Annotated in this window: 118 protein-coding genes, 5 riboswitches and 1 other annotated feature (1 of these 124 running past the window's edge); of the genes, 33 read left to right on the forward strand and 85 right to left on the reverse strand. The window is 37.3% G+C overall.

Features of this window, described 5'->3' with window-relative positions; genetic code table 11:
- Window positions 1–560: 560 nt before the first annotated feature.
- On the reverse strand, window positions 561–869 hold the full coding sequence (locus tag QGM71_RS15310) for a rhodanese-like domain-containing protein (RefSeq protein ID WP_327608437.1): 309 nt from the start codon (window positions 867–869) through the stop codon (window positions 561–563).
- A 392-nt stretch (window positions 870–1,261) separates the two neighbouring features.
- On the opposite strand from QGM71_RS15310, the gene QGM71_RS15315 reads away from it, so the two are divergent.
- Window positions 1,262–2,014, forward strand: a complete 753-nt coding sequence (locus tag QGM71_RS15315; RefSeq protein ID WP_327608438.1) for a hypothetical protein — start codon at window positions 1,262–1,264, stop codon at window positions 2,012–2,014.
- 77 nt (window positions 2,015–2,091) lie between these two features.
- On the opposite strand, the gene leuS is transcribed toward QGM71_RS15315, so the two are convergent.
- The gene (gene leuS / locus QGM71_RS15320) at window positions 2,092–4,503 is read right to left on the reverse strand and encodes a leucine--tRNA ligase (protein ID WP_327608439.1); all 2,412 of its coding nucleotides are present in this window, start codon (window positions 4,501–4,503) and stop codon (window positions 2,092–2,094) included.
- A gap of 53 nt (window positions 4,504–4,556) precedes the next feature.
- Window positions 4,557–4,769: a binding site (T-box leader), on the reverse strand.
- A 109-nt stretch (window positions 4,770–4,878) separates the two neighbouring features.
- Between leuS and QGM71_RS15325 the strand changes: the two genes are divergently transcribed.
- Entirely contained in the window at window positions 4,879–5,442 is a 564-nt protein-coding gene (locus QGM71_RS15325; RefSeq protein ID WP_327608440.1) for a tRNA (mnm(5)s(2)U34)-methyltransferase, read from the forward strand.
- A gap of 22 nt (window positions 5,443–5,464) precedes the next feature.
- On the opposite strand, the gene QGM71_RS15330 is transcribed toward QGM71_RS15325, so the two are convergent.
- Window positions 5,465–6,532: a tetraprenyl-beta-curcumene synthase family protein gene (locus QGM71_RS15330; RefSeq protein ID WP_327608441.1), complete on the reverse strand. Its 1,068-nt coding sequence runs from the start codon at window positions 6,530–6,532 to the stop codon at window positions 5,465–5,467.
- 79 nt (window positions 6,533–6,611) lie between these two features.
- Between QGM71_RS15330 and QGM71_RS15335 the strand changes: the two genes are divergently transcribed.
- Entirely contained in the window at window positions 6,612–7,127 is a 516-nt protein-coding gene (locus tag QGM71_RS15335) for a gamma carbonic anhydrase (RefSeq protein ID WP_327608442.1), read from the forward strand.
- A 48-nt stretch (window positions 7,128–7,175) separates the two neighbouring features.
- On the opposite strand, the gene metK is transcribed toward QGM71_RS15335, so the two are convergent.
- A complete protein-coding gene (gene metK, locus QGM71_RS15340; RefSeq protein ID WP_327608443.1) occupies window positions 7,176–8,375 on the reverse strand; it encodes a methionine adenosyltransferase in 1,200 nt (399 codons plus the stop codon).
- A gap of 125 nt (window positions 8,376–8,500) precedes the next feature.
- A riboswitch (SAM riboswitch) is annotated at window positions 8,501–8,608 on the reverse strand.
- Window positions 8,609–8,820: 212 nt separating this feature from the next.
- On the opposite strand from metK, the gene pckA reads away from it, so the two are divergent.
- From pckA to QGM71_RS15360, 4 genes are all read left to right on the forward strand, one after another.
- Window positions 8,821–10,407: a phosphoenolpyruvate carboxykinase (ATP) gene (gene pckA, locus QGM71_RS15345; protein WP_327608444.1), complete on the forward strand. Its 1,587-nt coding sequence runs from the start codon at window positions 8,821–8,823 to the stop codon at window positions 10,405–10,407.
- A gap of 284 nt (window positions 10,408–10,691) precedes the next feature.
- Window positions 10,692–11,681: an ABC transporter substrate-binding protein gene (locus tag QGM71_RS15350; RefSeq protein ID WP_327608445.1), complete on the forward strand. Its 990-nt coding sequence runs from the start codon at window positions 10,692–10,694 to the stop codon at window positions 11,679–11,681.
- Window positions 11,682–11,693: 12 nt separating this feature from the next.
- Entirely contained in the window at window positions 11,694–12,509 is an 816-nt protein-coding gene (locus tag QGM71_RS15355) for an ABC transporter ATP-binding protein (RefSeq protein WP_327608446.1), read from the forward strand.
- A complete protein-coding gene (locus QGM71_RS15360) occupies window positions 12,493–13,299 on the forward strand; it encodes an ABC transporter permease (RefSeq protein WP_327608447.1) in 807 nt (268 codons plus the stop codon). Before QGM71_RS15355 ends, QGM71_RS15360 begins: the two co-directional genes overlap by 17 nt.
- Window positions 13,300–13,327: 28 nt before the next feature.
- On the opposite strand, the gene ytkD is transcribed toward QGM71_RS15360, so the two are convergent.
- The 9 genes from ytkD to QGM71_RS15405 form a co-directional block, all read right to left on the reverse strand.
- Window positions 13,328–13,795: an RNA deprotection pyrophosphohydrolase gene (ytkD, locus tag QGM71_RS15365; protein WP_327608448.1), complete on the reverse strand. Its 468-nt coding sequence runs from the start codon at window positions 13,793–13,795 to the stop codon at window positions 13,328–13,330.
- A 40-nt stretch (window positions 13,796–13,835) separates the two neighbouring features.
- The gene (locus QGM71_RS15370) at window positions 13,836–14,366 is read right to left on the reverse strand and encodes a hypothetical protein (protein WP_327608449.1); all 531 of its coding nucleotides are present in this window, start codon (window positions 14,364–14,366) and stop codon (window positions 13,836–13,838) included.
- Window positions 14,367–14,499: 133 nt separating this feature from the next.
- The gene (locus QGM71_RS15375; protein ID WP_327608450.1) at window positions 14,500–14,820 is read right to left on the reverse strand and encodes a hydrolase; all 321 of its coding nucleotides are present in this window, start codon (window positions 14,818–14,820) and stop codon (window positions 14,500–14,502) included.
- 193 nt (window positions 14,821–15,013) lie between these two features.
- Window positions 15,014–16,669 (reverse strand): mechanosensitive ion channel, encoded by a 1,656-nt coding sequence (locus QGM71_RS15380; RefSeq protein ID WP_327608451.1) that lies wholly within the window; start codon window positions 16,667–16,669, stop codon window positions 15,014–15,016.
- Between the two features lie 105 nt (window positions 16,670–16,774).
- Window positions 16,775–18,220, reverse strand: coding sequence for an o-succinylbenzoate--CoA ligase (locus QGM71_RS15385; RefSeq protein WP_327608452.1), 1,446 nt, complete (start codon window positions 18,218–18,220; stop codon window positions 16,775–16,777).
- A gap of 166 nt (window positions 18,221–18,386) precedes the next feature.
- Window positions 18,387–19,205 (reverse strand): 1,4-dihydroxy-2-naphthoyl-CoA synthase, encoded by an 819-nt coding sequence (gene menB / locus QGM71_RS15390; RefSeq protein ID WP_327608453.1) that lies wholly within the window; start codon window positions 19,203–19,205, stop codon window positions 18,387–18,389.
- A 54-nt stretch (window positions 19,206–19,259) separates the two neighbouring features.
- On the reverse strand, window positions 19,260–20,063 hold the full coding sequence (gene menH / locus QGM71_RS15395; protein WP_327608564.1) for a 2-succinyl-6-hydroxy-2,4-cyclohexadiene-1-carboxylate synthase: 804 nt from the start codon (window positions 20,061–20,063) through the stop codon (window positions 19,260–19,262).
- A 4-nt stretch (window positions 20,064–20,067) separates the two neighbouring features.
- Entirely contained in the window at window positions 20,068–21,807 is a 1,740-nt protein-coding gene (menD, locus tag QGM71_RS15400) for a 2-succinyl-5-enolpyruvyl-6-hydroxy-3-cyclohexene-1-carboxylic-acid synthase (RefSeq protein ID WP_327608454.1), read from the reverse strand.
- A gap of 2 nt (window positions 21,808–21,809) precedes the next feature.
- Entirely contained in the window at window positions 21,810–23,195 is a 1,386-nt protein-coding gene (locus QGM71_RS15405) for an isochorismate synthase (RefSeq protein WP_327608455.1), read from the reverse strand.
- A gap of 159 nt (window positions 23,196–23,354) precedes the next feature.
- On the opposite strand from QGM71_RS15405, the gene QGM71_RS15410 reads away from it, so the two are divergent.
- The 3 genes from QGM71_RS15410 to QGM71_RS15420 are packed head-to-tail and all read left to right on the forward strand — an operon-like array spanning window position 23,355 to window position 25,111.
- Window positions 23,355–24,290, forward strand: coding sequence for a 1,4-dihydroxy-2-naphthoate polyprenyltransferase (locus QGM71_RS15410; RefSeq protein WP_327608456.1), 936 nt, complete (start codon window positions 23,355–23,357; stop codon window positions 24,288–24,290).
- A gap of 53 nt (window positions 24,291–24,343) precedes the next feature.
- Complete coding sequence (locus QGM71_RS15415) at window positions 24,344–24,739, forward strand: hotdog fold thioesterase (protein WP_327608457.1); 396 nt, start codon at window positions 24,344–24,346, stop codon at window positions 24,737–24,739.
- 18 nt (window positions 24,740–24,757) lie between these two features.
- Complete coding sequence (locus tag QGM71_RS15420) at window positions 24,758–25,111, forward strand: TraR/DksA C4-type zinc finger protein (RefSeq protein ID WP_327608458.1); 354 nt, start codon at window positions 24,758–24,760, stop codon at window positions 25,109–25,111.
- Window positions 25,112–25,186: 75 nt separating this feature from the next.
- On the opposite strand, the gene QGM71_RS15425 is transcribed toward QGM71_RS15420, so the two are convergent.
- The 3 genes from QGM71_RS15425 to QGM71_RS15435 all read right to left on the reverse strand — a co-directional run bounded on the left by QGM71_RS15425 (window position 25,187) and on the right by QGM71_RS15435 (window position 32,596).
- Window positions 25,187–25,771, reverse strand: coding sequence for an ECF transporter S component (locus QGM71_RS15425; protein ID WP_407703040.1), 585 nt, complete (start codon window positions 25,769–25,771; stop codon window positions 25,187–25,189).
- A 165-nt stretch (window positions 25,772–25,936) separates the two neighbouring features.
- Window positions 25,937–26,084: riboswitch (FMN riboswitch) on the reverse strand.
- 322 nt (window positions 26,085–26,406) lie between these two features.
- Complete coding sequence (locus QGM71_RS15430) at window positions 26,407–30,828, reverse strand: S8 family serine peptidase (RefSeq protein ID WP_327608566.1); 4,422 nt, start codon at window positions 30,826–30,828, stop codon at window positions 26,407–26,409.
- A 706-nt stretch (window positions 30,829–31,534) separates the two neighbouring features.
- Window positions 31,535–32,596, reverse strand: a complete 1,062-nt coding sequence (locus QGM71_RS15435) for a M20/M25/M40 family metallo-hydrolase (protein ID WP_327608459.1) — start codon at window positions 32,594–32,596, stop codon at window positions 31,535–31,537.
- Window positions 32,597–32,740: 144 nt separating this feature from the next.
- On the opposite strand from QGM71_RS15435, the gene QGM71_RS15440 reads away from it, so the two are divergent.
- Together QGM71_RS15440 and QGM71_RS15445 are read left to right on the forward strand one after the other, a co-directional pair.
- Window positions 32,741–33,304 carry a thioredoxin family protein gene (locus tag QGM71_RS15440; RefSeq protein ID WP_327608460.1) on the forward strand — a complete coding sequence of 188 codons (564 nt, stop codon included), beginning with the start codon at window positions 32,741–32,743 and terminating at the stop codon, window positions 33,302–33,304.
- Between the two features lie 88 nt (window positions 33,305–33,392).
- Entirely contained in the window at window positions 33,393–34,397 is a 1,005-nt protein-coding gene (locus QGM71_RS15445; RefSeq protein ID WP_327608461.1) for a potassium channel family protein, read from the forward strand.
- Here the strand turns inward: QGM71_RS15445 and QGM71_RS15450 are convergent.
- Window positions 34,377–34,790 (reverse strand): YugN family protein, encoded by a 414-nt coding sequence (locus QGM71_RS15450; RefSeq protein WP_327608462.1) that lies wholly within the window; start codon window positions 34,788–34,790, stop codon window positions 34,377–34,379. The genes QGM71_RS15445 and QGM71_RS15450 overlap by 21 nt on opposite strands.
- 115 nt (window positions 34,791–34,905) lie before the next feature.
- Between QGM71_RS15450 and yugI the strand changes: the two genes are divergently transcribed.
- The gene (gene yugI, locus QGM71_RS15455; RefSeq protein WP_327608463.1) at window positions 34,906–35,292 is read left to right on the forward strand and encodes a S1 domain-containing post-transcriptional regulator GSP13; all 387 of its coding nucleotides are present in this window, start codon (window positions 34,906–34,908) and stop codon (window positions 35,290–35,292) included.
- 58 nt (window positions 35,293–35,350) lie between these two features.
- Here yugI and QGM71_RS15460 read toward each other — a convergent pair whose 3' ends face one another.
- Window positions 35,351–35,593: a DUF378 domain-containing protein gene (locus tag QGM71_RS15460; protein WP_327608464.1), complete on the reverse strand. Its 243-nt coding sequence runs from the start codon at window positions 35,591–35,593 to the stop codon at window positions 35,351–35,353.
- A 139-nt stretch (window positions 35,594–35,732) separates the two neighbouring features.
- On the opposite strand from QGM71_RS15460, the gene QGM71_RS15465 reads away from it, so the two are divergent.
- Window positions 35,733–37,079: a glucose-6-phosphate isomerase gene (locus tag QGM71_RS15465; RefSeq protein WP_327608465.1), complete on the forward strand. Its 1,347-nt coding sequence runs from the start codon at window positions 35,733–35,735 to the stop codon at window positions 37,077–37,079.
- 258 nt (window positions 37,080–37,337) lie between these two features.
- On the opposite strand, the gene QGM71_RS15470 is transcribed toward QGM71_RS15465, so the two are convergent.
- Window positions 37,338–38,909, reverse strand: coding sequence for a hypothetical protein (locus QGM71_RS15470; RefSeq protein WP_327608466.1), 1,572 nt, complete (start codon window positions 38,907–38,909; stop codon window positions 37,338–37,340).
- Complete coding sequence (locus tag QGM71_RS15475; RefSeq protein ID WP_327608467.1) at window positions 38,902–39,453, reverse strand: RNA polymerase sigma factor; 552 nt, start codon at window positions 39,451–39,453, stop codon at window positions 38,902–38,904. Before QGM71_RS15475 ends, QGM71_RS15470 begins: the two co-directional genes overlap by 8 nt.
- 304 nt (window positions 39,454–39,757) lie before the next feature.
- Here QGM71_RS15475 and QGM71_RS15480 point away from each other — a divergent pair, with 304 nt between their 5' ends.
- On the forward strand, window positions 39,758–40,927 hold the full coding sequence (locus QGM71_RS15480; protein ID WP_327608468.1) for a MalY/PatB family protein: 1,170 nt from the start codon (window positions 39,758–39,760) through the stop codon (window positions 40,925–40,927).
- Window positions 40,928–40,983: 56 nt separating this feature from the next.
- On the opposite strand, the gene QGM71_RS15485 is transcribed toward QGM71_RS15480, so the two are convergent.
- Window positions 40,984–41,556 carry a superoxide dismutase family protein gene (locus tag QGM71_RS15485; RefSeq protein ID WP_327608469.1) on the reverse strand — a complete coding sequence of 191 codons (573 nt, stop codon included), beginning with the start codon at window positions 41,554–41,556 and terminating at the stop codon, window positions 40,984–40,986.
- A 101-nt stretch (window positions 41,557–41,657) separates the two neighbouring features.
- Window positions 41,658–41,855 (reverse strand): hypothetical protein, encoded by a 198-nt coding sequence (locus tag QGM71_RS15490; RefSeq protein ID WP_327608470.1) that lies wholly within the window; start codon window positions 41,853–41,855, stop codon window positions 41,658–41,660.
- A 120-nt stretch (window positions 41,856–41,975) separates the two neighbouring features.
- On the opposite strand from QGM71_RS15490, the gene kapB reads away from it, so the two are divergent.
- Window positions 41,976–42,365: a sporulation phosphorelay system protein KapB gene (kapB, locus tag QGM71_RS15495; protein WP_327608471.1), complete on the forward strand. Its 390-nt coding sequence runs from the start codon at window positions 41,976–41,978 to the stop codon at window positions 42,363–42,365.
- A 42-nt stretch (window positions 42,366–42,407) separates the two neighbouring features.
- Here kapB and QGM71_RS15500 read toward each other — a convergent pair whose 3' ends face one another.
- Entirely contained in the window at window positions 42,408–42,671 is a 264-nt protein-coding gene (locus QGM71_RS15500; RefSeq protein ID WP_327608472.1) for a phosphocarrier protein HPr, read from the reverse strand.
- 224 nt (window positions 42,672–42,895) lie between these two features.
- On the opposite strand from QGM71_RS15500, the gene deoD reads away from it, so the two are divergent.
- Window positions 42,896–43,603, forward strand: a complete 708-nt coding sequence (deoD, locus tag QGM71_RS15505; protein ID WP_327608473.1) for a purine-nucleoside phosphorylase — start codon at window positions 42,896–42,898, stop codon at window positions 43,601–43,603.
- Between the two features lie 172 nt (window positions 43,604–43,775).
- Window positions 43,776–44,249 (forward strand): divergent PAP2 family protein, encoded by a 474-nt coding sequence (locus QGM71_RS15510; protein ID WP_327608474.1) that lies wholly within the window; start codon window positions 43,776–43,778, stop codon window positions 44,247–44,249.
- 51 nt (window positions 44,250–44,300) lie between these two features.
- On the opposite strand, the gene QGM71_RS15515 is transcribed toward QGM71_RS15510, so the two are convergent.
- From QGM71_RS15515 to QGM71_RS15525, 3 genes are all read right to left on the reverse strand, one after another.
- Complete coding sequence (locus tag QGM71_RS15515) at window positions 44,301–44,990, reverse strand: 3D domain-containing protein (protein ID WP_327608475.1); 690 nt, start codon at window positions 44,988–44,990, stop codon at window positions 44,301–44,303.
- Window positions 44,991–45,050: 60 nt separating this feature from the next.
- Window positions 45,051–45,362, reverse strand: a complete 312-nt coding sequence (locus tag QGM71_RS15520) for a YuiB family protein (protein ID WP_327608476.1) — start codon at window positions 45,360–45,362, stop codon at window positions 45,051–45,053.
- 180 nt (window positions 45,363–45,542) lie between these two features.
- Window positions 45,543–46,760, reverse strand: a complete 1,218-nt coding sequence (locus QGM71_RS15525) for an NAD(P)/FAD-dependent oxidoreductase (protein WP_327608477.1) — start codon at window positions 46,758–46,760, stop codon at window positions 45,543–45,545.
- A gap of 376 nt (window positions 46,761–47,136) precedes the next feature.
- On the opposite strand from QGM71_RS15525, the gene QGM71_RS15530 reads away from it, so the two are divergent.
- On the forward strand, window positions 47,137–48,120 hold the full coding sequence (locus QGM71_RS15530; RefSeq protein WP_327608478.1) for an NAD(P)/FAD-dependent oxidoreductase: 984 nt from the start codon (window positions 47,137–47,139) through the stop codon (window positions 48,118–48,120).
- A 512-nt stretch (window positions 48,121–48,632) separates the two neighbouring features.
- On the opposite strand, the gene QGM71_RS15535 is transcribed toward QGM71_RS15530, so the two are convergent.
- The 4 genes from QGM71_RS15535 to QGM71_RS15550 form a co-directional block, all read right to left on the reverse strand.
- On the reverse strand, window positions 48,633–49,340 hold the full coding sequence (locus QGM71_RS15535) for a Crp/Fnr family transcriptional regulator (protein ID WP_327608479.1): 708 nt from the start codon (window positions 49,338–49,340) through the stop codon (window positions 48,633–48,635).
- A 111-nt stretch (window positions 49,341–49,451) separates the two neighbouring features.
- Window positions 49,452–49,808, reverse strand: a complete 357-nt coding sequence (locus QGM71_RS15540; protein WP_327608480.1) for a HesB/IscA family protein — start codon at window positions 49,806–49,808, stop codon at window positions 49,452–49,454.
- A 78-nt stretch (window positions 49,809–49,886) separates the two neighbouring features.
- Window positions 49,887–50,729 carry a diaminopimelate epimerase gene (dapF, locus tag QGM71_RS15545; RefSeq protein WP_327608567.1) on the reverse strand — a complete coding sequence of 281 codons (843 nt, stop codon included), beginning with the start codon at window positions 50,727–50,729 and terminating at the stop codon, window positions 49,887–49,889.
- A gap of 39 nt (window positions 50,730–50,768) precedes the next feature.
- Entirely contained in the window at window positions 50,769–51,098 is a 330-nt protein-coding gene (locus QGM71_RS15550) for a YuzD family protein (RefSeq protein WP_327608481.1), read from the reverse strand.
- A 135-nt stretch (window positions 51,099–51,233) separates the two neighbouring features.
- Between QGM71_RS15550 and QGM71_RS15555 the strand changes: the two genes are divergently transcribed.
- Window positions 51,234–51,479 (forward strand): NifU family protein, encoded by a 246-nt coding sequence (locus QGM71_RS15555; RefSeq protein ID WP_240508043.1) that lies wholly within the window; start codon window positions 51,234–51,236, stop codon window positions 51,477–51,479.
- A gap of 245 nt (window positions 51,480–51,724) precedes the next feature.
- Here QGM71_RS15555 and QGM71_RS15560 read toward each other — a convergent pair whose 3' ends face one another.
- Both QGM71_RS15560 and QGM71_RS15565 read right to left on the reverse strand, forming a co-directional pair.
- Window positions 51,725–52,687: a 2-hydroxyacid dehydrogenase gene (locus QGM71_RS15560; protein ID WP_327608482.1), complete on the reverse strand. Its 963-nt coding sequence runs from the start codon at window positions 52,685–52,687 to the stop codon at window positions 51,725–51,727.
- Between the two features lie 24 nt (window positions 52,688–52,711).
- Window positions 52,712–53,686, reverse strand: coding sequence for a protein kinase family protein (locus tag QGM71_RS15565; protein WP_327608483.1), 975 nt, complete (start codon window positions 53,684–53,686; stop codon window positions 52,712–52,714).
- Window positions 53,687–53,776: 90 nt separating this feature from the next.
- Between QGM71_RS15565 and QGM71_RS15570 the strand changes: the two genes are divergently transcribed.
- Window positions 53,777–54,289, forward strand: coding sequence for a phosphatidylglycerophosphatase A family protein (locus tag QGM71_RS15570; RefSeq protein ID WP_327608484.1), 513 nt, complete (start codon window positions 53,777–53,779; stop codon window positions 54,287–54,289).
- A 53-nt stretch (window positions 54,290–54,342) separates the two neighbouring features.
- Here QGM71_RS15570 and QGM71_RS15575 read toward each other — a convergent pair whose 3' ends face one another.
- From QGM71_RS15575 to cpaB, 22 genes are all read right to left on the reverse strand, one after another.
- Window positions 54,343–55,113 carry a TIGR01457 family HAD-type hydrolase gene (locus QGM71_RS15575; protein ID WP_327608485.1) on the reverse strand — a complete coding sequence of 257 codons (771 nt, stop codon included), beginning with the start codon at window positions 55,111–55,113 and terminating at the stop codon, window positions 54,343–54,345.
- Between the two features lie 48 nt (window positions 55,114–55,161).
- The gene (locus tag QGM71_RS15580; RefSeq protein WP_327608486.1) at window positions 55,162–55,797 is read right to left on the reverse strand and encodes a helix-turn-helix transcriptional regulator; all 636 of its coding nucleotides are present in this window, start codon (window positions 55,795–55,797) and stop codon (window positions 55,162–55,164) included.
- Between the two features lie 11 nt (window positions 55,798–55,808).
- Window positions 55,809–56,249: a DUF86 domain-containing protein gene (locus tag QGM71_RS15585; protein ID WP_327608487.1), complete on the reverse strand. Its 441-nt coding sequence runs from the start codon at window positions 56,247–56,249 to the stop codon at window positions 55,809–55,811.
- A gap of 82 nt (window positions 56,250–56,331) precedes the next feature.
- Window positions 56,332–56,541, reverse strand: coding sequence for a hypothetical protein (locus QGM71_RS15590; RefSeq protein WP_327608488.1), 210 nt, complete (start codon window positions 56,539–56,541; stop codon window positions 56,332–56,334).
- A 20-nt stretch (window positions 56,542–56,561) separates the two neighbouring features.
- Window positions 56,562–57,236, reverse strand: coding sequence for a Tad domain-containing protein (locus QGM71_RS15595; protein WP_327608489.1), 675 nt, complete (start codon window positions 57,234–57,236; stop codon window positions 56,562–56,564).
- Window positions 57,233–57,628 (reverse strand): TadE/TadG family type IV pilus assembly protein, encoded by a 396-nt coding sequence (locus QGM71_RS15600; RefSeq protein ID WP_327608490.1) that lies wholly within the window; start codon window positions 57,626–57,628, stop codon window positions 57,233–57,235. Before QGM71_RS15600 ends, QGM71_RS15595 begins: the two co-directional genes overlap by 4 nt.
- Window positions 57,628–58,344 (reverse strand): hypothetical protein, encoded by a 717-nt coding sequence (locus QGM71_RS15605; RefSeq protein WP_327608491.1) that lies wholly within the window; start codon window positions 58,342–58,344, stop codon window positions 57,628–57,630. Before QGM71_RS15605 ends, QGM71_RS15600 begins: the two co-directional genes overlap by 1 nt.
- Window positions 58,345–58,797: 453 nt before the next feature.
- Complete coding sequence (locus QGM71_RS15610) at window positions 58,798–59,301, reverse strand: hypothetical protein (protein ID WP_327608492.1); 504 nt, start codon at window positions 59,299–59,301, stop codon at window positions 58,798–58,800.
- A gap of 48 nt (window positions 59,302–59,349) precedes the next feature.
- Complete coding sequence (locus tag QGM71_RS15615) at window positions 59,350–60,177, reverse strand: hypothetical protein (RefSeq protein ID WP_327608493.1); 828 nt, start codon at window positions 60,175–60,177, stop codon at window positions 59,350–59,352.
- A gap of 61 nt (window positions 60,178–60,238) precedes the next feature.
- Window positions 60,239–61,066 (reverse strand): hypothetical protein, encoded by an 828-nt coding sequence (locus tag QGM71_RS15620; protein ID WP_327608494.1) that lies wholly within the window; start codon window positions 61,064–61,066, stop codon window positions 60,239–60,241.
- Between the two features lie 95 nt (window positions 61,067–61,161).
- Window positions 61,162–61,989: a hypothetical protein gene (locus tag QGM71_RS15625; RefSeq protein ID WP_327608495.1), complete on the reverse strand. Its 828-nt coding sequence runs from the start codon at window positions 61,987–61,989 to the stop codon at window positions 61,162–61,164.
- 145 nt (window positions 61,990–62,134) lie between these two features.
- Window positions 62,135–63,640, reverse strand: coding sequence for a hypothetical protein (locus tag QGM71_RS15630; RefSeq protein ID WP_327608496.1), 1,506 nt, complete (start codon window positions 63,638–63,640; stop codon window positions 62,135–62,137).
- A 35-nt stretch (window positions 63,641–63,675) separates the two neighbouring features.
- Window positions 63,676–65,106 (reverse strand): VWA domain-containing protein, encoded by a 1,431-nt coding sequence (locus tag QGM71_RS15635; protein ID WP_327608497.1) that lies wholly within the window; start codon window positions 65,104–65,106, stop codon window positions 63,676–63,678.
- A gap of 94 nt (window positions 65,107–65,200) precedes the next feature.
- On the reverse strand, window positions 65,201–66,628 hold the full coding sequence (locus QGM71_RS15640) for a VWA domain-containing protein (RefSeq protein WP_327608498.1): 1,428 nt from the start codon (window positions 66,626–66,628) through the stop codon (window positions 65,201–65,203).
- 79 nt (window positions 66,629–66,707) lie between these two features.
- Window positions 66,708–66,992 carry a capsid protein p24 gene (locus tag QGM71_RS15645; RefSeq protein WP_327608499.1) on the reverse strand — a complete coding sequence of 95 codons (285 nt, stop codon included), beginning with the start codon at window positions 66,990–66,992 and terminating at the stop codon, window positions 66,708–66,710.
- Entirely contained in the window at window positions 66,976–68,157 is a 1,182-nt protein-coding gene (locus QGM71_RS15650) for a VWA domain-containing protein (protein WP_327608500.1), read from the reverse strand. The genes QGM71_RS15645 and QGM71_RS15650 overlap by 17 nt, the downstream gene beginning before the upstream one ends.
- Before the next feature lie 60 nt (window positions 68,158–68,217).
- Complete coding sequence (locus QGM71_RS15655; protein WP_327608501.1) at window positions 68,218–68,433, reverse strand: hypothetical protein; 216 nt, start codon at window positions 68,431–68,433, stop codon at window positions 68,218–68,220.
- A 23-nt stretch (window positions 68,434–68,456) separates the two neighbouring features.
- Window positions 68,457–69,392, reverse strand: coding sequence for a type II secretion system F family protein (locus QGM71_RS15660; RefSeq protein ID WP_327608502.1), 936 nt, complete (start codon window positions 69,390–69,392; stop codon window positions 68,457–68,459).
- Window positions 69,393–69,395: 3 nt separating this feature from the next.
- On the reverse strand, window positions 69,396–70,325 hold the full coding sequence (locus QGM71_RS15665; RefSeq protein WP_327608503.1) for a type II secretion system F family protein: 930 nt from the start codon (window positions 70,323–70,325) through the stop codon (window positions 69,396–69,398).
- Window positions 70,297–71,667, reverse strand: a complete 1,371-nt coding sequence (locus QGM71_RS15670; RefSeq protein ID WP_327608504.1) for a CpaF family protein — start codon at window positions 71,665–71,667, stop codon at window positions 70,297–70,299. Before QGM71_RS15670 ends, QGM71_RS15665 begins: the two co-directional genes overlap by 29 nt.
- Window positions 71,668–71,691: 24 nt before the next feature.
- Window positions 71,692–72,825 (reverse strand): AAA family ATPase, encoded by a 1,134-nt coding sequence (locus tag QGM71_RS15675; protein ID WP_327608505.1) that lies wholly within the window; start codon window positions 72,823–72,825, stop codon window positions 71,692–71,694.
- A 36-nt stretch (window positions 72,826–72,861) separates the two neighbouring features.
- A complete protein-coding gene (gene cpaB, locus QGM71_RS15680) occupies window positions 72,862–73,665 on the reverse strand; it encodes a Flp pilus assembly protein CpaB (protein ID WP_327608506.1) in 804 nt (267 codons plus the stop codon).
- A gap of 732 nt (window positions 73,666–74,397) precedes the next feature.
- Here cpaB and QGM71_RS15685 point away from each other — a divergent pair.
- Both QGM71_RS15685 and QGM71_RS15690 read left to right on the forward strand, forming a co-directional pair.
- On the forward strand, window positions 74,398–75,843 hold the full coding sequence (locus tag QGM71_RS15685) for an amidase (protein WP_327608507.1): 1,446 nt from the start codon (window positions 74,398–74,400) through the stop codon (window positions 75,841–75,843).
- 69 nt (window positions 75,844–75,912) lie between these two features.
- Entirely contained in the window at window positions 75,913–76,194 is a 282-nt protein-coding gene (locus QGM71_RS15690) for a hypothetical protein (protein WP_327608508.1), read from the forward strand.
- Window positions 76,195–76,211: 17 nt separating this feature from the next.
- On the opposite strand, the gene QGM71_RS15695 is transcribed toward QGM71_RS15690, so the two are convergent.
- A complete protein-coding gene (locus QGM71_RS15695) occupies window positions 76,212–76,493 on the reverse strand; it encodes a YutD family protein (protein WP_327608509.1) in 282 nt (93 codons plus the stop codon).
- 141 nt (window positions 76,494–76,634) lie between these two features.
- On the opposite strand from QGM71_RS15695, the gene QGM71_RS15700 reads away from it, so the two are divergent.
- Both QGM71_RS15700 and QGM71_RS15705 read left to right on the forward strand, forming a co-directional pair.
- Window positions 76,635–77,219, forward strand: coding sequence for a YhcN/YlaJ family sporulation lipoprotein (locus tag QGM71_RS15700; protein WP_327608510.1), 585 nt, complete (start codon window positions 76,635–76,637; stop codon window positions 77,217–77,219).
- A gap of 111 nt (window positions 77,220–77,330) precedes the next feature.
- Window positions 77,331–78,296, forward strand: coding sequence for a M23 family metallopeptidase (locus tag QGM71_RS15705; protein WP_327608511.1), 966 nt, complete (start codon window positions 77,331–77,333; stop codon window positions 78,294–78,296).
- 48 nt (window positions 78,297–78,344) lie between these two features.
- On the opposite strand, the gene QGM71_RS15710 is transcribed toward QGM71_RS15705, so the two are convergent.
- The 21 genes from QGM71_RS15710 to QGM71_RS15810 all read right to left on the reverse strand — a co-directional run bounded on the left by QGM71_RS15710 (window position 78,345) and on the right by QGM71_RS15810 (window position 98,644).
- Complete coding sequence (locus QGM71_RS15710) at window positions 78,345–78,458, reverse strand: methionine/alanine import family NSS transporter small subunit (RefSeq protein WP_327608512.1); 114 nt, start codon at window positions 78,456–78,458, stop codon at window positions 78,345–78,347.
- A gap of 1 nt (window position 78,459) precedes the next feature.
- On the reverse strand, window positions 78,460–79,995 hold the full coding sequence (locus QGM71_RS15715; protein WP_327608513.1) for a sodium-dependent transporter: 1,536 nt from the start codon (window positions 79,993–79,995) through the stop codon (window positions 78,460–78,462).
- Window positions 79,996–80,226: 231 nt separating this feature from the next.
- Window positions 80,227–81,780 carry a Na+/H+ antiporter NhaC family protein gene (locus QGM71_RS15720; RefSeq protein WP_327608514.1) on the reverse strand — a complete coding sequence of 518 codons (1,554 nt, stop codon included), beginning with the start codon at window positions 81,778–81,780 and terminating at the stop codon, window positions 80,227–80,229.
- Between the two features lie 166 nt (window positions 81,781–81,946).
- A riboswitch (Lysine riboswitch) is annotated at window positions 81,947–82,124 on the reverse strand.
- Between the two features lie 51 nt (window positions 82,125–82,175).
- Window positions 82,176–82,946 carry a sporulation protein YunB gene (yunB, locus tag QGM71_RS15725; RefSeq protein WP_327608515.1) on the reverse strand — a complete coding sequence of 257 codons (771 nt, stop codon included), beginning with the start codon at window positions 82,944–82,946 and terminating at the stop codon, window positions 82,176–82,178.
- Between the two features lie 61 nt (window positions 82,947–83,007).
- Window positions 83,008–84,093, reverse strand: coding sequence for an HD-GYP domain-containing protein (locus QGM71_RS15730; RefSeq protein WP_327608516.1), 1,086 nt, complete (start codon window positions 84,091–84,093; stop codon window positions 83,008–83,010).
- A gap of 321 nt (window positions 84,094–84,414) precedes the next feature.
- Window positions 84,415–84,717: a YunC family protein gene (locus QGM71_RS15735; RefSeq protein ID WP_327608517.1), complete on the reverse strand. Its 303-nt coding sequence runs from the start codon at window positions 84,715–84,717 to the stop codon at window positions 84,415–84,417.
- A gap of 88 nt (window positions 84,718–84,805) precedes the next feature.
- Window positions 84,806–86,206 (reverse strand): bifunctional metallophosphatase/5'-nucleotidase, encoded by a 1,401-nt coding sequence (locus QGM71_RS15740; RefSeq protein WP_327608518.1) that lies wholly within the window; start codon window positions 86,204–86,206, stop codon window positions 84,806–84,808.
- A 12-nt stretch (window positions 86,207–86,218) separates the two neighbouring features.
- Window positions 86,219–87,040 carry a sulfite exporter TauE/SafE family protein gene (locus QGM71_RS15745; protein ID WP_327608519.1) on the reverse strand — a complete coding sequence of 274 codons (822 nt, stop codon included), beginning with the start codon at window positions 87,038–87,040 and terminating at the stop codon, window positions 86,219–86,221.
- A 583-nt stretch (window positions 87,041–87,623) separates the two neighbouring features.
- Complete coding sequence (gene sufB, locus QGM71_RS15750) at window positions 87,624–89,021, reverse strand: Fe-S cluster assembly protein SufB (protein ID WP_327608520.1); 1,398 nt, start codon at window positions 89,019–89,021, stop codon at window positions 87,624–87,626.
- Between the two features lie 111 nt (window positions 89,022–89,132).
- Window positions 89,133–89,570, reverse strand: coding sequence for a Fe-S cluster assembly sulfur transfer protein SufU (gene sufU, locus QGM71_RS15755; protein ID WP_327608521.1), 438 nt, complete (start codon window positions 89,568–89,570; stop codon window positions 89,133–89,135).
- Window positions 89,560–90,780, reverse strand: coding sequence for a cysteine desulfurase (locus QGM71_RS15760; protein ID WP_327608522.1), 1,221 nt, complete (start codon window positions 90,778–90,780; stop codon window positions 89,560–89,562). Before QGM71_RS15760 ends, sufU begins: the two co-directional genes overlap by 11 nt.
- A complete protein-coding gene (gene sufD, locus QGM71_RS15765; RefSeq protein WP_327608523.1) occupies window positions 90,780–92,087 on the reverse strand; it encodes a Fe-S cluster assembly protein SufD in 1,308 nt (435 codons plus the stop codon). The genes QGM71_RS15760 and sufD overlap by 1 nt, the downstream gene beginning before the upstream one ends.
- A gap of 17 nt (window positions 92,088–92,104) precedes the next feature.
- Window positions 92,105–92,890, reverse strand: a complete 786-nt coding sequence (sufC, locus tag QGM71_RS15770; protein ID WP_327608524.1) for a Fe-S cluster assembly ATPase SufC — start codon at window positions 92,888–92,890, stop codon at window positions 92,105–92,107.
- 307 nt (window positions 92,891–93,197) lie between these two features.
- Window positions 93,198–93,368, reverse strand: a complete 171-nt coding sequence (locus QGM71_RS15775) for a hypothetical protein (RefSeq protein WP_327608525.1) — start codon at window positions 93,366–93,368, stop codon at window positions 93,198–93,200.
- A gap of 212 nt (window positions 93,369–93,580) precedes the next feature.
- Window positions 93,581–94,405 carry a MetQ/NlpA family ABC transporter substrate-binding protein gene (locus QGM71_RS15780; RefSeq protein WP_327608526.1) on the reverse strand — a complete coding sequence of 275 codons (825 nt, stop codon included), beginning with the start codon at window positions 94,403–94,405 and terminating at the stop codon, window positions 93,581–93,583.
- 47 nt (window positions 94,406–94,452) lie between these two features.
- A complete protein-coding gene (locus tag QGM71_RS15785; protein WP_327608527.1) occupies window positions 94,453–95,121 on the reverse strand; it encodes a methionine ABC transporter permease in 669 nt (222 codons plus the stop codon).
- A complete protein-coding gene (locus tag QGM71_RS15790) occupies window positions 95,111–96,142 on the reverse strand; it encodes a methionine ABC transporter ATP-binding protein (protein ID WP_327608528.1) in 1,032 nt (343 codons plus the stop codon). Before QGM71_RS15790 ends, QGM71_RS15785 begins: the two co-directional genes overlap by 11 nt.
- Before the next feature lie 127 nt (window positions 96,143–96,269).
- A riboswitch (SAM riboswitch) is annotated at window positions 96,270–96,381 on the reverse strand.
- 569 nt (window positions 96,382–96,950) lie between these two features.
- Window positions 96,951–97,265 carry a thioredoxin family protein gene (locus QGM71_RS15795; protein ID WP_327608529.1) on the reverse strand — a complete coding sequence of 105 codons (315 nt, stop codon included), beginning with the start codon at window positions 97,263–97,265 and terminating at the stop codon, window positions 96,951–96,953.
- A gap of 70 nt (window positions 97,266–97,335) precedes the next feature.
- The gene (locus QGM71_RS15800; RefSeq protein WP_407703041.1) at window positions 97,336–97,698 is read right to left on the reverse strand and encodes a toprim domain-containing protein; all 363 of its coding nucleotides are present in this window, start codon (window positions 97,696–97,698) and stop codon (window positions 97,336–97,338) included.
- 129 nt (window positions 97,699–97,827) lie between these two features.
- Window positions 97,828–98,211 (reverse strand): glycine cleavage system protein GcvH, encoded by a 384-nt coding sequence (gcvH, locus tag QGM71_RS15805; protein ID WP_327608531.1) that lies wholly within the window; start codon window positions 98,209–98,211, stop codon window positions 97,828–97,830.
- Window positions 98,212–98,287: 76 nt separating this feature from the next.
- Window positions 98,288–98,644, reverse strand: a complete 357-nt coding sequence (locus QGM71_RS15810) for an arsenate reductase family protein (protein ID WP_327608532.1) — start codon at window positions 98,642–98,644, stop codon at window positions 98,288–98,290.
- 158 nt (window positions 98,645–98,802) lie between these two features.
- On the opposite strand from QGM71_RS15810, the gene QGM71_RS15815 reads away from it, so the two are divergent.
- Entirely contained in the window at window positions 98,803–99,396 is a 594-nt protein-coding gene (locus tag QGM71_RS15815) for a Uma2 family endonuclease (RefSeq protein WP_327608533.1), read from the forward strand.
- Between the two features lie 58 nt (window positions 99,397–99,454).
- Here the strand turns inward: QGM71_RS15815 and QGM71_RS15820 are convergent, their stop codons facing one another.
- The 4 genes from QGM71_RS15820 to QGM71_RS15835 form a co-directional block, all read right to left on the reverse strand.
- Window positions 99,455–101,239 carry an acyl-CoA dehydrogenase family protein gene (locus tag QGM71_RS15820; protein WP_327608534.1) on the reverse strand — a complete coding sequence of 595 codons (1,785 nt, stop codon included), beginning with the start codon at window positions 101,237–101,239 and terminating at the stop codon, window positions 99,455–99,457.
- A gap of 70 nt (window positions 101,240–101,309) precedes the next feature.
- On the reverse strand, window positions 101,310–102,485 hold the full coding sequence (locus tag QGM71_RS15825; RefSeq protein WP_327608535.1) for an acetyl-CoA C-acetyltransferase: 1,176 nt from the start codon (window positions 102,483–102,485) through the stop codon (window positions 101,310–101,312).
- A 19-nt stretch (window positions 102,486–102,504) separates the two neighbouring features.
- Entirely contained in the window at window positions 102,505–104,904 is a 2,400-nt protein-coding gene (locus QGM71_RS15830) for a 3-hydroxyacyl-CoA dehydrogenase/enoyl-CoA hydratase family protein (protein ID WP_327608536.1), read from the reverse strand.
- A gap of 178 nt (window positions 104,905–105,082) precedes the next feature.
- Window positions 105,083–106,000 carry a proline dehydrogenase gene (locus QGM71_RS15835; RefSeq protein ID WP_327608537.1) on the reverse strand — a complete coding sequence of 306 codons (918 nt, stop codon included), beginning with the start codon at window positions 105,998–106,000 and terminating at the stop codon, window positions 105,083–105,085.
- 219 nt (window positions 106,001–106,219) lie between these two features.
- On the opposite strand from QGM71_RS15835, the gene QGM71_RS15840 reads away from it, so the two are divergent.
- From QGM71_RS15840 to QGM71_RS15870, 7 genes are all read left to right on the forward strand, one after another.
- Window positions 106,220–107,209, forward strand: coding sequence for a metal ABC transporter solute-binding protein, Zn/Mn family (locus QGM71_RS15840; RefSeq protein WP_327608538.1), 990 nt, complete (start codon window positions 106,220–106,222; stop codon window positions 107,207–107,209).
- Between the two features lie 45 nt (window positions 107,210–107,254).
- Window positions 107,255–108,010: a metal ABC transporter ATP-binding protein gene (locus QGM71_RS15845; protein ID WP_327608539.1), complete on the forward strand. Its 756-nt coding sequence runs from the start codon at window positions 107,255–107,257 to the stop codon at window positions 108,008–108,010.
- A 16-nt stretch (window positions 108,011–108,026) separates the two neighbouring features.
- Window positions 108,027–108,881, forward strand: coding sequence for a metal ABC transporter permease (locus QGM71_RS15850; protein WP_327608540.1), 855 nt, complete (start codon window positions 108,027–108,029; stop codon window positions 108,879–108,881).
- Entirely contained in the window at window positions 108,878–109,291 is a 414-nt protein-coding gene (locus QGM71_RS15855; protein WP_327608541.1) for a Fur family transcriptional regulator, read from the forward strand. Before QGM71_RS15850 ends, QGM71_RS15855 begins: the two co-directional genes overlap by 4 nt.
- Complete coding sequence (gene crcB, locus QGM71_RS15860) at window positions 109,288–109,686, forward strand: fluoride efflux transporter CrcB (protein WP_327608542.1); 399 nt, start codon at window positions 109,288–109,290, stop codon at window positions 109,684–109,686. The genes QGM71_RS15855 and crcB overlap by 4 nt, the downstream gene beginning before the upstream one ends.
- Window positions 109,683–110,027: a fluoride efflux transporter FluC gene (locus QGM71_RS15865; RefSeq protein ID WP_327608543.1), complete on the forward strand. Its 345-nt coding sequence runs from the start codon at window positions 109,683–109,685 to the stop codon at window positions 110,025–110,027. The genes crcB and QGM71_RS15865 overlap by 4 nt, the downstream gene beginning before the upstream one ends.
- An 84-nt stretch (window positions 110,028–110,111) precedes the next feature.
- Entirely contained in the window at window positions 110,112–111,347 is a 1,236-nt protein-coding gene (locus QGM71_RS15870; RefSeq protein WP_327608544.1) for an SH3 domain-containing protein, read from the forward strand.
- A gap of 42 nt (window positions 111,348–111,389) precedes the next feature.
- Here the strand turns inward: QGM71_RS15870 and QGM71_RS15875 are convergent, their stop codons facing one another.
- The 5 genes from QGM71_RS15875 to QGM71_RS15895 all read right to left on the reverse strand — a co-directional run.
- On the reverse strand, window positions 111,390–112,193 hold the full coding sequence (locus QGM71_RS15875) for a VLRF1 family aeRF1-type release factor (RefSeq protein WP_327608545.1): 804 nt from the start codon (window positions 112,191–112,193) through the stop codon (window positions 111,390–111,392).
- A gap of 87 nt (window positions 112,194–112,280) precedes the next feature.
- Window positions 112,281–112,595: a DMT family transporter gene (locus QGM71_RS15880; RefSeq protein ID WP_327608546.1), complete on the reverse strand. Its 315-nt coding sequence runs from the start codon at window positions 112,593–112,595 to the stop codon at window positions 112,281–112,283.
- Window positions 112,595–112,936 carry a DMT family transporter gene (locus tag QGM71_RS15885; protein ID WP_327608547.1) on the reverse strand — a complete coding sequence of 114 codons (342 nt, stop codon included), beginning with the start codon at window positions 112,934–112,936 and terminating at the stop codon, window positions 112,595–112,597. Before QGM71_RS15885 ends, QGM71_RS15880 begins: the two co-directional genes overlap by 1 nt.
- A 61-nt stretch (window positions 112,937–112,997) precedes the next feature.
- Window positions 112,998–113,090, reverse strand: a riboswitch (guanidine-I (ykkC/yxkD leader).
- 38 nt (window positions 113,091–113,128) lie between these two features.
- Window positions 113,129–114,331 carry a hypothetical protein gene (locus QGM71_RS15890; RefSeq protein ID WP_327608548.1) on the reverse strand — a complete coding sequence of 401 codons (1,203 nt, stop codon included), beginning with the start codon at window positions 114,329–114,331 and terminating at the stop codon, window positions 113,129–113,131.
- A protein-coding gene (locus tag QGM71_RS15895) for a DUF58 domain-containing protein (RefSeq protein WP_327608549.1) crosses the window boundary here: on the reverse strand, window positions 114,321–115,343 show its 3' portion. The gene runs 195 nt beyond the window's last position; the window shows 1,023 of its 1,218 coding nt (coding positions 196–1,218); its start codon lies off the right edge, out of view — the gene reads right to left on this strand; the stop codon is at window positions 114,321–114,323. Before QGM71_RS15895 ends, QGM71_RS15890 begins: the two co-directional genes overlap by 11 nt.

Below are 115,343 nucleotides of genomic sequence, written 5' to 3' on the forward strand. Positions count from 1 at the left end.
TAGTCCAGCTCCAGCATCCAGCGCCTAATTGGCTTCCTTCTCCTCCTTACGATAAGTCAACATCGATTCACTTGCGTTCATCGTGTTTCCTTTATCTCATGCGGATCAGTCCAGCCTATACGTCGCTAAGCAGATGCTTTCGCCTTCTTAACATACTGGTTGTTTTGTTCAGTTTTCAAGGAGCAAATTAATTGCCAATCCGTAAAATGGCGACTTCATTATCATACCATGCACCACAAGTAGTGTCAATATATTTTTTAGGAAAATATTTTTCATTACATGTCGGCAACAATTTTAGTATAGCATTTTTCTACAATATATGTCAATGGCACATACTGCATCATTCATTCCAGAAAAAGGAATTGTTATGAGCTATTCACGTGAATCTATTAGTTTATAAGCTGTTAACAATATAACTTTAAGCTGCATGTCTTAACAGCGGACTTAATATACTACAGTGCTAAATGAAAAATGTCAAGATATTTATATATTGAACCTCCCCCATTAATTGCTAAGTAATTTGGAGGAGGTTTCTACCGTCAAATGGTAAAAGGAAAGTGTCAGGCGATGACTTCGCCTTCCCATTCAAGCATGCCACCGGCTAAATTTGATACCTTGTAACCATGTTCATCAAGAAAAGAAGCTGCTTTCATACTTCTGGCTCCAGATCTGCATACTAAGACATAGTGTTTACTCTTATCCAATTCTTCTATTACATCAGGGATAGATTGTAACGGAATATGTTTCGCGCCTTCTATTACTCCATTAGCCACTTCTTCACTTTCTCTTACATCGATAACCACTGGCTTATTGTCATTTTCCATAATCCTTATTAATTCTTTTGATGATACTTTATTAATGTGCTCCATCTTTTATCTCCCTTATTTTATATATTTTTCACTTCATGCTCTTGTTGTAAGTTTGTTACTATTAATGTCGCTATTGATATAAAAGACGACATAGTGAAAATTTGATTTTTGTTAAAATTTTTCTGGTTCTGCTCCGGGTACAAGTGCACCATCTGCAGCTTCACTTCGTTTGCATTGCAGTGTTTTCTTTTTCGCTAGGCTCGCGCTGAGACTCCTCAGAAAGCAACAGAGCTTTTTGGTGGGATTAGTAATCACAAATTGTTTTCGATTGGACGAGTAACCGCAGTCCCTATATTCTAGAAAACAGCCTTACTTAAGGATACTTTTTTTAGGAATAGCTTGCAAACATATAGCACAATATAACTGTAATAATCAATAATGGAGGGATTAGAATGAGATGGTTACCGATTGCTATTTTTTTATTTATCTTAATGAGCCTGTTTATATATAGTCCTGTATTTGCCGAGGTTCAACCCGAGGAACTCCTGATCAATACATATGAAGCTGATATCACTGGCGATGGTCAAAATGAAACGATTGAACTGATCGGTGTATTATTCTCACAAGAGACTAAATATTATCGTGAGGTCTGGGCAGATATCTCAAGTGTTCACGGTGGACAATGGAAAATTCCCTATGAGGGTGGTTATGAACCCTCGCTTCAGTTTATTGATTTAAACCAAGACCAGATTACAGATATTTTTTATCAAAGTTCTACAGGTGGTAGTGGCGGATTATACAACTATCACCTCCATTATCTGGAAAATGAAAAACTTAAAGAACTTCAACTACCTGAGCAACGTTTTATTAAAGGATCATTTAAAGATAATTTTAAAGTTAGCATTCATGTTTCACCTGATAAAGATCCTGTAGAATTAAATGTTAAAGACAGAGCAGGAGAATATCTTCGCCTGGAGCTATATGACAAACAGGGCAACCTACTTAAACCAACATCTGTCATGATTGATCCTATAGCATTTTTTGAACCACTATTAATAAGTAAGAGTAAAGGCTATGGTTTAAAAAGCTATCAGCAAATTAGTGGTGCTTACCATGCAGACCGTTTAGGAACAGTAGAAACACTTTGGTATTACGAAAATGAAGAGTGGATAATACTACAAACAGAGTGGGTTTCATCAAGTTAACAAATTGAAGGAGATGATTTCAGTTAAAAAAGAATCTCCTCCTATTTAGAAACCAATAGGAGGAGATTCTCTTATTATTAATTTGCCACTATATTTACCAGTTTTCCAGGTACTACAATCACCTTTCGAACTGTCTTCCCTTCAATAATCTCCTGTATTTTTTCATTTGCAAATGCTTGTTTTTCCAGTTCCTCTTTTGTTATATCTTTTGGTACGTTTATCTTTGAACGGACTTTACCCATTACCTGAAGAACTATCTCTATTTCATCTTCTACCAACTTCGTCTCATCATATACAGGCCATGATTCATAGCTGATTGTTTCTGAATGACCAAGAATTGACCAAAGCTCTTCTGCAAGATGAGGAGCAATAGGTGAAAGCATTTTAGCAAAACCTTCTATATATTCTTTAGGCAGCTGTTCTGCTTTATACCCTTCATTTATAAATACCATCATTTGTGAGATACCTGTATTAAAGTGAAGATTATTAAAATCCTCCGTAACCTTCTTCACCGTTTCATGGTAAACCTTCTCTAATGAGGCATTCGGTTCACTTGTCACTTTTTCAGAAAGCTTATCATCTTCTGCTATTAGTCGCCATACTCGATCAAGAAAACGCCTTGCTCCGTCTAACCCATTGGTTGACCATGTAACCGCAGCATCTAAAGGACCCATGAACATTTCATATAAACGTAATGTATCAGCACCATGTGATTCAACAATGTCATCAGGATTTACTACATTGCCTTTGGACTTACTCATCTTCTCATTACCTTCCCCAAGGATCATTCCCTGGTTAAATAATTTCATAAAAGGCTCTTTCGTTGGAACCACACCAATATCATATAGGAATTTATGCCAGAAACGAGCATATAATAAATGAAGAACTGCATGTTCCGCCCCACCAATATATATATCGATCGGCAACCATTTTTTTAATGCTTCCGGATCAGCCAATTGCTCCTGATTGTCCGGGTCGATAAATCGGAGGAAATACCAGCAGCTTCCAGCCCATTGCGGCATGGTGCTTGTTTCCCGACGCCCTTTCATCCCTGTCTTTGGATCTACCACATTTACCCATTCAGGACTGTTAGCTAGAGGGGACTCTCCAGTTCCAGATGGTTCTATCTTAGTCATAACTGGCAATTCTAAAGGCAGTTCTTCTGCAGGAACGGTTGTCATTGTACCGTCTTCCCAGTGTATTACTGGTATTGGCTCTCCCCAATAACGTTGTCTGGCAAATAACCAATCCCGCAAACGATATGTTACTTTCTTCTCCCCTTTATTATTTTCAACAAGCCAGTCAATCATTTTTGAAATTGCTTCATCTGAACTTAACCCATTAAGGAAACCAGAATTAACAAGCTCACCATTCCCGGTATACGCCTCTTTTGAGATATCTCCCCCTGCTACAACCTCGACGATTGGCAAGTCAAATTTCGAAGCAAATTCATAATCTCGTTCGTCATGTCCAGGAACGGCCATGATTGCTCCTGTACCGTATGACATCAGCACATAGTCTGCAACCCAGATTGGCATTTTTTCATTATTTGCTGGGTTTATTGCATACGCTCCAGTAAATACACCGGTTTTGTCTTTTGCTAAATCAGTACGCTCGAGATCTGATTTAGTTTGCACTTTGTTTAAATAGGTTTCAACAGCTTCCTTTTGCTTCTCAGTAACAATTTTCTTAATGTACGGGTGCTCGGGTGCAAGTACTGCATACGTCGCACCGAACAGCGTATCAGGACGTGTTGTAAATACGGTGAATTCTTCATCAAACCCATCAATACTGAATGTGACTTCCGCACCTTCTGATCGACCTATCCAGTTTCGTTGCATATCTTTAATGCTTTCAGGCCAGTCAACTTCTTCAAGATCCTCAAGCAAGCGATCCGCATAAGCCGTAATTTTCAACATCCATTGTTTCATTGGTTTACGAACTACTGGATGATCTCCCCGTTCACTTTTACCATCAATAACTTCTTCATTTGCCAGGACTGTTCCAAGAGCAGGGCACCAGTTAACTGCTACTTCATCCATATAAGCAAGCCCTTTTTCATATAGTTTGGTAAAGATCCATTGTGTCCATTTATAGTAACTTGGCTCCATTGTGCTAATTTCCCGGTCCCAGTCATAAGAAAAGCCCAGTTCCTGTATTTGACGTTTGAAAGTAGCGATATTTTTCTCTGTAAATGCTGCTGGACTGTTACCTGTATCAATCGCATACTGCTCAGCGGGTAAACCAAAAGCATCCCAGCCCATTGGATGAAGAACTTCATACCCCTGCATACGCTTCATTCTGGAAATGATATCCGTCGCAGTATAACCTTCTGGATGTCCTACATGTAATCCTGATCCGGATGGATATGGAAACATATCCAGCGCATAGAACTTCTCTTTATCTGAATACGTATCCGTTTTAAAAGTTTTATTATCCTGCCAATGGTCCTGCCATTTCTTTTCTATTTCCTTATGATTAAAGCTCATTGTAATTTCCTCCTAATTTAATCTGCTAATAAAAAAAGCCACTCATCCCTATGAAAAGGGACGAGAAGCTTTGATCTCCCGCGGTACCACCCAAATTAACGTCATGACGTTCACTTGAATCCTTAACGCGGATATACGGCAGGAATTACTTCATTCACTCCTGCAACATTAAAGGTGAGTTCATAAATTTTCAGGAACAGTTTTCACCAGCCACTGCCTCTCTCAGCCTGAAGGGATTTACTACTTATCCTTTGCAAAGTCGATTTATTATGTATATCGAATTCTAATGAAAGAAAACAACTTTGTCAAGGCAATTAATTGTTACTTCTGCTACACTATACGTATTCTAGGTTAATAAGGAGATTTTTGATACTTATGCTTAAAGGAATTCTTAATTTTGCACATTATTTATTAGAAGAGTCTATCCAAAAGGATGAAACTGTAATTGATGCTACATGCGGAAATGGAAATGACACAGTGTTCTTAAGTAAAATCGTCGGAGATAACGGGCATGTGCTTGCATTCGATGTTCAAGATCAAGCAATCAGTACTACAAAGGAACTATTAATAAAACACAGTTGTACGAATGTATCTCTAATCAAGGATAGCCACGGTAACATTACTCAATATCTCTCACCAACAAGGAGCGTAATTGGTGGTGCTATTTTCAATCTTGGATATCTACCGAAAAGTGATAAATCCATTATTACGAAGAGTGAGTCTACAATAGCTGCAGTTAATTCAATTCTTAAACAATTAAAAAAAGATGGTCTCATCGTGGTTGTTGTCTATTACGGCCATTCAGGAGGACAAGAGGAAAAAGAGTCTCTCCTTAAACATGTTATAAATCTTAACCAAAAAGAATACAATGTCATGCAATATGGATTCATCAATCAAAAAAATGATCCTCCATTTGTATTGGCCATCCAGAAGAAATAGATCCCCGGATAATTCTCCTTCCTTATCCGGATTTTATTTTATAATACATTTTGGTATTCAAATGGAAGAACTTCGCCTTTATTCCACTTTTTCTTAGTAGTGCTTGTTTCATCTGTTTGCCACCATCAAGCCGCTTCACTTTAGGGTCACCTAAATATAACCCTACTAATCCTTGGTAGACCATCTCATGGAATAGATGATTAGGCAATCCCTGAACACCTTGATGAGCTTGTTCTATAAAAAATTTAATTCGCTCCTCCATTGTTTTCTTGGTTGGAAAATAATTACAAAAGTTTAATTCTGCCTCCAGTTCGTCTTCCTTTTGGTCAATATAATAATCTAACAAGATATGTAAACCTTGCATATAAGGAAAATAACCATTGTAAATTTTAGATGCAAGCTCCTTTGATGTGTTTCCACCTAATGTATAACCGACTAAACAATAGATACCTAAAGTGGAACCTGCAGCAGCAGAATACTCATACCATGGCAAACTCAAGCCCGATTCTATTGTAGTTTTATGCCAGTTGGTTAATCGTAATACTCTCTCCTCTTTTATAACATGCTTATGTACTTGCAATTCACCATACATGCACTCTAATTTCAATAAATAATCTTGAACAACAGGATAGTTATTGAGCTTGCGCAATGTGTTCTGACAAGTTCTAACAAGGTCCACCAGATAGTCTCCATCTGATTGATCTTCACGTAATTCATAGTAGTTTCCAGTCTTGTTTTCTGGCGACAGTGCGTCTATCATCGATTGATGCAACAAACGAAAATCATCAGGGTCATGAGAAGTACTTCGGTCACATAAGTTATCCAGATAATCACTAATCGTCTGGTAAGCAACAATAAACTGAATCGCTTCTCTCCACTTTTCTCCTGCCAGCAAGGCATACACTGCCCCGCCCTGGCAATGAAAGCGCTTGGATTCGATACTTGCAATAGCTTGGGATCGTAATTCTTCATTAGGAATTTCCTCTGCACGATTTCTCCAATACGCCAGCTCTTTTTTTACTGCGGGAAAAAGTTTACGGTAAACAGTAAACATAAATGATAATGCGGATGTTGGTATACGACTTGCCAACTTATATCCTCCATTCTAGAAAACGTACTCTTATCTTTGCTATACTAACTATATCACCATATTTTTTAGGAGGATACAAATGATACAATCATATAAAGGCGCAAAACCATCTATTCATGAAACAGCTTTTATTGCAAAAGATGCCACGGTTATCGGAGATGTCACAATTGATGAACAGTCTGGTGTTTGGTTTAAAACCGTTATACGTGGCGATATTTCCCCAATCATGATTGGGAAACGTGTCAGTATTCAAGACTTGTCCATGCTTCATCAAAGCCCGAACCTTCCATTAATTATTGAAGATGATGTGACAATTGGCCACCAGGTTACACTGCATTCTTCAGTCATACGAAAGAATGCTTTAATAGGAATGGGTTCTATTATATTGGATGGCGCCGAAATTGGGGAAAGTGCATTTATAGGTGCTGGAAGCCTAGTACCACCTGGCAAAAAGATTCCACCACATACATTGGCACTTGGAAGACCAGCAAAGGTGGTTCGAAAGTTAACGGATGAGGATTACGCTGAGATGGAACGAGTTAGAACTTCCTATGTGGAAAAAGCAGCGTATTATAGAATAAACACAGAAATGTAAAGCCATGTAAACAGGCAATCCTACCATACGATAGGATTGCCTGTTTGATTATTTAGCAGTTAATGCTTTGAGTTCCTCTACCTTATCAGTTTTCTCCCAGGGGAATAAAATATCCGTTCTGCCAAAATGCCCATAAGCAGCTGTATTTTTAAAGATAGGCTTTTGTAAATCAAGCATACGAATAATTCCCGCAGGACGTAAGTCAAATATTTTTCGAACCGTATCAACTAAGATGTCTTCGCTTACGGTCCCTGTCTCAAAAGTGTTGATCGCAATGGAGACTGGTTCGGCTACCCCGATTGCATATGCCAACTGTACTTCGCAGGTTTTAGCTAGGCCTGCTGCTACGATATTCTTAGCAACGTATCGTGCTGCATAGGCTGCAGAACGGTCTACCTTTGTTGAATCTTTACCACTAAAAGCTCCTCCACCGTGACGAGCATATCCACCATAAGTGTCAACAATTATCTTACGACCTGTCAAACCTGCATCACCTTGAGGTCCACCGATAACAAATCGGCCTGTCGGATTAATAAAATACTTGGTCGACTTATCTAACAATTCCTTGGGAACTACTGGGCCGATAACATGTTCTATTATATCTTTTTCAATTTGTTCGTTCGTAACACCCTGATGGTGCTGGGTTGATATAACAATGGTATCAACTCGTACAGGTGTGTTATTTTCATCATATTCAACAGTTACTTGAGTCTTTCCGTCCGGACGTATATAATCTAGTATTTTTTCTTTACGTACATCTGCTAGGCGCTTTGCCAGTTTATGAGCCAGTGAAATAGGCAGAGGCATTAATTCTTCTGTTTCATCACAAGCGAAACCAAACATTAACCCTTGATCTCCTGCACCAATTGAAGCAATTTCCTCATCGCTTTTTTTTCCTTGACGAGTTTCTAATGCAGTATCCACACCACTTGCAATATCAACAGACTGTTCATCAATTGCTGTCAGCACTGCACAGGTTTCTGCATCAAAACCGTATTTCGCACGTGTATAACCTATTTCTTTTATTGTTTTACGGACAATTGCTGGGATATCTACATACGTATTCGTAGATATTTCCCCGGCAACTAATACTAATCCTGTGGTTACTATAGTTTCGCAGGCCACACGGGCGTATGGGTCTTCCTTTAATATTTCATCCAGGATTGCATCTGATATCTGATCAGAAATTTTATCTGGATGTCCTTCCGTTACTGATTCGGATGTAAATAAACGACGATTCGCAGCCATTTGGCTAAATCCTCCCTTTATATGGTAATACGGTACTCTATATCTTATGATTTGTATTCATTCAAAGTCATTAATCAACAAAAAAAGCCTTTCCTGCAATTGAGGAAAGGGTCTGTGGCCTTTCGCTCTTATTGTTCAAGGAAAATTCCTTGCTCCAGGTGAGCACCTTTTCACATGACGTGATGGTTGCTGGGCTTCATCGGGGCTGTCCCTCCACCAACTCTGAATAAGAGAGTATCCGTTCGAATTTAGCTTAAACGAAATAGGGCTGGTATGTCAACTATTTATAGAGGTCTAACAATAATGACACGAAATTATTTAAAATTAATACTATTATTAGTATGGACTATACTTTCAAATGTGTTATACTATTAATCAGATTTAAGAAATATACATTATTATCTAGTTGTCTCCATACAAAATCATCAAAAAGGCAGGTATCTACATGAAAACTGTTGAAAAAGTATTATTAAAGAAATTGAGTTCGCATAGGAACATACTAACTAATCTTACTGTACCACGTTTAGTAGAGAAAATATTATCCAGGAATGAAGGAATACTAACAGCTACTGGAGCTGTTCGTGCAACTACTGGAACATATACAGGGCGATCACCTAAAGACAAATTCATCGTCAAGGATGAAGTTTGTGAAGATGTTGTTAATTGGGGTTCTGTAAACCAAGCAATTGATGAAGATTCCTTTAATAAACTTTATAAAAAAGTTGTAACTTATTTAAGTGAGAAAGAAGAATTGTATCAATTTAAAGGCTTTGCGGGTGCAGATGCTAATTATCGCTTACCTATTAAGGTGATTAATGAATACGCATGGCATAATCTTTTTGCTCGTCAGTTATTTATTACCCCTGAAGAATCCGAACTAGAAACGCACGAATCCGAATTTACTGTAATATCAGCTCCAACATACAAAGCGGATCCTGCTGTAGATGGCACTAACTCTGAAACTTTTATTCTTGTGTCTTTCAAACAGCGTGTGATTTTAATTGGTGGGACAGAATATGCCGGTGAAATTAAGAAATCAATTTTCTCTGTTATGAATTATTTATTACCTCGTCAGAATATTTTATCCATGCACTGTTCAGCAAACGTTGGTCTGGAAGGAGATGTTTCATTGTTCTTTGGATTATCGGGAACTGGTAAAACAACTTTGTCTGCTGACCCATACCGACGCTTGATTGGTGATGACGAACATGGATGGGGACCTAATGGTGTTTTCAATATTGAAGGCGGCTGTTACGCTAAGTGCATCAATTTGTCAAAGGAAAAGGAGCCTCAGATCTATGATGCTATTCGCTTCGGGTCTGTCCTGGAAAATGTAATACTGGACGACGATACTCGACTTCCTAACTATGATGATACTTCTCTAACCGAGAATACTCGTGCAGCATACCCATTGGAAAATATTGATAACATTGTAACTCCGAGTGTTGCAGGACATCCGAATACAATTATTTTCCTTACTGCTGATGCATCTGGTACATTACCACCAATCAGCAAGTTAACGAAAGAGCAGGCGATGTATCACTTCTTAAGTGGATACACTAGTAAATTAGCTGGTACAGAACGCGGGGTTACAGAACCTCAGGCAACTTTTTCAGCTTGTTTTGGCTCTCCATTTTTACCATTAGCACCATCAACTTATGCCGAGATGCTTGGTGAAAAAATCGATCTCTATGATTCCAATGTGTTTTTGGTTAATACTGGTTGGACCGGTGGCTCATATGGTGTTGGTGAACGTATGAAGCTTTCCTATACCCGTGCCATGGTTCATTCAGCTTTAGAAGGTGAGCTGAACACTGTTGAAACCACTATTGATGAAGTATTTGGCTTAGAAATCCCAATTCATGTTCCAGGTGTACCTGATGAAGTGCTTGTACCAAAGAATACGTGGGAAGATAAGAATGCTTATGAGTCTACAGCAAAATCACTCGCTTCAAAATTTCATGAAAACTTCAATAAATTTACACAGGCAAGTGATTCTATTAAGCAAGCAGGTCCACTTTATAAAGGATAGTATGAATTTGTTTCCTCATCCCAAAAGGATTTTATTTATATGAGTGAAAGGTTAAACAGGTTAAGCCGTTTATCCGTATTAAAGCAAAATAATGTTGGATTTATGCTGACAACCGACCTCTGTATAGAGGTCGGCTTTTTTATTTCTTAAATTAGATTGCAACCCTATTTTATCGTGATTTCTTGTAGTTCTTTTAATCTCCTCCCCATAGGCATTCACACATTTTTTCATAAAAGCATAAAATAGTTTGACATATCATTACTGAACTGAAAGGGTCGAATTATATGAAAAGAGTCAGATATCTCGTTTTATTTCCGTCTGTATTACTCCTTTTTCTTTCCGCTTGCAATACAAATGAAACCACCAAGATCCAGCTTGCAGAAGTTACACGTTCTCTATTTTATGCCCCTCAATATGTAGCGATAGAAAAAGGTTTTTTTGAAGAAGAAGGGTTGGATGTGGATTTGCAAACAACCTGGGGTGGCGACACGACAATGACAGCCTTATTATCAGGAGGAGCAGATATAGCTCTAGTTGGATCAGAAACCTCGATTTACGTCTATGCACAAGATTCAAGGGATTATGCGATTAATTTTGCGCAATTGACTCAAACAGATGGGACATTTCTTGTTGCGAAAGAGCCGAAACCTGATTTTACATGGGAAGACCTTACTAATAGTACTTTCTTGGGCCAGCGCAAAGGTGGTATGCCACAGATGGTAGGTGAGTATGTATTAAAGCAAAATGGTATTGATCCTCATAACGACTTGAACCTTTTACAAAACATTGATTTTGCCAATATTCCTGGTGCATTTGTTTCGGGTGATGCAGATTATGTTCAGCTATTCGAACCAACTGCAAGTATTTTTGAAAAAGAAGGTCAAGGTCATATTGTTGCTTCTTTTGGTGAGGAATCTGGAAAAGTTCCCTACACCGTTTTCATGACAAAACAAAGCTATATTGACGAAAATGAAGACAGTGTAATAAGTTTCACGAAAGCAATATATAAAGCACAGCAATGGGTTCAGAAAAATAGCTCAGAAGAAATTGCAAAAGTAATTGAACCTTATTTTGAAGATACAGACTTAGATATACTAACTGCATCCATTGAGCGCTATAAGGAACAGGATTCTTTTGCGACTGACCCTATTTTAGATGAAGAAGAATGGAATAATTTAAAGAATATTATGGAGGAAGCTGGTGAATTACCGGCCGATGTTCCACATGAGGAGCTTGTAAATACACAAATAGCAGAAGAAGTTATTAATAACTAAGGAGGAGATCTGTTGTCATTTCTAACCTTAGATCATGTTTCCCATCACTATTTTTCCAAAAACAGCTATACCAAAGCTTTAGATGATATCAACCTATCTATAAAAGAAGGTGAATTTGTTGCACTGCTTGGACCTAGCGGTTGCGGCAAATCAACTATCCTATCAATCATCGCAGGTATTATGAAACAAACTGCTGGTAATGTGTTATTACAGCAAAAAACGATAAAGGATTCAGAGCTAGCCATTGGCTATATGCTTCAACAAGATTATCTATTTCCCTGGAAAACAATTATTAGTAATGTTTTACTAGGCCCCAAAATTTCCAATAATAAGTCAGAAAAAATGGAAAGAAAAGCTTTGAAATTGCTTGCCGAAGTTGGCTTATCGGAAGTAGCCGATGCCTTCCCCAGTTCTCTATCTGGGGGGATGCGACAACGTGCAGCTTTAGTTCGGACATTGATAAATGATCCGAAGATATTATTGCTGGATGAACCATTTTCAGCACTGGATTATCAGACAAAACTAAAACTTGAAGATCTCGTATCAAGTCTTTTAAAAAGCTTCAACAAAACAACCATTCTGGTTACACATGATATTGGCGAAGCTATTGCAATGAGTGACCGTATTTTCATTATGAACGCCAACCCAGGGGCTATTGCAAAAGTATTTGAAGTACCAATTGAACTACGTAATGAAACTCCTTTTTTGGTTAGAAGACATCCAAAATTTCAACTTATTTTTGATAAGATATGGGATGAATTAGATAAAAAAGAAGCAGAATCTGTGGACCAAAAGGCGGTGTCACCAATTAATGGAACCAAAAGCTGATCATCTACTTTTTGAGAACTATAAAAATGAGTTGAAACAAGAGAAGAAAGTCGTTTTTATTTGGCAAATAAGTATTTTGCTAGCTTTCTTTACTCTTTGGGAAATCGCCAGTCGTTTTTATTGGATCGACCCATTGTTGTTCAGCTCCCCGTACAGGGTTTTTAAGTTACTGGCAACCAGGTTTAACGATGGCTCTATGATCACCCATGTACAAGTAACTCTTTTTGAAACTGTTCTTGGCTTTATAATTGGAACAATAGCAGGGATTCTTATTGCGACACTTTTATGGTCCTCCAAAAGATTTTCCAGGATAATTGACCCCTACCTTGTAATTCTAAATGCAATGCCAAAAGTTGCTCTCGGGCCTATCATCATTGTTGCACTAGGTCCAGGATATATATCCATTATTGCAATGGGTGCGATCATATCTGTAATTATTACCACACTTGTTGTATACTCTGCGTTCAACGAAGTAGATCCAAATTATGAAAAAGTCTTAAAAAGTCTGGGAGCGACCAGGTGGCAATGTTTCAAGGAAGCTATTTTTCCGGCAACCATACCAGCTATGATTTCTACATTAAAAGTAAATGTAGGTCTCTCCTGGGTAGGTGTCATTGTTGGGGAATTTCTAGTCTCGAAGCAAGGACTTGGTTATTTAATTATCTACGGATTCCAGGTGTTTGATTTTACATTAGTTATGGCAAGTTTAGTGTTAATTGCAATTTTTGCAGCAATTATGTACAAAATCGTAGAAAAGCTAGAGTATTGGTTAATTAAGCATTCAATCTGAATAAAAAAATCGCCATTCAGGCGATTTTTTAATATACATTTTTTATATGATCCATGCAATGCTTTAATACTTCATCCTTCATAATAAAGCTGAACTGTTGATTATATTTTATATTCTCAGGTATGGATTCTAACAGAACTGGACCTTCTGTTTCAAAATATGACTTTTGTTGAACAAGCTTATCTATCTTAGCATAGTACACATTCTTAATCACATTTTCACTTTTCCCTGATACAAAGTATTGACCAACGTAATGAAGGTTATCTACTGACCCACCAGTTTCTTCCTTCACTTCCCGTAAAGCAGCTTGTTTGGCTGTTTCACCCTCTTCTACCTTACCACCTGGAAATTCCAACCCTCTTTCCTTATGTTTCGTTAATAGCCATCTATCCTTATATCTGCAAATTACCCATACATGCTTCGGTTGATCTGAAAAGGGATGGTTATCAAATGATAATTTTACTTGGTTGTTATAGTAGTCTCTAAAAATATACATTGTTTCAGCTGCCTTTATTAATTCAATTATGTGCTTACAATTACGCGTGTTTAATATTCGTTATTTTCCATTCCTCATCGAATGTCAATTCAATCTCTACTCTATAATCACCATATAAATCCAAATGGTTTTCCTGCGTGATCTTAATAACATTCTCTTCTACTTGTATCATATCATATGCATTATCTTTCATGAACCATGGTGGTGTTTCCGTTGGGAGTATATAGAGTCCGTCTGGCTCTTCAGTAAAGTAAAAATCAACGTATATTTCTGCAACATCTCTTGTTGTTACACGCTCAAAAGCATGAAGTAATGACTCTTTCGTGTCGAAATCTTTCACCTTATAATTATCATCTATTTCTTGTACAATTAACTTCATAAATTGATCTGTTAAAAACACTAACTTTTCATGAGTCAATTCCGGGGTTTCTTCCTCTGATACTTCTTCTCCTTGCACCTGATCTTCAGCTGACACTGTTATTGAATTACTTGCATTACTTATAGTTAATAATGATATAAGAGTCATAAAAATAATTACCCACTTTATATTAAGTCGTTGTTGGTCTTTCATAGTCGATTCCTCCCTCTTAGTGTGTATTAATGGTTTCTACTTTCACTATTCCTTTTATACTATAAACGTAAACATAATTTCTTAGAAAAACAGGAATAAAACACTAGTTAAAGTATTTTATTCCTCTATCTTCTTACATATGATTATCTTCTAAAATGCCCATACTTTTGATATGATCCTTTGCTTGCTCATCGCCCAATTCATATAGCATTTGATACGCTTCTGTAATGCCTGCATCGTATTTATCATTTGCCTTATCATTATGATAGGGCATTATTGGAATATGAGCCCGCCAAAACGCTCCCATACTTGCCTCATGCATCTCATTCATTTTTTCCCGTAATAAGACAACCTCGTCCTCCGTTGCGTGGATAATAAATTCATCGTTGTTGCTATATTCAATTTGTGAGATTTCTCCTGATGCAATGCTTACGTAAAATTTTTTTCTTTCCATATAGCACCTCCTACTACTAATTTGGCTTAAAATTGCATAAGCATGTATTATTTCTTAATGAAAAAAACCATCATTTAGGATGGTTTAATAAAATTTCAAGTATTAATTTTAACAAGGAATGAATTAAAGCAAGGCATCTCCTTTATCAGACATAGAAGGGTATCCCAAAAAATTGGAATACCCCCATCTTAAATTATCTATCATTATCTGGATCTGTATCATTTTCAAATAAATCATTACTTTTAAGTACATCATCTGTGTTAAAATCATTTGAATCATATTCAACTGGGTCAGTAGTTAAATCAATGTTTTCAGTGACATCTGCTTTTGATTTTTTTTCTTTCATCTTCGTTTCCTCAATTGTTTGATCAAACTTTTTCAAATATTTCCTTGCAAAATCTTTTCCTCCTAAACCAAAAGCTAAACCAAATGCAAGTGAAAGTCCACCTAAAATCAGAATAAAAGCGGAGCTGACAATAGTAGTAGCAATGCCTAATTGTGTTAGTGCCATGAATACGGCCAGAACAATGACTGTATACTTGGCAAAACCAGCTAAAACAATTGTCGCAGGACCAGTAAGTACATTTCTTAATACCTTTTCAACAATATTCGCTATGATTAATGCTATTGCCAGAATTAATACTGCGGCCAAAACCTGTGGCAAATATGCTGTGACAGCTGTTGCTATAACTACCAGGAAATCAAGTTGCACCAGATATAGCGCTTGGACAGTTAAGAAGAAGGTGATTAGCACTTGGACAATATAACCAACTAATGCTGAAGGCGCCATTTTCTGCTGTGATGCTTCGCTATTTGATACATTCATTTTCTTTGTTAATCGATCAAAACCCACGTTTTGCAAATAACTGCGAACAAATTCTCCAATAAGTTTACCTAACCATACACCGGCGAGGATAAGCGCTATCCCGATCAGTATATTCGGTATCATATTCATAATATTGTGCAGCATACCTATTGCTGGTCCGGTAATACCTGTTAAGTCCAACTTTTCCAATGCTGCGATCGTGATAGGAATCATAATTAGAATAAAGACTACATTCCCAACAAACCCAGCAAAACTTGTACCTTCAACTGCTTTATTCAATTTCAAACGTCCAATTAACCGTTCTACTCCAACGACCTGCAGTAAATTAACTACAATGTTTTTAACTACCTTTGCAACAAACCAACCAACGGCAAAAATAATTGCTGCCGCGAGAAGTTTAGGTATGAATGCCAGCATTGTTGCAAGTAATCCGCTAAACGGTTGTGCTACCCCTGCTATATTTAAGGCATCAAGTACGCCAGGTATAAAGAGTAATAGAATTAAGTAGAAAGCAACTTTACCCAGTCTTTCTATATAACTCTTAATTTCTTCCTCTGTTTTAGCTAATTTCATTTTATAAAATAAATGTAATAAATTTAACTTTTGGGTTCCATGTACAATTAACCACTGAACAATCGAAGCGATTATCCAAGCTAAAGCAAGAATCAATACTGCTTTTAGAACAGCTGGAATAACACCAAAAATTGTAGCTACTAAATTGGAGAGTGGGTTAGCAATCATATTCATATTAAGCACGTTAAAGAATAGGACGAATACGATTAACAATAGTATGTAATAAACCACTTTCCCAAATATTTTTTCTGAGTTAACCGGTTTATCATTCGTTCGAAATTTGTTAAAAAATCTATCATCTATTTGAGTTTTTCTAAGTGCCTTTTCTACTGCATTACCAATTGCTTTTGCAAGTAACCATCCTACCAAGAGAACTATTAAGGCAATAACAAAATTTTGTAGCCCTTGCATAAATCCAGTTGTAAAGTAATCATCCATAAAATTTCCCATAAAAAAAACTCCCTCCTATGTAATATAGCTATCTATACCTTAAAATGTATTGCTTTAAACCTATTACATTTATGGAAGGGAGAGTTTGTTTCATTTTATTTACTGCTAAAGCAATTTTAAAAGTTGATGCTTTACTATTTTATTAGATGCATTTCGGGGGAGCTGGTCAACAAAGTATATAGTTTGTGGCACTTTGTACTTCGCTAGATGCTTTTGTGCATACGAGATTATTTCTGATTCTGTCATTTTCTGGTCATTTAGCACAACAAATGCGACTGGCACCTGGTCCCAGCGATCATCTGCTTTACCCACTACAGCAACTTCTTTAATAGAAGTCAGATTAGTAAGCAGATTCTCAATTTCTGAAGGGTAAATATTTTCTCCCCCTGAGATAATCAAGTCATTTCTTCGGCCAACTACATATAAAAAGCCCTCCGTATCCAAATAGCCCAAATCTCCAGTTGCAAGCCATTCCGAGTGAAGTGCTTTTTCTGTAGCAACTTTATTATTTAAGTAACCCTTCGTTACCATTGGACCTTTAACATGAATTTCACCAATTCCATTATTTTCTAATGTAATAACTTTTAATTGCGCCGGAAATAAAGCTTTTCCGGCAGACCCTATTTTTTCCAGCGCGTCTTTAGGACTTAATGTTACAATTTGCGAAGATGTTTCCGTCATACCGTATGTTTGAAATACTGGAATATGGTTTGATTTCGCTTTTTCCAATAGTGATTTTGGAGCAGGTCCTCCTCCAAGCAGCATACAACGAAATGTTTCAGGATACTTTGTGCTTCCGGCTACTGTTATTAGTCTTTGAAGCATCACGGTTACTACAGAAACAATTGTAACGCCACTTTTCATTATCGCCTTATGTATGACATCTTCATTAAATTTATCTAGTAAATACACAGGCATGCCATAAATGACACTTTTAATTAAGATCGATAGCCCTCCAACGTGGAATAGTGGTAAGGTTGCGAGCCACTTATCATTCGTATTTATCCCTAAATTCAGTGCCGAACCTATAGCACTCCACCAATGATTTCCATAAGTATGAATAACGCCTTTAGGAAAACCAGTCGTTCCAGAAGTGTAAATGATTGTAAATGTATCATCTAAATTGAGTTCAGTATTAAGATTTACAGCTTTTTCTTCATATGTATTTATTTCAGAAAATGCATGAATTTTTTCTACATCTAAGTGCATAACTTGTTCAATTAGACTATCTGCTGCTAACAGGTAAGATACACCCGCATCTATTATTTGATAATTCAATTCAGTTTCTGTTAAGCGGATATTCAGCAATACTCCAACTGCTCCTAAATAACTTAGTGCATGTATTGCAATTACCATCCTGTGGTAATTGGTGGATAGGATGCCTACATGTGTCCCCTTTGCTACACCCATGCCAGCTAGTTTCTTTGCATAGGTTTGACTTTCATCTCTTAGTTCTGAAAAAGTCATGGTAAATCCATCTGGCAGTTCAATAGCTGTTTGGGATGGCGCTAAATCTGCTTGTTTAGTTAACCAGTGAGGTATGGTTTCCATATACCTACCTTCCTCTCTTATTAATAAAATATAGCCGTAGTAGAAATCAACTATGATTTATTAATTCTCTCAGTCCATGTTTAAACTAGTCGTGTGATCACCGAACTGTCGGCTGTAAATTAAAAACCTTTGCTCTGAAATAGAAGCAAAGGTTTTTAATTTCTACTTATGGAAAGCGTGGGAATTGTTTAAAGTTTGGCTTTCTCTTTTCTTTAAACGCATCTCTTCCTTCTTTTGCTTCATCTGTCGTATAGTAAAGAAGTGTTGCGTCGCCACCCATTTGCTGTAATCCTGCAAGACCGTCTGTATCAGCGTTAAAGGAAGCTTTTAGGAAACGCAGTGCAGTAGGTGATTTCTCAAGAATTTCTTCACACCATTGTACTGTCTCTTCTTCCAATTTATCTAATGGGACTACAGTATTCACCATACCCATCTCATATGCTTCATCCGCACCGTACTGTCGGCATAAGTACCAAATTTCCCGTGCTCGTTTATGACCAACCATTCTAGCTAGATAACCCGCTCCATAACCAGCGTCAAAGCTGCCTACTTTCGGTCCAGTTTGTCCGAATACAGCATTATCTGCAGCAATCGTTAAGTCACAAACAATATGCAATACATGCCCTCCACCTATTGCATATCCTGATACCATTGCAATAACTGGTTTAGGTATCGTACGAATTAATCGTTGAAGATCAAGTACATTTAAACGCGGAACCTGGTCTTCTCCCACGTAGCCACCGTGACCGCGAACTGATTGATCTCCACCGGAACAAAACGCTTTGTCTCCTGCTCCTGCAAGAATTATAACTCCAATTGAAGAATCGTCACGCGCATCTGCAAACGCACTTATCATTTCATTTACAGTCAGTGGGGTGAAAGCATTGCGTTTTTCAGGGCGATTTATTGTCACCTTAGCAATTCCATCATATTTTTCATAAATAATTTCTTCGTATTCTCTTACTTGCTCCCATTTCACAGTCATGTTCTTCCTCCTTATGTATGGTTACTATTACTATTTTTCATAAAACAACACTACTTATTGTTTTGAGAAAATGAACTCAGTTACTATTCTACCAAATTTTTCGGCTTGTTCCACATGAATTGCATGTCCAGCACCTTTAATAATTACTAACTCACCTGAATATAAACGTTTTTCCATCAATTTATTGATATCAATAAATTTTTCATCATGCTCTCCTGCAAGCAATAACACCGGCCCGCTAAGCTGATCGAGCTGCTCCCACCATGATGGTTGTATCCCTGTCCCCATAAAGCGCAGTGACTGAGCAAGTCCTTCTGCAGATTGTAAACTTCTTTCTTCCCGGATTTTATAAAGTACTTCTGTTGGCAAGCTTCTTTGGGTATGAAAAAGTGGAATCTTTTCCCAAAAATCAACGAAACTCTCGATTCCTTCCCTTTCCAATTTTTGGGCAAGCTCTTCATCCTTCTCAATACGGTGGCTGCGTATTGACTTCTCACCCAATCCTGGTGACGCACTTTCTAAAATTAAGGATGAAATTTTTTCTGGATACAACATTGCAAAGGACAAAGCCGTTCGCCCTCCCATAGAATAGCCGAGCAATGAAAAGGAATCCAAATTCAAATGATTAGCTAGTTCTAATAAGTCTTTACAGCATTCTTCCATCGTTTTGCTGGTGCGTGTCTTTGTTCTACCATGACCCGGCAAATCAATTGTAATGATTTGCAGATCATTAGACCAATTGGCTACAAATTCAGACCAAGTGGTTGTGCTTCCCGTAAACCCATGTAACAGAACAAGAGGCTTGCCTTTTCCATGAGTCTCATACCAATATTCGGCTCCATTAATTGAAAAATACACCTGCTTATCCCTCATTTCCAAGTAGTTCATTTTCAATTACTTGCCACTTAGTACGATGCCATTCTGTGTTTGTAGATCGATCTGTTCTTACTTCAACAACTGATAAACCTTTATGCTGGTAGCTTGCATACAGCACTTCTTTTAATTCAGCTTCTGTCTCTGGTCGATTATAATTTCCACCATACATCGAAACGGCTTTTTGAAAGTTTATATCCATCGGCGTGCCAAATAATGCTTCGAAATGCTTCTTATCGTTTACTTGGGGCAGAAATGAAAATATACCTCCGCCATCATTATTAATAAGCAGGATTGTGATATTTAGATTATACTGTTTCGCTGCCATTAAGCCGTTCATATCATGGAAAAATGATAAATCCCCTAGCAACAAGGTGATGTCCTTTCCACCGGTAGCAGCCCCCAGTCCACTTGAGACCATTCCATCAATCCCGTTCGCGCCACGGTTTGAAAAGATGGACAGTTTTTTAGGTGTAGTCATAAAGAAAGTATCCAGATCTCTTATCGCCATACTATTTCCTACATATATATAGCTTTGTTCTGGTGTTGCTTCAAGCAACGCCCTTACAGCTTCTCCTTCCGTTATTTGTTCTTCCATTCCATACAGTAAATGTTTTTTTGCGATTTGATTCATTTCCTGCCATTGACTTAACCAACTCTGCTCAAATTTCAGTGCGGCTGAAGCTTTAACTAGGTCTTTACAAAGCATTGTCGGATCGGCGAATACAAATGTAGTAGAATTCCCGGCAGGTTCTCGAAAACCATTAAAGTCCTCCACAATAAACTGGAGTGCTTCCTTATGCTGTTGTAAATAAAAAAGATAAGCTTTTGAAACAGGCATTGCACCAAAGCGTATTATAAAATCTGGTTTTAACCGCTCACGTACAGTTTCATTTCGCAATATGGCATCATACCCTTCTATTACGTGCGATTTAGAGTGAGGACCCGAACGCACTTGGGATAAGGGGTCTGCCAATACAGGTAATCCCCATTTTTCTGCAAGCCGGATTACCCCATCTGCAAAATCATCGCCTACTTGCGGACCACATACAATTACCCCTTTTTTCTTATGCTGAATCTTATGGAGTAATGCGTGAAGTTGGTGTTCATCTACTTTCTTCTTCCCTGGCAGCGTTGGAATATAGGATTGTTCGTGTTTTTCTCCCCATATATCCTTTATTGACAAGTCAGGAAGTAAAGGCTCACGAAATGGAAAATTTAAATGAACAGGTCCCGGATTATCCTCCTTCGCTGCATAATATGCCCTTGCTGCTTTGCTGCGAACATACTCCAGCATAGTTGGAGTAGCTTCTGGTAAAGCCATCTCATGGAACCACTTGACATAGTCACCGTATAATTTCAGCTGTTCAATAGCTTGCGGGGCACCTACATCACGTAATTCAGGTGGACGATCTGCTGTTAAAATAATCAAGGGAACCCTGCTGTAATGCGCTTCTACAATTGCAGGAAAATAATTAGCTGCTGCTGTTCCAGATGTACAAACCAATACAACCGGACGTTTCGTTTCTTTAGCTATACCTAGTGCAAAAAAAGCTGCAGAACGTTCATCAATAATAACCCATTCCTTTACTTGATCATGCTCAGCTAATGTGATTGCCAATGGGGTAGAGCGAGAACCTGGTGATATCACAGCGTCCGTTAAGCCGTTTTTGGTCAGTTCATCGATGAAATTCCCAGTATACCTAGTTAAAATCTCTCTATGGTTCATCCTTAGCCTCCTAAAACAGATAGCATTGGCAGAAGCTTAATATTCGTTTCTTCATACTCTGCTTCTGGATCTGAATCCTTTACTACACCACATCCAGCAAATAAGGACGCTTCATCTCCCTGGATAAGCCCGGAGCGAATGGCTACAGCAAATTCTCCATTTTGATTACTATCCAACCAACCAACTGGAGCCCCGTACCAGCCCCGGTCCAGTAATTCGTTATCACGAATAAATTGCAGTGACTCCTCACGGGGTGTACCGCCCAGCGCTGGTGTAGGGTGCAGTTGCTTAATAATATCAAAAATGCTATATCCTTTCTTCAATGTTGCTGTAACAGGTGTGTATAAATGCTGCAAATTTTTAAGAGGATAGATTACAGGTTCATCTGGAATTTCCAAATCTGTACAATAATTTTTTATAGCATGTTTAATCATCCTTACAACAAAGTCATGTTCTTGCCTGTTCTTTTCATCATGAAAAAGGGAATGACTAATTGCCATATCCTCCTCTTCTGTGTGCCCTCTTGGGGCTGTCCCAGCAAGACAAGTGGATAACAAATGATCTTTCTCAATTTTCACCAAACGCTCTGGAGTAGCGCCAACAAAACAATCATCATTCTTTTCTAGGGCAAAAATAAAACTATTTCCCTGGGTCTGTATCAAATTCTCTAAAACAGTTGTTATATCGGCTTTCTTATTAAACTTTAAGCGTACTTCTCTTGCCAAAACTATTTTTTCTGCTTTGTTTTTTCTGATTTCTTCTCTCGCTTGACGTACAGAATCTTTCCATTCACTTGGTTGAATTTCTATTTTCTCATTAGTAATTAATCCGTTTGTGTTTCTTGGTCTCTCTGAAAAGAACGTCGCTTCCACTTGCTCCAATTCGTTTGCCAGCTGTATTGCATGGTCATCTCTTTTCAGTCTGATATTTATTGTGAAATAATAACTTCCGTCCTCTTTGGTAAGCATATATTCTGGAATCGTAAACTGACTCGCACTAAACTTCTTCCATAAATCAGTTCGTGGTTTTTTTGGATCAAAGGCCATGCCTCCCAATGTGACAATTCCTGTACCTGGCACTTTGTATGGATTGTAAACAATTGCCTCGTCCAATAATTTACTCCACTGATTTTCAGTTACTTCAAAACGCTCTTCCTCTGCAACGATTTCCACTGCATTACCTACACCAACTATATAAAAATCATCTATTGTACTTGTCCAAAATGTGCGATTCTTTTTCATACCCTTAGCCACTTCAAAAAAATGAAGTGGATCTAATGGTGCTATTTTCTTCGTAATACTCAGCAGCTGCATGCCATGCTGAGTTTCTATTTTTTTTATTGCCTTGTCCAATATATCTTCTAATTGCTCTTCCTTTATTTCAATCATCTATATAAAACCTCCGTTAAACATACAATGACAAACTTCCATATCTATTTTATTCCCTTTTGAGATGTTTCTCAAGGAAATCCTTCTCGATAATTGACACGCTTTGACAAATTCCCTAAGATTAATATGATATTTAGTACTTTCAGGGGGAGAAATAGCATGCAATCTAAAGCAAAAATAAATATTAAACAAGCCTTAAATGAAAGAGAAGGCTTTCAAATCTGGTGGCGTCTGTTACGTCCGCATACACTAACTGCCTCATTCGTACCTGTTTTCGTAGGAACAATGCTTGCATATATTGATGGATCGATACATGTATTCGTATTCTTAGCAATGCTTTTTGCATCCATACTAATTCAATCTGCAACGAATATGTTCAATGAATACTATGATTTTGCTCGAGGGCTGGATACGGAAGATTCTGTAGGGATTGGTGGTACCATTGTACGAGATGGCATCAAACCCAAAACAGTTTTAAACCTTGCTATTGCGTTCTTTGGGATTGCACTGTTACTCGGTATTTATATTTGCCTTATGTCCAGCTGGTGGATTGCAGTAATTGGTTTAATAGGTATGCTCTTCGGTTATTTATATACAGGTGGACCTATACCAATAGCTTATACTCCATTCGGAGAAGTTTTTTCCGGTTTTTTTATGGGAACAGTAATTATAGGGGTTAGCTATTTCATACAAACAGATACACTCACTGCAGAGGTAATTTGGATATCTATACCAATCGCTATCTTTATTGGCACAATATTATTATCAAATAATATACGCGATTTGGATGGAGATAAAGAAAACGGGCGTAAAACAATTGCTATTTTAATTGGAAGAAGAAATGCAATTCGTTTTCTAGGTCTACTCTTTATTATAGCATTTAGTCTAACCTTTTTCTTTATTATAGTTGGGATTCTTCCACTATGGTCAATTATTACTATACTTGCCAGTATTAAGACTGTTGATGTAATTAATAAATTTAAAGGGAAAACACAACCGATTGAGATGATGCCAGCAATGGCTGCAACAGGAAAGGCAAATACGATTTATGGATTTTTGCTAGGTATTTCATTGCTAATCAGTAAATTTATTTAATCATCCACCTTGGTTCACACACTGCAAGCACTCAGTAAAAAAGGAGCTTATTAATGAAGCAATTTGACAAGACACTGATGAACTCACTAGGGATTGAATTAGTTTCTTTCGACAAAAACTTAATCGTATTATCGATGCCTGTTGATCATCGAACCCACCAGCCCGCAGGTTTTTTACATGGTGGTGCTAGCGCAGCGCTTGCTGAAACTGCTGCCAGTATCGGATCCTACGCCCATGTAGACCCTGAAGCTGTAACTATTTTTGGAGTTGAAATAAACGCCAACCATATAAAAAGTAAACGTAACGGAATAGTAACAGCTAAGGCTACACCACTTCACATAGGAAAAACTACTATGGTATGGGATATAAAGATTTTAGATGAAGAAGAAGAACTGATCTGCGCCTCCCGATGTACCATCGGTATTGTACCAAAAAAGAAATCGCCATGATTACGGAAGGAGATCTTTATGAGTAACCATCTTAGTCAGGAAGAGATAAAAGATTTCAAAGAACAATTACTAAAATTAAAAAAGGAAAATTTAGAAGCAATGGAGTCAAGTCAAGGTACTGGGCCAAATGAATCCATTGCCGAACTTGCAGATTATGACAATCATCCAGCCGATATGGGTACTGAGCAGTTTGAACAACAACGAGATCAAGGATTAAACTTAATCCGCAAAGACCGGCTGCAGGAAATAAATGATGCGCTGCAACGAATTGAAGACGGAACATATGGCTTAAGTGAAAAATCAGGTGAGCCAATCCCGGTGGAACGACTTAAAGCACAACCAATGGCCAGAAACTTAGTGGAAGAAGAATAAATTTTTACTCTCAAAAAAACCTTCTCTATCGTTTAGAGAAGGTTTTTTTAAATTAGAATTTCATTAAATTAACTATCAGGCAACTTTTGCTTGCTTCTGCTCTATCCATGTACGCATTTTTACAAATAGCGGAATAAACAACAGCCCTACAACTATACCTTTTATAATATTAAAAGGTAGAACACCAGCTATAACGGATATCCATTTTACTTGTTCACTCATTTCCCATCCCATAAACCATGCATAAGCCGGTAAGATAAAGAAATAATTTAAAACACTCATACCTAAAGCCATAATAATAGTCCCGGTAACTAAACCAGACACTATACTTTTTACTCCTTTAAACTTGTGATAAAGAATAGCTACAGGTACAACAAACATGATGCCTGCCAGGAAATTGGCAGTAACCCCAATTGGGTCTCCTGCTCCTGATACCATCAAGTAAAGGATATTTTTAACTGCTACTACGATAATTCCTGCCACTGGAGAAAAAATTAGTGCAGCCATTAACGCAGGTACTTCACTAAAATCAATTTTTAAATAGGGTGGTAAAAATGGTAACGGAAAATTAAAGAAAAATAATACGAGTGATATTGTTCCTAGCAATGCTAGAATAATAAGCTTTAATAATTTTGATGATTGCTTGGTTGTTTGCATCATCATTCTCCCCCTTCATCTTAAATCGATTCCTATCTCGTGATGAAGGATAGCCAACTTCCTTTTGTACCTTATTAAAAAAGCACATAAAAACCCTAAAGCTTAATGGGGCTTTAGGGTATAAAAATTCACAGGAAAAACTAAGTGCATACGCACCAGATTTTGGCTCGACATCTTCTCCCATCCAGACTGTAACTGTCGGTTCTGGAATTACACCAGATCAGCCACTCAGCAGTATGCTTTGTGGGTCACGGACTTGAAGCAACATTTGCTCCTTACCGTCGGTCGGGAATTTCACCCTGCCCCGAAGATTGGAATCGATATTTTATTGTCAATTTTTATTATACATAGTTTCATTGTATTTGAAAAGGGTTCTGCTTACATTTTAGAACATTAGCGCAGGTCATTCGTTTTTAGTTGGCCTACCACTAGAAAATTGCTGTTGGCTTATCATAAGAATAGTCCGAAAAGGGCACCTGGCATTGGCGCTGGAGCCGGACGTGGCTGTTTAATTGTAAGAATTAAGTGCAGCCAAAATTTTATACATTCCTATTTCTTAAGAAAGGTGTAGAAGTTTTAACTTCTACACCTCAAAGACCTTACATCGTTATTTATCTGTAAATGCTACTCTAATGGAATTAATTATTACCTTTTCCATTATTCCCGTTACCATTGTCTTTTCCCTTTCCTTTTCCTTTTCCGTTGCCATTTCCATCTTCTTCAGTAATGAAAACTTTTCCTTCTGCTTGCGCACGTGTTTCATTATCAAAATCATCTACCACTTTAACTTCGATAACAGCGCCTTCAGCAAGAACATTACTAGGCACTGTCCAGTACCCGACATAATGACCTTCAGTTGTTTCTCTCATTGGTAACTCTGTTGCATTGGATGGTTGACCTGTTATATTTGTTAGTGGCATATGGACAGTAAATGTTGCATCTAATCCTGACTCACTATCAAATTCAATCATTACCGTTTCACCAGCTTGAACTTCCTGGTCTTCAGTTGGTGTAAGGTTTTCAATTTCTGGTGCGTTATATTTAACCTCAATAGTTACCGTCTCACTTGATGAATTACCGGCTAAATCCTGTGCAATAACTTCGATTTCATTTGAACCATTGTCGAGCAGGATGCGTTTCGAGTAGCTGCCGTCAGTGACTGTTGCCTTTTGCCCATTAACTTCTACAAAGTCAAGATTGGCATCAACTACGGCTCCTTCTACAGTTACTGTTTCACGATTTGTTTTATCGCCGTCTTGCGGGCTATCAATCGTTAACTCTGGTGACTCTGTATCCAAAGTTACTGTTACTGAGTCAGATTCATCTACTGGTGCACCGTTAAGCAATGTCACGGCTGTAATTTCATTATCGCCTTCTGCTAACTCAGTTGTTATAGCGAAGTTGCCATCATCGCCCACTTCAGTAGTACCTGCTTCTTCCCCGTTATTCAATAATTGTAAAGTAGTCGTAGGAGAAGCACTTCCTTCTACTGTAATTTCAGCCTCATTTGTAATTAAATCTTCTGCAGGTGACGTGATTACAGGCGCATCCACTTCATAGCTTACACGAGCACGAATCATATAGTTCCCTTCAGATGCAGGGGATTGTGACCATGCACCGCCAACTACTTGATAGCTGCGTTCAGCATAAGGCCCATTTTCATCTGTTGCTAACCCTGGGACATTAGGGTAGGCACCTGTTTGAATATATACCATATAGAAATCACCATCAACTTGAATAGCATTTTCTCTTAGGTCAACAATTGTCCATTCATCCAAACTTCTTACTGCTTCTGCTTCTATCGGGCCTGCTATTTTTTGACCTGGTGTACCATTAGCACCAGTAGCATCCCATACCTCTACAGCAAATTCCGTTCCACCTGGGTTTGGCCAGTCAGCATCATGGAATTGGAATACACCGTCTGTTACGATAGCAGAATCCTTCCCTTCAGGCAGGGACATTCTTACCGCCCAACCATTTCCTGCATCATAGAAAGCACGAGCATTTTCAGCTGTTCCGTCGTCGTAACCAATTTCACCACCAGGCACCGTGTAGAATGGCTCTAGAGAAATATTAACTTCTGTATCTCCATCCTCCAGATTCACTGCAACTTCTGTTCCGTGGTATCCTCTGGCTAATACCTTTAAGGTGTACATACCCTCATAAGCTGTTAGAGAGTAACTACCATCTCCGTCAGTTTCTACAGGAGTAATGTTAGCATCTTCTACCAAAAGTACTGTTGCCCCTTCAATAACTTCACCTGTAGCTTCATCAGTAACTATTCCACTTACAGTATTTTGTTCAACCTCTTCTAATGTAAAATCTACTGAAGAAACTTCATCTCTTTCAATTACAACTGACTGCTGTTGAGATGCATATCCATAAGCCTCTGCGAGAACTGTGAATTCTCCAGCAGCATGCAGGATGGAATATGATCCATCTGCCGGGCTTGTATTTACCGAACGACCACTTTCAAGTACACTTACCTGTGCACCCAAAGGCAATAACGTCGGATTAATTGCTTCCTTAACAGTAGGAGTTTCTTGCTCCTTAGATTGCATTGGTTGAATTTCTGATACAATTACCTTTTCTTTTAGAGTGTCTTTATCGATTTTATCTGTAACACCCGAATTTAAAGGTAATACTTCGTTTAATGCATGTACACTCGTATTTTCAATGCCGTTTTCTTGAGATGCACTACTATCTACTGACGTGTCTACCAATGCGACATCATCAATATATAAACCATCTCTTACAACACTTACATCTGTAGTTAAATTAAAGCTGATATAAACACGTTGACCACTATACTCTGACAGGTCAATTTCTGTACTTTCCCAACCATCAGAGACATTAGTCATGCGCATCAATTGGACCCAATCTTCTTGATCTGTTGAAATAAACACATGTCCAAAATCCCAGTTATTTTCAATGTTATACCATTGGTTAAACTGTAGGGATGTATTTTCTTCCGGCAAATCAATTGGTGGCATCATCAGTGATGTGTTAGCGTAGTTATCATATGGACCATCCAGATTTGTAGCATAAACATTTTCACCAGAAGTTGCACTTCCTGGACCTGATGTCGGTACGCCACGCTCCCAGCTGTTATTTTCGCCAAATACAGTCCAACCTGCAGGAGCTGATTCAAAGTCTTCCAAATACCCTACAGTAATTCCTTGTGCGACAGCAACAGTGTATTCTTCACTTGTTACTTCATTATTTCCAAAATCATTAATTACCCAGTAATAAGTTAGAGAATCACCATCAATATGCTCTCCAGGAATCAATGCAACATACTCACCTGATTTAAAGTCACCAGATATACGTGATGCTTCAACAGTTTGTTCTGCACCATCTGCATCTTGGTAATTTAATTCTACAGATGCAACACTAACATTATCACTAACTTGAATAGATAAATCTAAATTCATACCTGCATATGTTTCCGAAGGTGCTTCATGTTCAAACGTAGGTGCTTCATTATCTTCACCCTCTTTTGTCACTTGACCTTCTAATGTTCCTAGACCACTTATCATTGATGATACTGCATCATATGCATTAACTAATCCATATCCAAATCCATTATTAGGAGAATCAGGGAATTGGCTATTTGTTAATGGGGTAGCAGTCGATAATAAGATATCTTCTATATCATCAACAGATAAACTTGCATCCGCTTGACGCAGAAGTGCTACTACCGCCGACACAGCCGGGCCTGACATGGATGTTCCATTCCATCCACCTTCATAGCCACCACCTGGAACACTTGAACGAATATTTACTCCAGGAGCCGATATATCAGGTTTAATTTCGTCATAAGGTGAAGGCCCTTGTAAAGAGAAGCTTGCTAGTCCATCATTAATATCCGTTGCTCCTGTAGCAAATGATTCTGGGTAATTTGCTGGAACAGCAACTGATCCAGGCCCACCCGGGTTAGTAAACGTAGTATTCCCTGCTGAAAACTCAGGGAAAATTTCCGCTGCTCTCCAGTTAATTACTACATCTCTGTACCATTCATCAAGACCTGGTCCACCGCCCCATGAATTATTTACTACATCAGGAGCCATATCTACACGTGCATTTCCATCAGAGTCAGTAGGAGCTAAGATCCATTCGGCTGCTGCTAAAAGATCAACATCTGTACCTCCAGCCGCCGTAAACGCCTTAACAGCGATCCACTGTGCTCCAGGAGCTACCCCAACTTGATTGGAATTATCTGGTTCACTACCAACCATAGTACCGGTTACATGTGTACCGTGCCCTTGGTCGTCATATGCTTCATCTTGTCCAACTGTTGCATCAAACCAGTTAAAGTCATGATCAACTTCATCCGTTGCAGCATCGTATCCACGATACTTTTCTTTTAGCGCCGGATGATCCCATTGAACACCAGTATCAATACTTGCCACCACTGTACCAGATCCATCAATTCCCATATCCCAAACAGCAGGAGCACCAACACGTTCAACGTTCCACTCCACGTTAGCAATTTCGGATTCAGGGGTCTTTGCATCTTCTGTTACAGTTGTATATAATTCACGCGTTTCGTTAGGTAATATCTTTTCGACTTCTGCAAATGTAGCGATTTTTTCAGCTACCTCTTTTGTAGCTGTTACGGACATACCATTAACAATATGATAGGAATTAAAATCTTTTACATTACCTGTTGCTAGTTCTGTCTCCAAATATTTCTTCACATTATATTGTGACGTTAAGGAAGTTTCTCTTAATTCTGAAACAACAGCTGATCGCTGAATGAACTCAGATTGCTGGGCCGAAAGCTTAGCATTAGCTGATGACTCTTTAGCTTCTTTCGCTACCTTCACCGTATCTGCCTTTTCACTGAATTTGACTAAGAATGTTACTTTGTCATCTTTCATAAACTCATCAAAAAGACGTTCACTTACTTTCACTTGCGAAACATTATTGGAATCATTTAACGAATGGTGTAACTTTCCATTCGATTCCGCACTAGTGATGCCAGGTGCAATTAAAGAAAATGTCATTAGAAAAGTTGCTGCAATACTAAAAGCCCTTGTTTGACGTTTTTTCTTCATACTCAAAACCTTTTCCTCCCCTCGATTATATAACAATGTGTAACAAACACCAGGATGAGAACCACTTCAAACTAAAATACACCTCTGCCTCCTTCCCCAAATTAGGTTCTCAGTTGTCAGTGGTGCTTTGGTATAATCTTAGTTGTTGAGTGTAAGTATAATGGATATCTGAAAGGAATTATGTCGAAATACGTCAGTTTAAATCTGAATTTTCAAAATTGATAGAATGGTATTATCTTTTCTTCTTTTAATACATAGGTTATAGACCCGTTTATTTAAAAAAACGTACCAAATTATAAGTAAAACCTTTGCAAGTAGTGCAATCAACGTTTCTTCCATCAAATCACTTGTAGGTTAACTAGTCTAAAAAATGATTAATTATTCCTATTTTAAATAGAAGTTAAGTCCCACATTTTCTAGCTTGAGGAAAACATAGGTCTCCAGAACCTTGTTTTATCACAAATTATAGTTCTTTTATCCCTGTTTTTGTTATAAGATATAATACTAACAGTGTCTAAATACCTGATTTTTGAAAAAATGCAATCTTTTTGAAACACTACAGTTATTCCAATCCTGATCGACAGAACTGGACGTAGTTCAACTTTAAGTGACAAATAAAATGGTAACTAAAAAAAATCAACAATCCAATTATATTAGGATTGTTGATTTTTTTGCAGCCCTGTTAGTGGTTAACCTACAATAATTTCTAGTCTTCCAGAGGGTTCAAGTTTTCTTCTCCTGTCATCTCTGCAATCATCGTTACCAATAGCTCAATCTCTTCATCTATATCTTTTAGACTTGCTGTTTCTACAGGTGAATGCATATAACGCAATGGCAACGATACTAAGGATACAGGAACACCTTTACCTGTTAAGCGCATTATATCAGCATCTGTTCCAGTCATTCTAGGAGTTAATTCATATTGAACATTCATATTTAATTTCTTAGCAGTGTTTTCCAGTAGTTTGTTTATTTTACTATTAATTGGTGCCCCTTTTGCCAGAACGGGACCCTGTTCAAGACGTACGTCTCCGTGCTTATTTCGATTAACACCTGGATAATCTGTAGCAAATGTAACATCACACGCAATTGCCATTGTCGGCTCTATCCCAGCAGCAGCAAAGTATGCTCCCCCCATGTTTGTTTCTTCGTTTACAGTACTCGCCGCATATACACCAACGGAACAATCCTTTTTCGCTAGACGCTTCAGCACTTCTGCAACAATAAACGAACCAGTACGATTATCCAGACCGCGACCTGCAATATAACGCTCTGCTAATATTTCCGGTTCAGTTTTGTAGACTGCTAAATCTCCTATTTGCACCTCACCCTCCGCTTCTCCCTTTGTTTTATATCCACAGTCGATAAATAGATCTTCCAAACCGAAGTCGTTTTTCAATCCCCCATGATGCTGAGCGTTGACCCCGATAACACCAGTTACCGTCTTATTCTTATTGCCTAAAACTGTTACTTTCATGCCAACTGCGGCCTTTGGATTAATTCCACCCATTTTTTCAAAATGTAAAAAACCATCCTCATCAATACGATTAATGATAAGCGCGATTTCATCACAGTGACCAGCTAATAATATCTTAAAGGAAGCTTGTGGGTTAAGGACTCCAATTGCATTTCCGGCATGATCTGTTCTAATTTCATCAGCAAATTCTTTTACATAATTAATCCATTTCTTTTGGATTTCCACTTCATTACTTGACGGGGAAGCTGTATGTAATAGTTCTAATAGAAATTCCTGATTCGCTTTTTCCATGATTATTTCCTCCTCGAGATAAAAAATAATACTTTTATTCCTCTACAATCATAGCAAATATTCAAACTAAGAGCACTTTTGTTTACGTATCAGATTATTATAGATAAACTGATACGTAACTTTTAGTAAAGGAGCGTTTATGTTATGGAACTTAATAAATGGTACGAGAAAGCAATGTCACCTGATGAATATATTGAGGCAATGGAAAAGCATAAAGCAAATTTGCTTCACATTTATGACCATTTCAATTTACCTGATGACCAATCCTTCTTTGAGGATGTAAAAGTAAAAGACTTGCGGGTTTTAGTTTTAACAGAAGACTGGTGTGGCGATGCAATGTTAAACATACCAATTCTGCTTCGTATGTCAGAAGCGGCTAATATGAATGTACGTGTCCTTCTTAGAGATCAAAATTTAGATCTTATGGATCAATACCTGACAAACGGCAAATCTCGTTCTATCCCCATCTTCATATTTATAGATAAGGAAGGTAACGAAGTAACTAAATGGGGACCACGTGCTGAGAAGATCCAGCAATTCGTAGACGATTCACGTAAGGAACTGCCATCTCAGGATGCTGAGGATTATAAAGAAAAATTTAATGAAATGCTACTATTCATGACAAAATCATTCCGTGACAATACTGATTTTTGGGATGAGGTTTATGCAAACATTAAACAAACGGTAATTAACGGAGTTAAAGGCTGACAATTGTGTCAGCCTTTTTTTGTATATTAATCGAAGTCCTTTGTCTATACTAGTGACAAAAACGTTCTTAAGGATTAAAGGTGAATATATGAGTATTAGAATTTTTAAGCAGATTTATTTTCGTCTACCAGTGATACTAAAGTTACTAATAACCATTCTCATGTTAATGTTGTTATTTGGAATGGTAATTCACTTTGTTGAACCACAACAATTCCCCACTATTTTCGATGGCATATGGTGGGCGTTTGTTACAGCTGCTACAGTTGGCTATGGCGACTATGTCCCCTTATCTGTTGCTGGTAAACTCATAGCTATCCTCTTAATTTTAACAGGCGGCGGCTTAATAGCTTTTTATATTACCTCCTTATCAGCTGCTACAATACAGCATGAAAGAGATTTAGAAGGTGGCAGGCTTGCCTTTAAAGGGAGTAACCACCTCATATTAGTTGGCTGGAACGAGCGTACAAGGCAGCTGATAAAAATTATAACTAAAACAACACCGGACCTCAGAATTGTTCTCATTGACCGAACCTTGCAGCATGTTGCTTTTCAAAACTACCCTGTGCACTTTATACAGGGAGATGCAACAGAAGACGAGACTTTAGTCAAAGCTAATGTAGAATTAGCAGAACGTGTGCTTATTACTGCTGACATTTCAAAAAGGGAGCGCCAGGCTGATAACTATACAATTCTAACAACTGTTGCCATTAGAGGTAACAACAAGGAAATACCCATTGTTGCAGAAGTTTTATCTAAAGTACAAATTGAAAATGCTCTACGGGCTGGTGCTACTACCATTATTCGTTCGAATGATTTTATGAGTGCCTTATTTTATCATGAGCTTTCACATATAAAAGCTGCTACACCATTTGAGGATATTTTGCAGATCTTGAACAGTCAGCAATTTCACCACTCCAAGTTACCAGAGGACCTGGACAATAAACCGTTTATATATATTTCAAAGCTACATTCTAAAAAGCAACATCTTTTACTGGGGCTCATTCGAAATAAAACCTATCATTTAAATCCTCCAGCTGAATTTTTAGTAAAAGAAGGCGATATTCTGCTGTCTTTAGTCAATTGGCAAAATTAAGGATTCTATTTTCTGGACTAACTCTTTTCCGATGGCAATATACTCATCAGGAACATCGGCATCCGGATCAATTGGTGTTTGGAACTGATTAATTAAACTTCCAGCTGTTCCAGGCATCGGCCCTTCCACGTCATTTTCTCCTTGATACTGATGAGCTAATAAGAATGGCTTTTCAAGACGAACAGTAACGCCAGGATAGTCCAGAGAACCGGCTACGGCATAGAATGGAATCCGCAGATAGTAGTAAATGCCTTTATCGTCTATTTTTAAATCAAAGTGCCCGTTATCGTAATCCCAATTTGAACCTATAACGAATCCTTCCGGTTTTAATAATTCTTCTAATACGTATAACGAGTATATTTTCTGTTCTATTTTTGAATCCAATGGAACCATCAAAATCTTCCTTTCGACATCTTTTATGATTTATACTTTGCTTGTAACTAAAATTTATGCTAAAATTATATATTGTGTAAAAAGAATCGAATAATGGATATAGGAGTTGTTCAGCATGACAAGCAATTTTGAGACTGGTCAAATTTTAGAAGGTAAAGTTACAGGAATACAACCATACGGAGCATTCGTAGCTCTAAATGAAGAATTACAGGGATTAGTTCATATCTCAGAAGTAACACATGGTTATGTAAAAGATATTAATGATCATTTAACAGTTGGAGACGAGGTTAAAGTAAAAGTCTTAAACGTAGATGAAAACAAGAATAAAGTGTCCCTATCTATTCGTGCTACAGAAGAAGCTCCTAAGAAACCTGCTAAAGCACAAAGAAGCAAACCAGTACAACAGCAGGATGCAGATACTTCTGGTTTTAACACCTTAAAGGATAAACTGGAAGAGTGGATTCACCAATCAGAAGAGCGTGAAGGAACATTTAAAAAATAATAAAATGGAAAAAGGCAAAACCCAAATATAATTTGAGTTTGCCTTATTTTTTTATCTATTATCCATCTACTCTCCCTGGCTCTCTTTTGTCTGCAAATGCTTCATCTGTTCTAAACAATAAAGGAAGCAATACTAATCCACTAATCCCTACTAATGTATAGATAATTCGAGCAAATGCAGCACTTTGTTCACCTGCGCCGAAAATGGCCGCTACTAAATCAAACTGAAATAAACCAATTAGTCCCCAATTTATTGCACCAATAATCGTTATCGCTAAAGCAGTTCGTTGTAATCCATTCATTGAAAATCCTCCCTTATCTATATTTCTTATATAGTTTTAACTATTTTTTAAAAAGTATTCAGCTCATTCTTGATTTAAAAACTTTTCTTGGTTAAAGTGAATTGTGTATATCGTTGTAGATTATCAAAGGAGGATACTAATGACACATATTTCTTTTAGGTACGATAGGGCATTACCATTTATCAACAAACGGGAATTACATAACCTCGACGAATTTATACAATCAGCCCACCATGCACTACATAATCGAATGGGTGCTGGTAATGAATTTTTGGGATGGCTTAATTTACCAGATACCTTTGATAAAGAAGAATTTTCTCGCATTAAGTCAAGCGCTGAACAAATTAAACAGGATTCCGATGTGTTACTTGTTATTGGCATTGGCGGATCTTATCTTGGTGCACGCGCTGCCCTTGAAATGCTAAACCACTCATTTCAAAACCTTCTGTCTAAAGAAGAAAGGAAAGTTCCCCAAATAATTTTTGTAGGTCATCATATGAGCTCTACTTACATAAGTGAACTGTTTGATGTCCTCCAAAATAAAGATGTTTCAATCAATATTATTTCAAAAAGTGGGACAACTACTGAACCAGCGATTGCCTTTCGTATCTTCAAAGCATATTTAGAAGATAAATATGGTACAGAAGAAGCAAAAAAGCGAATCTATGCTACAACTGACAAGGAAAAAGGTGCTTTAAAATCAGTCGCAGAGCAAGATGGTTATGAAACATTTGTGATTCCTGACGATGTTGGTGGTAGGTTTTCTGTGCTAACCGCAGTTGGTCTATTACCAATCGCCGTAAGTGGAATTTCTATTGACGAAATGATGCAAGGTGCGAAAGATGCAATGAATGACTTGGCTAAGCCATCTATAGAAAATAATCCAGCATACCAATATGCTGCTGCCCGAAATGTTTTATATAATAAAGGAAAAACAACCGAGATGCTGGTGAATTATGAACCACATCTGCAATATTTCTCTGAATGGTGGAAGCAATTATTTGGTGAGAGTGAAGGAAAGGATCAGAAAGGTATTTTCCCAGCATCAGCTAACTTCTCTACTGACCTTCATTCATTAGGACAATACATCCAAGATGGGCGTCGCGATCTATTTGAAACTGTATTACATGTAAAGAAAGCTAAAAAAGAAATGATCGTAGAAGCTGAAGCAGATAATTCAGATGGATTAAATTACTTAGCTGGTAAAAGTCTGCACGAAATAAATGATAAAGCCTACCAGGGTACGATGCTCGCACATACTGACGGTGGAGTACCTAATTTAGTTATTGAAATCCCACAGCTGGATGCATATACTTTTGGTTATATGGTATATTTTTTTGAAAAAGCATGTGCCATAAGCGGTTATCTTCTTGGAGTAAATCCATTTGATCAGCCAGGTGTAGAAGCCTATAAAGTAAATATGTTCGCATTACTGGGCAAGGCTGGATTTGAAAAGGAAAAGGAAGAATTAGAGAAGCGATTATAATAGGAAACGAGGTTGGGATAAAAGAGGAATTATTCAGGAAAATCCGAATATTAACGCCTGAGCAAATGTACCGCTTCGGCAATATACTTCGCTTTTTCGTGGGCACGGCTTCAGCTAACTGTGTGAAGAAGAGCACTTCACACAGTTAGCTGAAGCTCGTGCTGTTCCCACAGGAGTCTGCGTATTTTGCCTACGCTAAGTTCCGGTTGTTCGGATTCTCATTCTTCCCATTTAGTTATGTCCCAGCCTCGCTTTAGTTTACTCTTCTATTTTTTTGTTCAGCACTTTCCACTTACCATTCTCTTTCATCAGTTGAATATGACCTGCAACTTCCAATCCTCTCTTAGAGACAAAGATAAAATTAATCAGATCGTCACCTTGTTGCTCGCTCACAATAAATTTTGTCTCATCAATTATATCAAGCCATTCTTCTTCCTGCTTTGGGGTTAATAACTCCTTGTTTTCTGCATGCATTGCTGCATATGTCTCCACATGGCTCAGCTCAAATGCTCGCAGATAAATTAACAGCGCCTCTTTAGGAAGGAGAGACTCTATTTGCTTTTCTTCCATATTAACTACATACTCTGAGTACAAATCATGGTGTTCATTTTTATGTTTAACCAAGTCCAGATTAATGAGATCTTCATAATCCGCGTCTGCAAAACGCTCATCAAATAAAATAGTAAGCGTGTCATGGTACTCAAAACGGTCCACATCTATTGCTCCACCATTCTCATCAAAAGATTCTAAAACATGGTACACAATACCACTAAAGCGAGAACCCTCAAGCTCTTCCAATAAGTTTTTCAATTGTAGTTGTGCATTCTCATCGTTCTGATGTCTATCCGATGATAAATTGATTGCACCTTGCAGATAATCCCTTAAATACCCACTTAAAATATAAATCATATTTGCTTCTATAAGCAATTCCCGCTCTTCTGGATAATCATCATAAATACGCTCTATTTCTAATAGCACCTTGCCAAAGTCTTTCCAGTGCGTTTCAAATTTGTTTAAAACCCCAGGATGGTGTACATCAACAGATGTTTTTAACAAATCGAGATATTGTTTTAATCCTTTATAATTATTCAAATTCTCTAGATTAGCTGATAACCATTCATAATCAATTTGAATCTCCAGTTTATTGCTCCTATCCGTACTACGCTCTAGACGATACCCCTGTTCATGGAGCATATCCAGAAATGCCGCCAACTGAGATGGACCTTCGTAGTCTTGTTCACTATGCTGCGAGGTTATCATCTCTTCCTGCATAGATTCATTTATTTTATTCTCATGCTGCAGATCTGAAAAGTAGTTTTGAAAAGACCTTCTGATATTTACTCTCTTTTTCAAAAGCTTAGTTAATTCATCTGTATCAGGTAGCTTATGACTATTAATTTCATCCAGTAGTTGTTTTGGAGTGGAAAACAGAAAATCAATTTCTTCCTTTATTTGGGCTAAATCTTCATTATTCCTGACAGAAGCCGAATCCTCAAGAATGATCTCCGCTTGATTGATTTCATGAAACGATTCCAAACTCTCGATAGCAAGCGATTCACGAAACTCCTCCTTAGCCTTTAAATAATACATTTTTAAATAGGTTGTATTATCGTCTCCTGATTCAGAATCATTCAGATACGGAAGTGAAATCATAACAAACAATAGCAATCCAGTAACTACTGCAAAACCTGGTATCATTCTACCCCAATTAAATTTACGCTTAGTACGATAAACCTTCTCCATAATCCGTTGCTTATCAACATATTCCGGAACCTTCTCATAATCGTCCTTCATTTCATGCAATAATTTATCCAATTTATTATCATCCATTAACATAAACCTCCTTTCTTTCATATTGATCATATAATTCTCTTAATTGTTTTTTTCCTTGGTGGATTCTTGTTTTTACAAGCGATAATTTAATTTTTAATATTACTGCAATCTCTTCATAAGATTTATCATGAAAGTAGAAAAGAATCAGTGGCGTTTTATGCTTCATTTTTAACTTCTGTAAACATTCATGAAGTATTACGTGTTCTTCTTTCACAAATAGCAATGTTTCTTTATGAATTTCCAATTGTGATTTTTTTGCCTTATTCAATAAGTTAATATCTCTTTTTCTTTTTCGATAATAATCTCTCGTAACATTTAATGTTATTTGATAAATCCAAGTTGAAAGTTTCCCCGTATGAAACTGATTAAGATTACGATGGATTTTAATAAATGTTTCTTGTACGACATCTGAAATATTTTCCTGATTCATCCCGAATTGAAAGGAGAATTTTTCAATAATTGGCTTGTATTTCTCAACCAACAGTTCAAATGCTTCTTCATTATTTAATTTTGCCAGCCTTATCATTTCCTCTTCTTCCAATGTGCTCTTCCCCCCTCGCCATATACCTTATATATTAAACGCAACTTTCCATACAAAAAGTTTTATGGAGATAAAAAAATTTAAATAAGTATGTTTATATTTATTTGTACGGGGTATAACTATAACTGTAAGACTTTCTCGTATTCCCCCTGTAAGCAAAGCGTTTAACGCTTTGCTTTTTTTTATGTAAGTTCTTGTCGCATAGTTTCTTGCAATTTATATAAACCTCGTTTGGTTTGCATGAATTTATCCAGATGTTTGTTATAATAGCATAATAGTAATCAAGATAATCAGGAGGAATAGTATGAGTTCATTTAACGTTTTACATGATAGAAAAAATACAAGGTCCGTGAAATGGGACATGCTTCAGCCTGTTTTCCAAACGGATGATGTTTTGCCAATGTGGGTAGCTGATATGGATTTCAAAGCACCTGAAGCAGTTAATGATGCATTAATTAAGCGCGCGGAACATGGAATCTTTGGGTATACTGTCATAGATAAAGATGTGAAGAATTCAATTATTAACTGGATTGAACGACGACATAAATGGACAATTAACGAAGAATGGTTGTCTTTTAGCCCTGGTGTTGTCACTAGCTTACATATGGCAATACAGGCGTTTACGAATCCTAATGATAAAGTATTAATACAAACGCCCGTTTACACCCCATTTTACAACGTTATCAAAGATCATAACAGAGAAGTTGTCCGAAATCCGCTCTTGTACAAAGATAATTACTATCATATTGATTTTGAAGACTTTGAAGATAAATTAAAACTAGGAGTAAAAGCATTCATCCTTTGCTCCCCCCATAATCCAGTTGGCAGGGTGTGGACAAAAGAAGAACTAGAAAAAATAGGCCGTCTTTGTCTGAAATATAATGTATTAATTATTTCTGATGAAATTCATTGTGATCTTGTTTTCTCTGATCATCATCATATTCCTATAGCATCCTTGTCTGAGGATATATCCGATCAAACGCTCACACTGATGTCGCCTTCTAAGACCTTTAACCTGGCAGGGTTACAAGCTTCTTATGTGATTACACAAAACAAGGAAAAAAGAGCAGAATTGAATAAGCATTTTAATAAACAAGGTATGAACATGCTCAATACAATGGGGAACACAGCACTTGAGGCTGCCTACTTGCATGGCGATGAATGGTTGGATGAACTATTGCAGGTGCTTGAAGAAAACCAGAAATTTGTAATTGAAAGGCTTGAAAGCCAAACAAATGAGCTTAAAGTTATTCGTGCAGAAGGTACTTATTTACTGTGGATTGATTGTAGTAAATTAAATATGGATAAAAAAACACTGAAAAAATTTATGATTGAAGAGGCTAAGGTAGGACTTAATACAGGTGTTGATTATGGTGAAGAAGGCGGAACCTTCATGCGTATGAACATAGCATGTCCTTTAGCTACTGTAGAAGAAGGGGTAAAGCGGATTGTTGAAGCAGTAAAAAATAGATAGAACAGCATAATAAAATCACCATCTGCTTAATAAAGATGGTGATTTTATAATGGGCTCTAGTCTTCTTGATCTTCATTAAATTGGGTGGGGTCTGTTGGAGATTCAGTTGCTTCGGTGGCGTCGTCTGCTATGATTTCTCCACAAATAATTCGGATGCCAGAATCTCCAGCTGGCTGGCTGACACCATCATCCTGGTTTTCATGAATTATTAACGATGTTCCTCCACCTTCTAATATAGAGTTTTTCCCATCTAACAGGGTTGCTTCTGCGAGCATTAATTCAGCGTCTACTAGTCCATCTCCATCAGCTTCCACATTTGGCAAATCTCCCAAGTGGGCACCTTCTGGATGCATAAGTCCATGTTCATCACCTTGAGGATTAAAGTGATTACCTGCACTTATAAAATCCGGGACTTTACATTCTGGATATTCATGGATGTGAATCCCATGAAATCCTGGTGTTAGGCCCTCAACCTTTAATTTAATTTGAATTCCATCCTCTTGTTCTGTCAAGGTTGCTGTACCGACCATGTCTCCTGAAGCGTTATACATCTCTATTGTTTTGGAGCTATTTCCACCAGTTTGACAGGATACTAAGAAAAGAATAAACAGTAAGAAAATAAAGCGCATGTAACTTTCTCCTTTGAAGTACATTTCTAACTAGTATCTACATTTTCACAAAGGATAAACATGCACAAAAAAATCTCCTGGTTGGTTAGGAGATTTTTTTCTTATAACTTTTTTCCTTTTGGTGATTCAGAACTACCATTTAAGCTTTGTTTATATTTTTCATTAAAAGCTTGTTCATCTCTTTTTGATTTCTTGTAAATAAGGTACATTGCAATACCTGCAAGAATCATGAAGATCGCTAAAGCTATAAAAGCCGGTATATATTCTGATTTATCTTCTGGGAAATAAAGAAATTCCATCACTTTAACTCACGTCCTTCTTGCTCCATTATAGCAAACTTTGAATGTGTACTAAACTATCCCAACTAAATGTTCGCTAAACTGTTACATTTTTGGCACAATGGTATGGGAGGGATAGAAATGGCTGAAGTAAAAATCGGTGAAATTGTTCGTGCACACTATAATTCTGGAACATATATTGGAGAAGTAAAAGAGGATAAAGGTGACCGTTATTTGATTGAGGTATTAGCAGTTCATAAACACCCACTACAAGGGGATTTGCATAATCCCGGCCAAATTTCCGGTGTTTTTTTTCATGAAAGAAAAGCATTAGCCCATCATGAAAAAATGAACGTAAAAAAACCTGCTGTGCATTCTTATGATGGAGATATTGCATCCTATGGCGAAAGCTTAAAAATAGCTGTAAATCTTTATAAAGAAAAGTTGGCTTCAGAAGAGACAGAATTCAATAAAATGGCATTACAAAGCTTAATAAATTTAGAAAAATCGACTTATGAAAAGGTTTACTAATAGAGAAAATAAAAGCTGGAGAGAATACTCCAGCTTTTATTATTATTCACCAAGATGTTCTTTAATTAATTCTTCTACACCTTTTAGTGCATCCTCTTCATCGTTTCCGGAAGTAGATATTTTAATCTCGGCTCCCTTTGGAATACCAAGGGACATTACCCCCATAATAGACTTGAGATTAACTGATTTTCCATTATAAGAAACTTCAATCTCAGATTCATATTGCCCTGCTTTATTTACTAATAACGTAGCTGGACGTGCGTGAACTCCTGTATCCGCTGTAATTGTAAATGTTTGTTCTTTCATACTGCTTCACCCTTCCAACAATTTTCTTCCTATGTACTAGTATTTAGTACATCATCTGTTACTATTCAAATCAATTGAACCAATCTATATTATATACAATAATAGCTTTTTTTGAAACAAAAAAGGCTGAATCATTTATTATTCACCTAGTGATATTTGTTTTTCGTTAACCGTTGTGATACCGTTATTTTGTAACTACACCTTTTAAATTAGGAGGAACAATTATGAGTGTACATATTGGCGCTGAAAAAGGGGAAATTTCTGATAAAATCTTACTTCCCGGTGATCCGTTACGGGCAAAATATATTGCAGATACATTCTTTGAAGATGTAAAACAGTACAATGACGTACGTGGCATGTACGGTTATACAGGAACATACAAAGGGGAAAGAATTTCTGTGCAAGGGACTGGGATGGGAGTACCTTCCATTTCTATTTATGTTAACGAATTAATAAAAAGCTATGATGTAAAGAAATTAATTCGTGTAGGAACTTGTGGAGCTATTCAAAAGGACGTAAAAGTGCGTGATGTGATCCTTGCACAAGGCGCAACTACAGACTCCCAAATGAACCGCCTCATATTTAAAGGCATAGACTATGCCCCCATAGCTGATTTCGATTTACTGAAAAATGCGTATGATGTCGGGATAGAAAAAGGAATGAATCTTCGCGTGGGTAATGTGTTTACAAGTGATACTTTCTACCGGGATAATGCCAATGAGGTTAATGAATTACTGGCAAAGTATAAAGTATTGGCAATTGAAATGGAAACTACAGCCTTATACACGCTGGCTGCAAAATACGGTTGCCAGGCTTTATCCGTACTAACTGTTTCTGACCACATATTAACAGGTGAAGAAACCTCTTCTGAAGAACGTCAAACGACGTTTAATGAAATGATGGAAATTGCTTTAGAAGCAGCAATTAAATAGACAGAGGAACAGAAAAAGCAGCTTTTAAGTAAAGGGCTGCTTTTCTAGTAGACTTTTCCATAAACATTTATTCAGTTATACTCCTTACAACATGCGTTTATATCGTCAATATGCTAAAATAACACCAACAACGTTAGTTTTAATTTTTCAGCAGGAAGGATGTTTACCGTTTATGGAAGTGTTATCAATTTTTCCATTATGGGCTGCATTAACAGCAATAGTTTTTGCTCAGGTAGTTAAAATACCAATAAAGCTTTTTGTTACCAGAGAATTTAATCCCGGATTAGCATTCAGTACTGGTGGTATGCCGAGCAGTCACTCTGCAGCAGTAGCAGCTCTAACAACTGGTGTGGGGATCGTAGATGGGGTAACATCAACCATGTTTGCAATATCATGTGTATTTAGTATTATCATTATGTTTGACGCTACTGGAGTTCGAAGACAAGCGGGTGAACAAGCGGTAGTGCTAAATCAATTGATTAAAGACTTTCAGCTATTCGTAGATGGTGCAAAGGACTGGAATAAAAAAGAAGAGTATGAAAAGCGCCAGGAGTTAAAAGAACTTTTAGGGCACCAGCCAATTGAAGTGTTTTTTGGTGGATTATCTGGTGTAGGTATTGCTTTCTTGTTGTTTCAACTTTATTAATAGATCCAACTATAATAAGACTTCCTTATTGGAAGTCTTATTATAGTATTCTCAGTTTTCTGTTAGTTGTTGTCTAAATACTTGTAACGCATCATTTTCATTCAAATTTAAGAGATGTTCTTCTGTTAAATTTCCATCTCCAAGTTCTACAATAAAGATATCCAGTTCCTTTTTACCCCATTGTGAATATACATCTTCCACCGAATGGTAGTATAGATCTATTTTATTACCATTAATTGCACTGCCTTTATCAGCAACTACACCATAGCCGTAGTCTGGAATGTACATTATTGTTCCGATTGGATAGACGGTCAAGTCCGCAGCTATAGTAGAATATAAGTCTCTTTTAACTTTAACGCCAGAATAAGTAATTCCATATTGAGGATGACTGGGCGTTTTCCCTGTAGACTCGACACCTGCCGTATACCCTGTTGCTACAACAGTAGTGCTCGGATACTGATCAAAATTAACTGCCTCCTCCAACGTTTTTGGAGCCTTAATTTCATCACTTGAGATGTACCTTTTGTCCGCTTTAACTGTGTTTAATGATTTCTCTTTTAAACCTATTTGTCTATTCTCAGAAGTACTCTGGATTTCATCTGAATGACCTTGTATCTCCTGCTCCATCCATACATTCATGTCTGCTAAAGTTACATTCGAAACTGCTGTTACTGTTGTATAAAATGCTCCTAAAAACAACAGAGTCATACCTGTTCGTCTGATAATTTTTTTGATTCTCATGAATAACACCTCTCTGGATGTCATCATTTCCAATCTGGTAAAAATTTATTCATTTTATTTTTAAAACATACGATATCCACTATTACGCAGTATTTTAATTACGATCCCTGAAACAATTGTCCCCGCAAATCCTGCTGACAGAATTATAATATCAACCGGGGTCATGCTTACTAACCGCTCACCTGCTATAGATATAGCCTCGCCTGGATTGGTGAAGTATTCTATTGTTGATATATTATCTACTATCATCACTACAATCAGTGGGTAAATAAATGCCATTAGCCACGTTCTTCTTAACAGCATATTCAATATAAATGCTAGACCAAAAAATATAACAAAATATAATATAATAGAAACAACTAATTGTATCACGTTGTATCTCCCTTCACTTTCTCTATCTCTTATACAGAGTCCATTTTATATGAAAACAGCAAAAAAGTACAAGTGCATGTTTAGAAACCAATCCGTAAATACTATTTAAGCATCTCTTTTTCTTCACAGAGGAAAAAAGCAAAAGCAATTTGTTTGCCTTCGCTTTTCCAAGTCGTTTTTCTAATAAAATATATTAAACTTACCTTTTTTAAGGAGTAATCCTACTCCACCCAATTTAAGCAAGTAACGATTATCTATAATTTTCTTCATTACAGTTGCTTTCCAACCGAATATTTTTTGGTTATTCAATACAACACCAATTGCATCATCATGACCTAAAGAAGCTACAGTACCAAGAATTTTCGGTTCAAATTCTTCAGCTTCTCCACCACTTACTAATGCTTTAACATTATGCGCTACTACATCTGATTGTTGGATTGCAATCTGCGCTGTAGGAGGATAAGGTCGTCCATTTTCAGGATTCATAATTAGTGCACAATCACCAATTACAAATACATTATCAAAGTCTGGTGTACGCATGTCCTTGCGCACTTCCACTTTCCCGCGATTTGTTTCAAATCCTGATTTTTCAACAATAGAGTTAGCACGTACTCCAGCAGCCCAAACGGTTGTAAGTGTTGGCACCTGTGTTAATTCGCCGTCTTTTTCATACGTAATACTCTCTGGCGTGCATTCTTTTAACATAGCATTAGTTACAAATTCAACTCCCCGTGATTCTAAGGAATTTAATGCATACTCAACTAATTCTGGATCAAAACCTGGTAAGACAGTCGGAGAACCTTCAACATTAATGATGCGTACCAAGTTTTTATCAATATCAAATTCCTCACATAATTCTGGTATGCGATTTGCAAGCTCGCCAAGGAATTCTATTCCAGTAAAGCCACCGCCACCAACCACAATATTCAAGCGCGCTTGTTTTTTTTCTTTTTCATTATTATACAAAGCAAAATTATACTCAATATGCTCCCTAATTAAACGGGCACTATTTATGCTTCCAATTGTAAATGCATGCTCTTCTAATCCTGGGATACCAAATGTTGCTGCTTCGAATCCTAACCCAATTACCAGTACGTCATATTCAAGATCCCTGTTCTCTAACTTAACCTTCTTAATTTCAGGTTTAATAGACACTACTTTATCTTGAATGAAGTTTACCTTACTCATATTGATAACATCTTTTATTGGAATACGGGTCCGATCATGATGCAATGTGCCAGCTGCGTTTTCGTGCAACCAGGTTGTTTGATAGTGGTAATCATTCATGTTAACAAGGGTTATATTGGCTTCATTCACACCTAATGACTTCTGTAACTTCACAGTTGTCATCATCCCACCATATCCTGCCCCCAGAATTACTATATTAGGATTTTTCATTGTTATCACTTCCATCTGTAAATTTCTAAATCTAGTTATCTTGTAATATACGTTTGTGACGCTTTTCACCTAAATTTCATGAGAAAAACTCGGCATATCAAACGCCAAGCACTGTTGCAAAAATTAAGTGTAATCAAATTCTCTATAAATATAATAGAATTATAATATTTTTGAAATATAAACGTAATATCTCACCAAGAATAATAGTAGCCCTTTTACCTGTATTTTTCAACCCTAAATTAAATTTTTATAACAATTTATAATTACATAGTCTTATTATTACTATATGTCCTATGTGCGATAATACACAATACATATTATTTTATGATATTATAGGAATGGCGTACAATTACGTAGAGAAATGGGGGGATTTTCCATGTCAGAAGAAATATTTGACGTAACCATAATCGGAGCAGGTCCGGCTGGTCTATTCACTGCATTCTATGGGGGGATGCGTCAGGCAAGCGTTAAAATAATTGAAAGTTTACCACACACTGGTGGGCAATTAACTGCCCTATATCCAGAGAAGTATATATATGATATAGCAGGTTTTCCAAAGGTAAGTGCTCAGGAACTAATCAATAACCTAGAAGAACAGGCTAGTATATTCGACCCTACTATTGTTTTGGAGCAATCAATTGAGGAAATAGAACGGTTAGAAGACGGATCTTTTAAACTTATTTCTAATAAAGAAACTCATTATACAAAAACAATCATTATTACAGCAGGTAATGGTGCGTTCCAACCCCGGCGTTTGGGTGTTGGCTCCTGTGACCAGTTTGAGGGTATTAATCTTCATTACCACGTAAAAGATATGAATAAGTACAAGGATCAGAACGTGGTGCTGTTAGGCGGAGGTGACTCCGCAGTTGATTGGGCTTTAATGTTAGAGCCTATTGCTAAAAAAGTAACATTAGTACATCGACGTGATAAGTTTAGAGCACATGAACACAGTGTCGAAAAGTTAATGGCTTCAAATGTTGATGTTTTAACTCCTTACGCACCGATAGACATTATTACAAGTGATAAGATTGATAAGGTGATCTTAGAGGAAATAAAGGGGGATAAAACTGTTGAATTGGAGGTTGACTCAGTTCTCTGTAACTATGGGTTTGTTTCCACTCTAGGACCGATTAAAAACTGGGGATTAGAAATAGAAAAAAATAGTATTGTCGTTAACTCTAAGATGGAAACAAATATACCTGGTATATATGCAGCAGGTGATATCTGTACGTATGATGGAAAAGTTAAATTAATTGCAACAGGATTTGGAGAAGGACCAACTGCAATAAATAACGCCAAACAATATATAGATCCCAAAGCCCGCATCCAACCCAAACACTCAACAAGCATGTTTTAAGGAAGAAAGTGGAGCGGGCTTGTTTAGAGACGAAAAGCATAGTCAAGAGACTGTAGAGCATTGCTCTTTATGCTCGAAGTGTCTATTGACTATGTCTCGAGTCTCTAGCCCGTGGAACTAGACAAGAAAAGCACAGGCGACTGTTCAGGGGCAGACGAATAAGCAAGGAACCGTGGAACGCATGGGTTAGCGTTCAAGTGTTCATTGCTTATGCCGGTAGCCACTAGGAGCCGGAGCTAGACAGGGAAGAAAAGCACAGGCGACTGTTCAGGGGCGGACGAATAAGCAAGGAACCGTAGAACGCAGGGGTTAGCGTTCAAGTGTTCCTTGCTTATGCCGGAAGCCACTAGGAGCCGGAGCTAGACAAGGAAGAAAGTGGAGCGGGCTTGTTTAGAGACGAAAAGCATAGTCAAGAGAAGGTAGAGCATTGCTTTTTATGCTCGAAATGTCTCTTGACTTTGTCTCGAATAGAAAAGAACCTAGGACAACAGAGCTTTCGTTGTCCCAGGTTTTTATATACCTGCTGAGATAGTTGTTAGAGATTCTTTATCAAGGATCTTTATGGATCGATGGCCTTTTTGCTCTATCCACCCATTTGTTTGGAAGTTTGACAACCTTCTGCTTATCGTTTCCTGAGTTGTACCTAAATAAGAAGCAAGATCTTTCTTACTCATAGGAAGTACTATCTCCATAGAATCTTTTTTTGCGGCTAAATCAATCAAGTAAGCTGCAGTTCTCGTTTCTACATCTTTTGCACTCAACTGTCCAACTAATTTTTCTGTTTGATCTAATCTGTTACTGATCTGCTCTAAAACCTTTACTGCAATCGTTGGATAGTCCTTCATGAGCAGCTGCATATCACTACGATGAATGGCGCAGATTTCCGTGTTTTCAATTGCTTCTGCATAGCTATCCACTACTTTTTCAGTAAAAAGCGCCAATTCCCCCATGAACTCCCCGGTTTCTAATATCCGCAACAATTGCTCCTTTCCGTTTTCGAATAGCTGGTAGATTTTCACTCGACCTTGATGCACAATATATAAGTAATCAAGGGTATCTCCTTCATGGTGAATAACCTCACCTTTTTTAAAGTTAATATGCCTGCTCATTTTTACTATCTGTACCATCTCATTAGTTTCAAGGTGGTTAAAAAAAGGAACCTTCGAAACACATAGTTGTTTACTGTCCACTGATTGATTGTGACTACATGATTGGCTCATCATCTTCCCCCTATAGCTACTTTTAATTCGTGAGGCTATGCAAAGTAAAATAAAGGATGTCATTTTAACCAAAAAACTGGAACGCCTTTATAGCGTCCCAGCTCATTTAAATTAACAATCCCCTGGTACACCTTCCCGATCTTTTGCCTTGAAAGATGAACCACACCCACATGACACAATTGCATTCGGATTCTCAATACTAAACCCGCCACCCATCATGTTTTGTTTAAAATCAATTGTAGTACCTTCTATGATAGGTATATCCTGGTCAAAAAAGACAACAGGTATTCCATTAATCTCATCAACTGTATCTAACTCTTTATTTATATCGTACTCAAATCCAAGGGAATAAGAAAGACCGCTGCAACCGCCACCCTTTATTCCAAATCGTAGACGTGCGTCTGATGATTCATCTGCCATCATTTCCTTAATTTGTTCTCTGGCATTATCTGTAATCGTAATAACCATCTCATGGACCCTCCTCTTTTTCATGAATCGGTCTATACCTGCACTATAGTAATAGTATACAAACTGTGATCTCACTATTCAACTATTTGAATTAAACTTATACATACCCGAAGCAATAACCTCTGCCCCGCCAGTCATCCATACATGACCATTTTCATCCCATTTTATTATGAGATCGCCACCCTGCAAGTGAACGACAACTTCTTCATTTCTTTTTACATAGTTGTTCAAAACGGAAGCAACTACTGCTGCACACGCACCCGTACCACATGCCTGCGTGATTCCCGAGCCTCGTTCCCAGACACGAAAGTTCAACTCATTTTCTGTTACCTTTTCAATAAATTCTACGTTAACCCCATGTGGAAAACGGCGATCTTTTTCAATGGCTGGACCTAGCTCATATAAGGGTGCTTTAGTAATATCATCTACAAAAAAAACAGCATGTGGATTACCCATGGATACAGCTGTTACCTGGAGAAGTTCGTCACCAACTTGAAACGGCTCATCTACAACCTGGGCATCGTCCCCACCCATCATCGGCACATCCGCCCTTCGTAACGCTGGTTTGCCCATATCTACCTTTATTTCATTTACTACACCCTGTTCTTGTACAACACTTGCTTCCACAATATTAGCTTTGGTCTCAATTCGAAAGATTTCTTTATCTATGATCCCATTTTCATAAGCGTATTTTGCAGTACAGCGCAAACCATTTCCACAACTCTGTCCTTCAGAACCGTCCTTGTTAAAAATCCGCATGCCAAGATCAGCCTTATTACTTGGATGAATTAATATTAATCCATCTGATCCAATACCCGTATTCACATTAGAAACTTCTATTGCAATATCTGGGAGCATCTCCTCTTCCAGATTAAATTTAAACAAATCAATGTAAATATAATTATTACCTAACCCATGCATTTTAGTAAATGGTATTTCCACATGAATTCCCCCTATAACTTATGATTGTAATACAACTCCATGCTTATCTAATTCATTATAAATTGTTTTTAAACGAGGAATTCCTTCTGCTACCATCTCGTCATTAACAAATACGATTGGATAAAACAAATCTTCTTCCACCATGCGTTCAATAAAAAGTCTATGTTTCTCCTCCTTTGCTGGCTGATTTATATCAACATATTCATAGTTGATCGGTTCGTCATCATATTTCCTTCCAATTGCTGCCTGTAACCACTCATACGTATCTTTTGACCCTGGTGCCCCAACACAACTCGCACAAATTTGCTCTGCCCCATATATTGTAATCTGAACTTTTTTTGCTTCCAAAGTAAATCCTCCCTCTCTATAGTTACTTTTAGTTTACAAAATCTTTGATTAAAGATAAAATATAAATGATCGGTAATAGTAAAAATAAGTTTTTCAGATAGATTTTTTTTCATTTTCGTTTTATAATAGGGGTATATGGAAAGGAGAAGATGGATTATGCAAGAGCAAGTACAAGAAGTGTTAAACAAATTGCGTCCATTCTTACTGCGTGATGGTGGAGATGTGGAGTTAATAGATGTTGATGATGAAGGCATTGTGCTTCTTCGTCTCATGGGAGCATGTGGAAACTGCCCAAGTTCTACTATTACATTAAAAGCCGGTATTGAACGTGCCTTAATGGCAGAAGTTCCTGGAGTAAGAGAGATTGAACAAGTATTTTAAACAAATGAAATACAAATAGAGTGAGGCAGACAGCTACTAAAGCGTGTCTGCTTTTTTTGGTTCTCCCTCCAGGTCTTCGCACGTTACTGTTCCTATAGGAAGCTGAAGCGTTGTTGCCGCAAAGAAAACACTGTAAAGCGAACGAAGTTAAGCTGAACAGATGCTGCACTTGAGCCGGAGTGGTGAAAGCGACTGCCTAAGCGATAAGCAACATTGATACTGTATAGCGAAAAGAGTCTTAGTTTTTAAACAGGCGTTTTAGGTCCATCCCCATAGAAATAACCAGCGAGGTTTTCTAAACACAACTGTAGCATCGCTGTCCTGGTTTCTATACTTGCTGATCCGATATGCGGGAAACAGACTGCATTGGTTAGGTTCATAAGTGGGTGATCCCCCCGAATTGGTTCTTCTGTATATACATCCAACCCTGCAGCTTTTATTTCTTTTGTCTGTAATGCTTCCAATAAATCGTCTTCATCTACTGTTCCCCCACGAGAGGCATTGATGAAAATTGCTGAAGACTTCATTTTCCCAAATGCTTCTCGATTAAATATTTTTCTGGTGCTGTCAGTTAATGGTACCATAGACACAACAAAGTCTGCTTCTTTTAACAACTGGTCGAAAGAAGTATATTTAGCCTGCAATTCCTTTTCCGCTTCAATTTTCCTTGATCGGTTATGATATAAGACGGACATCCCAAACCCTTTTGCTCGTCTTGCTACGGCTTCTCCAATTCTACCCATTCCTACAATTCCAATTGTTTTATGATGAATATCAGAGCCTGCCAGTAAATAAGGTGACCAATGTTCCCAACGATCACTTCGTATGTAATCAGCTGCCTCCACAATTCGTCTAGCAGTTGCCAGCATTAAAGTAAAGGTTAAATCAGCAGTTGTTTCTGTCAGTACGTCCGGTGTGTTTGTAACAACTACTCCTCGATCATTCGCTGAATCAATAGTGATATTATCATAGCCAACAGCCATATTTGCAATAATTTTTAATTGCGGTGCTGCTTCCAGTAGATCCTTGTCGACTTTTTCGGTCAACAAACAGAGAAGTCCATCTACTTCCTTAAGTTCCTGTATTAAAACCCTTCTCGGTACTGGCTCATTCTCCTTTTCCCACATACGAAATTCAAATTTGGTTTCGTACGGAACAATAATTTCTTTAGGTATTTTCCTGGAAATATAAATAAGTGGTTTTGTCATATTCCGGCACCCCTTAACTATCTATTATAACCAGTGTAACACAGGTATACGGTGTGATTCACGGTCGACACCTGCATGCTCAAAGAAATTACGTAATTTTCCCTCATAGTGTGTTTGTTTCTCTAGTAACTCCTGTAATCTGATATAGGATACTTCCAAATCTGGGTTTGCAAACCCATTGTCAATCTGATCAAACAGGTGAATAGGGAAAACTAATCTTGCATATAATAGACGCCAGCTGAAAACTGACAGAGGCCTTACGGATTGATAAGAGTTCATAAATGATACCACTGCATCGTGATTTTCACGCGTTAACATCATAAAACGGATATACTCAGCTATATCTCTGGCTGGGTGGTCATATACTAAATCATGCGTCCATATAACAGGCTTTTCTAGATTTGTAGTATATCTCTTAAAGGCAATAGTTCCTTGATCCGTTCCGTCATATCTAGTATCCCTTTCACTTTCCTGTATATATTGAATCGCATTTTCACTAATACCAATAAGATAAGGCAGGGTATCCATCACTAGCCGATAATAGTCGGAGGGATTCTCCCTTGCCTCCTCTACTATTTTATTTTCAAAAGCAGTCAGCTTATCAATCCACAATTGCTTCCATTGTCCATAACTTGATATTGCCTGAGGTTCAAAATTATATAACGTTCCTATTTGGTGAAAGTCAGCCAGTAACTTTCCATTAGTATCCTCATTAACTTGCTTTACTTGTTGCACTTGTATAACCATGTAATTATTTCCTTCATAAATAGTAAACCATTCATTATTTATATTACGAATTGGAATAGCCATTTGGGGGTAGCCTTTTTCTACCAAGTAATAAGCAAGTGCTGCCTGTTCCATGTAAATAATTTCCTTGTTCTCCATAAGAATGATAAAATACAAATATCCGTCATATTTATAACCATCTCTACCATTTACGACCAGCTCTTTCCCATCATGTATAGCATAATATGTAGCGAGCATCGTCTTCAATGCCATTATTATCTCTCCCCATTTTTCTTTTAGTAGTAGTATATGAATAAACTGGGATTTCTTAACCAGAAATTTAATTAGGAAAAGGTGATTCAAGTGGATGAAAATACAAATCAAAGTGAATTAGAGATCAAAGCAAGACAATGGTTAACAGAGAGAGGTGTCACGTTAGATGACATTGCTGAGCTTGTATATTATTTACAGTCAAAATATCATGATGACTTAAGCATGGAAGACTGTCTTCATAATGTCGATCGTGTGCTAACAAAAAGAGAGGTTCAGAATGCTGTTCTAACGGGGATACAGCTAGATGTACTAGCAGAAAAGAAGATGCTGGAACAACCATTGCAAAAAACAATTGATTTAGATGAAAGCCTGTATGGCGTGGATGAAATTATCGCTCTTTCTATCGTTAATGTATATGGATCAATCGGATTCACTAATTACGGCTACATTGATAAGCAAAAACCAGGAATCCTTAAGCGTTTAAACGATAAATCAACAGGTGAGTGCCATACATTTTTAGATGATATCGTCGGGGCAATAGCAGCTGCAGCTTCAAGCAGACTTGCGCATGCAAGCGCAGATGACAAAATGATCGACGATTAATCCAGGTTATTTCATAAAAAAAGGAAGAGCAATAGCCCTTCCTTTTTTTATGGTTAAATCAGTTTGATCCAATCACTTAAGTTTTGAACATGATAGGTAGGCTTTATTTCAAGATTCGCTAATTCCTCATACGGGGTCACACCAGTAAAGACCATTAATGTGTCTAAATCCGCTCTTATTCCTGCAAGTATATCGGTATAATAATTGTCACCAACCATCAGTGTTTCTTGTTCAGGTGTTCCCAGTACCTCTAAGGCTTCTCTCATGATGATTGATTCGGGCTTTCCAATAAAAACAGGTGCCACTCCTGTACTTACAGTAATTACAGAGGTTAATGCGCCATTACCAGGTAAAAAGCCTCGTTCAGTTGGTATAGCTACATCACTATTCGTAGAGATAAACGCTGCTCCATTCCGAATTTCCAAACACGCTTTAGCCAGCTTCTCATAGGTTATCTCCCGGTCAATACCTATTACAACATAATCACAATTATCTTCAACAGTACGCAGCCCCTGCTGTTCCATGGCTGTATGTAAGCCCTCTTCTCCGATAACATAGCAACGTGCATCCCTTTTTTTACTTTTAATATAACTTGCGGTTGCCATACTCGTGGTAAAGACATGCTTTGGAGTAGATTGTATTCCCATGTCATTCAACTTTCTAGATACATCTTCTTGTGTTTTAGCAGAATTATTCGTTAAAAATAGATATGGGATCCGTTCATCAACTAAAGCATTTATAAAGTCGGCAGCCTCTTCTATTGGCTCAGTACCTCGGTACATTGTTCCATCTAAATCAATTAAATAGCCCTTATAATGTTTCACTGGCTTACAACACCTCGCTTTTTTGCTTGTAGAACAAAGGAAGATGATTTAATCATCTTCCTTTGGTTTTTTTATGGTCCATCTACAGTAGTTATGTCCTTTTGTAATACATGTATGAGAGATTACTTCACTTGAAGAAAACACTTCTTCAAATACCATCTTTTCATTACTGCATACTTGATTATAAGTAGAAGCGATATTAGAAATCGGACAATTAAAATGCTTCATTTCATAATGTCCATCCTCTGTTTTTTCAACTTCTACCATATAGCCTTTCTCATCCTGAATTCTAGCTACCTCTTCCACTTTCTCATCAAACGCTGTGGTATGAATTTCGTTATCGAAATAAGATTTCTCCCTTTGCATGCGTTTAGACAATAAGTCATTAACAGCTTGTGTCCCTTGCAACTCTTCAAGATCCTGAAGCAGTTCCAATGGTAGACTCTCATATTGGTTAGGGAATGTATCATGCCCTTTCTTTGTAAGCTCATATGTATGATACGGACGCCCGACCTTTTGTTTAATGGTATTCTTTTTTAAAAATCCTTGTTGCTCAAGTTCGTGAATGTGTTTCCTTACAGCTATTTCAGAAATTGAAAAATAAGCCATAATTTCAACAATGGTAACTTCACTTTCTTTCTTCAATATATTCAAGACTTTTTGTTTAGTAGTTTTTCTTTTCACCTGTATCACCTTCACGATTCGCCGGAAAATGCATTGGCAACTCCAAGTTCGTTATCCAGATACGCTCTAATTTGTGTACTGAATTTATCCAACATTGGCTTATTATTAAAAATAACTTCTTTTAATTTATCGTGGTCAACCGTTGTATATTCATTAACTACTTTTTTACGAAGTGTAATAATTGCTTTGTAACCAGCCTCTGCATCAGAAGGAATCACTTTCTCATCAATTAATATATCAATAATATCCTCGTAACTGCCAGGATCTCTCATAATAAAGCCATCAATCATCATATTTCCTACATCTAAAGTCGATTCGATCAACAGATGCACCATTCTTTCCAAACTTAACTTCTCTAAAAAAGAAGTGAATTTATGCTTATCTAACTCACTCAAAATTTCTTCCATATATAAAAGCGTTTGCTCAATTTTGCTTCGATCAACAAAATACATAAAGGATACCCCCAGTTACTTTTATGCTTCTATTATATCATATATAATGGGAGTAACTTGGCTTTTTAAACGATGTTAATATTCAGGCAACAGAATTCCCCTCTTTTTCACGAATCGTTTGAAGATGAGTCTTCCGGCCAACAGGTAGAGCCACGCCGACGACTATCGCTGTGAATGGAAAGCCTCCATCACCAAACAGCCATTCTAATCCAGTAATGGGAGTATAAATAGCGTAAATGAAAATCATTAATACTAAGTAAATTCTTCTCCATTTTTTCTCCGTCTTTGACATTAAATTATCTCCTTTCTCACCTAATTTAATTGGATGGTGCCCGGGTTCCAAATATCTTGCAGGAAATCCACTTTTGGCCCTGCTGACTCCTGATAAAGTTTTTCTTTTATCCCTCTCAGTAACCCATCATACGATGTAGATTCTACTTCGTTGGCAGCCCTCACATAAATTCTATTTTGCTTGACCGTTAATGTTGCGCCTTCTAATTTTCCACCATTTTCAACAATAGTATTTCGCGCCATATTAATCACGGTTGCATCAAAATCAATATTTTGTAAAATCTCACGTAATTTGATGCGTAATTCACTATTGCTGAGTGCCTTATCTAATACTCGATCAAGTGCCTCCAGTTCCAGTTCATTATCCGTCCAGTCATTATAGTTGCTGTTGTTTCTCAGACTATCCTTCTCGTCAGATATTTTTTCATCAAAGTCCTCAAAAAAAGCATGGATAGATCCCTCTAGCGTTTCATGTTCATACTCATAAATTTCTTGCCTGACTTCCTTATATAACATACTTGTTGCGGCCATACTTGCCTGTTTGGCAGTGGTCGCTGACTTTTCCTTCACCACTAAGGCTGCACCCATATTTAGTACAAATACGAAAAGTACCATCATGAGACCGAGCATTCCTATTACAAATAAAGCTATATTGCCACGTTCATTTTTAAAGAGCTGCTGTATATCTTTGTTCATTCAATCACCCTGCCGGAAGCGGTCGCTTGAAGAGAAATTTGCGGTATGCTGTAACCACGTATTTTTTCAGGTAAAAAAATCAGTTTTATTTTAGAATTTACTTGAGCGGTAAAGTTTTTAGAACCATTAACACTTATGCTTTGGGATGATAGATAGTTTCCTGTAGAATTGAGTATTTTGTTTGCGGCTGCACTGGCTTCTGATTGATTTTTAGTAATGGAGTAAACACTGGCATATTCATTTGCTGCAGATTGGGTAACTAAAACACCATTAATTCCTACAATGAACTGAAGTATAACCATTAGTAATATTAGTGCTACTGGAACTATACCCAGAAACTCAATGGTCGCACTGCCAGATTCTTCTTTTCTAAATCTTTTAAACCATTTCATTAGAAATTAGCCTCCTCAACTCCAACCTCTAAAACTTCTTGTGCTTCACGCCATTTTATAATATAAGAGGTTAGAAGAATAACAACAAATGGGAAAAACAGCATATTTAATACCATCTGTGTGATAATTTGAGCTGAAAAAGAAGAAGTAATATTAAATATCTGCATAGTGACATATATTCCAAAGAAAAGCTCTACAAAACCTGTTACAAGGATGACTAACAGGATTTTAAAGAAATTTTTCTTACCTATCCTTATCCCTTCCTTAAATGATTTCCAAACCGACTTATTATCAAATACACTCAAATAAGGGATGGGAAAGACGAGAGCTAACACAATTAATCCAGGGAGAAAGAACAACATAAATCCAATCGTTGATAGAAACGAAACAATACAGGCAAATACAAAAACAGTAAATCCATTTGATAGAAAATGAATAAAAGAGTCACGTAAGCTATGTTCATGCCCAATGTACTCATTGTACACATAGCGGATAAATGGTACTTGTGCATATATAAATAATAAAACTGTCAGGAACCCGTAATATATATCTGCTATTGAGGAAGTTTGAGAGATACTGGGTGTTATGGCAAACATATAATTCGTAACAAAGGAATGTACGATTAACAGCGGCAAAGTAGTTCCTAACATCAACAAAAGAAGCTTTTCAAATTTCCCTGTGTAAATTTCCCACGTATTCCGAAATGGTTTTTCCATGATAAACCCCTTACTCTTTAACTTATGATATTTTTCGTGATTTCAACTTTTCTTAAATCTGTTTTTAAAAATATTTTTGTTATTGACACAAAACATATTAAGCTCGACGTAACTTCAATGTTGATTTCCACTTCGGACAGTCGCTTTCCGCGGGCACGGCTTCAGCCTCCTCGCGGAAAACCACCGCTGTGGGGTCTTCAGACACGTGCTGTTCCCGCTGGAGTCGACTGCCCTCCGCTCCAATCAACTAGCATAAAAGTGAATAGCAGCTGTTATATTTAATGAAGTTACAAACCACTACACCACGAAGTGTATTTTCCGAAACGGGATCAGAAAGCCACTCTCAATAAGTAGCAGAAATCAAATTTTCACTGTGTCGCATTTTATATCAACTACGGGAATTAAAAGCAATAGAACTTGCGAAAGGGACCTTTTTTAATAACTAATTATCGACTACTCTTCGTCTATTAACTCAACATTGTATTCATCAGCCAATTCTGCCATCTTTTCATTAGCTGCTTGAGCTTTAGTTTGTGTTTCAACTACCTTTTCTTCTGCTTGCTGAACAATTTCAGCTACTTCCTCCTCGGAAGCTCCTTCAATTGTTTTTTCCAACGCTTCAAATCTTAAATTAAAAACTTCTACCCAGGAACGCATCTGTTCTAATCTCATGCTATGCATCTCTTTTACAACATCAGACTCAGGTTTCTGAGATTCAATATATTCCTCGATCTCGCTTATCAAGGGCAATACATTTTCCTCTTGAAGTTTCAATTCCTCTTCAAGTGTTCCAGCTTCAAAGGAAGCATTCAATTCCACTTCTACTTGTGTTGCTTTTTCATTTACTGTTTCTACATAGTTATTATGGTATTCTGCTAACTCTTTGCCTTCTGCTGAACTGCAGGCAGAAAGACCAAGAATCATTGAAACTAGTATGAATAGCATCAACTTTTTCACCTTAAAAACCCCTATTCTAGTATTTTCTGTAGATTACTACTATTTCTTTCACGGATACCTCAAAGTCTTTTTAAAATCTTCCACTCGTTCTTCCATGCCTTCCAGAAAAAAATCCAGCCACATTTGACACATTTCAGATTCGCTTTTATTTGAAAAATCATACCCTCTTGTTAGTAAATCTAGTGTATCTTTAATCTGTTGTTCTGCAGCCTTGCTCGTCATCGCTCTTAATACCCTGTGCTCCAAGGAGGTTACATATGGTTTGATTCTCGTGTCATTCCGATTTTCATAAATAATATCGAAGTCTTTGCGGTTATCATACCTATCTTTGAACTGCTTATATTGAATCAAATTACCTACAGGGATATAGTTTAGTGATTGATCTAAATCTTCATCCGTAAAATATCCTCTATCGTTCACTTTGTCATAAAAGTCTTTTGTTTCTTTCCATAAATCTATCATTTGTTCTTGTAATGCAAGCATGTTTTGGATAATGGTCAATGACCGGCGATAAATTATTTCCTTATTGTGCCCCAACACATCGGCATCTACAATGCTCTTCAAATAATCCCGCACCTCCTCAAGTACAGAGAAGTTTAGTTCTGCTCTCTCCCTGACACCCTCTTCTACATTTGCGTTACTGGCTCCAAAATAAACGAGCGGTGAAAGAGCTTGGAGAGCTTCTTCTCTATTATTTGAATCGGGTGATAGGATTGCGTGGCCTTTTAAGCTGTGACTAAACCTTCCTTTATAAATTGCTAAATAATAAGCATGATTGTTAATTAGGTAAGCATCCAGATTAACCGATGTACCTTCAAACCATTTTTGATATTTTTTTCCTAGTCGTAAAAGCTCTTGTCCTTCTAGTTTTTCCATGTATCTCTCCTTACTTTGTCACAGTCTTCCTGTGACGCTTGGATAGCCTCTACCTTTCATTTCACGGATACCGTAATGTCTTTTTAAAATCTTCCAGGCGTGCTTCTATACCATTCTTACAATAGTTTAAGAGTATTTGATATCTTTCTGCATTACTTTTGTTTCGAAAATCATAACTTCTTGTAAACAGGTCAAGCGTCTCTTTAATCTGTTTTTCAGAAGCCTTGCTCGTCATCGCTTTTAATACATGGTGCTCCAAGGTAGTTGCATATGGTTTAATCTTAGGGTCATTCCGATTTTCATATATTATGTCAAAGTCATAGCAATTATCATATCTATCCTCAAACTGTTTATATTGAATCAATTCAAATGTAGGTATATAACGTATTGATTTTTCTATATCCTCATCCGTAAAATACCCTATCTCGCCTACCTTGTTATAAAAGTCAATGGTTTCTTTCCACAACTCTACTAATTCAGCTTGTAATTCAAGCATGTTTTGGATAATGTCCAATGACCGGCCATAAATTATTTCCATGTTCTTTTCCAACACACCGGAGTCTACAATACTCTTCAAATAATCACGAACCTCTTCAAGGACAGAAAAGTCAAGTTCTCCTCTTTCCTTGGCTCCCTCCTCAACACTTCCGAAACTTAAAGCAAAATAAACAAGAGGGGCAAGAGCTTGAAGTGCCTCTTCTCTATCATTTAAATCTGGTGATAGGATTGCATGCCCTTTTAGTTTGTGACTAAACCTTCCTTTATAAATAGCTAAATAATAAGCATGGTTGTTAATTAGGTAGGCATCCAGATTTACGGATGTACTTTCAAACCATTTTTGATGTTTTTTACCTAGTCGTAAAAGCTCTTGTCCTTCTAGTTTTTCCATGTACCTCTCCTTACTTTGTCAATCCCTCGTAATTGTCCTCTCCATTTATAATAAATCTCCTGTGACTATTGGATAGCCTCTACCTTTCATTTAACTCACGGATACCGTAATGTCTTTTTGAAATCTTCTACACGGGCTTCTATACTCTCTTTAAAAAATTCCAACCATATTTCATACATTTCTGATTCACTTTCATTTGTAAAATCGAAATCCTTTGTCAAAAGATCGAGTGTTTCTTTAATCTGCTGTTCTGCAGCATTGCTCGTCATCGCTTTTAATACCCTGTGCTCCAAGGAGGTTACATATGGTTTAATTCTCGGATCATTCCGATTTTCATAGATAATATCGAAGTCTTTGCGATTATCATATCTATTTTTAAACTGTTTATATTGAATCAATTGAATAACCGGGGGATAACAAATTGTTTTTTCTATATCTTCGTCCGCAATATAACCTCTTTTTTGCACATTCTCATATAATTCCTGGGCTTCCCTCCATAAGTCAACCATCTCATCCTGTAATGTCAGCATGTTTTGAATTATATTCAATGATCTGAGATAGATAATTTCCTTATTATGTTCCAACACACCTGAGTCTACGATCCCCTTCAAATAATCACGCACTTCCACAAGTACAGAGAAATCTAATTCAGCTCTTTCTTTGCCACTTTTCTCAACATTTCCATAACTAATGTAAAAATGAGCCAGAGAGAAAAGAGCTTGAAGTGCTTCTTCTCTATCATTTGAGTCTGGTGATAGAATTGCGTGGCCTTTTAAGCTGTTACTAAACCTTCCTTTATAAATAGCTAAATAATAAGCATGGTTGTTAATTAGGTAGGCATCCAGATAAACCGATGTACTTTCAAACCACTTTTGATGTTTTTTTCCCATTTTCAATAGTTTTTGTCCTTCTAGTTTTTCCATGACTGACTCCTCTCGTGGTGAATATTTATATTATGTATTAGCATCCATTAAAAGATTTAGTGTAAAAGAGAAAACAGAATAGAACGAGCCCTAGCCTCACTCTATTCTGTTTTAAAAATCTACTGGATATTTATTTAATATATATTTAAGAAAACCAGCCTTTGACAGTTTTCCAACCTTTTTTAATCGTTTGACCTGCCTTTTTACCAATTTCCTTGGCAGTCGATTTTACATCTCCCTGCCAATTTCTCGCAATTAAGCTTACACCTTTGGATACCACAAATATACCAGCACCGGCTGCGACGAGTCCTGCTCCCAATGCCTGGCCTCCAGGAATTGCTGCTGCAACACCGCCAGCACTCATTATTGTCTCTCCTAAGTTTGAGCCAATATTCGCAACTGCTGCTGTTTTATCAGCACCGGAAGCGTTACTATTAAACGTTTGAATAGCGTCCCCTACACTGGCACCTGTTTTATACGCCGAGACACCTGCGTTGATGCCAGATGTCACAAAATTAAATTTGGACAAAGCTCCCATATTACTCCAAGTACCTGCTACCTTGGAAATATCTGTACTTTTGTAGACCTGTGATGCAGAGTCTTTAATCATTGATACGTATTGTTTAGTCTTTGCTGCGAATTCTGTAGTCTTTGATATGTTAGATACGTTAGAAGCTTTCCTAATTCCATCACCACTGGTTTGTAAAGCACTACTTAATGCATACGATCCTTGTCTTAATGTTTCCAGCTGTTTGACTTTATCGAATCCTGTTTTGCCAGTTTTGCCCATATCGTATACATCAAAAAACTGAGAATCACCAAGATGTAGTTTAGCCCCACTAACAAATAAATTTGTTAGGTGCAAGCTGGTCTTATCATGAGAAAAGCCACCATCTAAACCGTCGTTTACAAAATTAGCAGTTCCATTTATTACCGTATCAATAACGAATTTAGTACCCTTGTATCCATCTGAACTATAAAATCGATCCGGTGGTGTATAGGTACCTGATCCTGGATCCGCTGAATATGGATTCCCTGAAAAGCCAGGGTATTGCCATGCATAACCTAAACCACCTTCACCCTGAAAGCCGGGCTGATTCCATGCATTTCCTGAACCACCTTCACCCTGAAAACCGGGCTGATTCCATGCATTTCCTGAACCACCTTCACCCTGAAAACCGGGTTGAGTCCATGGATTACCTGAACCGCTCTCACCTTGAAAGCCGGGTTGGGTCCATGGATTACCTGAACCGCTCTCACCCTGAAAGCCAGGTTGGGTCCATGGATTACCTGAACCGCTCTCACCCTGAAAGCCAGGTTGGGTCCATGGATTACCTGAACCGCTCTCACCTTGAAATCCTTCTTTTGACCATCCTTCTAAATACCATGGTTGACTTTCCCAATCATAGCCTTCCCAACCTATATCAGCGTCTGATCCTTCCTTTGACCAAGGATCACCTGACCAGGGGCTGCCTTCCCACTGCAGATCACTACCATCCCAAGGGTCACCTGACCAGGAATCTCCTGACCAAGGGTTGCCACTCCATGATTCAACTGCGTATACAGTAGGAACTAATACAGGCTGTAGTGTTAAAAAGGCAACAGATAGCACAACTAATAATCTTCTTATCCATCTACCGATCTTCTTCACCCCACTATACTTTTATATATGTGATGCCTCACCTGTCAATTCTGGGGCTGTTTATTGTATTTATCATTAATAGATTTCTTAATTTCCTCTAGTTTTTCTACATTAATGTTTTCTAACTCTTCTAAAGCCTCTTGTCTGGCTTCCTTTATCAGTTCATTGACTTTATTCCTTCTGGCATCAAATTCTTTTAGTTGGTTGTAAGCAATAATCTCTTTTTCGCGGAGCATTCTGGTAATTCTATATATATTTGTATTCTGCCTCAGGTTTTTTTTATACCATTCATTAGATTCAGCCATTATGTCAAAACCATTATCAATTTCTATCTTTTTTACGTCTTGCAAGGCATCCTTTTTCCATGATTCCCACGCTTCCAACACTTTTTCTGCACGGTTAAATTCTTCCTTTAATTGCTCCTGATTATTTGCTGTTGTAAAAATCCCACCTGATTCATCTGCCATTTTTTTCAACTGTGCCTGGGCTTCTGAGTCTACATTAAATCCAATAATATTGATAATTGGTTCTGCGTTAGAATCAGCTAGGGATTTAGCAACCTTCACAGGGTCGCCACCACATGTTTCGACACCATCACTAACTACATAAATCAAATTGGTACTGTTTTCTGCATCAAATTCCTTGAGTGCTTCCTCCGCTTGTTCGAGAACATCGGCCAACGGTGTCCATCCTGCTGGTTCAATTTTATCTAACTCTTCTTTAAATTTTTCTTCATTATAAGATGCATAGCCATATACCTGCTCAATTGCAGCACACGATTTTGCTTTATCTTCTTGTGATCCCGTGCCTTTATGACCATAGACCCGGAAAGACACATTGGCATCCTCAGGTACTTGTTTCATAAAATCATGAATTGATTCTTTCGCAATTTGCATCATCGTCTCATTGCCGATATATGCACCCATACTTCCGCTGGCATCCAGTAATACTTCGATGTTATAATTTTCTTTGAAATGAAATCGAGAATCGGGTAAATCAGGATTACCAAACTCACCAAATTCCCATTTTTTGATAAGATCTTCCGGATCAGGGAAATCTTCAGCTATCAGGGAGTAGATATACGTAAAGTATTGATCATATTCTTTTTCGCTAGCATCTTCTGGCAGTGGGTTTAATCTATTGAGTCTTTCTACAACTTCAGCTATATTGCTATCATTCCAATCAGATGACCAAAGTGGGAAATCACCTTGTACTTGATTAATAAAACCTGCTGTATCTTCAGGAACCTCAGGAGTTTCCTCTAAAAACTCCATCCCATTCTTGTCTTCCTTTTTGTCTTCAACATCTGTTTTCTCTTCTATTTCATTGTTCTCATCATTCTCGTTGCTTTTAACTTTTTCTTTCTCATTTTCACTTTGCTGGTTTGCGTTAATTTCAGCAGGTTCTTCATTTTTTGAACAACTAAATAGCAGAAAAACAGTAATAAGCAAAATTAATATACTTTTATAGTTCATTTAAAACTCTCCTAAAGGTTGTAACTTTTTTGTATGGCCTTTTATGATATTTAATTATCGTGATTATCCACTATTCTCTATAAATTCAACAAACTTATCTTGTACTTTGGTTACTATACTTTTCTTCAATATTTCTTTTCATTTCTTCTAGTTTTTCAACACTAATATCTTCAAGTTCCTCTTTTACATCCTTTCTAGCTTCTTTTAGAAGTTTATTAACTTTATTTCGTTTGGATTCGAAATAACTTACTTGTTGAAAGTCAATAATACCTTCCTCTTCAAATATATAAGTTAAAGTTGATAAATTTACGATGAGAAAATCATCTTTTTTTGACCATTCATTAGTAACTCCCAAAATATCGAAGCTGTTCTCAACCCTAGTATATTCTGCATCTTGTAAAGCCTCTTCTTTCCATTCCTCCCATGCCTTCAATACTTCTTCTGCACGGTTAAATTCATTTTCGAGTTGTTCTTGGTCATTTGCTGTAGAAAATATGCCTCCTGATAATTCGGCCATCTTTTGTAACTGTGCTTTGGCCTCGTTATCTACGTTAAATCCTATAATATTTATAATAGGCTGAGCATTCGAATCAGAAAGTGAATTCGCAACTTCTACGGGATCTCCATCACATGTTTCAACACCATCACTTACCACATAGATTAGATTTGTATTATGCTCAGTATCGTATTTTTCCAATGATTTTTCAGCTTGTTTCAAAGCATCAGCCAGTGGTGTCCAGCCTGCTGGCTCGATTTTTTCCAATTCTGCCTGAAATTCTGCCTCGTCGTATGAACCATAGCCATAAACCTGTTCAATTGCTGCACAGGACTTCTCCTTATCACTTTGCGAACCTGTTCCTACATGACCGTAGACTCGAAATGAAATATTAGCCTCATCTGGAACTTGTTTCATGAAGTTATGAATAGCTTCTTTAGCGATCTGCATCATTGTCTTATCCCCAATGTATGCCCCCATACTTCCACTAGCATCTAGCAAAACCTCTATATTATAATTTTCTTTAAAGTGATAGCGGGAATCTGGAAGATCGGGATTACCAGAGGCGCCAAACTCCCATTTTTTGATAGTGTCCTGTGGATCTGGAAAGTCCTCAGCCACTAATGAATACATATAGTTGAAGTATTCATCTAATTTCGCTTCACTGGCATCCTTTGAAAGAGCCTCCAGCCTTCTAACATCTTCTTTCACGTCTTCTGCTATACTGTCATCTCTAACATCTATCGAAGCATACGGACCCGGTTTTTGATTAATAAAACCTGCTGTATCTACAGGAACCGCAGGAGTTTCCTCTAAGAACTCCATCCCTTTCTTGTCGTCCTTATCGTCTTCAACATCTGTTTTTTCTTCTATTTCATTGTTCTCCTCATTCTCGTTGCTTTTAACTTTTTCTTTCTCATTTTCACCTTGCTGGTTTGCGTTAATTTCAACAGGTCCCCCATTTTTTGAACAACTAAATAACAGAAAAACAGCAATAAGCAAAATTAGTATGCTTTTATAGTTCATTTAAGAGTCTCCTAAAAGATGTAGCTTTTTTGAATCTTAAATTTTATAAACCCTCTATTTCCGGAGATTTTTAGATTTGTTACTCTTCTTTTGATTGTGTATTATATTTCGTATTTATGCTTTTTTTCATTTCGTCTATTTTCTCTGCACTAATACCTTTAAGTTCTTCCTTTATTTCTTCTTGAGAATCATTTAAGAGATCGCGTATATTATTGCGTTTTAAATAGAATTGATCTCTTTGTTGTTTATTTATAATTTCTTCATTTTTAAACATTCTTATTAAGCTAGATAAATTAATGAATTGTTTTGTATTTTTAAAACCCCATTCATTTGAAATCGCTATTATATCAAAGTTGTTTTCCACCCACCCGAGAAGCATCCACGTCATCTATGGCATCTTTTCTCCATTTTTCCCAAGCTTCCAAAACCTCTTCTGCTCGGTTAAACTCTTCCTTCAGTTGGTCTTGATTATTTGCTGTAGAAAAGACCCCACCTGAGACTTCAGCCATTTCCTTCAACTGTTTTTGTGCGTTCGAATTCACATTAAATCCAATTATATTAATAATCGGTTCTGCGTTTGAATCAGCTAAAGATTTAGCTACCTTAACGGGGTCTCCATCACATGTTTCGACGCCATCACTTACGACATAAATCAAATTAGTGCTATTTTCTGAATCAAATTCCTGCAGCGCTTCTTCTGCTTGTTCCAGAACGCTTGCTAGTGGTGTCCAGCCTGCTGGCTCAATTTTATCCAGCTCTTTTTGAAATTCATCTTCTTTGTATGGAGCATAGCCATATACCTGCTCAATTGCGGCGCAGGACTTACCTTTATCTTCTTGTGAACCTGTACCCTCATGACCATAGACCCGGAAGGAAACATTGGCATCTTCAGGTACTTGTTTCATAAAATCATGAATGGAATCTTTGGCGATTTCCATCATTGTTTTATCACCGATATATGCCCCCATACTACCACTCGCGTCAAGCAGAACTTCTATATTATAATTTTCTTTAAATTGATAGCGTGAATCTGGAAGGTCTGGGTCCCCCGAGGCACTGAATTCCCATTTCTTTATTGTATCCTGTGGATTTGGAAAGTCCTCTGCAACTAAAGAGTACAAGTAATCAAAATACTCATCAACCTGCTCTTCATTTGCATCTTCAGAAAGTGGCTCTAATTTTTGTACATCCTCCAGGACATCTTCTACAATATTTTCATCAAGAATTTCAACCCCTGCATAGGACCCTGCTATTTGATTAATGAAACCAGCTGTATCTTGAGGTACTCGAGGAATGTTTTCTAATAGCTCTTCACCTATGCCTGATTGAATATCTTCTTCACCCAGGTTCGCGTCGCCCTCAATGCTTTCATCAGATTCCCCATCTACTAGACTATCGCTTTCAGTTTCCTCTGAAATATTTTCTTCTGGTTCAGGTTGAATGTGATCATCGGTTGATTCATCTTTTTTACTACATCCAAACAGTAGTACAGTTATTATTAAAATAAAACTAAATAACCTGAAGTTCATTTAAGACTCTCCTAAAATTTATAACTTTTTTGCATTTTAAATTATAAACTTTATTTATTCTCAGCCACCGCCAATATTAGATAAAAATTCATCAAACTTAGATACAATGGTACCTCCGAAACCTGAGTTGGCGAAGGCGGTTGAAATTAGCCCTACAACAATAACAACAACTGCTGCAATTCCAATCCATTCCAGTGTCTGTGACCCATTTTCGTTACTTTTAAATGATTCTACCTTTTCCATCATATTTACATAAATTCTATTTACAAATTTCATTATAACCCTCCTAATTTAATTATTTAAAACATATTAAATATACTATCTTCTCCCATCAACATATTTAAAATCATTAAGCCTGCAATCATTAGTATGGAAACAGGTGCAATTAAAAATGTTGTGACGAGTGTTACTTTCGGTGACGCTTTTGCAGCCAGCTCTTTAACTTGCTCTTGACGAATTTGCCTTAAATCATCTGCTTGAATTTTAAATGTTTTGGCTATTGGTATTCCCAAATCCATTCCTTGGATGAGACCCTTTATTAACGATTGGAATTCTTGATTATCATTTCTCTGCAGTAACTCACGATATGCCTTTTCTCTAGTAACTCCTAAGTCGATTTCCTGGTTAAACCGTGAGAATTCTTCTCGTATCGGCCCATCGAAATGTTGAATCACCTCCCGTAATGCATGATCTAAACTTACCCCTGCCTGGAGACTGGTGCTAACCGTATCCAGAAAATCAGGTAAATCCTCTCTAATTAAATTCTGCCTCTTTTTGACCTCCCGCCTGATTAAAATTATAGGTATAAAATAACCAATAAGAGGATTAAATATAATCATATATTGAGAGAATGGCAGACCTACTATGATAGAAAGTATTCCTAAAAAAAGGCCTACTATAAATAGAAATATTTTTAACCCCTGGAATCGTTGTACCGTTAATTTCAGGGGGTTCCCTGACTTTCGGAGCCATTCTTCAACCATGTGATTTTCACTGAAGAAGTTTATCCTTTGGCCTAAATCTGCAAAATCATCAGCATACTTTGTTATCTTTTGGAATAAATTTGCCCGCTGATCCTTCTTCTTTTTCTTTCTTTCAAACGGATCTATGTCAGTCACAGTTGATACATGAGATAGCACACTGCGTTTTTCACCTAGATAGGTTCCAAAATGTTTTATGCATAATAGAACACAGAACCAAAAAGCAATGATCGTTAAAATAATTAATGCATCCATAAGCTACACCTTTATGTTTGTTATTTTTCGTATCAGTAAAAACGATAGAATGACCGCACCAAGGAATAGAATTAATATAACTAGACCAAAGCCCGACCATAATGGGTCAATAAAGCCATCAATAACGTTGTTCATTACCAGTAAAAGAAAGATTGGCAGGGCTGGAACGATAAATGAAATATACTTTTGCTCTGATGTCATCGTCTTAATGATCTGGCTTAACACTTTTCGTTCTTCAAAGGTTGTTGCCATCGTATCAAGAGTCAATGCTAAGTTGCCTCCTGTTTTTTTCTGAACCAGAAGTGTAGCAATAAACAAATTGAATTCCCTTGATTTGTTTCTTTTTTGTACGGACCTTAGTGCAGGTTCCAGTGGTACACCTAACTTCAGCTCATTAGCAATCCGCTTAAACTCATTCCCGGCAGGCTCCGGGACTTCCCTTGCCACGATGTCAATTCCCTGATTAATCGTTAACCCTGAGCGCGCAGCATTTCCCAGTAACCGGCAAACCTCTCCTAATTGCCCATTAAAACGTATTTCATAATTATTCTTTCTAAAGTAAAACAATAAATAATGAGCTGCTAGTATAATTAGTATTGATACCAACAGGCTGGTAGCTAGTGGTACATTAAGAATGGTAAATAGGAAAAACACCATTACCATAGCTCCTAATATCAATGCACCAATGTATTCAGAAGGTAATAACTTTACATTAGCACTTTGCAATTTGTTACTCAGTGCCTGGGAAGATTCGCGTTCATCAAACCGGTCTCCCCACTTGCTTACCATACTTTTTCGCTTTTCTTCAGGAAACCACTGTTTTACCTTTTGGTTCCATTCTTTCTTTTTCGATCGGTATCCTAAGTAAAAATAGCCAAACAGTAAAAGTGATAGAACTGCTAAACTATAAAGTATAGACACTGCTATGTTCATAGTTCATATCCTCCTTAGGGGTAAAAACATCCATATCCACTTCTAATCCAAAAACCTGCAGATGAGGGATGCATTTTGGTATGATTCCTGTAGGGGTGTAATAACCTTTTATTATCCCACTAGCATCTACTCCTGTACGCTGAAACAGGAATATGTCCCGAACTTGAATTTTATTCCCTTCAATCTTTTCTACTTCAGAGATGTTTGTTATTCTTCTGCTTCCATCTGTCAATCGCTGCACTTGAATAATATAATCCAAAGCACCGACAATATAATCACGTATGATGTGTGTCGGTAAGTCCATACCTGCCATAACTACCATACCTTCGACACGGTTGATTGCGTCTATCGGTGTATTAGAGTGAACCGTAGTTAATGATCCCTCGTGTCCGGTATTCATCGCCTGGAGCATGTCAAATGCTTCTGCGCCACGTACCTCCCCAACAATAATTCGATCTGGCCGCATACGTAAGGAGTTTCTAACTAATTGTCTAATTGCTATTTCACCGGTACCTTCAACGTTGGCTGGACGGGCTTCCATTCCTACCACATTTTCCCGTTCCATTTTTATTTCTGCCGAGTCCTCAATCGTTATCACACGTTCACCAAATGGTATTTCCATTGCCAGCGCATTTAGTAAAGTAGTTTTACCACTTCCTGTTCCACCCGATATCAAGACATTTAATTTTGTTTTTACGAGTGCTTGCATGAATGTAGACATATCGTGTGTAAAGGTATCATTTTTTTCAAGATCATCCATTTTAAACGGTGTCTTTCTAAACTTTCGTATAGACAATAACGTCCCATCCAGACTTATTGGCGAAATAACAGCGTTCACACGGCTCCCATCTGGTAATCTAGCATCGACCATAGGCGAGCTTTCATCAATCCTTCGTCCGAGCGGGGCTACTACACGATCCACAATATGGCGTACATGGGACTCATCCTTAAAGGTAGTATCTGCTTGTTCCAGCTTCCCCTTTCTTTCAACGTAAATTTCTTTCGGACCATTAACTAAAATCTCAGTAATTGAATCATCTTTCAACAACGGTTCTAATGGACCGAAGCCGACACTTTCATCAATCAATTTAGAAAGGAGCATTCCTTTGTCCTGCCTTGGAATGACTACCTTCTCTTCAGACATAAATTGGTTGATATATCTTTCAATCCGAATTCGTTTATCTGTTTCACTTAAACTAGTTATCAGTTCCAGATTTACTTCTGTAAGAAGCCGACTTTTATAATGTTCTACTAGTTCGTCTATGTAACTTGAAGTTGATATATAACGCTCATCATTAGTTCTATGTGTATTCTTTGGGGTGTTACGCTGAAAAAGGGCCATGTTCCCACCTCCTTAAATCATGTTTTATTTCAACATAGAGTGAACCCATTTGTTAACATCCTTTGCCAGGGGTGACAGCTTTTTCTCTTTGGCTACTTTCCGTAATGGTTCACCCTGGTTAATAAAATTCTGAACTCCTTTATCCCTTCTAATCTCGGCAGCGATTGTATATTCGACAAATCTCTCCATATCTTTTTTTGTTAACTCTTTATCTTTCCCCTTAAAATTCATAACAAGTTCCAGTCGGTCTTTTGTGATAATTCCAAGTCGTTGAAATAAACGCTCCACATTTTTTAACACTCGGATTGCAACTGTATCGATATTCATTACATAATAGATACGATGGGCTTCTTCCAGTGCTGCGAATACCCTCTCATCCATCCACACAGGTAGATCTACAATGATAAAGTCATAACTCCGTTTACTTGCACGCAGAAGGCGTAAGATAACATCTTCCGTAATTTTCTCTGCCATTTCAGCATCTCTTGGACTTACTAATACATGCAGATTAGAATTTTTCTCTATTTCCGCAACATTTCTTATGTGATGCTCATTTAATTCATCAATTACTGGAATTAAATCAATAATCGAGCGGCTGCTGTCCAGTCCAAGAAACGTTTCAGCTCCACCATATTGGAAATTCAAATCAATATAGAGCACATTAGCCGTTGATTCCAGTTTTATTGTCTGGGAAAATGCTGTACTGATTAAGGATTTACCAGTACCACCACTCCCGCTGTAAAAGGCAAACACCTTTCCACCGCCACGTTTAAAAGTGTCAGTCTCCGATGTTCGATCCATCAGACTAGAAGCTTTTTTCGCTAGGGCATAAAGCCTCTCTTTAAAAAGAATTTCCTCACCCGGGAAAACATAATAGTCTGAAATACCCAACCGGATCAACCCGCGTAATACGGTGAAATCCTCTCCCGTATTTACACAAATAATATATGCATTGGGAAATTCGGATAATACAAGCTGTGCATCATCAACAGCTGAATTGTCTTCTGAATTCAAAATTAGAATCAGTTGCGCATCATGTTTTTTCAATTCATATGCTTCTACAAAATGCAGTTGAAATTCCCCGGTTATTTGCTCCTTAATGGTTGTTATTAGTTCATCATTATTTCCTATAATGTATAAATCATTGATTTTGTTCATTTGTTGCCTCCAGCTAAATGACATAATGCACGCTGTTTACGTTTCATCGTTTTCATCCTCTTCTTCACTCTTTTTGTCATCCTTTTTTTCGCCGGCTTTGTCTTCCTTTTCGTTTTCTTCTTCCTTTTGTTTCTCTTGATTATTTTCTGTACTGTCATTCTTACTTTCCTCGACTGATTCAGAAACCTCGGTTTCAACCTCTGTTGACTCTTCATTCTCTTCGGTTTGCATCTGCCCTACATTTGCTTTTACAATTCGTACACTATCTGCATAGTTTTGCATATGAATTAATTTAGGAACTGCCTCTAAAGGAAGTTCTAGTAAAACCCCCACAAATTCTCCATCGTCTCTAGCCACTCTGGAAACTTTTACATCTTTCATGAAAATTTCAGTAACGGGCTCAGACTCAAAACTGTTAGAAACAATAATATCCACACGATCTAGCGCGTCTAAAGACTCGTCAAAATACACTTTTTCCGATTTCGTCAATGTGATCAAACGGTTATCAGCCTCTGTTACTGAGGAAGCTTCTTTTAACATTCCCTTCGTAATAACATCCCCGGAAGACAACGGAACAAGCGAAACTTTGTTGATTAAATCTTCAACGTTTTCGATGTGATCATCCCGCTTATATTTTTTAGGTATTTCATCTGTAGTAATATCATTAGGTGTGATAATAGTCCTTGAATGAATGGCCTTATCAGCGACATAAATATTCACCATAGTTCCTAAGTTCGTATTTAATGCTTGAACTTTATTAAGCACAAGAAATCCCGATGTTGCTGCTAATACAATTGCGATTAAGAAGAAAATAATTGCTTTACGTTTTGATTCAAGCATCTTTCCACCCTCATCCCTTTATATATAGTAGGTGTTTAAAACGTTCCGGGAAAACGGAATATGATCATTTCCCTGTTTTATACATTGTTGGTAATTTAAACATTCTTTTCCATCGTATTAACCAACTACTTTAAATAATCACACAAATAAAAAAGATGTCAACTATGTTACAAATCAGAGCACTTTTATCACAGTCCTTATTACCTAGTAACTTTAAATAAACCAAATAATCTCAAACTGGTTTTTCTGTTTTTTTTAGTCATTAAGTAATGATTATTTACCATAATTTACTATTATTTGGTTTTAATTGGTTATAATTTGGTTCTTTACTATTATTTTTTAAGAAAAAAGTGAACTAAGGCTATATTCACTGTGTAACTTGTATACCTATATAAAATCTCTTCATTTCTTTAAAACAAATCAGTAGGAATTGCTCATCGCTACTTACATTTATTTTCGGCAGATGTTTCAGACCGCACATGAATAAAAATGGAAATCATGATATAGTTAAAATTATGTCAGAATTATGAAGAGGCTTACCATAGCCAATAAAAATGAGGTTTTAAAGGATGAAGCTACATTAAAAGATGTTCGTTATATTAGTTTTATGGGCTACTATCAACACTTTAATTTAGCAATTTGCATAATGAATATGACATATCTAAAACTATTGTCATTAACATTTGGTCTCGTCTGTATTACTTACTTAATTTAAAACAAGGAGAATGATGAATGAGTAATTATATAACACCGCTTGATCAAAAAGTCCTTTCAATGGATGCTTTTGGAATCGCTGAGTCGATTCGAAATGAGGAATTTACAAGTGAGGAAGCAGTAACAGCATATATTAACCATATTAAAAAGCTGAATCCTGTTATTAATGCTGTTGTTGAGGAGCGCTTTAAGCAAGCTTTAACTGAGGCAAAAGAAATGGATCAACTTCTGCTTTCCAGCTCAACCATCGGACCTTTACATGGTGTCCCTATTAGTGTAAAGGAATCTCTCCATGTCGCTAATATGAAAACAACTGGTGGCTTAGAACATCGCCAGGATTTAATAGCAAGATACGATGCAGACGTTATTACTGAACTTAAAAAAGCCGGTGCAATTATAATTGCGAAAACAAATACTCCTGCACTATGCTTTTGCCAGGAGACAGAAAATAAATTATATGGTCGAACAAATAACCCTTGGGATGTGACCCGAACTGCAGGCGGTTCCAGTGGTGGTGAAGGTGCCTTGCTAGCTGTTGGTGGCGCTTCAGTTGGTATAGGATCTGATATAGGTGGATCCATTCGATTCCCAAGTCACTTTAATGGAGTCGTTGGATTTAAGCCTGGTATGTTTCAAGTTTCGGCTGAGGGACATTTCCCCCGCATTGATGAAAAATTACAAGAAAGAATGTTATCAGTGGGACCTATGGGTAAATCTGTAAGAGATATGGAGCTTGTATATAATATAATTTCTTATAATTCAACTTCCACACAATCTTTAAATGATTATAAAATTGAAATCTTACCAAATAATATAAACTACCCGTTAACAGATAACACAAAAGGTATATTAGATGCAGTGGAAAACTTTCTGACGACATCCTATTCCATAAAGCGAAGCACCCCTCCCTTTTTTGAAGACAGTGCCTTGCTTTGGCAGGAAATTATGTCTATTAATGGCAGCGAACTGATTGAGAAAGAAGCCTATAACCATGATCGGTCTAATCCAATAACTTCTTTTTTCAAAGAGAAGTTAACTGAACGAACGAGTATTCACCCATATTTATCATGGGCAATTATTGGTGCCAAACTCTTCAAGCCATCTAAAAATAGAATCCGTGAAATAGAAGCAATTATTAAGCGGGAAGAAGATAATTTAGCTGAGTACTTGGTTGATCGATTATTAATTTTTCCTGTATATCATTCAGGGGCTCTTCTTCACGGTAATGTATTCAAGGAGATTTTTTCTATCCGACGTACCTTCTTGGAATACATGCCATATGTTGCTTATGCAAATGTTTGGGGTTTGCCCTCTTTAACTATCCCCGTTGGTACAGATGAGCATAAAATGCCAATAAGTATTCAAATTATGAGCTGTAACGGTAATGAGGATGCAATCTTTCGTCTAGGTAAAATAATAGAGAAGAAATTCAGAGGTTATATAAGATGTAGCCGTTTAGATTAATAACAAAATTTGGCATAATATAACGACTCTCATTTGTATAAGCTACAGAGTAAGAGAGGATGTCAAGCTATGTCAAACAAAGATGTTAAGAAGTATTCTGATTTTTCAAATGTAACTAACCAACGAAACCTTCTCATTCCTGAAGAGTTTCCAGAAGGAGCTTTTGGTTCTTCAATAAATAAAGAAGAGCCAGTGTATAGCAAGTCAACACCCTGGGGAAAAGGGCAATTCCGTGAAAGCGCATTTGTTTATCCATACAAGGAGTTGCATGAAGATTTGCCAAGACAAACGCCTGGTGCTCATCCTATCCATGATGAACCAGGGGATGTTCACCCGCAACAAGAGGATTAGCAGACTGCTCTAGGCTGCTAATCCTTTTTATTTACTTTTTTTAATACAAAGTAGGAACAACCAAAATTACAGTACTCATATAAATAATCATCCAAAGAACTAATTTTCGTATCTACTGCAGCCTTTGGATTTTGATCATTATAAAATCCTTTAAGCCTCAGTTGTTCGTATCCCCAGTCGCCCAGTATATAATCATATTTGGATAATATGTCAGAATAGCGTTCTTTTATTGATTCTTCCTGGAATCCTTCTTTTATGTTTTCTGTAATTTCATACGTATTCCCTTGTAATTCAATCACCACTATCACCCCTCTTGAACTGTATCTAGTTTATCATATTTCCACCTCTTGTAACCAACCACAAATTAATTGTGTGCATGATTTCTTGACTATATAGCAAACTAAAAAGGAAAATAACTTATGCTAAAAAGGAGAGAAACAATGAAAACATTCATAGGAGGAAAATTAATTACTTTGCTTGCTCTAGCTGCATTAGTAGGATGCGGAAATACAAATGAGGCCGTGGATGACAGAAACCGAATGATGAATGAACTAGATCCTACCGGAGGCACTGAGCAACAGCAAATGGATAACGAACTTAATGATCGACTGGGTTATGTACGTTATACCAAGGAAGAAAATGATTTAGATGCAGATAGAAATCGCGAAGTTACGATAGACCGGACTGAGATGGCTAATATGATAACTAGAATTATACTGGATAGTGATGGATTCGATGAAGTAGCAACACTTGTCACAGATGAGGAAGTATTAATCGCTTACCTGAAGAATGATGAATTTGAGCAGGTGGAAGCTGCTGACATAGCTAAGAAAACTGCAATGTCTGTATTACCAAGATATTTTGATATATATGTATCAGATAACGAAGTCTTGATCGATGATATCCACAGCCTGCATAATTCAACGACTACCAACCAAAATTATGATAATACTATCAACAGGATTATTGATGAGATGAAACAATCCCCTCAAGGCTATAATAATAAACAAAATGACATGGAGTAAATTTACAGGCTGACTTTCGATAGTAGTTCTGTCCACTAACCATTCGGCAAGAATAGTAGTGAAAATAGTTATCTAATTTAGAAAAAAATTAGGTATTAGGGGGTGATACACATGAGTTACAAAAGGGTATATATTTTTATATTTTCGTTCATTTCGTTTATGTTCTTTTCTAGTGCAGTACAAGCAGAAGAAGAAATTTACGAAAAACGATTGGCGCTTTTTAAAAAGACAGAAGCTTTAACACAAATTCCATGGTATTACTTTGCAGCAATTGACAACTATGAGAGGAATATTAAAAAGAACGACGATAACGAACAAGTAATATCTATTACTATACCTCCAGAATTATGGTTCGGTTTAGGTAACAGTTCCATGATGATGGAAGAACAAACTATTTCTTTTTTTAATGGAAAAGGAAAAGATGGCAATGGCGATCAAAAGGCAGACCCCTCTGACCCGGAGGATATCTTATATACAATAGGTAATATAATTTTGGAACATGGGCAAACAAAGGATGACATTAAAATTGCACTTTGGAATTTCTATAAACGTGACCTCACCGTCCAGACCATCATAAACACGTCAAAGGTATTTAAAGAGTTTCAGGAAATTAACCTAACAGATAGGGACTTTCCCGTCTCTATTCAACATAATTACAGCTATCGAAATACGTGGGGGGATAGAAGAGGATTCGGTGGACTACGTATCCACGAAGGAACTGATATCTTTGCAGGATACGGTGCTCCCATAAAATCCACCACGTATGGTGTAATTGAAATGATGGGATGGAACCTTTATGGTGGTTGGCGAATAGGCATTAGAGATATTTACAATATTTACCATTATTACGGCCATATGAATGGCTATAATGATGACATTGAAGTTGGCCAAGTTGTAAAGCCTGGCGATGTGCTTGGTAGTGTTGGTTCAAGCGGTTATGGCCCACCAGGAACTTCAGGAAAGTTTCCACCACATTTACATTATGGTATGTACAAAGATAATGGGTATAGCGAATGGTCATTCGACCCTTACCCTTATTTAAGAAAATGGGAGAAAATAGCCAGAAACAAGGATTAGCAAAAGAGCCTTTACCGTTGGTAAAGGCTCTTAATTATTTGATTAAAATTACTGTTGTTTTACTGATTTTGCCTTTTTAACAGCGAAGGTAATACTTGCTGTTAAACCACCCCATATGATTACAATACCAAGGATCATAACAAAGATAGCACTACCACTCATATTATTTTGCCTCCCTTGATTCGGAATCTTCTTTTTGTTCACTTGATGTATTCCATTTGCCGAGTGATAACAGGACACCAATAATTAGTGCTGCTGCTGCAACAGCCCATCCGCCGAACATAATGAATGTATTGGAATATCCTTCATAATTTCCTGTATCAGTAGCAAATTCCCTTAATAAGTTTTGCTTGAATAAGCCGAACATCATGTAACCTAAGACAACCGGTGTAATAATTCCTAAACTAATTGTCCACCATGATCCTAGTCTTATATCTGATACTTCATTTGCATGTGTCTGGAATTCCTTCAACTTGCGCAAGAACCATGCAATCAGAATTACCTCCACTAAACCAAGGAATGCAACACCGAATTGATTAATAAAGTAGTCTGCGGCATCCAGGAAGAATAAACCACCCTGTGTAGCAAACAGTAATGAAATTACTGCAGCAGTTCCGCCACCAAATAATACAGCTTTTGCTCTGGAAATCTTAAATTTATCAACCAAACCTGCAACATACGTTTCAGTAATTGACATTAATGATGTCAAACCTGCTAGAACTAATGATGCGAAGAATAAGAATCCGAATAGCCCATTAAGAGCTGGAAACTCATTAATTATCGCTGGGAATACTACGAATGCTAGCCCTACACCACCTGCTACTACTTCATCTACAGCAACACCAGATTGCGCAGCCATAAACCCAAGGATAGAGAATACACCAATACCAGCTAATAGTTCAAAGCTTGAGTTACCAAAACCAACAATGAAAGCATTATTCGTTATATCTGTTTTCTTCGGTAAATAACTTGAATACGTAATCATGATTGCAAATGCAATCGATAAACTGAAGAATATTTGCCCATAAGCAGCTATCCAAACATCTGGAGATAAGATCTTACTGAAATCTGGGGCAAAAAATGCTTCGAGACCTTGTAATGCTCCAGGTAATGTAAGTGCCCGAATAACAATAATAAGAAATATAACTAATAATGTCGGAATGAATATTCGGTTTGCAATTTCAATTCCTCTCTTAACACCTTTGACCAAAATCCCTAAAACAACTACCCATACGATAATTAATGGAATAAGTACGCCAGGAACCAAACTCCCTGTTTGACCAGGATCAACCGTTAAATTAAGATAATCATTAAACAAGAAGCCTTCGGTATCCGATCCCCAATTCAAATTGAATGAAAATAATGAATAGGACATTGCCCAGGCAATAATTACAGAGTAATAGGTCGAAATAACGAAGGCAACCAATACTGCCCACCAACCAATCCATTCTGTCTTCTTATGCATTCTCTTAAATGTTAATGGAGCAGAACCTCGGTACTTATGACCCATTGTGAACTCCATAATTAAGATTGGTATACCAGCTGTTAATAATGCGAATAAATATGGAACAAAGAAAGCTCCCCCACCATTTTCAAACGCAACTGCCGGAAACCGCCAAATGTTACCTAACCCGACTGCAGAGCCAACTGCCGCCATGATAAAACCTGCTCTTGTCCCCCATTGCGAACGAGTTTCCATAAATAGACCTCCTCTTTTTCTTATTTCCTATTACAATTAAAGGATGTCCAATTGTAATAGGGAATCTTTTTAATGTTTACTTTTTTCTGATATTTATGTTTGTATTATAACCATACTTTTTTACTATGTCAAAGGTTTTCTAATTTTCAACATTATTATTCTATTCAGTTATTATATCTCTAAAAAATACTCTGTCTCCAAAAGGTTGGAGGCAGAGTATTTCATTTTTCGCTATCTGTTACGCTTAGCCACTGCATAATTCAATATCAAACCAATTATAACGACAAGTAGTAAAGTTACTAATAATGGTAACACTACCTGGTTGGTTATCCCTACCAGTAAATAACCAGCACTTGCGGCTATTGCTGCCAATACAGCATATGGCAGCTGGGTGATAACATGGTCAATATGATTAGCGCCGGCACCGGTCGAGGACAGTATCGTTGTATCCGATATAGGTGTACAATGATCTCCAAATACCGCACCAGCCAAAACAGCTGCTAATGACGGAAGTAACATGCTTATATCAGTAACAACAGCAACTTCAGCTGCAATTGGCAGCATAATACCAAACGTTCCCCAGGACGTCCCGGTTGCTACTGCCATTATCCCTGCGATCAAGAAGAACAGAAGGGGTAAGAATGCAGTACTGATGGACGCATCCTCTACAAGCTGAGCTAAGTATTCACCAGTTTCCAATGTACCGATAACTGATCCGATCATCCATGCCAGCAGTAAGATATAAATAGCAGGGAGCATGGTTTTAAGACCTTCATAAAAAATTTTCCCTGCATTTGCTTTAGGTTTACTTTGCTGCAAGTGGAATACAAATGCAGTTAATACAGCAATTAATCCACCTAGAAAAAGAGAAAGATTTACATCTGTATTAGCAAAGGTTGTTAGGATTGATACTTGCCCTTCAGCAGCAGTTGCTCCTGTTACAATCATAGACAAAACTGTACCTGCAATCAATACACCAATAGGCACCAGTAAATGATATATCTTTCCACTTTTATGCGCAAGGAAAGCATCACTTAGATCGCCGGGAACTTTATCTTTATCCGGGCTGAGTAGTTGTCCAGTTTCTATTGCTCTATTTTCATGCTTGCGCATGGCTCCTATATCCAGTTTTAAATAGGCAACAAGGAAAACGAGTAAAAGAGCAGCAAATGCATACAAATTGAGCGGAATCATTTTTATAAATGCTTCCAGTGGTTGTATAGTAGTTACTTCATTAGCTGCAAATAAGCCACCTAATATACCAATTATATATGCACCCCAGCTTGATATAGGCGAAATAACCGTCACGGGAGCTGAAGTTGAATCGATAAAATAAGCAAGTTTAGCACGCGATATTTTGTGACGATCTGTCAATGGACGAGCAATTTGTCCCACTGCTAAGCTGTTAAAATAATCATCAATAAATATGATTAATCCAAGTACCGCAGTCATAACTTGTGCACCTGTACGAGTTTTAACACGTTTGATCATCCATTCGCCAAACGCTCTGCTTCCTCCTGATGCCTGTAGAAATGCTGTCATTATTCCTAATAACAAAAGAAAAGACAATAATAGAATGTTACCAGTGTTAAGTGATCCATCAGAAATAAATATTTCATAAAAAATTAGCCAGATTTCTTTCAAGGAATTAATAATTGCGAAATCGTGAATGAATAGTACCCCAATAACAATACCTGCACCTAGTGATAATAAAACCTTTCTAGTTAAGAGTACAAGTATTAGCATAAGTAGTGCGGGGAATAGTGAAAATAATGTGCCTTCCATGATGTACCTCCTGATTTAAATAGATTATGCAAAGAGAAAGGCCATTGACATTGAAATGCTGGTGTACGGGTATACGTAATTAGCTTCATAGTTCTAAAAAAAAGCATAAAAAAACAACGATAGAAAATAACCTACCATTGTTTTACAATATACGTTATCCTCCATTTCGATCAGTAGTTCTCCATGCACATCGTGTTTGCATGACAGTATGCCTCTTATCCATAAGCATACCAGCGCTAATACGTTTGACCCGCATTATGCTTCGGCAAACAACCCTTTCACCAACAATCACAGGTGTCATTCTCCTGTTGACTACTACTGTTGTTTGCTCCTCTACCTCACCGATCTGATAAGGTTTGTCATTATTTAATTATACCTCGTATTATATCAAGTAGTTAGTCATTATTCAAGTCTTCTCTCGGAATGGAAATTGATGGTCCGTCTCCACCAGGACTATAGAAATCAGGCACTTCTCCCATAATAATTCCGGAGTCGATAAACACTTTTGTACTTATTTCTGCAGTAGAGGTCGTAAATGGGACAACAATTTGGACATTTACTGTAACTGGTATAAAAATTTCAAATAATACAGCGTTAACACCAAACTCCTGTATCTCATGCCTAATATCTGACTGAATGCTTCCAACGATTTCAAAATGAACTGGTATTTTGGGTCCTAAATTTGCCAAAATAGTACTGCCGGTAGCTTGCCCTATTGGTATTTCGACAACAGTAGGATCTTTATCTGCTAATTCATCAGCTGTATCGCCATACTCAATAGGATCCAGATCAGGGTCATCCATATCCAGCGTCTCTCCTTTATTCATTCCATAGAGGAAATACTCAGCACGTTCTGTTGCTATGCGCAATGCACTATTTACAGCCGATGAATTCCAGCTCAATCGCGCAACATTGCCATTGTTATCAACGCTGACATCTACAAGCTCATCAAAACTCATGCTTTCTGTAGATTTTACGGCAGCATTAATCGTTCTCGTTGCAAACTCGATCGTCTTCTCTTCTGCTATCGCCATGAGAGGTGGCTTAATTCCCCGGTCTACAATCCATATGCTCATAATTACCATTACTATAAATAACACACTCGTTATCATTAGAATTAATGAAGTTGGAGGATTCGACTTTGGTTTAAATCTTTTTCTAAACATTATTAAAAACCTCCTTAAAACAACGTATGCTTGTTTTAAGGAGGTTAGAATTCTAAATTCACTACGCTGTGAAGCACGCGGTGACAGTAACATTTAAGACGGTGCTTAAGTCTGCTTCATAAGGAGCTTCGATACGACATCCTTTTTCTTTCAGTATACGTATTACTGGCCGATCACAAAGAGCCTGATTCTGTCTCAATACTACACCTTCCCGGCCATCACTGAGCTCAACAGTTAAACCAACGGGATATACAGCTATACTTCTTTTAAAAGCTTCAATCATATCTTTATCAAATAAACGGACTGCACCTGCATATAGGACTTCCATTCCTTCATGGGGAAGCATAGCATCCCTGTATACCCGATTACTTGTAACGGCGTCGAACACATCGGCAATACCTATTAATTTAGCATAAATATGAATATCTTCACCTTTAAGCCCCCGTGGGTAACCTGACCCATCCAACCTCTCATGATGCTGGTATGCGCAATGAGAAATAACGGTTGGGATGTCCAAGTGCTTACGTAAGAAATCGTATCCTATTTGGGTGTGGCCCTTAATAATTTCGTATTCCTCATCTGTTAAATTATCAGGTTTTTGCAGAATTTCAGGGTCAATAAAAATCTTGCCGATATCGTGAAGCATGGCACCTAATCCAACTTCCGTTAATTCCTTTGTTGATAAATTCAATTCAACACCTATTGCCAGGGCGTATATAGTTACGTTTAATGAATGCTGAAATACGTAATTATCGTTTATAAATATATCCGTTAGCAATGATATTGACTTTTCGCTGTCTTGTATTTCTTCCATGATCCTTCGTACTACATCTGTAAGCCTCTTTTCCTTTTTATTTAAAATGTAAGACCTGCTATCTAACCCACCATTTTTAATTTCTATAAAAGTTTCTTTAATTGTCTCTGTGGCTTCCATTCTTAATTTATCCGGGATAACTGATTCAGCATGAATATCTGTTGTAGATTTATCTTCTATGTAAATATAAGTAATACCTTGATTTAATAGCCTGCCTAAAGTTCTCTCTGTCAGACTCATTCCCTTTTTGATTAACACAACACCATTTTCATTATATATTGTTTGTGCAAGAATCGTTCCAGCTTCTATTGAATTCGTACTCACTAGTCTCATGGTTTTCTCCTAACTACAACAAAATGCGACTTTGTTCGACATATACCTCAATTAAAATACTACCAAATCTTCCTATAAAAAGCTATTTAATAAGCAGAAAAAATCAGACACTCATTTTTTAATAAACGCTCATGCCTTATAAAAAGTCCAGTTCGTATGTTTAAAGATTCCCATTTTTTGTATGTGATGTATCTTCTAATATAGTTCCAAGTCCTTTACCATGGTATTCGAGTGCCTATTCTGCAACTCACATTTTAGGTTACAATGTATATATTTTATTTACCATTTAAAAAATGCCTTCCTTATGGGAAGACATTTTGTTTACGCTATTTTAAGTAATGCATCTTTTCCTATCATGCCTTCTTGCCAGCCATATGCTCTGGACGCCTCCGTGATTTTTTCGAGTGGCGCATTTAATAAGTCATCTATTGTACGGACTCCAACAGCTCTTCCAGCAATTACTTTACGATCTGCTAGTTTTTCATTTAAAACATCTACATCTAATGCAGCACACATAATATAACCTACTTCGTTTGAGATCATTAATAAATTCGTTTTGGGAAGTTCTACACGAATAGCTGTAAAATACAAACCATCTACTTCTAAAGGATTTACCGTTATCATTTCTCGTATTTGCCTCCTTCATGCTGTACATTATATATGTATGCTAGAAGAAGGCTTAGTGTCACAACCTCATATGTTGAAGGATTGCTTAATCACCAGCGAAATTAGTGCGTAATGTTTCTGCTAAAAGATCCCGAAGAAATTCAGGTAAGAAATAACGTTTTACTTCAGACTTGGCTATCTCCGGCAGTAATCTGCCAAACGTGAATGTATCAGCTGTGGCAAGTGTGTACGTGCGCTCAACTTGTATTGGTGATCCATGCAATGTTACCTCCTGCACAAATTCTTCTCCACTATCGTGAAAGCTGGTTTTCACTTCCATACCTGAAAATATCATTCTCCCAAGTACTTCACCCCGAAAGCCAAACCCTTTTAACTTAAGTTCCATGAATTCTTTCGTAAAAGATGCTCTGACCACTTCAAGCAATTCATCTCCCTTTAGTTCTACCACACAGGGATTTATCGGATGAGGACATATCCGGTGTATATCTTTTAAGGTGACTTCCCCAGCTGGTAAATGGTCGAGTAAAAGACCTGAATTCAACATCGCAATATCGGATTTCGTCCACTTTTTCAAGGTATTGGTGAGTTGTTGCATAACCTCCGTCTGTTTGAACCACCTCACCTCAATTGGATTATTAATAACAACAACTCTTTTAGCAAGCAGCTGATCAGCTTTTTCCTGCATTTCATTTAATGTCTGTTCAGTATGCAAATCTTTTGCTAAGTGCGTAATCTCTTTAGTATAAGCTTCTTTTTTCACAAGTTTATTTAATATATGATCCCAAGTCAAAATAACTTCGCCAACAAAAGCGCAATGTTTGCCAGCAGCAGTGATAAGTGTATTATTTATATATTCTCCAGTACGTAATAAGTGATGTGTATGCCCACCAATGATCACATCGATTGCTCCAAACCTTCTTGCTATTTCCTGATCTTCATTAATTCCAAGGTGAGATAGTAATATAATGATGTCCGTGGACTGCTGTAACTGCTCTACATATTTATCGAGCGCTTCATATTGTGGTGATATATGCCAGTCTAGCAGCTCATAAAACGCATTGAATGGCGCAGTCAGCCCAATTATACCTATCTTAACTCCTTTAACTGATTGAATGGTCACAGTGGGTTTTAGCCAGTCAGGTTCCTTATTATCCAAGCTATGCAAATTTGCACAAACAACTTGAAAATCAGCTTCATCGTATAAATGAAATAAGTCATCATGAGCTAGTGTAATCCCCTCATTATTTCCAATTGTAGCCAAATCATAACCAGCATGATTCATTAACTGGACATTTGCTTTGCCCATAAATGCTTCTGCAATTGGATGAACCCGGTCTATATGATCTCCAATATCAACGATCCAACAGGACTCATGTGCAGCTGATTTTTGTGCTTTTACATCCTTTAAAAACCCCACAACTTTCGACCATTGTTCAAAATTACTATGTAAATCATTTGTATAAAATAAATTAATTTTTTCCTCCATCAACATTACTCCTTAAGATAACCCTTGTATAATCATTCGCATTCCAATAAAAACAAGCATAATGCGTAAAATCCATTCCAATGTTTTCCCTGTCAGCCGTTGATTAACCATGGCACCCAATTTCCCACCAAACCATGCTCCTGGTATAAAAAAGAAAACATACTCCCAGGCGATATGCCCTAATGCAATATGTGTACTGGCACCAATTATACTAACAAATAGTATCATGAACATTGAAGTTGCTGTAGCAATATGTGCCGGGAAACCGAATAATAATATCATCGCTGGAACCATAATAGAACCACCACCGATACCAAAAAGACCTGACAAAGTGCCAACAAATAAAGATAGTAAGAATGCCAGCCAAATAGAAACGGTGTAATGATAGGTTTTACCATCAACGTGAAAAGACCGCATTCTTTTGTTTATCCCACCCATTATTTCTATAGAAGGTGGCTTACGTTTTATAAAGAATAGCATGGAGATTACTATCGTCACCATCCCAAAGTAAAGTAAAAAGTCATCCGCATTTATAAATTGGTTTAACCATGAGCCAAACATGCTGCCAGGGATGCTTCCTGATAAAAACAATAAGCCAGTTTTATAATCCACTCGACCCGTTTTATAATATGCAATTGTAGATGACAATGCAGTAAAAATCATTACAACTAAAGATATTCCTACAATTGTTTGTGGGGTTGCCCAGGCAAATGCTTCTGAAAACTGATATAAAAATAATAGGATAGGTACTAGAATTATCCCACCACCTAAACCCATTAGAGCTCCAATAAAAGCTGTAAACAGCCCAATTAATATACAAATTATAAAAACCAATTTTACCCCACCATCTTTTTCTGATCTATACTTATATTATCATTGATTAAAGCCAATTCCCATTCTTGAACTTTAAAGGCCAAAGTGTGGGGGGCTATGGCCAACTATTGAATCTTAACTCGTTGTTTCTATAAAGTGCGACGTAGTGGAAAGTTCCCATTCGTGACTCTTTTTCTCTTTCTTAAGATGGTTGAGTGCTTGGATTCGCTTCGGCAGAATACTTCGCTTTCCATGGGCACGGTCTCAGCCTCCTCAGAAGCAAAGAGCGCGTATCCGGGGTCTTCAGACACGTGCTGTTCCCATAGGATAAGGAATGCTTCAGCGAAAATCAAAAATATTTATAGAGCAATAGGTAATTTTTCATAACATTGCACAATGACCAGCGAAGACGATAAGACCCCACAGGAGCGAGGGTACTACCTGAGTAATCTTCTTTGTTCCCTTGCGCCGAGGAAGCATGTTTCCGGAGCGGTTAGCTATTCCAGTAACAAGTTACTTCGCGGTTTATATCAATAGCAACAACAAGCTATGTGCCAAGTTACATAATAAAAAGCCCGCCGAAGCGGGCTTTTTCAAATTGTATTTAACCTATTGAACCTTCCATCTCAAACTTGATCAGCCGGTTCATTTCTACAGCATATTCCATTGGAAGCTCTTTTGTAAATGGCTCAATAAAGCCCATTACAATCATTTCAGTAGCTTCTTCTTCACTCAATCCTCTACTCATCAAGTAAAATAATTGTTCTTCAGAAACTTTTGAAACTTTCGCTTCATGTTCTAATGAAATATTGTCATTGTAAATTTCATTATAAGGAATTGTATCAGATGTTGATTCGTTATCCATAATCAACGTGTCACACTCAATGTTTGAACGGGCGCCAGAAGCTTTACGTCCAAAATGAACGATACCGCGATAGGATACTTTACCACCATGCTTGGAGATTGACTTCGAAACAATGGAGGATGACGTATTTGGTGCTAAGTGATGCATTTTAGCTCCAGCGTCTTGATGCTGGCCTTTACCTGCAATAGCAATTGATAAGGTCATACCACGTGCCCCTTCACCTTTAAGAAGTACTGCAGGGTATTTCATTGTCAATTTAGAACCAATATTACCGTCAATCCATTCCATTGTTGCATTGGCGTCACATGTTGCACGTTTCGTAACCAGGTTATAAACATTATTTGCCCAGTTTTGAATGGTTGTGTAACGGCAATATGCGTCTTTTTTAACAAAGATTTCAACAACTGCACTGTGTAGGGAATTTGTAGTATAAACTGGTGCTGTACAACCTTCTACATAGTGAACAGATGCGCCTTCATCAACAATGATTAACGTTCTTTCAAATTGCCCCATATTCTCTGAGTTAATACGGAAATATGCTTGTAATGGTGCTGTCGTTTGAACACCTTTAGGAACATAAATGAATGATCCCCCAGACCATACAGCTGAATTTAATGCAGAGAACTTATTATCCGTATATGGAATCACTTTTCCGAAATACTCTTTAAAAAGATCTTCATTTTCTCTAAGTGCTGTATCTGTATCTTTAAATATGATACCTAAGTCTGCGAGATCTTTTTCCAAGCTGTGATACACAACTTCAGACTCGTACTGTGCAGATACACCAGCTAAATATTTTTGTTCTGCTTCCGGGATACCTAATCTATCAAAAGTATGTTTAATTTCCTCAGGTACTTCATCCCAAGTTGTGCCTTGTCTTTCAGATGGTTTAACATAATAAACAATCTCATCGAAATTTAATTCTGAAAGGTCTCCACCCCATTGTGGCATAGGCGTTTTATAGAAATACTCCAACGCTTTCAAGCGATAATCAAGCATCCACTGAGGCTCTTCTTTCATACTGGAAATTTCTTCAACGATTTCTCGTGTTAACCCTTTTCCGGATCTAAAAACCGAAACATCTTTATCATGAAAGCCATATTTATATTCTTCCATTTCAGGCATTTGTTTTGCCATTAATAAAACCTCCTTCAGGTGTTGGTCCAAATGTTCCTTGGCACGGCCAGCTACAGCGCTTAAACGCAGTCCATCCACCGCTAAACAGGCGCTTATATTTTTGAATACAACCTACTGTTCCTCGTTAACACCTTTTTCCATCGCTTTCCATGCAAGTGTCGCACATTTAATTCGTGCGGGGAATTTTGATACTCCTTGCAAGGCTTCGATATCCTCTAAATCTAAGTCAGCTGTATCTATATCTTCACCAAGCATCATTTGGGAAAATAACTTTGACATTTTTAAAGCATCGTCAATATTCTTCCCTTTGATTGCCTGTGTCATCATGGATGCAGAAGACATGCTGATCGAACAACCTTCCCCATCGAATTTGGCATCTTTTACAACGCCTTCTTCTACTTGTAATTGAAGCTGAATTCGATCACCACACGTCGGGTTATTCATATCAACGGTTAATACATCGCCTTCCATTACGCCCTTGTTGCGTGGGTTTTTATAATGATCCATTATTACCTGTCTGTATAGCGTATCGAGGTTATTAAAAGACATCACCAAAATACTCCTTCGTTTTCAAAAGTCCATTGACCAAACGATCAACATCTTCTTCTGTGTTGTATAAATAAAAGCTTGCCCTTGCTGTTGCTGTAACTTCCAGCCACCTCATCAACGGCTGTGCACAGTGATGACCTGCTCTAACAGCAATACCTTCAGCATCTAATGCTGTTGCTGTATCATGCGGATGGACATCGTCCAAATTAAACGTAACTAGTGCTGCACGTTCTTCTGGTCCAAATATAGTTATACCATCTATTGTACGCATCTGTTTCATTGCATAGTCAGCTAATTTCTTTTCATGTTCTGTTATGGCATCCATTCCAATATCATTCAGGAAGTCAATTGCAGCCCCTAAACCAATGGCACCGGCTATTATAGGCGTCCCACCTTCAAATTTCCATGGGAGTTCTTTCCAGGTTGAATCGTGTAAGTGTACGAAATCAATCATTTCTCCCCCGAATTCAAAGGGCTCCATCTCTTCTAATATTGCTCTTTTGCCATACAATACCCCAATACCGGTTGGAGCACACATCTTATGACCTGAAAAAGCATAGAAATCACAATCTAATTCATTCACATCGATCTTTAAATGCGGTGCTCCCTGTGCTCCATCTACCAGCAATACTGCTCCATTTTCATGGGCGATTTTCGCAATTTCCTTAATAGGATTAACAGTTCCCAAAACATTTGATACATGTGTAATACCAACGATTTTTGTATTCGTTGTAATTGTTTCCCGCGCATCACTCAGTGAGATCGTTCCATCACTCTGTAAAGGAATATATTTTAAAGTAGCACCTGTAGCTTTTGCTGCTTGCTGCCATGGAATAATATTACTATGATGCTCCATGGGAGTAATCACAATTTCATCTCCAGGCTGCAAATTGGCACGTGCATAACTATTAGCAACAGTATTAATTGCTGTAGTGGTACCACGAGTGAAAATAACCTCAGCAGTGCTAGCTGCATTAATGAATCGGCGTACTTTTTCCCTGGCACCCTCATACTTCTCTGTTGCCCTTGTACCAAGAGTATGCACACCCCGGTGTACATTTGAATTATCATAACGGTAGTACGTATCAACAGCTTCAATCACAGATTGAGGCTTTTGTGAAGTAGCAGATGAATCTAAATACACCAATGGATGTCCGTTCACTTCCTGATGTAAGATAGGAAACTGTTCCCGTATAGCTTTTACATCCATTAGTAAACTTTCCTTTCAATTACCTGAGTTAGCTGCTCTCTGACAGAAGCAATCGGTAATTGATTTACTACTGGTGCTAGGAATCCATGAATGACTAGACGTTCTGCTTCTTGCTGTGTAATACCACGGCTCATTAAATAATATAATTGAAGTGGATCAACACGGCCAACTGAAGCAGCATGTCCTGCAGTTACGTCATCCTCATCTATTAAAAGAATTGGATTAGCATCTCCGCGCGCTTTCTCACTAAGCATTAATACGCGGGACTCCTGCACAGCATTTGATTTAGAAGCACCATGCTCTATTTTGCCTATTCCGTTAAAGATAGCTGACGCCTGATCCTTCATAACTCCATGCTGTAAAATGTACCCTTCTGAGTTTTTTCCAAAGTGTACAATTTTTGCGGTGAAGTTCTGAGTTTGTTTTCCGCGTCCAACTGAAACAGTTTTAGCGTGAGACAACGAATTATCGCCAACTAAATGTGTAATATTTTCCGATACTGTATTCCCATCATTCATTTGACCTAAAGCCCAATCTATGGTCGCATCGCGGTATGCAACACCACGACGATTATTATATGAAGTTGTGCCTGCAGCAAAGTTATCTACTGCACCGAAAGAAATCTTAGCATTATCGTGTGCAATTACTTCTGTAACTACATTTGCCACTGTTTCCTGGGATTCATTATGTGAAATGTAGTTTTCCACATACGTTAATGAACTGTTTTCCTCAGCGACAACCAGAACGTGGTTAAACAAGGCCACCTCTGGATCTTCCTGCCAAAAGATTGCTTGCAACGGTACTTCCACTTGAACATTTTTAGGAACATATACAAAGATACCGCCATTCATTAAAGCTGTATGAAGCGCTGTTAAGCGGTGTTCATCAACAGAAACCGCATCTGTCATATAGTATTTTTTTACTAAATCTCCATGTTCATTAAGTGCAGTAAAGATGTCAGTAAAAATAATACCTTTTTCTTTTAATTCACTACTCAATGCTGCATAGGCAATCGTATGGTTACGTTGAATCAATACATTTTCAGGTGCGTTCTCCTGGTCAAGAAAACCCTGGATTTCAGTAGGCAATTCATTTAGTGATGAAATCGTATCACCTTGTGCTGTATGTTTAAAACGGCTGAAGTTCCATTTACCTATTTTTGTTTTATCAGGTTTAGGTAAATCAAGTGTCTCAGCTTGTTCTAAAGCTTGAAGGCGTAAGACCTGCATCCATTCTGGTTCATTTCTATCTTTCGAGAACTTATTTATATAATCTTTATCGTATGGTAGCTTTGTTTCAACAGTCATGTTACCCCTCCTAACTACTAAGCTTTTTGCCCCACAGTTACGTCTTCAATACCTAATTCTTCTTTAATCCACTCATATCCTTGAGCTTCGAGTTTCTGAGCAAGTTCTGGTCCGCCAGATTTCACAATACGCCCTTGCATAATAACGTGAACATGATCTGGTGTAATGTAATTTAATAATCGCTGATAGTGAGTAATGATTAAGCAACCAAAGTTCTCATCACGCAGCTTATTTATTCCTTTAGATACTACTTTTAATGCGTCAATGTCCAATCCTGAATCAATTTCGTCTAAAATAGCTATTTCAGGTTTAAGAAGCATTAACTGCAGAATTTCATTACGTTTCTTCTCTCCACCTGAGAATCCTTCATTTAAGTAACGCTGTGCCATATTTTTATCGATTTCCAAGTAATCCAAAACACTATCCATTTCCTTAATGAATTTCATTAAAGAAATTTCGTCGCCTTCTTCACGACGGGCATTGATTGATGAACGCAAGAAGTCAGAAGTTGTCACACCACTAATCTCACTAGGATATTGCATACCAAGAAACAGACCTGCACGCGCACGCTCATCAACTTCCATATCAAGCACGTCGTTACCGTCAAGGGCTACACTGCCCTCAGTAATCTCATACTTAGGATGCCCCATGATTGCGGATGCCAAAGTAGATTTACCTGTCCCGTTTGGCCCCATTACTGCATGGAATTCGCCACCTTTTATTGTAAGGTTTATACCTTTTAATATCTCCTTGCCCTCAATTGATACATGAAGATTCTTAATTTCTAAAGTTGATCCTGCCATATCGATACCTCCAGATACTATTATTATTCTTATTCTTCAAATGGAAATCTTACATCCATTCTCAATTTATTCTCATTACAATCTTAAATCATTTCGAATGTATTATCAACTCTTTTAGACTAAGAACCAATTGCCAGTGAAACTATTGACAAATATATAACCGGAACCGAGTTTCTTCTATAAATATATAGTTTGATCTCACTCGTGGATAAAAGTTTTTTTATAGTTCTTATTTATCGAAAGAGGCAGTCATTTCCAACTAAAAAATACTGATGCTCTTAAAGCCTAAGCATCAGTACCATATCTATTAATTATGAATATAACTGTTTAATTCAGCGGTTAAATGTTTACACTTTTCATAGTCCTTTTGGCGTCTTTGTTCGACCGCAATGCGATTTTCCAACTTTCTCTCATACTCGGCAAAACCCATCTTATGCGATTGCTGCATTGCTCTTTCCATCTCTGGTGTGTAATTCATTTTTATACCACTATTAATAGTGAATCATCCTTTCGATTTGTTTACAATAACAAGGTTATCACAAAGACAATTCCCGTTACAAAGCGGGTATAAACTTCTAATTAAGGATTTTGCAGGGTATGAAATGATTACAATACAATTGCTGCACCAACTCATAAACATTTAACAAATAGCTCGCATATACTATAAAATGCTCTTCATTTGTAAATAATTTAGTTAGTTCCTCCAACTGGAATTACTGCACCTTCGTATGTTTCTAAAATATAGTTTTGAATCTGCTCTGACTGAAGTACCTCGACAAGTTTATTCAATGCTTCATTTTCCTTATCTTCTGAGCGGACTGCAATTACGTTTACATATGGTGATTCTTCTCCCTCTATTATAAGAGCATCTTCAAGAGGATTTAAATCTGCACCGATTGCATAGTTTGTATTAATTACTACTAGTACGTCATCTTCTGTTCCATATATCTCTGGAAGAAGAGCTGGGTCATAATCTGGTGAGAATGTTAAGTTCTTTGGATTTTCTACAATATCATCTAAAGTAGCAGCAGAATTCTCTACATTCTCATCCAGACTAATTAATCCTTCCTTCTCAAACAATGCCAGCACTCTACCATGGTCTGATACTGAATTACTTAGAATTACTTCCGTCCCCTCCTCAATATCATCAATACTGGATAACGATTGTGAATAAACACCAATAGGCTCAATATGAATTCCATCTATATAATCAAGCTCATATCCTGTATCATCTATTGTCTGCTCTAAATAAGGAATATGTTGAAAATAATTAGCATCCAGTTCACCACTTGCAAGGTCATCATTAGGAAGTACATAGTCTTCGTAAGGCTCAATCTCAAGTGTAATTCCTTCATCTTCTAAAAGCGGTTTTGCCTCTTCTAAAACTTCTGCATGCGGAACACTTGATGCGCCCACGGTAATTACATTCTCGTTTGTAGAAGAAGAACTACCCCCACCACAAGCTGCTAATAGTAAAACCAATATTGCCGATACTAAAACTAAGATCTTTTTCATGTTGTAATCTCCTTTAAATTTTTATTGATGATACTGGGTTTTCGAATTTATCTTTTGTCCAATTTACTGGAAATATAATCTCCCAGAAATTGAAAAATAAATACAATGATAACTATTATAATTGAACAAATTAAAACAATTTCAAAATCACGCCGCTGAAAGCCAGAATAGTAAGCGTAGCTCCCTAAACCTCCTGCGCCGATCGCGCCGGCCATAGCAGTATAGCCTATTAAGGCAATTGCTGTAACAGTCAGGCCTGAGATAAGAGCTGGCATAGACTCTGGCAGCAGTACACGGAAAATAATAGTTCGTGTTTTTGCTCCCATAGATTTAGCTGCTTCAACAACTCCTTTATCAACTTCCCTCAATGCAATTTCGACAAGTCTTCCATAGAATGGAGCTGCACCGATAATTAAAGCCGGTAAGGCAGCATTAGGGCCACGGATCGTACCAATCAGGAAATTGGTAAAAGGGAATAGTAATAAAATAAGAATAATGAAAGGAATAGCGCGAAATACATTAACAATGGAAGCTACGATAATATTGATGAATTTATTCTGCCAGATTCCTCCTTTCATTGTCAGAAATAGTAATAACCCCAGTAAGATTCCGAAAATAAATGTACCTGCTAAAGCAATTACAGTCATATATAATGTTTCATAGGTCGCTTCCCAAAGTTTATCGATATTCACTTCTTTTAATAAGTCAGTCAGCATCCCGGATAACCTCCAATTCTACTGAGGTTTCGTCTCTTATAAAGTAAGTTGCTGCATTAACTTCATCAGCTTCTCCCAAAAGTTGAACAAATAAATTCCCATAAGCCCCCCGTTGTGTTTGGGTTATTTTTCCTTGAAGGATATTAATATCTATAGTAAATTTTTTTGCTACCATACTAATCAAAGCTTGATTTGTAGTTTCACCAACAAAATGAAGTCGAACAATTTTCCCTTGATTGTACGTATTAATTAGATGAGTAACACTATCATCTTCTTCATTTGACCCCATTACTTGTTCAACAAATTTCTTTGTTACAGTTTGCTTTGGATGCAAGAATACATCCAAAACATCCCCCTGTTCCACAATTTTCCCTTCTTCCATTACAGCAACCTGATTACAAATTTTACGAATAACATGCATCTCATGTGTAATGAGTATAATTGTTAGTCCGAGCTTTTCATTAATACTGACCAATAAATCTAAAATGGAATTTGTTGTTTCAGGATCCAGTGCAGACGTCGCCTCATCACAAAGCAGTACTTTCGGGTTGTTAGCCAGCGCCCGGGCAATACCAACCCGTTGCTTTTGACCGCCACTAAGTTGTGATGGATAAGCATTCTCTCGTTCAGTAAGGCCTACTAAGTCTATCAGTTCTTTAACCCGTTTTTCACGTTCAGCCTTAGGTACTCCAGCTATTTCTAATGGAAATATAATATTATCTTTTACTGTTCGGGACCATAGTAAGTTAAAATGTTGAAAGATCATTCCAATTTCCTGTCTTGCCAATCGTAGCTGGTTTGCCTTTAACTTAGTAATTTCCTGATTATCAATGGTTATCCGGCCACCTGATGGCTCTTCAAGTCTATTTAACAAACGAATAAAAGTACTTTTTCCTGCACCACTATATCCGATTACTCCGAATATCTCACCTTCTTTTATGTCAAGGGTCAGTTGATCAACAGCTGTAATTGTTTTATTGTCAGTTCTAAATTGTTTACTCAAACCCTCAATTGAAATCAATCCTATACCTCCTAGTGAAAACCTAATTGCACTATATACTACATTATTGTGCCCCAATTAAAAACCAAAAAACGTCTTTCTGTAAGAGAACAGAAAGACGTTAATAATTTAACTGGGTCTTCACGTTCCCTCATCTATCAAAGCATACGCTTTGCAGGAATTAGCACCTTTCAAACTATAGAAGTTTGAAGGTTGCCGCGGGTTCGTAGGGCCAGTCCCTCCACCGCTCAAGATAAGAGATATTATTTAATTTATGTTCGATAGATACGATCATAGCATGCTATATTTCAACTGTCAACGAAAAAATTTATAGTTTAATCCAGGCTCTTTTCGTAATGACTGCTGCTTTTAATTGTCATAGTTGATATAAAAGACGAAGTAATGAAAATTTGAATTCATGACACATTTTCTCTTTCTAATGATGTTGAGCGCTTCATTTCGCTCCGGCAGAATACTTCGCTTTCCATGGGCACGGCCTCAGCCTCCTCAGAAGCAAAGAACGCGTATCCGGGGTCTTCAGACACGTGCTGTTCCCATAGGATAAGGAATGCTTCAGTGAAATTTCCTCGCACGAAGAAAATCACTTTATATTTTCGAGGAGTCTGCGTATTCTGCCTACGCTGATAAAGATTTCTTGATTAACAATTAGTTATAGTCCATAAAATCAACGTTTCATGTGTGTCTTTTCACCCTAAAAAGAAAGTTATACTAGCTACGGAAAAATGCAAAACTCCTCGAAAAATACATCCACTTTTTTCAGCAACACTTTTCACTTAATAACAACAATCTTTTTAGAAGGAGCCTTATTCTAAACCTTTACGAATAATTCCGGCTTATATTTCATCAAATAGCTATATATATTTGCAATAGATTGAAACGCATATACTTTTTCCTTTATTTCATTATCCTTTTTAATCAGTAGGCATGGAACACTCTCCACTTGATTGGCCTGCATAAACTCGGGGTATAGTGAAGCATTCATTTCATAAAAAACACCCTGTTTATGAACGGATTCAATTTTTTCGAGCATTGTCCTAGCCAAACCGCATGTACCGCAAAAAGGAGTATAAATATATAATAAATAATTCTCTTGGTTTAATTGTTCATCTTTAATTTGTTGCAATAATACCACCCTAAACTAGTAGAAAAACTCGGCTTCTTACCATTGAGGCAAAAAGCAAGGCTTTAAATTATTAAATCTCTTTGAGTAAAAATATCGGGTTAACTTCAATGCGTCTGCTTATCAAGGCTGCAGCCAAAATATGTTCAGGGGTCGTTGCAACCTCACGATACTCACTGCTAACATAAATATGATCAGCATGTGGAAGCTCTCGGGCAAGTTGCTTACGAAGTTTAATCCCTGATTGATCTTCATCTACAAAGATAAAAACTTCCTTATCGTCTAAATCATATGTTTCCAAAAGCTCATCAAAACGTTCTACTCCAAGAGTGCCATTTGTACACACTATTGTTACATCATCCGTAATAACCCTTTTGATTTGCCTCTTATCGGTTAAACCCTCTACAATAATAACTTTTTCTGGTTCATGTGTCATCATCATATAACACCCCTAAGGAAAGAAGAAGTTTAATTAATGCTTTAGTATATGATCTAAACAAGGCTGACTATACAACCTTTTCTAAAGTTGTACGCCAGCCCTCATAGTAATTACTCTTATTATTAATTAATCTTCGTTAATAACTTCTTCGTATTGTGCTGCTGACAATAGCTCATCAATTTCTGACTCATCTGAAGGTTCTACAACAACCATCCACGCATTTTCATAAGGTGATTCGTTTACAAACTCTGGATTGTCCTCCAGCTCTTCGTTTACTTCAACAATCTTCCCACTGATCGGAGCATATAATTCAGAAACAGTTTTAACCGATTCTACACTTCCAAATGGTTCATCTGCTTCCATTTCATCTCCTACCTCTGGTAGTTCAACGAATACGATGTCGCCTAGTTCAGATTGTGCAAAATCTGTAATACCGATACGTACTTTATCGCCTTCTTTTTTAACCCATTCATGTTCCTCTGAATATAAAAGATCTTTTGGTAAGCTCATTGTTATCCCTCCATTAACTAATTCCAATATAACTATACAATTAATACACTTTTTTTTCTAGTGTTACACCTTAGTTTTACAACCAATTTTCTTGAAATGTATCTTCTTTGAAACCAACTGTCACTTTTTGCCCATCTGTTGCGATTGGACGCTTTATAAGCATTCCATCAGTAGCTAAAATCTCTGCCATTTCGTTTGTATCTGCATCTTTAATTTTGTCTTTTATATTTAATTCACGGTATTTCTTTCCACTCGTATTGAAGAACTTTTTAGCAGGCAAACCGCTTTTCGCGATTAAATCTTGAAGTTCTTCCTTAGATGGTGGATTTTCCACAATATGTATGCTCGTAAAATCTACATCATTTTCTTCTAACCATTTCTTTGCTTGTTTGCATGTACCACAATTTGGGTACCAATAAAAAGTTAGCGCCATTTTTTAACCTCCATTCCCAATTTTTCAGGTCACTACAATTATAACAAATTATAAGAAGCTTGTACGTGTAACTGTGAAATCCACCTAATAATTAGTGCCGAGTATTCCTGTATGATGGTATACTAAACTAAATAATGATTACCTATGGAGGGGTAAATATGAGCAGTAAAAAAGATCATTGCTTTAAGCATGGCATCAGTAAAGAAAGCAATCTCACCTACGATGATTATGCATCAATAGATGATGGTAATCACTACGAATTAGCTGGTGGCCAATTAGAGTTAATGAGTCCATCTCCGTCACTTAAACATCAGTTGGTCAGTTTTGAGATACACAAGAATATTACACGAAGTTGTGAATCAGACTATATTATTTTATATGCACCAGTTGACGTTATCCTATCGTCTACAGAAGTCCGACAACCTGACATCGTACTTGTTCACCGAGACCGTATCAATATTTTAAGTAAACGAGGTGTTGAAGGTACACCAGATCTTGTTATAGAAATACTTTCACCTTCAACCTTAAAAAGGGATAAAATCGATAAACTGAAATCATATGGACATTATCAGATTCCTGAATATTGGATTGTAGAACCTCAAAGCGGAATTCTTGAACAGTATATTTTACATGAAAATCGCTATGAACTTTTCGACATTTTTCAAGAAAATGGACCCGTTACCTCCCCAAACATTCCTTGCGTTTCTTTTACAATGAAAAAAATTATGGATAAGATTCCAGATATCAAATAATAAGTATTACAGAAAAAACCCCTGTCATCTTCTGTGAAAAACAGGGGTTTTATTTCTATTATACCAAATACTTTTCTTCTTCAATAATTCCAACTGCAATCTCGCGTTTCTTTGCAATCACGTTTGTTGGTGTATGTCGAGTCAACTTGCGTAAAGAGGAGAGCATCATACGTAATGTGTCGCCTTCTTCTACAGCAATTAATGTTTCTTTTGCATCTGCTTCAATACGATTGAAAGCTTCTTGTACATATACTTGCGTGTAAAGAACTTTTTGTTTATTTTTATCTTCGCCAGTTTTGTTCATAGCTTTTTCCGTACGAAGAATTGCAGATTCCATGTTATAGACTTCTGCTGTCATATCAGCAAGGTTCACTAGAATCTCTTGTTCTTTTTCAAGTTTTTGCATATATTTTTGGGCAGCTAATCCCGCACCAAGTAAAACCATCTTCTTTGCATTTTTCAATAGATATTTCTCTTGTGCCAATGTTTCATCGCCAACTTCTTCTGGCATCATCATCATTAACTCTTCTTGTAATCCCTGTGCTTTTTGAAGTAGAGGTAATTCACCTTTCATTGCTTTTTTCAATAGTGTTCCTGGCACCAGTAAGCGGTTTATTTCGTTCGTCCCTTCAAAAATACGGTTAATACGTGAATCACGGTAAATACGTTCTACTTCATACTCTTGCATGAAACCATATCCACCATGGAGTTGTACTGCCTCATCAGCTGTATAATCCAGTAGTTCTGTACACATGTACTTATTCATCGAGCACTCAATTTGATATTCTGCAATTGCACGTGCTACTTCACGTCCATCTTTTAGCTGTTCATCCGTTAATGCACCCATTCGTTGCTCAAATAATCCTACCGTACGATATACAGCACTTTCGTTAGCGTACGTATGTGCTGCCATTGTAGCTAGCTTTTCCTGCGTTAATGTAAAGCTGGATATAGGTGTATCAAACTGTTTACGCTGGTTCACATATTTAGTTGCCAGTTCCAGTGCACGTTTAGCTCCACCAACACCACCAATTGCAAGCTTATAACGACCTACGTTCAAGATATTAAATGCAATTACGTGACCGCGACCTTTCTCACCTAATAAGTTTTCTACAGGCACTTCAGCATCTTCTAATACCAGTGTACGAGTGGATGAACTCTTAATACCCATTTTCTTTTCCTCGGGACCTGTAGACACACCTGGGAATTCACGTTCAACAATAAATGCTGAGAAATGCTCGCCATCAATTTTAGCGTATACAACGAAAACATCTGCAAATGCTGAGTTTGTAATCCATTGTTTTTCACCATTTAAAATATAATGTGTACCTGCTTCATTTAATTTTGCAGTCGCCTTAGCTCCTAAGGCATCGGAACCTGAACTGGGCTCTGTTAATGCATATGCAGCTAATAGCTCCCCAGTTGCAAGTTTCGGTAAATATTTTTCTTTTTGTTTATCATTACCAAAGAATACAATTGGAAGTGAACCGATTCCAACATGTGCCCCGTGTGTTACAGAGAAACCACCTGCGCGTGCAAATTTTTCTGTAATTAAGGATGAACTGATTTTATCTAATGCAAGACCGCCATATTCTTCAGGAACATCAGCACCTAACAGTCCTAACTCTCCAGCTTTTTTCAATAGATCAACGGAATGTTCGAATTCATGATTCTCTAAGTTATCCACCTTTGGCAGAACTTCTCCTATAACAAATTCTTCTGTCGTTTTTGCAATCATTTTATGCTCATCAGTAAAATCTTCTGGTGTAATAACATCGTCACCAGTTAAATCTTCTATTAAAAATGCCCCGCCTTTAAAAATCTTATCCTTTGTTTCGCTCATGTTCATCTTTCCCTTCCAAAATGGATTAGTTAATCTACTAATGTAATGAGCTTATTAGTAGATTTATAGATTATAGTAGTTCAAAAACGCCTGCAGCTCCCATGCCGCCTCCAATACACATTGTCACAACACCGTATTGTACGTTTCTGCGTTTCATTTCATGCATAAGACTTAGTGTTAATTTGGTACCAGTCATTCCAAGTGGATGACCAAGTGCGATTGCACCACCATTTACATTAACTATAGTTGGATCTAAATCCAGTGCCTGAATTACGCGTACGGATTGGGATGCAAATGCTTCATTTAACTCAAATAATCCAATATCGGATAATTCAAGCCCTGCGATTTTAAGAGCTTTAGGTATCGCTTCCACAGGACCTACACCCATAATTTCAGGTTCTACACCTGCAACAGCAAATGAGCGGAATTTTACAAGAGGTGTTAAACCTGCTGCCTCAGCCCTCTCACGATCCATGAGAAGGACAGATGCAGCTCCATCACTCATCTGGGAAGAGTTACCTGCTGTTACTGATCCTTGTACATGAAATGCTGGGCGAAGTTTCCCTAGAACGTCTGTTGTTGTACCAGGTCTCACACCTTCATCCATTTCAAACATAAATTTCTTTTCTTCAACTTTATTGTTTTTGCCAATTATTCGTTGTGTAACTTCAACAGGAACAATTTCGTCCTTAAACTTGCCTTCGTGTATTGCTTTAGCAGCACGTTCGTGACTTCGTACTGCAAATGCGTCCTGATCAGCACGTGAGATATTAAAGCGATTGGCTACTTCCTCTGCTGTATGACCCATTCCCATGTAGTAACCTGGTGCATCTTGAACAAGTCTAGTATTTGGCTTGATAACATGGCCACCCATTGGGATTAAACTCATAGACTCCGCACCACCTGCTATAATCGAATCACTAGCCCCAACCATGATTCTTTCTGCTGCATAGGCGATACTTTGCAAGCCTGAAGAGCAGTAGCGATTAATTGTAATACCTGGCACATCATTTTTAAGGCCTGCAAGTCCAGCAATATTACGCGCCATATTCATGCCTTGCTCCGCTTCTGGCATTGCACACCCGATAATAACATCGTCAATATTACCATCATAATTCCCTGCACGCTTTAATGTCTCTTGTATTGTTATTGCTGCTAAATCATCTGGTCTACTGCCAGCTAGCGATCCTTTATTTGCTCTTCCTACAGGGGTTCTTGCACCTGCAACAATTACTGCTTCCTTCACATTTCTTCCCCCTCTTTGATTAATTACGTAACGGTTTTCCTTTTACTAGCATGTGTTGCATTCTTGCCTGAGTTAGTGGTTCGCCGATTAAACTCAAGAATGCTTCACGTTCTAAATCAAGCATTACTTGCTCATCAATTAACGTTCCTTCTTTAATACGTCCACCTGATAAAACATAAGCCAGCTTTTCAGCAATTTTCACATCATGATCAGATGCAAATCCACCAAATTTCAATGTTTTAGCACCTAGAAGCATAGCAGCATAACCGGCGTCTCCTACAACTGGAATTAATTCACGCTTAGGTGCTTGATACCCAGCTTTAGCTAGTGCTAATACTTTTTCCTTTGCATCATGTAGAAGATGATCTGGATTTGCACTTATTGTGTCGTTCTTATCTAAAAAGCCATTTTCTCTTGCTTCTGCAGCTGACGTTGATACTTTTGCCATTGCTACTTTTTCAAATACATCATTCGCTACTTTTGTTAAATCGAAATTAACACCGTTTGGCAGATTACGAAGCTCTTTCAAGTAAAGTTCTTTCGTTCCACCACCGCCCGGGATTAGGCCGACACCAAATTCAACAAGTCCCATGTAAGTTTCTGGGGACGCTTGGATTGCAGCTGCAGGTAATGAAACTTCAGCTCCCCCACCTAACGTCATATTAAATGGTGCTACAACAACCGGCTTATTAGAATACTTAATATTCATTGCCATGTTTTGGAACTGGCGAATGACCATATCGAGTTCAAAGAAGTTGTCGTCCTGAGCTTCCATTAGCATCATTGCAAGATTGGCACCAACACAGAAGTTCTTACCTTGGTTTCCAATTACAAGCCCTTTATAATTCTTATCAACTTCTTCAATCGCAAAATTAACCATCTGCATGATGTCAAGTCCGATTGCATTACTTTGTGAATGGAACTCAAGCCCCGCTACACCATCTCCCAAGTCTATTAAACTTGCGCCGGTGTTTTTCTTAATGACCCCATTAACCTCTTTTAAGTGCTTTAGGTTTATTTCTTTCTTATTGAAATTCTGTTGTTTATATTGACCCTGGTCATAGTAATAAACATTGCCATTTTCTTTTTTATAGAACGAGTCATTCCCATCTTCAATTAACTTAAGCACCCATTCTGGTACAACTTCACCTTCTGCTTGCATGCGTTCAACTGATTTCTTCACACCTATTGCATCCCAAGTTTCAAATGGCCCTGTTTCCCAACCAAATCCCCATTTCATCGCCTGGTCAATGGATACAACATCATCAGCAATTTCGCCAAGTAAATCAGCAGAGTAGATTAGTACTGGCTTCAAGATCGACCAAACGAGATCGCCTGCTTTATCTCCTTTAGCTGATACAAGCGCTTTCAATTTACGGCGAGAGCCTTTTTCCTGTTTCGCCATTTCAGTTGCAGCAGTTTTCAGTTTTTTACGATCCTCGTATTCTAGTGTTTCAGGATTTAATTCATAGATTGTACTACCATTTTCCCCTTTTTTCTTCAGGAAAAATCCTTGGCCACTCTTTGAACCTAACCAACCATTTGCCTGCATTTTTTTCATGAAATCTGGCACATCAAATACTTCTTTTTCTTTCCCATCAACGTGATCATATACATTCTTTGCCACATGGATAAATGTATCTAAACCAACTACATCAAGCGTGCGGAAGGTAGCGCTCTTTGGCCTACCTATCATGGGACCGGTAACAGAATCTACTTCACCAATACTGTACCCGCCTTTTAACATTTCTCTAACGGTAACAAGTAATCCGTAAGTTCCAATACGATTAGCAATAAAGTTTGGTGTATCTTTTGCCTCAACTACACCTTTCCCTAAAATATCTTCACCGAAGGTTTTCATAAATTCTAGTACTTCTGGGTCGGTAGTCTTCGTTGGAATTACTTCAAGCAATTTTAAATAGCGTGGCGGGTTGAAAAAGTGAGTTCCAAGAAAATGCCTTTGGAAATCCTCCGAACAATCGGCTGCCATATCCTCTACCGAAATACCTGATGTGTTGGAACTTACAATTGCTCCTTCTTTACGGTATTTATCAACGTTGGCAAATACTTTCTTCTTAACATCCAAGTTTTCTACGACTACTTCAATGATCCAGTCAACGTCTTTTAGTTTTTCCATGTCATCTTCCATATTACCTACCTCGATTAAATCGAGACTTTTCGTGGTTGTAATTGGTGTTGGCTTCTGTTTTAATAAAGCCTTTTTACTTTGTTCCGCCATACGATTTCGTACAGCTGGGTCCTCCAGGGTTAAACCCTTCTTGTGCTCATCTTTCGTTAGTTCACGTGGTACAATATCGAGCATGATCGTTGGTATACCTAGATTACCCAAGTGGGCAGCGATCCCAGACCCCATTACACCTGAGCCTAAAACAGCTGCGCGCTTGATTGAATGCATCATGTTTTGTCCCCCAATCTTCATTTGAATGAATACTCATTCATTTTTAAGGTAAAAATAAAAGATAGTTACCTATCCGTCTACATACTACTATAAATTAATTTCTGACATTTCGCAATATATATGAGAAACTTTTATAAAATAAGCGATCAAACCAGCAAGATCGATCGCTTATTATCCCTTATTTTTTAAAGATACCCTTCAGCACAAATAATACATTTGCTGGACGTTCAGCTAACCGGCGCATATTATAGCCGTACCAATCTTTTCCGTAGGGAACATAAACACGCATTTTATAGCCTTCTTCAACAAGCCTCTTTTGTAATTCCAGTCTGATTCCAAATAGCATTTGAAACTCAAATTGCTCACGAGGTATATCATGCTCTTTCTCCAATTGTTTCGTATATTCGATAACTGCATCGTCATGTGTAGCGATCGCTGTATAATTACCATTCAATAAATTCATCTTGATAATCTTCTTATAATTTTCATCAACGTCTTTCTTTTCAGGGAAAGCTACTTCTGGTGATTCTTTATACGCACCTTTTACAAGTCTTAAGTACGGATTGTATTCATTAAGATCCTGCAAGTCCTCTTCTACTCGATATAAATATGCTTGCAGAACTGTTCCCAGATTATCGTATTCTTTTTTTAACTCTTTAAATATATTCAACGTCTTTTGGTAACGTTCAAAATCTTCCATATCTATCGTTACTGTAACATTGTGCTTCCTGCCGGCATCAAGGATTCTGCGCATATTTTTCATAACGAGATCATACGAAATATCCAAGCCCATTGAAGTCATCTTTAAAGATAACTCAGAATCGAGTCCCTTTTCTGCAATAACTTCTATTGCATGTATACACTCATCTGCAGATTCTATTGCCTCTTTTTCATTGTCGTTAAATTCACCTAAGTGATCTACCGTAACAACAAATCCATCCCTATTAATCTCTTTAATCTTCTCTGCTGCATGATCAATATCGATGCCAGCAACAAAACGAGCAGCACCAAAACGAAGCCCGTATTTTTTCGCTAATTTTGTAAGCGTTTTATTTTTCGATAAAAACAAAAAGAAGTTACGCATAAGCTGTTCCACGCTAATTACCCCCAAATAAAAAAATGTTTTCTATAAATATATGTTTTGCAACATCTCTATTTTATCATCTTTTCTGTAAAAGGAATATCATTTTTTGTAGAAATATATTTTGTACACCTACTAATGAAAGGATTGATCAACAGGCGTAATCATTCCTATTTACAAAACGTAACGATTACGGTATTATAAATAGAGATATTTGTCGGGAGGAATCAGAAGGTGAATTTTTTAAAAGTACTTATACTTGGTTCGGTAATTGCAGTTATTTCAACAGGGTGTTCATCAGCAGACCAGACTTCAACGAATAACTCCGAAGCGTTAACAATATATACATCAATCTACCCCATACAATATGCGGTAGAGCAAATCGGTGGAGACAGTGTTTCAGTAAATACGGTATACCCGCCTGGGGTAGATGCACATACGTATGAACCTACTTCTAAGGACATTACGTCAATTGCTAAAAGCGATGCATTTATTTATTTAGGTGCTGGAATGGAAGGTTTTGCAGAGAGTGCTGCCAATGCCCTTTCCTCTCAAGATGTACAGTTGCTTGAAATAGGAGAAAACGATGAGTTATTTCATGCTGAGGAAGTCTCTGATCACAAAAACGGGCACGATGACGACTCCGATAACCATGAAGATGAGCATGAAGATGAGCAAACTGACGATGAACACAACCACGGCGATCATGATCCGCATATTTGGCTGGACCCATTGCGTATGATAGAACTAGCAGAGATGATTAAAGAAGAACTTATTTCATTAAACCCAGAAGAAGAAGCTCAATACAATGAAAACTTTACTTCATTAAAGTCAGATTTAGTTATATTAGATGAAAGTTTTGCTGAAATAATAAACATGAAGAACAATAAACATATCCTTGTATCACATGCAGCATACGGTTATTGGGAAGAACGTTACGGGATTGAGCAACTTGCGATTAATGGTTTATCATCTAGCAGTGAACCATCACAAAAACAGTTAACTGAAATTATTGATCAAGCAAGAGAACATAACTTAGACTATATTATTTTTGAACAAAACAGTTCAAATCGTGTGTCCGAGATTATTCAAGATCAAATTGGTGCTGAAACATTAACAATTCATAACCTATCCGTTCTAACAAAAGAGGATTTAGAAGAAGAAAAGGATTATATGTCTTTAATGAACGATAATCTGGAAGTGCTTGACAAGGCAATGAAATAATTGCTTATGCAGTTCCATTGATTGATCTTTAAAAGGAGCGTAATTATGACAGAACCGGTTGTTACCATGAAAAATATTAGTTTTTCCTATGAACAAAAATGCGTATTGGATCATATAAACTTTGAAATACCGCGTGGATCCTTTATGGGATTGGTTGGTCCTAATGGCGGTGGAAAAACAACCTTGATAAAACTCATACTTGGTTTATTAAAACCAGATGAAGGTTCCATTGAACTATTTGATAAGCCATTCGAGAAATATGATGAATGGGATAATGTTGGATTCGTCTCACAGAAAGCAAATTCATTTAATAAAGGCTTTCCAGCAACTGTATTTGAAGTAGTCTCCATGGGCTTAACTGCCAAGATAGGTTATTTAAAATTTCTTAACAAAAAACATAAAGCGAAAATACTGCATGCACTTAAACAAGTTGACATGCTCGATTATACCTATCAGAATATCGGAAACTTATCTGGTGGCCAGCAACAGCGGGTATTTATAGCACGCTCCTTAGTGAGTGATCCAGAGTTACTAATTTTGGACGAGCCCACTGTTGGAGTGGATTATGAAAATGTAAAACGGTTTTATGAATTACTGCATCAGTTAAACAATGAACGTAATATTACACTATTATTAGTGTCACATGATACTGGTACGATGACTGAGCATGCAACGGATATAGTCTGTTTAAACAAAACCCTCCATTTTCACGGTAAACCCGAAGAATACACATCACTTACAGAAAAAGACTTATCGGAATTTTATGGTCATCCTGTAAACATAGTTACACACGATCATTAATGTTGGAGGCAATCATATGCTAGCAGATTTTTTTGAATACGATTTTTTGCGTAATACCTTTTTAACTGGACTATTAATTGGAATTATCGCCCCATTACTTGGGACATTTATTGTAGTAAGAAGACTTTCCTTAATAGCTGATGCGCTGTCCCATGTAACGTTAGCTGGAATTGCCTTCGGATTAATGCTTGAAAAAAAGTACGCTGTAACATTTATTTCGCCCATCTATAGTGGGATGGCCTTTTCCGTTCTCGGATCAGTTTTCATAGAGAAACTTCGTGGTGTATACAAAGCTTATCAAGAGCTCGCTATACCGATTATCCTTTCAGGTGGTGTAGGATTAAGTGTTATCTTCATATCATTTGCGGATGGTTTTAATACAGAGCTGTTTAACTACTTATTCGGTTCCGTTTCTGCAGTTAGCCAAAACGATCTTTATACAATAGCAGGAATATCCATTTTTATCATCCTGGTTATTGGCTTATTTTATAAGGAATTATTTACTCTTTCATTTGATGAAGAACATGCTGCGATATCTGGCATTCATTCAAAACGAATTCATTTACTCTTTATAGTATTAACTGCTTTAGTTATTGCTGCGTCTATACGAATCGTTGGTGTCCTGCTAGTATCAGCATTAATGACTCTGCCTGTCGCTGCTAGTATGCGGTTGGCTAAGGGGTTTAAACAAATGATGTTTTTATCTATTGTGTTTGGTGAGGCAGCTGTTATTATAGGTTTAATATCCGGTTATTATCTAAGTATTCCACCTGGGGGTACGATAGTTATGGTCTCTATTATCATTTTACTATTGTCTATTAGTGTAAAACGGTTTAATTTATCTTCGAGAAAAGTGGGTGAAGCTGAATGAATATAGAGGATGCAATAAAGCTTTTAAAAGAAAAAGGTTATAAAGCTACTGGAAAACGAAAGGAAATACTGGTGTATTTTGAAGATGCAGATGGTTATCGCAGTGCAAAGGACTTAATTCAGCACTTAGAATTAAGCTATGAAGGAATAAGCTTTGATACAGTGTACCGGAATTTATATCTCTACAATGAAGTTGGTATTCTGGAAACTACTGAATTAAATGGCGAGAGACTTTTTCGTATGAATTGCTCACGGCACCACCACCATCATTTCATATGTAATGATTGTGGTAAAACAAAAGAAATTTCTGTCTGTCCTATGGATGAGGTTCATCATGCTCTGGCAAACTACGCAATTGAGGGTCATAAATTCGAAATTTATGGTCGTTGCCCTGGATGTCAATTAGCATGAAATTGAATAAAGAGTTAAAAATATATATAGCAATTGGTATCGGTGGGATGCTAGGCGCAGTAGGACGATATAGCATTTCCACTTTATGGGCTGGTGGTTATGGTTTTCCATATGCTACTTTAACGGCTAATTTAATCGGCTGTTTTCTACTCAGCTTTTTATTAAACCATAATGCAATTAAGAAAAAGCTTTCACCTATAATCTTTGCATCGCTTAGCATTGGTATAATTGGTGCTTTTACTACCTTCTCCACTTTTGCGGTTGAAACTGTGGAGCTATGGAGTACAAGCGCCTTTATAGCAATTAGTTACATACTTATTAGTATAGCCGGTGGTTTAACCTGTTGCTACGGTGGTTACAAATTTGCTTTAAATAAAAAGAAGGTCATCCAATGAATATTCTGCTTGTAGCAATTGGTGGCTTTCTAGGAAGTTTCGTTAGATATTACGTGGCTGTTAATACGGATAGGCGCCTTATTGGAACATGGATAGCCAATGTTACTGGATCTGGATTATTTGCCTTTACTTTTCATTTTCACCAAACAGGAATCACTCCAGAATGGCTGTGGATCTTAATGGGTATTGGATTTTGTGGTGCCTATACTACTTTTTCTACCTTTGGAAATGAAACGCTCCAATTGATTTTAGAAAAGAGATATGTTACAGCATTACACTATGTTATAAGCTCTACCTTCGTGTCATTATTAATTGTCGTTAGTATTTTGTATATTCTATAATAACTAATCCATTATTCTCCAAAAATTTCTTCTTTTCATGTATACTACCTTTATACATAGGGACAAAGTAGGAGGAGGATAAGTTTGCTTTTTAAAAAAAGAGGAATCATTTATGGAATTCTTGCGCTTACGCTGACTGCATTTATTTTATTTATAATTATTATGCAGGATAGATTCACCAATCACACAGAAACTGTACAAAAGGATTCTTATATCGAACAGGATAAACTAGATGATAAAGAAGAAAAAACTGATGTAGAAGAGGACAAAATAGATCGACCTGATGAATTACATGTTGATAAGAAAGAAGCCGATAAGGAGCCTGAGAATAAATCAGAAGAATTAAGAAAGAACAAAGAAAATATAAAAGAACAAGAAAATGAGGTAACTTTTACAAATAAATACGTGAACGTTTCTTCATTAAACGTTAGGACGGATCCTAATGCGCAAAGTAGTGTTATTGACGTATTAACAATTAATCAGACCATAGAAGCCGAAAACACAAATACCGATAATGGTTGGGTTAAAATTCGGGTCAATGACATTGCAGGTTATGTTAATAGTAAATACCTTTCGGATGATAAAACAATTATAGAAACGAGTAATACTAGTTCTTCAGAGACGAAAAAGAAAACCATGGAAACAGAAAATAAAGAGAAGGAATCAACCAATAAGACTTCTACTACTGAGGATAAAGACAATAACCCCCAACCAATAGTGAAAAATGATGCTGATAAACTTCATTCCGTCGACGGGAATAACCAACTTATACTAGTTACGAGCAATGGGTATGGGACAAGCAGAGCAACTATCCAAACATTTGAAAGAGATGGCTCAGGTAAATGGCAGCAAGTTTTAAATGTACCTGGATTTATCGGTAAAAACGGCTTTGCTGATTCTAAAGTAGAAGGTGACGGGAAGAGCCCAACTGGAAAATACAGTATTGGTACAGCCTTTGGACGAGCTGGAAATCCTGGTACGAAATTACCTTATAAAGCAATTACTGCTGACGACGTCTGGGTAGATGATTCAAACTCTGTTTTGTATAATTCATGGCAATCGAAGGAGAAAACAAATGATCAATGGAATAGTGCAGAGAACATGGATATTGAACTTTATACGCACGGGTTTGTAATTAATTATAATACTGAGCGAGTTGCAGGAAAGGGAAGTGCTATATTTTTCCATATAGCCAATGGCCATACACTTGGCTGTACTGGGGTCTCCCAGTCAAATATGATCTCTATACTTAATTGGATAGACCCAGCCAAAAACCCTGTTATTATTCAAACACCTGATAGCGGATTAGGTCACTATTAATTTTAAAAGAGCTTGAGAACCTCTCTCAAGCTCTTTTCATTATTATCCAAACACTTCCTGGAGCACTTTTGTTTCTTCATGATCCAGCATATTCTTCTGAATTACCTCATCAACTGGTTTGTTCATTTGTTTTTTTAACTCATTGGAAGAATCGGCTTCGCCTACAATATAGATTTTTTCCCAGTTATTCTCTTTCGCGCGCCTATCTAGCTTAGGTGCTATTTTTTTATACCAACGCTGTTGATTAGCTTCATAACGCGCTTCAAAATTATCTTTCTGTAAGTTGGTGGAACCTGGGCCCATTGCTGTATTCCCTTTACGTGGTCCTAATTTTTGTCGCCAATCATCGGTATTTAAATCCAATTCATAGGAATCAGTTCCCTGAATTTCATTTAAATAAGATTCAATAATCTTAACTTCACTTTGTTGGACTAGGATGATTCCTGATTTAGGAAAAAGCTCTTGGAGTTTTTTTAATTGACCTAATTCAGGGGTTTCCTGCCAGAAAAATTCAGTCTTTAAACGCATCTGTATTCTATCAGCAAACCAAACCTCCTCATCTGCAGTAGCAAATACGACTACACCCTTTAGAAACTCAAGTTCATTTGCGTGCACAAATTTTTCAACTTTTTTCTTTACCAACTGGAAATTTTTTAATTCTTCCTTGTTATCATCTTCCTCTAAATATTGCTCGAAATTCCTCATGCCATTTTTAAAGTTAATCTTCCACTTTCCACCTTGCTGGTCAGGATCAGATGGATCTGTATTTAAGTACATAGTAAAAACTTTGTTTGGGCCGTCTTTTCTAATTTTCGCCATTTCCTTCAGTTCTTTATTTAAATCCATATAACAGGGACACTCCTTTAACTAAAATTAAGCATTTGCTTACTAGTATTTATCCTATCTACCACACCTGTAAACATAATAACTTACTTAAGATATCAATTTTAATCCTACCGCGGCAGATAGTACCATACTAATAAATAATAACCTGCGCCAATCTCTTGATTCCTGATAAAAAATCATCCCGACAAGTGCACTTCCAACTGTCCCCATTCCTGTCCAGACTGCATAGGCAGTACCCATTGGAATACTCTCCATTGCAATAGAAAGAAAAATAAAACTGAAAATAAAGCCACCAAATAAATAAAGAAAGGAAGATACGTTTTTTTGCATGTTAATTTTATTTATACCCATAACCCCTATAACTTCACCTGCTCCAGCTAGCACTAGAAATACCCAGGCCATTATTGGCGCCCCCCTTCTTGATCGATACCCGGCGTAATTGTTTTAAGACCTATAACGCCACATAGTAGTAGTAAAATTAGTAAAGCTTTGGCTAGTTGGAATGGTTCTCCAAATACTAAAATTTCCAAAATAACTGTCCCTGTCGTTCCCATTCCCGTAAACACAGCATATGTCGTTCCAACAGGCAATCTTCTTGAAGCGATAATAAGTAAGTGCATACTTATATAAATTGCTATAGCAGTTAATAGCCATGTTCCTAAATTAAAAGAATGCTTTAAACCAATAACCCAACCAATCTCAAACAATCCAGCTATAAAAACAAAATTCCAATCCTTTTTCATTACAAACACCTCAATCAGCAAATTAAAAATGCCCGAGAAGATATCATCTAAATAGTAGATATCCTCCCGGGCTTTTGTCCCTCCGTGTACACGTACGTGCGTTTTCTCTCGGACCAGACCAAAATAGTTTTGCGGAACCCTAGAAAACCTTTATGCAATTATTGAAAAGTATAACGTCAATTTAAACAATGGTCAACTGCTATCCTTCTCTTCCAGCCTGCCCTTCATTTCATCCAGTTGCTCTTTAAAAGCATTTCTATCTCGCTCACTAATTTCACGGATTTCCCCATATCTCACTTTTTGATAGACAGCAATGTCAGTATTCATACCAATTCGGGAAAACCAATCTTCTATAGTTTCATAGTGCTTTCTGCCCTTTTTATTCTTTATGGCTTTACGTTCAAATTCTAAAACCATCTTCCGAATGGGATGATCTGGCTTTTTAAAGAAGTGTTTCATACTGTCTAGCGAGAAAAGTTTTTTCTTCGATTTATCATCTAACGCACTATAGGAGATTGTTTCATCAGTCTCTGTGGGATCCAGCTTCTTATTAAAACGTCTTTTCCACAGTAGTATGACAAGTATTACACCAAATACGATAAGAGTGATTAATAGAATAGTTAACACATATGGAGCAATCATTTCTATAATGGATTTTTCATCTAACTCTTTCCAGTATCCATCACCTGCAAAGCCTTCCCCTTCACGTGTTTGTTCCGGCCATCCTCTCTGTTGCACATCTAGAAAACTAAGTACGTTTGCTACACCACCGAGTGCACTGCCAAATAAATTTAAAAGTCCTTGCCAAGTAGCCAGTACTGCAAGGCGGGTTACGTCAAATAACAGATAGAATAATCCAGCACCAACAGCCAACACGCCAATAAAATAAACAGGTAACTTATTATTAAATTGTTTCCGGTCCATCTTATGTACGACAGCTAAATGACTGGTTATATAGCCGATAATTAAAATGATGAATTGCAGGAAGGGATACAGCATAATTCGAGTATCATTAACGAGTAGACTAATGATCGCTGTTAAGATTACTGTAATTAGAATATAGGTGTTTTCCCTGCTGATTATTTCTTCTTTACGAATATCAATGTACCTCCAAACAAATAAAACCGGAAATAAAACAGCCAACATGATCGGGTAATTCAGCAGATAGAAAAGAGCAAATAGAAAGGGAATTGTTAATAGATACCAAAAGTAATTCGTCGATTGTCTAGTTATTGCCGTATAAACAATACATATTCCAGTAATCATTGCTAAATAGCTCCCATAAGGAACCCATTCATAACTATGATGCATGATTGGCAATACGATTAAGAAGATAATAATTGCCTCACTTAAAAAGTGATAGGCGTATGTAAATGTAGGATGGTTATTTTGCATTAGTCATCGTATCCCTTATAAGAGGATTTAATATTGCCCCATCCTCTATACTCGTTATTTGAAATACAGCATATTGAGCCTGTTTCCATGTATCCATCAGTTGAATTGCATCAGGTGGCACTTCTCCAATGAGAATAATTGTTTTTGGCTTGAAGAATTGTTTTCCTATTCGGTGAAGCATTTGGTTAAAGGGAAGGATAACCGATTGTTTATGAATCCTTGCCAGCATTTCCAACGACTGACCGTAATGATTTTTCCCTTCTCCCTCGTCCAAATGAATAAATGGTTCTGGACCAGGCTTTCGTGCATTAATAAAGATTTCATATGGCACACGGGCTTCGGTTGCATACTTACTCAAGTAGGCTGTATAAGAGAGGAGATTTTCAAGGTTCTGATTAAATGATGCCATATTTATTTTATCCTCTGTTCCAAGATTCACTATAAAAACAAATGACCGATCTACCACCTTCTCATATACATTTGTTTGCAGCTTTTGAGATTTAACCGATGCTTTCCAATTAATTCGGTGGAACGGATCGCTAAAACTATAATCTCTTGTGCCTAGAGGACTTTGGATATCCTCAAACGGGGAAAAGTTTGACCGGCTTGATCCGGGAATCATCTGAAATACGGCTTCAACACCCTTTACTGGAAGCAGTTTAGGGAAAACAACGAATTCCGTATAATAGAAATGCTTGTACTTTAACGTAATAGAATCAAAATTAAATAAATGCGGAAATACAAATGTTATATTATTCACCTTTGAAACCCCACGCTGCTCTGCAACTACAGGGATTTCTATTACTGTTTTTCTTTTTCGGAATATCGATAATGGAATTTTAATTTGACTCCAATAATTGTCTGTTTCTTTCACATGTGCATATGCCTTTATCGCTGGTCCTGTCTGTAATTTAAACTCACCATTGATCAACGGGAACACAGATTGATTCTCTAATTCAAACGTAAGGTCCGAATCTTCACCGGGAAATAGTTTAATTGTTTTCCTTGGATT

The organism is Virgibacillus tibetensis (genome assembly GCF_036026595.1).
Taxonomy (GTDB): domain Bacteria; phylum Bacillota; class Bacilli; order Bacillales; family Amphibacillaceae; genus Virgibacillus_P; species Virgibacillus_P tibetensis.

Excerpts from the sequence above, each read along its gene's own strand:
- QGM71_RS15310 (WP_327608437.1), bottom strand. The coding sequence starts at position 869 with ATGGAGCACATTAATAAAGTATCATCAAAAGAATTAATAAGGATTATG.
- QGM71_RS15315 (WP_327608438.1), top strand. The coding sequence starts at position 1,262 with ATGAGATGGTTACCGATTGCTATTTTTTTATTTATCTTAATGAGCCTG.
- leuS (WP_327608439.1), bottom strand. The coding sequence starts at position 4,503 with ATGAGCTTTAATCATAAGGAAATAGAAAAGAAATGGCAGGACCATTGG.
- QGM71_RS15325 (WP_327608440.1), top strand. The coding sequence starts at position 4,879 with ATGCTTAAAGGAATTCTTAATTTTGCACATTATTTATTAGAAGAGTCT.
- QGM71_RS15335 (WP_327608442.1), top strand. The coding sequence starts at position 6,612 with ATGATACAATCATATAAAGGCGCAAAACCATCTATTCATGAAACAGCT.
- metK (WP_327608443.1), bottom strand. The coding sequence starts at position 8,375 with ATGGCTGCGAATCGTCGTTTATTTACATCCGAATCAGTAACGGAAGGA.
- pckA (WP_327608444.1), top strand. The coding sequence starts at position 8,821 with ATGAAAACTGTTGAAAAAGTATTATTAAAGAAATTGAGTTCGCATAGG.
- QGM71_RS15350 (WP_327608445.1), top strand. The coding sequence starts at position 10,692 with ATGAAAAGAGTCAGATATCTCGTTTTATTTCCGTCTGTATTACTCCTT.
- QGM71_RS15360 (WP_327608447.1), top strand. The coding sequence starts at position 12,493 with ATGGAACCAAAAGCTGATCATCTACTTTTTGAGAACTATAAAAATGAG.
- ytkD (WP_327608448.1), bottom strand. The coding sequence starts at position 13,795 with ATGTATATTTTTAGAGACTACTATAACAACCAAGTAAAATTATCATTT.
- QGM71_RS15370 (WP_327608449.1), bottom strand. The coding sequence starts at position 14,366 with ATGAAAGACCAACAACGACTTAATATAAAGTGGGTAATTATTTTTATG.
- QGM71_RS15375 (WP_327608450.1), bottom strand. The coding sequence starts at position 14,820 with ATGGAAAGAAAAAAATTTTACGTAAGCATTGCATCAGGAGAAATCTCA.
- QGM71_RS15380 (WP_327608451.1), bottom strand. The coding sequence starts at position 16,669 with ATGGGAAATTTTATGGATGATTACTTTACAACTGGATTTATGCAAGGG.
- QGM71_RS15385 (WP_327608452.1), bottom strand. The coding sequence starts at position 18,220 with ATGGAAACCATACCTCACTGGTTAACTAAACAAGCAGATTTAGCGCCA.
- menB (WP_327608453.1), bottom strand. The coding sequence starts at position 19,205 with ATGACTGTGAAATGGGAGCAAGTAAGAGAATACGAAGAAATTATTTAT.
- menD (WP_327608454.1), bottom strand. The coding sequence starts at position 21,807 with ATGAACCATAGAGAGATTTTAACTAGGTATACTGGGAATTTCATCGAT.
- QGM71_RS15405 (WP_327608455.1), bottom strand. The coding sequence starts at position 23,195 with ATGATTGAAATAAAGGAAGAGCAATTAGAAGATATATTGGACAAGGCA.
- QGM71_RS15410 (WP_327608456.1), top strand. The coding sequence starts at position 23,355 with ATGCAATCTAAAGCAAAAATAAATATTAAACAAGCCTTAAATGAAAGA.
- QGM71_RS15415 (WP_327608457.1), top strand. The coding sequence starts at position 24,344 with ATGAAGCAATTTGACAAGACACTGATGAACTCACTAGGGATTGAATTA.
- QGM71_RS15420 (WP_327608458.1), top strand. The coding sequence starts at position 24,758 with ATGAGTAACCATCTTAGTCAGGAAGAGATAAAAGATTTCAAAGAACAA.
- QGM71_RS15425 (WP_407703040.1), bottom strand. The coding sequence starts at position 25,771 with ATGATGCAAACAACCAAGCAATCATCAAAATTATTAAAGCTTATTATT.
- QGM71_RS15430 (WP_327608566.1), bottom strand. The coding sequence starts at position 30,828 with ATGAAGAAAAAACGTCAAACAAGGGCTTTTAGTATTGCAGCAACTTTT.
- QGM71_RS15435 (WP_327608459.1), bottom strand. The coding sequence starts at position 32,596 with ATGGAAAAAGCGAATCAGGAATTTCTATTAGAACTATTACATACAGCT.
- QGM71_RS15440 (WP_327608460.1), top strand. The coding sequence starts at position 32,741 with ATGGAACTTAATAAATGGTACGAGAAAGCAATGTCACCTGATGAATAT.
- QGM71_RS15445 (WP_327608461.1), top strand. The coding sequence starts at position 33,393 with ATGAGTATTAGAATTTTTAAGCAGATTTATTTTCGTCTACCAGTGATA.
- QGM71_RS15450 (WP_327608462.1), bottom strand. The coding sequence starts at position 34,790 with ATGGTTCCATTGGATTCAAAAATAGAACAGAAAATATACTCGTTATAC.
- yugI (WP_327608463.1), top strand. The coding sequence starts at position 34,906 with ATGACAAGCAATTTTGAGACTGGTCAAATTTTAGAAGGTAAAGTTACA.
- QGM71_RS15460 (WP_327608464.1), bottom strand. The coding sequence starts at position 35,593 with ATGAATGGATTACAACGAACTGCTTTAGCGATAACGATTATTGGTGCA.
- QGM71_RS15465 (WP_327608465.1), top strand. The coding sequence starts at position 35,733 with ATGACACATATTTCTTTTAGGTACGATAGGGCATTACCATTTATCAAC.
- QGM71_RS15470 (WP_327608466.1), bottom strand. The coding sequence starts at position 38,909 with ATGGATGATAATAAATTGGATAAATTATTGCATGAAATGAAGGACGAT.
- QGM71_RS15480 (WP_327608468.1), top strand. The coding sequence starts at position 39,758 with ATGAGTTCATTTAACGTTTTACATGATAGAAAAAATACAAGGTCCGTG.
- QGM71_RS15485 (WP_327608469.1), bottom strand. The coding sequence starts at position 41,556 with ATGCGCTTTATTTTCTTACTGTTTATTCTTTTCTTAGTATCCTGTCAA.
- QGM71_RS15490 (WP_327608470.1), bottom strand. The coding sequence starts at position 41,855 with ATGGAATTTCTTTATTTCCCAGAAGATAAATCAGAATATATACCGGCT.
- kapB (WP_327608471.1), top strand. The coding sequence starts at position 41,976 with ATGGCTGAAGTAAAAATCGGTGAAATTGTTCGTGCACACTATAATTCT.
- QGM71_RS15500 (WP_327608472.1), bottom strand. The coding sequence starts at position 42,671 with ATGAAAGAACAAACATTTACAATTACAGCGGATACAGGAGTTCACGCA.
- deoD (WP_327608473.1), top strand. The coding sequence starts at position 42,896 with ATGAGTGTACATATTGGCGCTGAAAAAGGGGAAATTTCTGATAAAATC.
- QGM71_RS15510 (WP_327608474.1), top strand. The coding sequence starts at position 43,776 with ATGGAAGTGTTATCAATTTTTCCATTATGGGCTGCATTAACAGCAATA.
- QGM71_RS15515 (WP_327608475.1), bottom strand. The coding sequence starts at position 44,990 with ATGAGAATCAAAAAAATTATCAGACGAACAGGTATGACTCTGTTGTTT.
- QGM71_RS15525 (WP_327608477.1), bottom strand. The coding sequence starts at position 46,760 with ATGAAAAATCCTAATATAGTAATTCTGGGGGCAGGATATGGTGGGATG.
- QGM71_RS15530 (WP_327608478.1), top strand. The coding sequence starts at position 47,137 with ATGTCAGAAGAAATATTTGACGTAACCATAATCGGAGCAGGTCCGGCT.
- QGM71_RS15535 (WP_327608479.1), bottom strand. The coding sequence starts at position 49,340 with ATGAGCCAATCATGTAGTCACAATCAATCAGTGGACAGTAAACAACTA.
- QGM71_RS15540 (WP_327608480.1), bottom strand. The coding sequence starts at position 49,808 with ATGGTTATTACGATTACAGATAATGCCAGAGAACAAATTAAGGAAATG.
- dapF (WP_327608567.1), bottom strand. The coding sequence starts at position 50,729 with ATGCATGGGTTAGGTAATAATTATATTTACATTGATTTGTTTAAATTT.
- QGM71_RS15555 (WP_240508043.1), top strand. The coding sequence starts at position 51,234 with ATGGAAAGGAGAAGATGGATTATGCAAGAGCAAGTACAAGAAGTGTTA.
- QGM71_RS15560 (WP_327608482.1), bottom strand. The coding sequence starts at position 52,687 with ATGACAAAACCACTTATTTATATTTCCAGGAAAATACCTAAAGAAATT.
- QGM71_RS15565 (WP_327608483.1), bottom strand. The coding sequence starts at position 53,686 with ATGGCATTGAAGACGATGCTCGCTACATATTATGCTATACATGATGGG.
- QGM71_RS15585 (WP_327608487.1), bottom strand. The coding sequence starts at position 56,249 with ATGTATTTTGTTGATCGAAGCAAAATTGAGCAAACGCTTTTATATATG.
- QGM71_RS15590 (WP_327608488.1), bottom strand. The coding sequence starts at position 56,541 with ATGTCAAAGACGGAGAAAAAATGGAGAAGAATTTACTTAGTATTAATG.
- QGM71_RS15595 (WP_327608489.1), bottom strand. The coding sequence starts at position 57,236 with ATGAACAAAGATATACAGCAGCTCTTTAAAAATGAACGTGGCAATATA.
- QGM71_RS15600 (WP_327608490.1), bottom strand. The coding sequence starts at position 57,628 with ATGAAATGGTTTAAAAGATTTAGAAAAGAAGAATCTGGCAGTGCGACC.
- QGM71_RS15605 (WP_327608491.1), bottom strand. The coding sequence starts at position 58,344 with ATGGAAAAACCATTTCGGAATACGTGGGAAATTTACACAGGGAAATTT.
- QGM71_RS15615 (WP_327608493.1), bottom strand. The coding sequence starts at position 60,177 with ATGGAAAAACTAGAAGGACAAGAGCTTTTACGACTAGGAAAAAAATAT.
- QGM71_RS15620 (WP_327608494.1), bottom strand. The coding sequence starts at position 61,066 with ATGGAAAAACTAGAAGGACAAGAGCTTTTACGACTAGGTAAAAAACAT.
- QGM71_RS15625 (WP_327608495.1), bottom strand. The coding sequence starts at position 61,989 with ATGGAAAAACTAGAAGGACAAAAACTATTGAAAATGGGAAAAAAACAT.
- QGM71_RS15635 (WP_327608497.1), bottom strand. The coding sequence starts at position 65,106 with ATGAACTATAAAAGTATATTAATTTTGCTTATTACTGTTTTTCTGCTA.
- QGM71_RS15640 (WP_327608498.1), bottom strand. The coding sequence starts at position 66,628 with ATGAACTATAAAAGCATACTAATTTTGCTTATTGCTGTTTTTCTGTTA.
- QGM71_RS15650 (WP_327608500.1), bottom strand. The coding sequence starts at position 68,157 with ATGAACTTCAGGTTATTTAGTTTTATTTTAATAATAACTGTACTACTG.
- QGM71_RS15655 (WP_327608501.1), bottom strand. The coding sequence starts at position 68,433 with ATGAAATTTGTAAATAGAATTTATGTAAATATGATGGAAAAGGTAGAA.
- QGM71_RS15660 (WP_327608502.1), bottom strand. The coding sequence starts at position 69,392 with ATGGATGCATTAATTATTTTAACGATCATTGCTTTTTGGTTCTGTGTT.
- QGM71_RS15665 (WP_327608503.1), bottom strand. The coding sequence starts at position 70,325 with ATGAACATAGCAGTGTCTATACTTTATAGTTTAGCAGTTCTATCACTT.
- QGM71_RS15670 (WP_327608504.1), bottom strand. The coding sequence starts at position 71,667 with ATGGCCCTTTTTCAGCGTAACACCCCAAAGAATACACATAGAACTAAT.
- QGM71_RS15675 (WP_327608505.1), bottom strand. The coding sequence starts at position 72,825 with ATGAACAAAATCAATGATTTATACATTATAGGAAATAATGATGAACTA.
- cpaB (WP_327608506.1), bottom strand. The coding sequence starts at position 73,665 with ATGCTTGAATCAAAACGTAAAGCAATTATTTTCTTCTTAATCGCAATT.
- QGM71_RS15685 (WP_327608507.1), top strand. The coding sequence starts at position 74,398 with ATGAGTAATTATATAACACCGCTTGATCAAAAAGTCCTTTCAATGGAT.
- QGM71_RS15690 (WP_327608508.1), top strand. The coding sequence starts at position 75,913 with ATGTCAAACAAAGATGTTAAGAAGTATTCTGATTTTTCAAATGTAACT.
- QGM71_RS15700 (WP_327608510.1), top strand. The coding sequence starts at position 76,635 with ATGAAAACATTCATAGGAGGAAAATTAATTACTTTGCTTGCTCTAGCT.
- QGM71_RS15705 (WP_327608511.1), top strand. The coding sequence starts at position 77,331 with ATGAGTTACAAAAGGGTATATATTTTTATATTTTCGTTCATTTCGTTT.
- QGM71_RS15710 (WP_327608512.1), bottom strand. The coding sequence starts at position 78,458 with ATGAGTGGTAGTGCTATCTTTGTTATGATCCTTGGTATTGTAATCATA.
- QGM71_RS15715 (WP_327608513.1), bottom strand. The coding sequence starts at position 79,995 with ATGGAAACTCGTTCGCAATGGGGGACAAGAGCAGGTTTTATCATGGCG.
- QGM71_RS15720 (WP_327608514.1), bottom strand. The coding sequence starts at position 81,780 with ATGGAAGGCACATTATTTTCACTATTCCCCGCACTACTTATGCTAATA.
- yunB (WP_327608515.1), bottom strand. The coding sequence starts at position 82,946 with ATGTTTAGAAAAAGATTTAAACCAAAGTCGAATCCTCCAACTTCATTA.
- QGM71_RS15730 (WP_327608516.1), bottom strand. The coding sequence starts at position 84,093 with ATGAGACTAGTGAGTACGAATTCAATAGAAGCTGGAACGATTCTTGCA.
- QGM71_RS15735 (WP_327608517.1), bottom strand. The coding sequence starts at position 84,717 with ATGATAACGGTAAATCCTTTAGAAGTAGATGGTTTGTATTTTACAGCT.
- QGM71_RS15740 (WP_327608518.1), bottom strand. The coding sequence starts at position 86,206 with ATGGAGGAAAAAATTAATTTATTTTATACAAATGATTTACATAGTAAT.
- sufB (WP_327608520.1), bottom strand. The coding sequence starts at position 89,021 with ATGGCAAAACAAATGCCTGAAATGGAAGAATATAAATATGGCTTTCAT.
- sufU (WP_327608521.1), bottom strand. The coding sequence starts at position 89,570 with ATGTCTTTTAATAACCTCGATACGCTATACAGACAGGTAATAATGGAT.
- QGM71_RS15760 (WP_327608522.1), bottom strand. The coding sequence starts at position 90,780 with ATGGATGTAAAAGCTATACGGGAACAGTTTCCTATCTTACATCAGGAA.
- sufD (WP_327608523.1), bottom strand. The coding sequence starts at position 92,087 with ATGACTGTTGAAACAAAGCTACCATACGATAAAGATTATATAAATAAG.
- sufC (WP_327608524.1), bottom strand. The coding sequence starts at position 92,890 with ATGGCAGGATCAACTTTAGAAATTAAGAATCTTCATGTATCAATTGAG.
- QGM71_RS15775 (WP_327608525.1), bottom strand. The coding sequence starts at position 93,368 with ATGAATTACACACCAGAGATGGAAAGAGCAATGCAGCAATCGCATAAG.
- QGM71_RS15780 (WP_327608526.1), bottom strand. The coding sequence starts at position 94,405 with ATGAAAAAGATCTTAGTTTTAGTATCGGCAATATTGGTTTTACTATTA.
- QGM71_RS15785 (WP_327608527.1), bottom strand. The coding sequence starts at position 95,121 with ATGCTGACTGACTTATTAAAAGAAGTGAATATCGATAAACTTTGGGAA.
- QGM71_RS15800 (WP_407703041.1), bottom strand. The coding sequence starts at position 97,698 with ATGACACATGAACCAGAAAAAGTTATTATTGTAGAGGGTTTAACCGAT.
- gcvH (WP_327608531.1), bottom strand. The coding sequence starts at position 98,211 with ATGAGCTTACCAAAAGATCTTTTATATTCAGAGGAACATGAATGGGTT.
- QGM71_RS15810 (WP_327608532.1), bottom strand. The coding sequence starts at position 98,644 with ATGGCGCTAACTTTTTATTGGTACCCAAATTGTGGTACATGCAAACAA.
- QGM71_RS15815 (WP_327608533.1), top strand. The coding sequence starts at position 98,803 with ATGAGCAGTAAAAAAGATCATTGCTTTAAGCATGGCATCAGTAAAGAA.
- QGM71_RS15820 (WP_327608534.1), bottom strand. The coding sequence starts at position 101,239 with ATGAGCGAAACAAAGGATAAGATTTTTAAAGGCGGGGCATTTTTAATA.
- QGM71_RS15830 (WP_327608536.1), bottom strand. The coding sequence starts at position 104,904 with ATGATGCATTCAATCAAGCGCGCAGCTGTTTTAGGCTCAGGTGTAATG.
- QGM71_RS15845 (WP_327608539.1), top strand. The coding sequence starts at position 107,255 with ATGACAGAACCGGTTGTTACCATGAAAAATATTAGTTTTTCCTATGAA.
- QGM71_RS15850 (WP_327608540.1), top strand. The coding sequence starts at position 108,027 with ATGCTAGCAGATTTTTTTGAATACGATTTTTTGCGTAATACCTTTTTA.
- QGM71_RS15855 (WP_327608541.1), top strand. The coding sequence starts at position 108,878 with ATGAATATAGAGGATGCAATAAAGCTTTTAAAAGAAAAAGGTTATAAA.
- crcB (WP_327608542.1), top strand. The coding sequence starts at position 109,288 with ATGAAATTGAATAAAGAGTTAAAAATATATATAGCAATTGGTATCGGT.
- QGM71_RS15865 (WP_327608543.1), top strand. The coding sequence starts at position 109,683 with ATGAATATTCTGCTTGTAGCAATTGGTGGCTTTCTAGGAAGTTTCGTT.
- QGM71_RS15875 (WP_327608545.1), bottom strand. The coding sequence starts at position 112,193 with ATGGATTTAAATAAAGAACTGAAGGAAATGGCGAAAATTAGAAAAGAC.
- QGM71_RS15880 (WP_327608546.1), bottom strand. The coding sequence starts at position 112,595 with ATGGCCTGGGTATTTCTAGTGCTAGCTGGAGCAGGTGAAGTTATAGGG.
- QGM71_RS15885 (WP_327608547.1), bottom strand. The coding sequence starts at position 112,936 with ATGAAAAAGGATTGGAATTTTGTTTTTATAGCTGGATTGTTTGAGATT.
- QGM71_RS15890 (WP_327608548.1), bottom strand. The coding sequence starts at position 114,331 with ATGCAAAATAACCATCCTACATTTACATACGCCTATCACTTTTTAAGT.